At 72.4% G+C, this 82,028-nt stretch carries 79 protein-coding genes and 1 pseudogene; 45 read left to right on the top strand and 35 right to left on the bottom strand.

Translation table 11 applies throughout. The features are described 5' to 3' along the window. Positions 1–65: 65 nt before the first annotated feature. From ACE3Q3_RS01875 to ACE3Q3_RS01865, 3 genes are read right to left on the bottom strand one after another with little or no spacing between them, the layout of a single operon-like run. Positions 66–1,319: an ATP-binding protein gene (locus tag ACE3Q3_RS01875; RefSeq protein ID WP_374440920.1), complete on the bottom strand. Its 1,254-nt coding sequence runs from the start codon at positions 1,317–1,319 to the stop codon at positions 66–68. Between the two features lie 25 nt (positions 1,320–1,344). Next, positions 1,345–2,040 carry a response regulator gene (locus ACE3Q3_RS01870; protein WP_374440917.1) on the bottom strand — a complete coding sequence of 232 codons (696 nt, stop codon included), beginning with the start codon at positions 2,038–2,040 and terminating at the stop codon, positions 1,345–1,347. Positions 2,041–2,044: 4 nt separating this feature from the next. Further along, on the bottom strand, positions 2,045–2,368 hold the full coding sequence (locus ACE3Q3_RS01865) for a PepSY domain-containing protein (protein WP_374440914.1): 324 nt from the start codon (positions 2,366–2,368) through the stop codon (positions 2,045–2,047). 132 nt (positions 2,369–2,500) lie between these two features. Between ACE3Q3_RS01865 and ACE3Q3_RS01860 the strand changes: the two genes are divergently transcribed. After that, complete coding sequence (locus tag ACE3Q3_RS01860) at positions 2,501–3,085, top strand: PepSY domain-containing protein (RefSeq protein WP_374440911.1); 585 nt, start codon at positions 2,501–2,503, stop codon at positions 3,083–3,085. An 81-nt stretch (positions 3,086–3,166) separates the two neighbouring features. Here ACE3Q3_RS01860 and rpmB read toward each other — a convergent pair whose 3' ends face one another. From rpmB to meaB, 3 genes are all read right to left on the bottom strand, one after another. Then, entirely contained in the window at positions 3,167–3,469 is a 303-nt protein-coding gene (gene rpmB, locus ACE3Q3_RS01855; protein ID WP_374440908.1) for a 50S ribosomal protein L28, read from the bottom strand. Between the two features lie 92 nt (positions 3,470–3,561). Further along, positions 3,562–4,728, bottom strand: a complete 1,167-nt coding sequence (gene nhaA / locus ACE3Q3_RS01850; RefSeq protein ID WP_374440905.1) for a Na+/H+ antiporter NhaA — start codon at positions 4,726–4,728, stop codon at positions 3,562–3,564. Further along, on the bottom strand, positions 4,725–5,723 hold the full coding sequence (gene meaB / locus ACE3Q3_RS01845; protein WP_374440902.1) for a methylmalonyl Co-A mutase-associated GTPase MeaB: 999 nt from the start codon (positions 5,721–5,723) through the stop codon (positions 4,725–4,727). The genes nhaA and meaB overlap by 4 nt, the downstream gene beginning before the upstream one ends. A 186-nt stretch (positions 5,724–5,909) precedes the next feature. On the opposite strand from meaB, the gene ACE3Q3_RS01840 reads away from it, so the two are divergent. After that, positions 5,910–7,280: a calcium-binding protein gene (locus ACE3Q3_RS01840; RefSeq protein ID WP_374440900.1), complete on the top strand. Its 1,371-nt coding sequence runs from the start codon at positions 5,910–5,912 to the stop codon at positions 7,278–7,280. Positions 7,281–7,283: 3 nt separating this feature from the next. Here ACE3Q3_RS01840 and ACE3Q3_RS01835 read toward each other — a convergent pair whose 3' ends face one another. Further along, positions 7,284–9,152 (bottom strand): ABC transporter ATP-binding protein/permease, encoded by a 1,869-nt coding sequence (locus ACE3Q3_RS01835; protein WP_374440898.1) that lies wholly within the window; start codon positions 9,150–9,152, stop codon positions 7,284–7,286. Further along, positions 9,149–10,315: an MFS transporter gene (locus ACE3Q3_RS01830; RefSeq protein WP_374440895.1), complete on the bottom strand. Its 1,167-nt coding sequence runs from the start codon at positions 10,313–10,315 to the stop codon at positions 9,149–9,151. The genes ACE3Q3_RS01835 and ACE3Q3_RS01830 overlap by 4 nt, the downstream gene beginning before the upstream one ends. Before the next feature lie 174 nt (positions 10,316–10,489). Between ACE3Q3_RS01830 and ACE3Q3_RS01825 the strand changes: the two genes are divergently transcribed. Further along, entirely contained in the window at positions 10,490–11,404 is a 915-nt protein-coding gene (locus tag ACE3Q3_RS01825; RefSeq protein ID WP_374440892.1) for a hypothetical protein, read from the top strand. 100 nt (positions 11,405–11,504) lie between these two features. Then, positions 11,505–11,660 (top strand): hypothetical protein, encoded by a 156-nt coding sequence (locus ACE3Q3_RS01820; protein WP_374440889.1) that lies wholly within the window; start codon positions 11,505–11,507, stop codon positions 11,658–11,660. Between the two features lie 44 nt (positions 11,661–11,704). Here the strand turns inward: ACE3Q3_RS01820 and ACE3Q3_RS01815 are convergent, their stop codons facing one another. Both ACE3Q3_RS01815 and scpA read right to left on the bottom strand, forming a co-directional pair. Further along, positions 11,705–12,556 (bottom strand): sulfurtransferase, encoded by an 852-nt coding sequence (locus ACE3Q3_RS01815; RefSeq protein ID WP_374440886.1) that lies wholly within the window; start codon positions 12,554–12,556, stop codon positions 11,705–11,707. Between the two features lie 14 nt (positions 12,557–12,570). Further along, the gene (gene scpA, locus ACE3Q3_RS01810; RefSeq protein ID WP_374440883.1) at positions 12,571–14,721 is read right to left on the bottom strand and encodes a methylmalonyl-CoA mutase; all 2,151 of its coding nucleotides are present in this window, start codon (positions 14,719–14,721) and stop codon (positions 12,571–12,573) included. Between the two features lie 110 nt (positions 14,722–14,831). Between scpA and ACE3Q3_RS01805 the strand changes: the two genes are divergently transcribed. Then, a complete protein-coding gene (locus tag ACE3Q3_RS01805) occupies positions 14,832–15,056 on the top strand; it encodes an antitoxin MazE family protein (RefSeq protein ID WP_374440880.1) in 225 nt (74 codons plus the stop codon). Further along, positions 15,053–15,397, top strand: a complete 345-nt coding sequence (locus ACE3Q3_RS01800) for a type II toxin-antitoxin system PemK/MazF family toxin (RefSeq protein ID WP_374440878.1) — start codon at positions 15,053–15,055, stop codon at positions 15,395–15,397. Before ACE3Q3_RS01805 ends, ACE3Q3_RS01800 begins: the two co-directional genes overlap by 4 nt. Positions 15,398–15,407: 10 nt before the next feature. Here the strand turns inward: ACE3Q3_RS01800 and ACE3Q3_RS01795 are convergent, their stop codons facing one another. The 6 genes from ACE3Q3_RS01795 to ACE3Q3_RS01770 all read right to left on the bottom strand — a co-directional run bounded on the left by ACE3Q3_RS01795 (position 15,408) and on the right by ACE3Q3_RS01770 (position 20,831). After that, positions 15,408–17,177: an extracellular solute-binding protein gene (locus ACE3Q3_RS01795; protein ID WP_374440876.1), complete on the bottom strand. Its 1,770-nt coding sequence runs from the start codon at positions 17,175–17,177 to the stop codon at positions 15,408–15,410. A gap of 34 nt (positions 17,178–17,211) precedes the next feature. Continuing rightward, positions 17,212–18,078 carry a TIGR01459 family HAD-type hydrolase gene (locus ACE3Q3_RS01790; protein WP_374440873.1) on the bottom strand — a complete coding sequence of 289 codons (867 nt, stop codon included), beginning with the start codon at positions 18,076–18,078 and terminating at the stop codon, positions 17,212–17,214. A 103-nt stretch (positions 18,079–18,181) separates the two neighbouring features. After that, a complete protein-coding gene (locus ACE3Q3_RS01785) occupies positions 18,182–18,358 on the bottom strand; it encodes a YegP family protein (protein WP_374440870.1) in 177 nt (58 codons plus the stop codon). 129 nt (positions 18,359–18,487) lie between these two features. Then, on the bottom strand, positions 18,488–19,045 hold the full coding sequence (locus ACE3Q3_RS01780; RefSeq protein WP_374440868.1) for a hypothetical protein: 558 nt from the start codon (positions 19,043–19,045) through the stop codon (positions 18,488–18,490). 10 nt (positions 19,046–19,055) lie between these two features. Next, positions 19,056–20,114 carry a quinone-dependent dihydroorotate dehydrogenase gene (locus ACE3Q3_RS01775; RefSeq protein ID WP_374440866.1) on the bottom strand — a complete coding sequence of 353 codons (1,059 nt, stop codon included), beginning with the start codon at positions 20,112–20,114 and terminating at the stop codon, positions 19,056–19,058. Positions 20,115–20,192: 78 nt separating this feature from the next. After that, on the bottom strand, positions 20,193–20,831 hold the full coding sequence (locus tag ACE3Q3_RS01770) for a PadR family transcriptional regulator (protein WP_374440863.1): 639 nt from the start codon (positions 20,829–20,831) through the stop codon (positions 20,193–20,195). 145 nt (positions 20,832–20,976) lie between these two features. On the opposite strand from ACE3Q3_RS01770, the gene ACE3Q3_RS01765 reads away from it, so the two are divergent. Continuing rightward, complete coding sequence (locus ACE3Q3_RS01765) at positions 20,977–22,122, top strand: M20 family metallopeptidase (protein WP_374440860.1); 1,146 nt, start codon at positions 20,977–20,979, stop codon at positions 22,120–22,122. Positions 22,123–22,169: 47 nt separating this feature from the next. Here the strand turns inward: ACE3Q3_RS01765 and ACE3Q3_RS01760 are convergent, their stop codons facing one another. Next, a complete protein-coding gene (locus ACE3Q3_RS01760) occupies positions 22,170–22,574 on the bottom strand; it encodes a tellurite resistance TerB family protein (protein ID WP_374440857.1) in 405 nt (134 codons plus the stop codon). A 95-nt stretch (positions 22,575–22,669) separates the two neighbouring features. On the opposite strand from ACE3Q3_RS01760, the gene ACE3Q3_RS01755 reads away from it, so the two are divergent. Then, a complete protein-coding gene (locus ACE3Q3_RS01755) occupies positions 22,670–23,599 on the top strand; it encodes an AEC family transporter (RefSeq protein ID WP_374440854.1) in 930 nt (309 codons plus the stop codon). Here the strand turns inward: ACE3Q3_RS01755 and ACE3Q3_RS01750 are convergent. Continuing rightward, complete coding sequence (locus ACE3Q3_RS01750) at positions 23,555–26,338, bottom strand: ATP-dependent DNA helicase (RefSeq protein WP_374440851.1); 2,784 nt, start codon at positions 26,336–26,338, stop codon at positions 23,555–23,557. The two genes, ACE3Q3_RS01755 and ACE3Q3_RS01750, sit on opposite strands and share 45 nt — an antisense overlap. A gap of 112 nt (positions 26,339–26,450) precedes the next feature. On the opposite strand from ACE3Q3_RS01750, the gene ACE3Q3_RS01745 reads away from it, so the two are divergent. The 4 genes from ACE3Q3_RS01745 (at position 26,451) to ACE3Q3_RS01730 (ending at position 33,281) form a co-directional block, all read left to right on the top strand. After that, a complete protein-coding gene (locus ACE3Q3_RS01745) occupies positions 26,451–28,028 on the top strand; it encodes a lysine--tRNA ligase (RefSeq protein WP_374440849.1) in 1,578 nt (525 codons plus the stop codon). Positions 28,029–28,302: 274 nt separating this feature from the next. Beyond that, positions 28,303–29,820, top strand: coding sequence for a M23 family metallopeptidase (locus tag ACE3Q3_RS01740; protein WP_374440846.1), 1,518 nt, complete (start codon positions 28,303–28,305; stop codon positions 29,818–29,820). Positions 29,821–29,970: 150 nt separating this feature from the next. Further along, the gene (locus ACE3Q3_RS01735; protein WP_374440843.1) at positions 29,971–31,623 is read left to right on the top strand and encodes a hypothetical protein; all 1,653 of its coding nucleotides are present in this window, start codon (positions 29,971–29,973) and stop codon (positions 31,621–31,623) included. Positions 31,624–31,652: 29 nt separating this feature from the next. Beyond that, positions 31,653–33,281, top strand: a complete 1,629-nt coding sequence (locus ACE3Q3_RS01730; protein ID WP_374440841.1) for a glycosyl hydrolase family 17 protein — start codon at positions 31,653–31,655, stop codon at positions 33,279–33,281. 67 nt (positions 33,282–33,348) lie between these two features. Here ACE3Q3_RS01730 and ACE3Q3_RS01725 read toward each other — a convergent pair whose 3' ends face one another. Beyond that, entirely contained in the window at positions 33,349–34,176 is an 828-nt protein-coding gene (locus ACE3Q3_RS01725; protein ID WP_374440839.1) for an anti-sigma factor, read from the bottom strand. Beyond that, on the bottom strand, positions 34,163–34,684 hold the full coding sequence (locus ACE3Q3_RS01720; RefSeq protein ID WP_374440836.1) for a sigma-70 family RNA polymerase sigma factor: 522 nt from the start codon (positions 34,682–34,684) through the stop codon (positions 34,163–34,165). Before ACE3Q3_RS01720 ends, ACE3Q3_RS01725 begins: the two co-directional genes overlap by 14 nt. A 277-nt stretch (positions 34,685–34,961) precedes the next feature. Here ACE3Q3_RS01720 and ACE3Q3_RS01715 point away from each other — a divergent pair, with 277 nt between their 5' ends. The 3 genes from ACE3Q3_RS01715 to ACE3Q3_RS01705 are packed head-to-tail and all read left to right on the top strand — an operon-like array spanning position 34,962 to position 37,973. Continuing rightward, positions 34,962–36,119 (top strand): Re/Si-specific NAD(P)(+) transhydrogenase subunit alpha, encoded by a 1,158-nt coding sequence (locus ACE3Q3_RS01715; RefSeq protein WP_374440833.1) that lies wholly within the window; start codon positions 34,962–34,964, stop codon positions 36,117–36,119. 28 nt (positions 36,120–36,147) lie between these two features. Beyond that, a complete protein-coding gene (locus ACE3Q3_RS01710; protein WP_374440830.1) occupies positions 36,148–36,561 on the top strand; it encodes an NAD(P) transhydrogenase subunit alpha in 414 nt (137 codons plus the stop codon). Between the two features lie 14 nt (positions 36,562–36,575). Next, positions 36,576–37,973 carry an NAD(P)(+) transhydrogenase (Re/Si-specific) subunit beta gene (locus ACE3Q3_RS01705; RefSeq protein WP_374440827.1) on the top strand — a complete coding sequence of 466 codons (1,398 nt, stop codon included), beginning with the start codon at positions 36,576–36,578 and terminating at the stop codon, positions 37,971–37,973. A gap of 11 nt (positions 37,974–37,984) precedes the next feature. Here the strand turns inward: ACE3Q3_RS01705 and ACE3Q3_RS01700 are convergent, their stop codons facing one another. Continuing rightward, a complete protein-coding gene (locus ACE3Q3_RS01700) occupies positions 37,985–38,476 on the bottom strand; it encodes an Lrp/AsnC family transcriptional regulator (RefSeq protein WP_374440824.1) in 492 nt (163 codons plus the stop codon). 80 nt (positions 38,477–38,556) lie between these two features. Here ACE3Q3_RS01700 and ACE3Q3_RS01695 point away from each other — a divergent pair, with 80 nt between their 5' ends. Continuing rightward, entirely contained in the window at positions 38,557–39,537 is a 981-nt protein-coding gene (locus ACE3Q3_RS01695) for a mitochondrial fission ELM1 family protein (protein WP_374440822.1), read from the top strand. Here the strand turns inward: ACE3Q3_RS01695 and ACE3Q3_RS01690 are convergent. Continuing rightward, positions 39,528–41,009, bottom strand: a complete 1,482-nt coding sequence (locus ACE3Q3_RS01690) for an ArnT family glycosyltransferase (RefSeq protein ID WP_374440819.1) — start codon at positions 41,007–41,009, stop codon at positions 39,528–39,530. The genes ACE3Q3_RS01695 and ACE3Q3_RS01690 overlap by 10 nt on opposite strands. Before the next feature lie 50 nt (positions 41,010–41,059). Between ACE3Q3_RS01690 and trxB the strand changes: the two genes are divergently transcribed. The 8 genes from trxB to ACE3Q3_RS01650 all read left to right on the top strand — a co-directional run bounded on the left by trxB (position 41,060) and on the right by ACE3Q3_RS01650 (position 48,065). Then, positions 41,060–42,064, top strand: a complete 1,005-nt coding sequence (gene trxB / locus ACE3Q3_RS01685; RefSeq protein WP_374440818.1) for a thioredoxin-disulfide reductase — start codon at positions 41,060–41,062, stop codon at positions 42,062–42,064. A gap of 66 nt (positions 42,065–42,130) precedes the next feature. Further along, complete coding sequence (locus ACE3Q3_RS01680) at positions 42,131–43,021, top strand: LysR family transcriptional regulator (protein ID WP_374440925.1); 891 nt, start codon at positions 42,131–42,133, stop codon at positions 43,019–43,021. Between the two features lie 495 nt (positions 43,022–43,516). Continuing rightward, positions 43,517–44,698, top strand: coding sequence for a glutathionylspermidine synthase family protein (locus ACE3Q3_RS01675; protein WP_374440815.1), 1,182 nt, complete (start codon positions 43,517–43,519; stop codon positions 44,696–44,698). Between the two features lie 13 nt (positions 44,699–44,711). Then, the gene (locus tag ACE3Q3_RS01670; RefSeq protein WP_374440812.1) at positions 44,712–45,278 is read left to right on the top strand and encodes a hypothetical protein; all 567 of its coding nucleotides are present in this window, start codon (positions 44,712–44,714) and stop codon (positions 45,276–45,278) included. A gap of 70 nt (positions 45,279–45,348) precedes the next feature. After that, entirely contained in the window at positions 45,349–45,633 is a 285-nt protein-coding gene (locus ACE3Q3_RS01665; protein WP_374440810.1) for an acyl carrier protein, read from the top strand. After that, complete coding sequence (locus ACE3Q3_RS01660) at positions 45,630–46,736, top strand: hypothetical protein (RefSeq protein ID WP_374440807.1); 1,107 nt, start codon at positions 45,630–45,632, stop codon at positions 46,734–46,736. The genes ACE3Q3_RS01665 and ACE3Q3_RS01660 overlap by 4 nt, the downstream gene beginning before the upstream one ends. Before the next feature lie 214 nt (positions 46,737–46,950). After that, a complete protein-coding gene (gene rnk / locus ACE3Q3_RS01655) occupies positions 46,951–47,352 on the top strand; it encodes a nucleoside diphosphate kinase regulator (RefSeq protein ID WP_374440805.1) in 402 nt (133 codons plus the stop codon). An 83-nt stretch (positions 47,353–47,435) separates the two neighbouring features. Continuing rightward, the gene (locus tag ACE3Q3_RS01650; protein WP_374440802.1) at positions 47,436–48,065 is read left to right on the top strand and encodes a pyridoxamine 5'-phosphate oxidase family protein; all 630 of its coding nucleotides are present in this window, start codon (positions 47,436–47,438) and stop codon (positions 48,063–48,065) included. Between the two features lie 28 nt (positions 48,066–48,093). Here ACE3Q3_RS01650 and msrP read toward each other — a convergent pair whose 3' ends face one another. From msrP to ACE3Q3_RS01635, 3 genes are all read right to left on the bottom strand, one after another. Further along, on the bottom strand, positions 48,094–49,065 hold the full coding sequence (msrP, locus tag ACE3Q3_RS01645; RefSeq protein ID WP_374440799.1) for a protein-methionine-sulfoxide reductase catalytic subunit MsrP: 972 nt from the start codon (positions 49,063–49,065) through the stop codon (positions 48,094–48,096). A gap of 106 nt (positions 49,066–49,171) precedes the next feature. Next, entirely contained in the window at positions 49,172–49,945 is a 774-nt protein-coding gene (locus ACE3Q3_RS01640) for a 2-keto-4-pentenoate hydratase (protein ID WP_374440797.1), read from the bottom strand. An 11-nt stretch (positions 49,946–49,956) separates the two neighbouring features. Further along, complete coding sequence (locus ACE3Q3_RS01635; RefSeq protein ID WP_374440794.1) at positions 49,957–51,996, bottom strand: elongation factor G; 2,040 nt, start codon at positions 51,994–51,996, stop codon at positions 49,957–49,959. Positions 51,997–52,068: 72 nt separating this feature from the next. Between ACE3Q3_RS01635 and ACE3Q3_RS01630 the strand changes: the two genes are divergently transcribed. Beyond that, positions 52,069–52,584: a DUF72 domain-containing protein gene (locus tag ACE3Q3_RS01630; RefSeq protein WP_374440792.1), complete on the top strand. Its 516-nt coding sequence runs from the start codon at positions 52,069–52,071 to the stop codon at positions 52,582–52,584. On the opposite strand, the gene ACE3Q3_RS01625 is transcribed toward ACE3Q3_RS01630, so the two are convergent. Further along, a complete protein-coding gene (locus tag ACE3Q3_RS01625; RefSeq protein ID WP_374440789.1) occupies positions 52,512–53,714 on the bottom strand; it encodes a pyridoxal phosphate-dependent aminotransferase in 1,203 nt (400 codons plus the stop codon). The genes ACE3Q3_RS01630 and ACE3Q3_RS01625 overlap by 73 nt on opposite strands. A gap of 110 nt (positions 53,715–53,824) precedes the next feature. Here ACE3Q3_RS01625 and ACE3Q3_RS01620 point away from each other — a divergent pair, with 110 nt between their 5' ends. The 13 genes from ACE3Q3_RS01620 to ACE3Q3_RS01560 all read left to right on the top strand — a co-directional run bounded on the left by ACE3Q3_RS01620 (position 53,825) and on the right by ACE3Q3_RS01560 (position 65,806). Then, positions 53,825–54,088 carry a hypothetical protein gene (locus tag ACE3Q3_RS01620; protein WP_374440786.1) on the top strand — a complete coding sequence of 88 codons (264 nt, stop codon included), beginning with the start codon at positions 53,825–53,827 and terminating at the stop codon, positions 54,086–54,088. Positions 54,089–54,219: 131 nt separating this feature from the next. After that, on the top strand, positions 54,220–55,215 hold the full coding sequence (locus tag ACE3Q3_RS01615; protein ID WP_374440784.1) for a phosphotransferase enzyme family protein: 996 nt from the start codon (positions 54,220–54,222) through the stop codon (positions 55,213–55,215). Positions 55,216–55,229: 14 nt separating this feature from the next. Beyond that, positions 55,230–56,000, top strand: a complete 771-nt coding sequence (gene fabG, locus ACE3Q3_RS01610; protein WP_374440781.1) for a 3-oxoacyl-ACP reductase FabG — start codon at positions 55,230–55,232, stop codon at positions 55,998–56,000. Between the two features lie 57 nt (positions 56,001–56,057). Continuing rightward, a complete protein-coding gene (gene uvrB / locus ACE3Q3_RS01605) occupies positions 56,058–58,184 on the top strand; it encodes an excinuclease ABC subunit UvrB (RefSeq protein ID WP_374440778.1) in 2,127 nt (708 codons plus the stop codon). Next, a complete protein-coding gene (locus ACE3Q3_RS01600; RefSeq protein WP_374440775.1) occupies positions 58,181–58,954 on the top strand; it encodes an SDR family oxidoreductase in 774 nt (257 codons plus the stop codon). The genes uvrB and ACE3Q3_RS01600 overlap by 4 nt, the downstream gene beginning before the upstream one ends. A gap of 350 nt (positions 58,955–59,304) precedes the next feature. Further along, positions 59,305–61,284, top strand: a complete 1,980-nt coding sequence (gene uvrC / locus ACE3Q3_RS01595; RefSeq protein ID WP_374440772.1) for an excinuclease ABC subunit UvrC — start codon at positions 59,305–59,307, stop codon at positions 61,282–61,284. Between the two features lie 12 nt (positions 61,285–61,296). After that, a complete protein-coding gene (gene pgsA / locus ACE3Q3_RS01590; protein WP_374440770.1) occupies positions 61,297–61,908 on the top strand; it encodes a CDP-diacylglycerol--glycerol-3-phosphate 3-phosphatidyltransferase in 612 nt (203 codons plus the stop codon). A 49-nt stretch (positions 61,909–61,957) separates the two neighbouring features. Beyond that, positions 61,958–62,476, top strand: coding sequence for a molybdopterin-guanine dinucleotide biosynthesis protein B (gene mobB / locus ACE3Q3_RS01585; RefSeq protein ID WP_374440768.1), 519 nt, complete (start codon positions 61,958–61,960; stop codon positions 62,474–62,476). Continuing rightward, complete coding sequence (gene glp / locus ACE3Q3_RS01580) at positions 62,473–63,729, top strand: gephyrin-like molybdotransferase Glp (protein ID WP_374440765.1); 1,257 nt, start codon at positions 62,473–62,475, stop codon at positions 63,727–63,729. Before mobB ends, glp begins: the two co-directional genes overlap by 4 nt. Then, positions 63,726–63,977, top strand: a complete 252-nt coding sequence (moaD, locus tag ACE3Q3_RS01575) for a molybdopterin converting factor subunit 1 (RefSeq protein ID WP_374440762.1) — start codon at positions 63,726–63,728, stop codon at positions 63,975–63,977. The genes glp and moaD overlap by 4 nt, the downstream gene beginning before the upstream one ends. Further along, positions 63,974–64,453, top strand: coding sequence for a molybdenum cofactor biosynthesis protein MoaE (locus ACE3Q3_RS01570; RefSeq protein WP_374440759.1), 480 nt, complete (start codon positions 63,974–63,976; stop codon positions 64,451–64,453). Before moaD ends, ACE3Q3_RS01570 begins: the two co-directional genes overlap by 4 nt. Positions 64,454–64,486: 33 nt before the next feature. Beyond that, a complete protein-coding gene (locus ACE3Q3_RS01565; protein WP_374440757.1) occupies positions 64,487–65,026 on the top strand; it encodes a TIGR00645 family protein in 540 nt (179 codons plus the stop codon). Positions 65,027–65,032: 6 nt separating this feature from the next. Further along, complete coding sequence (locus ACE3Q3_RS01560; RefSeq protein ID WP_374440754.1) at positions 65,033–65,806, top strand: pentapeptide repeat-containing protein; 774 nt, start codon at positions 65,033–65,035, stop codon at positions 65,804–65,806. A gap of 8 nt (positions 65,807–65,814) precedes the next feature. Here ACE3Q3_RS01560 and ACE3Q3_RS01555 read toward each other — a convergent pair whose 3' ends face one another. Then, a complete protein-coding gene (locus ACE3Q3_RS01555) occupies positions 65,815–66,708 on the bottom strand; it encodes a branched-chain amino acid aminotransferase (protein WP_374440751.1) in 894 nt (297 codons plus the stop codon). 75 nt (positions 66,709–66,783) lie between these two features. On the opposite strand from ACE3Q3_RS01555, the gene ACE3Q3_RS01550 reads away from it, so the two are divergent. From ACE3Q3_RS01550 to ACE3Q3_RS01535, 4 genes are read left to right on the top strand one after another with little or no spacing between them, the layout of a single operon-like run. Further along, positions 66,784–67,281: a MarR family winged helix-turn-helix transcriptional regulator gene (locus ACE3Q3_RS01550; protein ID WP_374440749.1), complete on the top strand. Its 498-nt coding sequence runs from the start codon at positions 66,784–66,786 to the stop codon at positions 67,279–67,281. Beyond that, positions 67,278–67,994, top strand: a complete 717-nt coding sequence (locus ACE3Q3_RS01545; protein WP_374440746.1) for a response regulator — start codon at positions 67,278–67,280, stop codon at positions 67,992–67,994. The genes ACE3Q3_RS01550 and ACE3Q3_RS01545 overlap by 4 nt, the downstream gene beginning before the upstream one ends. A gap of 5 nt (positions 67,995–67,999) precedes the next feature. After that, positions 68,000–69,322, top strand: coding sequence for an ATP-binding protein (locus ACE3Q3_RS01540; RefSeq protein WP_374440743.1), 1,323 nt, complete (start codon positions 68,000–68,002; stop codon positions 69,320–69,322). 22 nt (positions 69,323–69,344) lie between these two features. Continuing rightward, a complete protein-coding gene (locus tag ACE3Q3_RS01535; RefSeq protein WP_374440738.1) occupies positions 69,345–70,553 on the top strand; it encodes a JmjC domain-containing protein in 1,209 nt (402 codons plus the stop codon). Here ACE3Q3_RS01535 and ACE3Q3_RS01530 read toward each other — a convergent pair. From ACE3Q3_RS01530 to ACE3Q3_RS01515, 4 genes are all read right to left on the bottom strand, one after another. After that, a complete protein-coding gene (locus ACE3Q3_RS01530; RefSeq protein ID WP_374440736.1) occupies positions 70,550–71,389 on the bottom strand; it encodes a phosphatidylcholine/phosphatidylserine synthase in 840 nt (279 codons plus the stop codon). The genes ACE3Q3_RS01535 and ACE3Q3_RS01530 overlap by 4 nt on opposite strands. Next, positions 71,386–72,072: a phosphatidylserine decarboxylase gene (locus ACE3Q3_RS01525; RefSeq protein WP_374440734.1), complete on the bottom strand. Its 687-nt coding sequence runs from the start codon at positions 72,070–72,072 to the stop codon at positions 71,386–71,388. Before ACE3Q3_RS01525 ends, ACE3Q3_RS01530 begins: the two co-directional genes overlap by 4 nt. Positions 72,073–72,210: 138 nt before the next feature. Then, positions 72,211–72,768: an HNH endonuclease gene (locus ACE3Q3_RS01520; protein WP_374440731.1), complete on the bottom strand. Its 558-nt coding sequence runs from the start codon at positions 72,766–72,768 to the stop codon at positions 72,211–72,213. A gap of 133 nt (positions 72,769–72,901) precedes the next feature. Then, positions 72,902–73,555 (bottom strand): alpha/beta hydrolase, encoded by a 654-nt coding sequence (locus tag ACE3Q3_RS01515; RefSeq protein WP_374440728.1) that lies wholly within the window; start codon positions 73,553–73,555, stop codon positions 72,902–72,904. Positions 73,556–73,642: 87 nt separating this feature from the next. On the opposite strand from ACE3Q3_RS01515, the gene gluQRS reads away from it, so the two are divergent. Then, a complete protein-coding gene (gluQRS, locus tag ACE3Q3_RS01510) occupies positions 73,643–74,503 on the top strand; it encodes a tRNA glutamyl-Q(34) synthetase GluQRS (RefSeq protein ID WP_374440726.1) in 861 nt (286 codons plus the stop codon). A gap of 3 nt (positions 74,504–74,506) precedes the next feature. Here the strand turns inward: gluQRS and ACE3Q3_RS01505 are convergent, their stop codons facing one another. The 4 genes from ACE3Q3_RS01505 to ACE3Q3_RS01490 are packed head-to-tail and all read right to left on the bottom strand — an operon-like array spanning position 74,507 to position 80,770. Further along, complete coding sequence (locus tag ACE3Q3_RS01505; protein WP_374440723.1) at positions 74,507–75,352, bottom strand: DUF4743 domain-containing protein; 846 nt, start codon at positions 75,350–75,352, stop codon at positions 74,507–74,509. 2 nt (positions 75,353–75,354) lie between these two features. Next, positions 75,355–78,858 (bottom strand): methionine synthase, encoded by a 3,504-nt coding sequence (metH, locus tag ACE3Q3_RS01500; RefSeq protein WP_374440719.1) that lies wholly within the window; start codon positions 78,856–78,858, stop codon positions 75,355–75,357. Next, complete coding sequence (gene metF, locus ACE3Q3_RS01495) at positions 78,855–79,775, bottom strand: methylenetetrahydrofolate reductase (protein ID WP_374440922.1); 921 nt, start codon at positions 79,773–79,775, stop codon at positions 78,855–78,857. The genes metH and metF overlap by 4 nt, the downstream gene beginning before the upstream one ends. Positions 79,776–79,780: 5 nt before the next feature. Continuing rightward, on the bottom strand, positions 79,781–80,770 hold the full coding sequence (locus tag ACE3Q3_RS01490; protein ID WP_374440717.1) for an ArsR/SmtB family transcription factor: 990 nt from the start codon (positions 80,768–80,770) through the stop codon (positions 79,781–79,783). A gap of 225 nt (positions 80,771–80,995) precedes the next feature. On the opposite strand from ACE3Q3_RS01490, the gene ACE3Q3_RS01485 reads away from it, so the two are divergent. Further along, positions 80,996–81,748, top strand: a complete 753-nt coding sequence (locus ACE3Q3_RS01485) for a VacJ family lipoprotein (RefSeq protein ID WP_374440715.1) — start codon at positions 80,996–80,998, stop codon at positions 81,746–81,748. A gap of 38 nt (positions 81,749–81,786) precedes the next feature. Further along, positions 81,787–82,028: pseudogene (locus ACE3Q3_RS01480) on the top strand (ABC transporter substrate-binding protein); the annotation flags it as partial.

Raw genomic sequence — 82,028 nt, 5'->3', positions numbered from 1 at the left:
GTTTTTATTGAATTCAATAAAACACGGGGGCGGACGCAAACATCCGCCCCCGTGTTTGTACCACATCAGCTCGATATTTTGATATTGGCGGCCTTGACCACTTTTTTCCATTTCTCGACATCGCGGGCGATCGCCCGCAGGAACTGCTCAGGTGGTCCGCCGGCCGGCTCGACGCCGGCGCCGGCGAGGCCGGAATCGAGCCGCGTCCGGGGGTGGAGTGCGCGCGCCTTGTCGGCCTGGGCGCGGCCGGGACCGTCGTCGGCGATGGTGAGGCGCAGCCGGCCGTCGGCGACGACGGCCGCGACCGCGATGCGGCCGCGCGACCACTTGAAGGCGTTGTCGAGCAGGTTGCCCAGCATCTCCTCCAGGTCCTGGCGCTCGCCGGCGAAGGCGACGTCGTCCGCCAGGTCGCGCGACACGGTCACATGGCGATCGGCATGGATGCGCTCCAGCACGGCCAGGAGATCGGCCAGGACCGGGCCGACGGCGACGCGGGCGCCGAGCACGCCATGGGCGGCCGCCGCGCGCGCCCGGCGCAGGTGGTGGCGGATCATCCGGTCCATCTGGCCGACCGCCTCGGCCAGTTCCGGCGAGCCGCGGCGGGCCGCCTCCAGGGCGGCGACCGAAAGCGGGGTCTTGAGGGCGTGGGCGAGGTTGCTCGCATGGGTGCGGGCGCGCGCGACCACCTCCTGGTCGTGGCGCAGGAGCGCGTTCACCTCCCGCACCAGGGGCGCCACCTCGGCGAAGGTGTCGGGATCGAGCGCCTGGCGCCGGCCGCCGCGGATGTCGGCCAGTTGCCGGCCGATGCGACGGAACGGCGCGAGGCCGATCGTCGTCTGGAGCAGGACCGCGACCGCGAGGCCCAGCCCGAGCACCGAGAGCGCGATCGCCAGCGTCCGGCCGATCCGCGCCGCCTCGAGGTCGATCGCATCCTGGGGCCCCGCGACGGTCAGGGTCAGCGGGCTGGGCGATCCCGGCACGGTCGCCGTGCGGCGGAGCAGGCGCAGCGGCCGCCCGTCCGGTCCGACCGCCCCGGCATTCCCCGCGGGCGCGATCTGCTCCGTCCACAGGGACCGGGAGCGCAGGCGGACCACGGCGCCGTCGGCCACCTGCCAGTACCAGCCGGAGAAGGCGCGCTCGAAGGCCGGGTCGGCCAGCGGCCGATCGAGGGTCACTGCACCGTCGGCGGTGACCTCGACCGCGGCCAGCAGCGCGGTCAGCGTCGCCGCCAGGCGCTCGTCGAAGCCGTGCTCCAGCGTTCCGCGCAGGAGCTGGCCGATCCAGACCCAGGCGACGACGAGGGCGACGGCGATCCACAAGGCCGCCCCCGCCAGCAGGCGAACCCTAAGGGAGGCTGCCGTCCGCACCGCCCTCGCCCCCCTCCTCCGCCGTCAGCCGGTAGCCCTGGCCGCGAACCGTCTGGATGCGGTCGCGCCCGACCTTGCGCCGCAGCCGGCCGATGATGACCTCGAGCGAATTGTAGTCGCGCTCGACATGGTCCTCGTAGACATGCTCGCTCAGTTCGGAGCGCGACACGACCTGTTCCCGGCGATGGATCAGGTAGGCGAGGATGCGCCATTCGAAGGCGGTCAGAGTCAGCGCCGCGCCGTCGAGCGTGAAGACGCCGAGCAGGGTGTCGAAGGCGATGGCACCGCAGCGCAGCACCGTGTCGCCATGGCCATGGGCGCGCCGGATCAGGGCGCGCAGGCGGAAGACCACCTCCTCGGCCCGGAACGGCTTGACCAGGAAATCGTCGGCGCCGGCCTTGAAGCCCTCGACCTTGTCGGCCCAGGCGTCGCGCGCGGTCAGGATCAGCACCGGCAGCGTGCGGCCGGCCCGCCGCCACCCGTGCAGCACGGCGATGCCGTCCCGCCCCGGCAGGCCGAGATCGAGAACGGCGGCGTCGTAGGGCTCGGTCTCGCCCTGGGCGGCGGCGCGGTCGCCGTCGCCGGCGACGTCGACCGCATAGCCGGCCCGGCGCAGCGTCTCCGCCAGCGCCGTCGCCAGCCGGAGGTCGTCCTCGACCAGCAGGACCCGCATCGGCCTAGCGTCCGTCCGGCTTCAGCGCGTCGACGAAGCCGTGCCCCTCGACTTCGAGGAACTCGCCGGTCGCGGCGTCGAGCCGGATGCGGATGACGTTGCCGCGGCGCGTCAGGAACCGCACCTCGTAGGCGAGGCGCCCGTCGTCGTCGCCGCGGATGTCGGCGTCGAGGACCGTGCCGTCGAAGCGGCCGTTGACCCGCGCCAGCACGGCCGCCAGCGGCAGCACGCCGCGCCGCGGCCGGTCGTCGGCCAGGGAGGCGGCGGCGGGCAGCCAGGCCAGCAGGGCGAGGAGCGTGCGTCGGGCGATCATCGGTCGAACGGACAATGCCGGGTTTCCCTTGAACCGAAGCTGAACGGATGGTTTGGAACAGGTTCAGGGGCGAACCGCTATCCCTGGCCTCCATCGGACGGCGGCCGGGCAGCGGGCCCGGTGCCGGCCGGACCAGGAGAGATCGCCATGAACCTCACCCACAAATCGCTCGCCGCCGCCGGCATCCTCGGACTGGCGCTCGCGGGTGCCGCGGGTGCCCAGACCCCGATCCGCGATGTGCTGGCGCCCGCCGGCATCACCATCAGCGGCACCGTCACCGACGTCTTCGGCAACAAGTTCGTGCTGGAGGATGCCAGCGGCAAGGTCCTGGTCGAAAGCGGGCCGGAATGGCACCGGCGCCTCGACATCCAGGCGGGCGAGAAGCTGAGCGTCTCCGGCCGGCCCGACGGCCGCAACTTCGAGGCCTTCACCATCACCCGCGCCGACGGCACCCGGATCGAGATCCGCCCGGCCGGCGCGCCCCCGCCCTGGGCCGGCCCGCGCGACGACCGCGGCCCCCGCGGCGACCGCGGCCCCCGCCACGTCGCCCCGCACGAGGAGAAGCCGCGCGCCGAACTGATGGAGATCCTCCGCCAGGCCGGCTACCGCGACCTCGACGATGTCGAGCGCAAGCGCAACCACTACGAGGTCGAGGCGCGCAACCGCTTCGGCGAGAAGGTCGAGGTCCATATCGACCTCGCCGGCAACATCTACCGGGAAAAGCGGGACTGAGGTCCCGCCGTCCCTCGCCCCCGAAATGCAGACGGCCCGCCGAAAGGCGGGCCGTCTGGCATTCGCTCGGGAAGCCGCGACTCAGGCGGCGGCGGCCGCCTTCTTCTCCTGCGCCTTCTCGATGCGGCGCTTCAGGCGCAGCGCCTCGCTCGGCAGCTTGGAGTCGCTGGTGCCGAGCAGGAAGGCGTCGATGCCGCCATTGTGCTCGATGGTGCGCAGTCCGTGCGTCGTGACGCGCAGCCGCACGGTCGCCCCCAGCACGTCCGACATCAGCGAGGTGACCTGCATGTTGGGCAGGAACCGCCGCTTGGTCTTGTTGTTGGCGTGGCTGACATGGTGACCGGTCTGCACGGCCTTGCCGGTCATGGGGCAGCGACGGGCCATCGAACTCGCATCCTTCGGGGCATATTGCGGGGCGGTCCCGCCAGGGGGCGGACCGCGGAAGTCGGGCCTTCTACGCGAGCCCGGCGGCGCCGTCAAGCATTGCCCGGGCGCGCGCACCAGCGCAGCCAGGCGGCTCCGGCCAGCGCCGAAGCAAGGGAGCCGACGAGGACGCCGAGGCGCATCTGGTCGAGCACGCGGTCGGAGTGGAAGGCGAGGCTGCCGATGAAGAGGCTCATGGTGAAGCCGATGCCGGTCAGGAGTGCCGCGCCATAGAGCTGCGACCAGGAGGTGCCGCGCGGCAGGCGGGCGACGCCGGCGGCGATCGCCAGCCCGGCCGCCAGCATGACGCCGGCCTGCTTGCCGACGAAGAGCCCGAGCGCGATCGCCGCCGGCAGCGGTTCGGCCAGCGTCGCCGGCGACATCCCGGCCAGGACCACCCCGGCATTGGCGAAGGCGAAGAGCGGCAGGATCGCGAAATTGACCCACGGCGCCAGCCCGTGCTCGAAGGCATGGGCGGGGCCCTCGCGCCCGTCCCGCCCCGACAGCGGAACCGCGAGGCCGAGCGCCACGCCCGCCAGCGTGGCATGGATCCCGGACTTGAGGACGGCGACCCACATCACCGTTCCGACGACGACGTAGGCGGCGACGCGGACGACGCCCAGCCGGTTGAGCAGCGCCAGCAGAACCAGCGCCAGGGCGGCGACGACGAGTGCCGTCGCCGACAGGTCGCCCGTGTAGAAGACGGCGATGACGAGGATGGCCACGAGGTCGTCGACGATCGCCAGCGTCAGCAGGAAGATGCGCAGCGCCGGCGGGAAGCGCCGTCCCAGGAGGGCGGCGATGCCGATCGCGAAGGCGATGTCGGTCGCCGCCGGGATCGCCCAGCCGCCGAGGATCGCCGGCTCGGCGCGGGCGACGGCGAGATAGACGGCGGTCGGCGCCAGGACGCCGCCGAGCGCGCCGGCGATCGGCAGCGCCGCCACCCGCGCGTCGCGCAGCGACCCCGCCACCGCCTCGCGCTTCAGTTCCAGCCCGACGAAGAGGAAGAAGAGGGCCATCAGCCCGTCGTTGATCCACAGCAGCAGCGGCTTGGCGATCTCCAGCGCACCGACCCGGACGGCGACCGGGACTTCCAGGAACAGGGCGTAGAGCCGGTCGAGCCCCGGCAGGTTGGCCGCCAGCATGGCGAGGACGGCCGCCGCCGCCAGCAGCAGGCCGCTGCGCGCCTCGTCCGAGAGATGGCCGAACCGCCGGGTCATCCGCGTCCTTCATGGCCGAGGAAGCGCTGGACGAGGCGCCGGGCGGCGGCGGCCGGGGGCTGCCGGCCGGCCGGCACCTCGCGCTCGGCCGCGCCGATCCCGTCCGCGACGGCCGGATCGTCCCGGAAGGCGGCGCGCAGCCCCTCCTCGATCTCGGTCCAGAGCGCCGCCCGGGCCTGGGCGGCGCGCCGGCGCTGCAGGGCGCCCGCCGCCTCCATGGTCGCGCGATAGCGCTCGATCGTCTCCCAGGCGGTCGCCAGCCCGGCGCCGGTCTGGGCCGAGACCGGCTCGACCACCGGCTTCCACGGCGGGTTCGCCGGCCGGAGCATCCGCATCGCCGCACGGTAGTCGGCGGCCGTCCGCTTCGCCGCCGCCTCCAGATCGCCGTCCGCCTTGTTGACGAGCAGCAGGTCGGCGATCTCGACGATGCCCTTCTTCAGGCCCTGGAGTTCGTCGCCGCCCCCCGGCAGCAGCAGCAGCAGGAAGAGGTCGACCATTTCGGCGACGGCCGTCTCCGACTGGCCGACGCCGACGGTCTCGACGAGCACCACGTCGAAGCCGGCGGCCTCGACCAGCGCCATCGCCTCGCGCGTGCGCCGGGCGACGCCGCCCAGCGTGCGCCCCGCCGGCGACGGTCGGATGAAGGCGGCCGGGCTCCGCGACAGTTCCTCCATCCGCGTCTTGTCGCCGAGGATGGAACCGCCGCTGACCTTGGACGAGGGATCGACCGCCAGCACCGCCACCTTGTGGCCGCGGCCGACGACATGCAGCCCGAACGCCTCGATGAAGGTCGACTTGCCGACGCCGGGCACGCCCGAGATGCCGATGCGGATCGAGCGGCCGGCCGCCGGCATCACCGCCGCCAGCAGCGCCTCGGCCGCCGGACGGTCGTCGTCGCGCGCCGACTCGACGAGGGTGATCGCGCGCGCCAGCGCCCGGCGCTGTCCCGCCAGCACCCCGGCGGCGAGGTTCTCCACGTCTGTGCTGTCGGGCAAGGCTGGCCACTCCCGGATCGGTGCCCTCGATCGAACGGCCATCATAGCCGACCCGCTCCCCCAGGGGACCGTCGCCGCGTCACCCAACCATGAGGATAGATTCCCCGTGGATGATTGCCCACACATGCATCATGCTCGTCACGGCAGCACGCTTCCAGGTCCATCCGCAGCGACGGAGACCGGTCGATGGCTCAGCTCACGGGCACACAGAATGCCGACCTCCTGGTCGGCACGGACGAAGCGGACACCATCCACGGGGCCGACGGCAACGATCGCCTTCTCGGTCTGGCGGGAAACGACTCCCTCGACGGCGAAGGCGGCGACGACACGCTCGTCGGGTCGGACGGCGACGACACGGCAGATGGCGGACCCGGTCGGGACCAGATTGCCGGCGGCAACGGTACCGACCTGATATGGGGCTCGGAAGGGGCCGACACGATCGACGGCAACGACGGCGCCGACGAGATCGTCGGCGATTCCGACGCCATTCTCGGTGGCGACGACGACCTGATCGCCGGCGGCGGCGGGAACGACACGATCCTGGGCATGGGCGGCGGCGACCAGATCCTGGGCGGTCCCGGCGACGACCGCCTGTCCGGCGACGGCTGGGACCCGACCAATCCGCTGCCGAACCTGGCCGACACGCTGCGCGGTGGCCAGGGCGCGGACACGATCCTCGGGGGAGGCGGAGACGACCGGCTGTTCGGCGACCTCGACGACGACGCGCTCCATGGTGACGTCGGGGCCGACCTCATCTTCGGCGGCCCGGGAAACGACCAGTTGGTCGGCGACGACCCCGCCACCGGCTCCTCGGCCGACACGCTGTTCGGCGGGCTCGACGAGGATGGGCTCTATGGGTTCGGCGGCGACGACTGGCTCTACGGCGACATCGGCAAGGACTTCCTCTCCGGCGGATGGGGCAATGACTCGGCATTCGGCGGCGACGGCCGCGACGCGGTGTTCGGCGATGCCGGCAACGACAGCATCCTGGGCGGTCCCAACGCCGACCTCTTCGCGCTCCAGGACGAACTCCTGGTCGGCGGCGAGGGCGACGACACCATCCATGGCGGCGCCGACGACGACCTCGTGCTGGGCGGGCCCGGCCAGGATTCGTTGATGGGCGACCGCGACGCCGATTCCGTCCACGGCGGGGCGGGGGACGACACGGTCGCAGGCGGAGACGGCGACGACACGGTCGCCGGGGATGGCGGAAACGATTCGGTCTTCGGCAATGGCGGCCGCGACACGCTGCTCGCGGGACCCGGCAACGACCACCTGGAAGGTGGCGACGGCGACGACGTCATCCTGCTGGATCGTGCGCCGATCGGTCACGATTCGGTCGTCGGATTCGAGACCGGCAGCGACATCGTCCGCATCCCGCAACTCTTCGGCGGGCTCGCGATCGGCGACCCGAGCGCCATGGCGGCGCGGGTCCTGGCGCTCGGCGGAAACGCCGTGGTCGACCTCGGCGAGGCCGGCAGCCTGACCTTCGTCGGCATCGCCGCCGACGCGGTCAAGGCGAGTCCGGCGGCCTTCTTCTCGTTCTACGAGATGTAGGGCTCACGCCACGGGGGGCGCCGCGTTCCCCTGCTCCGCCGCGACCCGGGCCAGTTCGTCGGCCAGCCGCGCCGCCTCGGACTGGCGGCGCCACATCCCGGCATAGAGGCCGTTCCGGGCGACGAGCTCGGCGTGGCGCCCCTGCTCGACGATGCGGCCGGCGTCCAGCACCAGGATCTGGTCGGCATCGACCACGGTCGACAGGCGGTGGGCGATGACGATGGTGGTATGCCCGGCGGCGACCCGGTCGAGGGCGGCCTGGATCTCGCGCTCGGTGTTGGTGTCGAGCGCCGAGGTCGCCTCGTCGAAGACCAGGATGCGGGGCCGCTTGAGGATGACACGGGCGATGGCGACGCGCTGCTTCTCCCCGCCCGACAGCTTCAGGCCGCGCTCGCCGACCTGGGTCCGGTAGCCGTCGGGGAGCCCCTGCACGAAGTCGTGGAGCTGCGCCAGCCGTGCCGCCTCCTCGATCTCCTCCGGCGTCGCCTCGGGGCGGCCATAGGCGATGTTGTAGAGGATGGTGTCGTTGAAGAGGACGGTGTCCTGCGGCACGACGCCGATGGCGGCGCGCACGCTCGCCTGGGTGACGGCGCGCACGTCCCGCCCTTCGATCTCGATCGCGCCGGCGGTCGCGTCGTAGAAGCGGAAGAGCAGGCGCGCCACCGTCGACTTGCCGGCCCCGCTCGGGCCGACGATGGCGATGCGCTCGCCGGGGCGGGCCTCGAACGAGACGTCGCGCAGGATCGGCCGCCTGGGGTCGTAGGCGAAGGAGACGTCGCGGAAGCGGAGATGCCCCGGCCCGTCCGGCAGCGGCGGCGCGTCCGGCGGGTCGCGGACGTCGGCCTCGACGTCGAGCAGCGCGAACATCTGCTCGAGGTCGATCAGCGACTGCCGCAGGTTGCGGTAGACGAACCCCAGCGCGTTCAGCGGCACATAGAGCTGCAGGAGATAGGCGTTGACGAGGACGAAGTCGCCGACGGTCATGGTGCCGGCGACCACGCGCTCGCCGGCCAGCAGCATCATCGCGGTCAGGCCGACGGCGATGATCGTCCCCTGGCCGACATTGAGGAAGGAGAGCGAGGCCTGGGTGCGCAGCGACGCCCGCTCGTAAAGCGCCAGCGCGCCGTCGTAGCGCCGCGCCTCCATCGCCTCGTTGCCGAAATACTTGACCGTCTCGTAGTTGAGCAGGCTGTCGACGGCGCGGCCGTTCGCCTCGCTGTCGCGCTCGTTCTTCTCGCGCCGGAACTTGACCCGCCATTCGCTGACGCTGGTGGTGAAGGCGACGTAGATGGCGATGGTGCCGATCGTCACCAGCGCGAACTCGACGTCGTAGAGGCCCCAGAGGATGGCGGTGACGAGGCCGATCTCCAGCATCGTCGGGACGATGCTGAAGAGCAGCAGGTTGAGCAGGAAGCTCGTTCCCTCCATGCCGCGCTCGATGGCGCGGCTGAGGCCGCCCATCCGTCGCTCCAGGTGGAAGCGGAGGCTGAGCCGGTGGAGGTGGGAGAAGGTCTCGATGGCGATGCGCCGCACGGCGCGCACCGCGACCTTGGCGAAGATGGTGTCGCGGAGTTCGCCGAAACCCTGGGCCAGCACCCGCACGAGGCCGTAGCCGACGACCAGCGCCACCGGCAGGGCGATGGCGACCCCCGTCCCCTGCGGCGTCAGCGCGTCGACGGCACCCTTGTAGAAGAGCGGCACGGTGACGTTGACGAGCTTGGCGAAGAGCAGGCAGGCGAGCGCCGCCGCCACCCGCAGCCGCAGTTCCGTCTCGCCCTGCGGCCAGAGATAGGGCAGCAGCGCGGCGAGCGTCCGCAGCGGGCTGCGCCGGTTCCCGGCCGTGCGGTCGGTGACGGGGCGCCGTTCCCTCATCGCCGCCCCCGCGTCTCGCGGGCGATGGCGAGGACGACGAACGCCACCGGCAGGATGACGACGGCGCCGAGGAGGAACGGCGCCGACTTGCCGAGATGGGCGAAGGCGACCCCGGCCGCGAGCGGGCCGAGCACGCGGGCGAGGCTGCCGGCGGACTGGTTGACGCCCAGCACCATCCCCTGGTCGCCCGGCCCGGCCCCGCGCGAGACGAGCGAGGCGAGGCTGGGGTTGGCCATGCCGAAGCCGATGCCGAGCAGCGCCGAGGCCGCGAACAGCATCGCGACCGTGGTCGTGGCGGCGATGCCGGCGAGCCCGGCCGCGATCAGCACGAGCCCCGCCGCAAGCAGCCGCGCCTCGCCGAAGCGGCGGGTGAGCGGGCCGATCGCCCCGCCCTGGAGCACGGCGCCGATGATCCCGACGAAGGCGAAGAGATAGCCGTTCTGGGCCGGCCCCCAGCCGAAGGTGCGCGACGACCAGAGCGCGAAGGTCGTCTCCATCCCGGCGAAGACGGCGATGGTGGCGAAGCCGATCAGGATGAAGCGCGCGACCCCGCCCCCGCCCAGCACGCGGCGGATCGCGACCAGGCGCGACAGGCGCGGCGCCGGCGGCACGGTGCGGTCGAGGCTCTCGCGCAGGACCAGCGTCGCCCCGGCGAAGGCGATCGCCGAGAGACCGGCCGCCGCCAGCGCCGGGGCGAGGAAGTCGACGTCCTGCGGATCGTGCCCGGCGAGCACGCCGCCGATCGCCGGTCCGAGGATGAAACCGAGGCCGAAGGCGGCGCCGATCAGCCCCATGCCCTGGGCACGGCGCTCGGGCGGGGTGACGTCGGCGATGTAGGCCTGCGCGGCGGCGATGTTGCCGGCCATGGCGCCGGCGGCGATCCGCGCCAGGAACAGCACCGCCAGCGACGGTGCCCAGGCGAGCAGGAGGTAGGCGACCACCGACCCGGCCATGCTCGCCATCAGCACCGACCGCCGGCCGATGCGGTCGCTGAGGCGGCCCCACAGCGGCGCCGTCACGAGCTGCGCCAGCGAATAGCTCGCCATCACCATCGTCACCAGTTCCGGCCCGGCGCCGAAATGCTCGGCATAGAAGGGCAGGAGCGGAATGACGATGCCGAAGCCGACGAGATCGACGAAGACGATCAGGAAGAGGACGGGCATGAAGGCCGGACGGGCATGACCGGGCTAGATAGCCTGCTTCCGGCCCGGCCGACAGGGGCATGGCGGCCGCACCCCGCCGCCGGCGTCCGACCCGTTCGGCCAGGGCTTCCGGCCGGAGGGGAGATGCCGCTATTTTGCCACGATCGACGGACGGGCGGAGTCGGGGCGGAGGCGATGGCGAGACGGATCGCGGCGATCTTCCTCTTGGTGCTGTGGCTGCCGACGGCGGTGCTGGCGCAGGTGCCGGCGCCGCCCGGCCTCGCTCCTGCGCCGGCGGCGCCGACGGTTCCGGTCCCGGCGCCTGTCGGCGCCGCGGCCCCCGAGCGCGACGACTGGCTGCCGCTCGTCGCCGGCCTCGGCGCGATCGCCGGCGTCGTCGGCTTCAACCTCGCCGCGCTCGGGCTGCAGGCGCTGCCGGGCGGTTTCGCCTACGGCGCGGGTTCGGTGGTCGCGGCCGAGATGTCGGTGGCGATGAGCCGGGTCTACGCCGTCGCCAGCGCCGTGGCGGGCGGCCTCGCCGGCCGCTACGCCTACCAGGAATGGGCCGGGAACTGGCGGGCCAGCGCCGACGAAGCCGTCGAAGCCGCGCGCTCGTGGCTGCCGGTGGTCGACCCCGAGCTGCTCTGGGCCGGCGTCGGCGCCATCGCCGGAGTCGCCGTCTTCAACGTCCTGGCCGCGCCCTTCGCGACCGTGCCCTGGGCCGGGGGCGTCCTGGCGGCGGTGCCGCTGGAGATCGCGCTCGGCAGCCGGCTCCTTGCCGGCCTGTCGGTGGCGGCCGGCGCCATCGGCGCCACCGCCGTCTACGACTGGGTGACCGGCCATGCCAGCGACTATGCCCGGGTGTCGGTGCTGGCCGCGGGCGCCCTCGGCGGCATCGCCGTCGGCAACCTCCTGACCGGCACCATCGGGTCGCTGCCGTACTATCCCGGCGCCGGGCAGGCGGCCAGCGCGGCCGCCGGCTTCGCCTCCTCGACGGCGCAGGCGGCGAGCCGCGTCTATGTCGTGACCTCGGGCGTCCTCGGCGCCTGGGCCGCCGACTGGGCGTGGCGGGCCGCCACCCTGCCGAAGATGCCGCCCGGTCCGCGATAGGGGGCGGACGGACGGCGATCACGATCCCGCGAGCGCCGATTGACCGCCGGGACGCTCGGCGCGCAGCCTGACCCTGCCCCAACGGCAAGGAGACCATGACATGCGCGCACTGCTCTCCCTCGTCGCCGCGGCCGGCGTGATGGCGGCCACCGCCGGCGTCGCCTGCGAATACACCAAGGCCAAGACCGCCATGACGCCGATGACCCCGGCGCCGGTGGCGAGCGCCCCCGCCCCGGCGACCCAGCCGGGCGGCTGATCCCGCCTTTTCCGCCGCCGTCCCTTCCGGGCGGCGGCGGCTTCTCAGTCCCGCACCAGCGGCCGGACCGGATCGCGCGCCCATTCCTGGAGCGAGCGGGCATAGACCGCGGCGTCGCGACCGATCGTGGCGAGGGCCAGCGCGTCGCTCGACGCCGCGACCCCGCCGCCGCAATAGACGACGATGCGGTCGGCATCGAGCACGCCCGCGGCGCGGAACAGCACCGCCAGACGCTCGGGCGGCAGGTAGGCCGTCGTCTCCGGGTCGGTCAGCGCCCGGGCCGGGACGTTGACGCTGCCCGGGATGCGGCCCGGGCGGCCATAGTGGACGCCGCCGCGGCCGGCATGCTGCTCGGGCGACAAGGCGTTCACCAGGATGGTGCCGGGATCGCCGATACCGGCCGCGACCGCATCGGCATCGACGAACACGCCCGACCGCGGCCGGGCGACGAAACGGGCCGGCGGATGCGCGACGGGGCCCGTCTCGACCGGCCGCCCCTCGGCCGTCCACTTGGTCCAGCCCCCGTCGAGGACGACCGCACCGTCGAAGCCGTAGTGGCGCAGCGTGTTCCACACCCGCGCCGCCCACATGTGGTGGTTGCGGCAATAGAGGACCGGCCGCACGCCCGCGCCGATGCCCAGCGCCTCCGCCGCCGCGGCGAAGCGGTCGGGCGGCGGCAGGGCGTAGCGGAAGGGCTGCTCCGGATCGGAGAGCGCCAGGATGTCGATATGGGCCGCGCCCGGCAGATGGCCCGCGAGCCAGGCCGCCCGCCCGCTCTCCGACACGAGGTCGGCACCGTCGGGCGCCGGTCGGGTCAACAGCGTGCAGTCGAAGACGCGCAGGCCCGGATCGCCGAGATGGTCGGCGAGCCAAGCGGTCGAGACGAGCGGACCCAAGCGGAGCGCCCGGGTCAGGCGGCCTTCCGCCGCCGGGCGACGAGGCCCAGGATCTCCGAAGCGGCGTGCGGGATGTTGGTCCCGGGCCCGTAGATCGCCGCCACCCCGGCCTCCTTCAGCGCGTCGTAGTCCTTGGGCGGGATGACGCCGCCGCAGACGACGACGATGTCGCCGCCACCCATCCGGCGCATCTCCGCGATGATCTGGGGCACCAGCGTCAGGTGGCCGGCCGCCTGGGTCGAGACGCCGACGACATGGACGTCGTTCTCGATCGCCTGCCGGGCCGCCTCCTCCGGGGTCTGGAAGAGCGGGCCGATGTCGACGTCGAAGCCGATGTCGGCGAAGGCGGTGGCGATGACCTTGGCGCCGCGGTCGTGCCCGTCCTGGCCCATCTTGACGACCAGCATGCGCGGCCGCCGCCCCTCGTCGCGGGCGAACGCCTCGACCTCGGCCTGGATGCGGCGGAAGCCGGCATCCTCGGCGAGGGCGCCGCCATAGACGCCGCTGACGCTCTGCACCGTGGCGCGGTGGCGGGTGAAGACACGCTCCAGCGCGTCGGAGATCTCCCCCACCGTGGCACGCGCCCGGGCGGCCTCGATCGCCGCCGCCAGCAGGTTGCCCTGGCCGGTCTCGGCGACCGCCGAGAGGGCGTCGAGCGCCGCCCGGCAGCGGGCGCCGTCGCGCCGGTTCTTGACGGTGTTGAGGCGGGCGATCTGCGCTTCGCGCACCTTGGTGTTGTCGATCGAGAGCACGTCGACCGTCTCGGCCGTCTCCGGCCGGTACTTGTTGACGCCGACGATGACCTCCGCACCGGTGTCGATCGCCGCCTGGCGGCGGGCCGCCGCCTCCTCGATGCGCAGCTTCGGCATGCCGCTCTCGACGGCCCGCGTCATGCCGCCCAGTTCCTCGACCTCGGCGATCAGCCTGCGCGCGGCGTCGGCCAGGTCGGCCGTCAGCCGCTCGACGTAATAGCTGCCGGCGAGCGGATCGACGACGTGGGGGACGCCCGTTTCCTCGGCGATGATGAGCTGGGTGTTGCGGGCGATGCGGGCCGAGAAGGGCGTCGGCAGGGCCAGCGCCTCGTCGAACGAGTTGGTGTGCAGCGACTGGGTGCCGCCCAGCACCGCCGCCATCGCCTCGATCGCGGTGCGGACGACGTTGTTGTAGGGGTCCTGCTCGGTCAGGCTGACGCCCGAGGTCTGGCAGTGGGTGCGCAGCGCCAGCGAGGTCGGGTTCTTCGGGTCGAACGGCCGGATCATCTCGGCCCACAGCAGGCGCGCCGCCCGCAGCTTGGCGATCTCCATGAAGAAGTTCATGCCGATGCCGAAGAAGAAGGAGAGGCGCGGCGCGAAATCGTCGATGCCGAGACCCTTGGAGAGGGCGGCGCGGACATATTCCAGCCCGTCGGCCAGCGTGAAGGCGAGCTCCTGGACCGCCGTCGCGCCCGCCTCCTGCATGTGGTAGCCGGAGATCGAGATCGAGTTGAACTTCGGCATGAAGCGGGCCGTGTGCGCGATGATGTCGGCCACGATCCGCATGCTGGGCCCGGGGGGATAGATGTAGGTGTTGCGGACCATGAACTCCTTGAGGATGTCGTTCTGGATCGTCCCCGAGAGCTGGTCCTGGCGCACCCCCTGCTCCTCCGCCGCGACGACGTACATGGCGAGCACCGGCAGCACGGCGCCGTTCATGGTCATCGACACGCTCATGCGGTCGAGCGGGATCTGGTCGAAGAGGATGCGCATGTCCTCGACGCTGTCGATCGCCACCCCGGCCTTGCCGACGTCGCCCTCGACCCTCGGATGGTCGCTGTCGTAGCCGCGGTGGGTGGCGAGGTCGAAGGCGACCGAGAGCCCCATCTGGCCGTTCCGGAGCGCCGCCCGGTAGAAGGCGTTCGACTCCTCCGCCGTCGAGAAGCCGGCATATTGCCGGATGGTCCAGGGCCGGCCGGCATACATGGTCGCGCGGGGCCCGCGGACATAGGGCGGGAAGCCCGGCAGCGTGCCCAGATGCGCCAGCCCCTCGAGGTCGGCCGCGGTATAGAGCGGCTTCACCGGAATGCCCTCCGGCGTCACCCGCACGAGGTCCCCGAGCGGCCGGTCGCGCAGCTCCTTGCGGGCCAGCTTGTCCCAGTCGGCGACGGTCTTGGGCGGAAAGTCGGTCATGGCTCGGGCGTCGGTGGAGGGTTGTGCCGACCAATATCGCGTCCCGAGGCGGGATGGTCAAACGCGCCTCCCGGCGCTAGGTTACATGTAACCATCGGAGGAGACGGGCCATGACCGCTGCGACCGGGCGGAAGACGTCCCGCGACAAGGTGCGCCAGCATCGCGAGCGCCTGCGCCGCCAGGGGCTGCGGCCGATCCAGATCTGGGTGCCGGATGTCCGCTCGCCGGAATTTCAGGCCGAGGCCCGCCGCCAGGCGCGCGCCGTGGCGGCGAGCAGCCAGGAGGCGGACGATCTCGCCTTCATCGACTCCCTGGTCGACTGGCACGGGGAGTGAAACGCGGCGAAATCTGGACGGTGGCCGGCGGTCCGGACTATGCGGGCAAGCCTCGCCCCGTCGTCGTCGTGCAGGACGACCTCTTCGACGATATCGGGTCGGTCACTTTCTGTGCCTTCACCACCAACGTGACCGACGCGCCCCTCTTCCGACCACCCGTCGAACCCAGTCCACGCAACGGCCTTCGCGTTCCGTGCCGCCTCATGGCGGACAAGATCATGACCGTGCCGAGGTCGAAGATCGGTTCACGGATCGGCCGGCTCGACGACGAGGACATGGTGCAGCTCAATCGGGCCATTCTCGTCTTTCTCGGCCTTGCCACGTCGTTGCGGACCGCCTGACGAGGGGGCGCTACGGCGCCTGCCACCAGCTATCGAGGTCGACGCCGGTGACGGGCGAGCGCGCGGGGTGGCCGAGGCGGGTCCACCAGGCGACGCGGTCGACGGGCTCGTACCAGAGCGGGACGACATGGTGGCCGGCGCGCAGCACGCGGTCGAGGGTGCGGGCCGCGACCGTCAGCTCGCCGCGCGTCCGGCTCGCGACCAGGGCCGCGATCGCCGCGTCGACCGCCGGCTCGGCGACGCCGGGATAGTTGCGGCTGCCCGGCTGGTCGGCCGCCTCGCGGCTCCAGTAGAAGGACTGCTCGTTGCCGGGCGACAGCGAGTTGGCCCAGAGATTGACGACGACGTCGAAGTCGAAGCTCTCGAGCCGCCCCTGGTACTGGGCGCTGTCGACGGTGCGGACCTGGGCCTCGATGCCGAGCCGCTTCAGCGTCCGCGCCCAGTGCTGGGCGAAGCGCTCGTGCTCGGGCTGGACCAGCAGGATCTCGAAGGCGAGCGGGCGCCCGGTCGCGGCCTCGGTCATGCGGCCGTCGCGGATGCGCCAGCCGGCCGCCGCCAGCCGCTCGAAGACGCGGCGGAGCTGGGCGCGGTCCTGGCCGGTTCCGTCCCCCGACAGCGGCACCGGCGGCGGGCCGAGGATGTCGGCCGGCAGGCGGTCGAGGAAGGGCGCGATCAGCGCGCGCTCGGCCGGCGAGGCGGGGCCGGCGGCGGCCAGCGGCGAATTGTCGAAATAGCCCGCCGTGCGGCGGTAGGCGCCGTGGAAGAGGACGCGGTTCGCCCATTCGAAGTCGAAGGAATCGACGAGCGCCGCGCGCACGCGCACGTCGGCCAGCACCGGGCGGCGGGCATTCAGCACGAAGCCGAACATGCCGGACGGACGGCCGTGGGCGATCTCGGCGCGGGTGACGCGACCGTCGGCCATCGCCGGGAAGTCGTAGCCCGCAGCCCAGCGCGCCGGGCTCGTCTCCACCCGGGCGTCGAGCAGCCCCGCCTTGAAGGCCTCGAAGGCGACGTTGGCCTCGCGGAAATAGTCGTAGCGGATTTCGTCGAAGTTGAAGCGGCCGCGGTTGATCGGCCGGTCGCGCCCCCACCAGCCAGGGTCGCGGCGATAGGTGACGTGGCGCCCCGGCTCCACCTCGGCGACGCGGTAGGGGCCGGAGCCGACGGGCGGCTCCAGCGTGCCCTGGTCGAAGTCGCGGCCGGCATAGACCGAGCGCGGCAGGACCGGCATCAGCCCGAGGATGAGCGGCAGCTCGCGGTCGCCCGAGCCGTCGAAGACGAGCTTCACCGTGCGCGCGCCGAGGCGCTCGGTCGCCGTCACCTTGGAATAGTAGAAGCGGTGGTTGGGCCGGCCGCGCCGGCGCAGCAGGTCGAGGGAGAAGAGGACGTCGTCGACCGTCACCGGCTCGCCCGTCTGGAAGCGGGCCGCGGGGTCGAGCGTGAAGGCGACCCAGGCGCGGTCGGGCGGCGTCTCGACCCGCTCGGCGAGGAGGCCGTAGAGGGTGAAGGGCTCGTCCTCGTTGCGCGTCAGCAGGCTCTCGAAGACGTAGCCGCGGATGCCGCGGGCCGGCACGCCCTTGATGACGAAGGGGTTGAGGCTGTCGAAGCTGCCGAGTGCGGCGACGGCGAGCCGCCCGCCCTTGGGGGCGGCGGGATCGGCATAGGGCAGGTGCCGGAAGTCGGCCGACAGTGCCGGCTCGCCATGCATGGCGATCGCATGGTCCGCGGCCGCGGCCGGCAGCGGCAGGAGAAACGGCAGCAGGGCGAGGAGGCGGCGCATCGCCCGAGCCCCCTTCCCGCCCCAGGGCCGCCGCCTACCGGAACCCGATCAGCGCCGCCGTCGGCCGGATGCCCTCGCGCGCGCAGGCCGCCTCGATGAGCGCCGGGTCCGGGCGCTCGCCGACGGCGGCGCCGAACTCCTCGGCATGGACGCCGCCGGTCACCAGGAAGGAGTGGATGCCGATCAGGTTGGCGCCGGCGACGTCGGTGCGCAGCGTGTCGCCGATGGCGCAGACCCGGTCGCGCGGCAGGCCCTCGAACATGTGCAGGATGCGGTCATAGACGCCGCGATAGGGCTTGCCGTGGTAGCGCACGCGGCCGCCCAGCTCCTCGTAGCGGCGGGCGAGCGTGCCGGCGCAGATGACGATGCGCGGCCCGATCATGACGACGAGGTCGGGGTTGGCGCAGACCATCGGCAGGCCGAGCTCGACGCCCCGGGCCAGCCGCTCCTCGTGGTCGGCCAGGGTCTCGTCATAGCCCCAGGGACCGGAATTCAGGATGAACTCGGCCTCCTCGACGCGCTCGACGCGCTCGATCGCGACCCCCTCGAAGAGGTTGACGTCGCGCGCCGGCCCGATGTGGAAACAGCGCCGCCCGAGCCCCTGGTAGAAGGCGTCCGGCCGGTCGCGCAGGTGGTGCCAGGTGTCCTCGCCCGAGGTCATGACGAAGTCGTACTTGCCCTTGGGCACGCCGAGCTCGACCATGCGCGCCTCGGCATGGATGGCGCGGCGCGGCGCGTTCGACAGCAGCGCGATCTTCTTGCCGGCGTCGTGGAGCCGCGTCAGCGCCTCCGGCACGCCCGGATAGGCGCGCGTGCCGTCGTGCAGCACCCCCCAGAGATCGAGGATGAAGCCGTCATAGCGCTCTTCGAGCGCGGAGATGTCGTCGTGGATGTGGATCATGGGGGCGGGGAACGGTCGGTTGCGGAGGCCAGCCGCGGGTTGTGCCATGCGCGACAGGCCGAGGCAATCCGACCGTCCCCGCCGAAGGATCGGCCAGCTGCCGTCATTCCTTGGTTCGGATCGGCGTGTCGGCGTTCGTGCCCTTCACCAGCCGGATCCCGTTCTCGCAGTCGGCCCGGTTGACATAGCCTTCGCCGCCGTTGGCGATCTGCTTTCCGTTCGCCGCGACGAGCCGCCACCGCCATTCCCCGCCGGTGTCGCGGTAGATCTCGAAGTGCATCGTTCCCTCCGTGATCCGTTCTTTGCGGGACGGCCGAGGGCCCTCCCGTGGGCATTGGCGGCCCCTGGCCGGGATTTGTCCATCGATTCGGGACATTCGCCCGTCGCCGCCGGGCCGCGCCCGGCATCGTCAGCACGACGTCCCGGCGCGCCGGGGTGCCGGGCGGGCGCCGTCGACGACGACCACGCGGGCGGCCGCCCGATGCTCCGCCAGCCCCGCCATGATCTTCGGCCGGGTGTCGCGGTCGAAGTTCCAGATGTAGCGCAGGAACTCCCAGTCGAGGCGCTCGGGGCAGCCGGGGGCGAGGTCGGGGCGGGCGCGGCCGTAGTGGCGCCAGACGCGGCCGAGGACGCGGCGGATGCAGACCAGCCGCGGCACCTCGAACCAGACGACGAGCTCGGCCCTGGGCAGGCGCAGGTCGAAGCTGTTGGAGAAGTTGCCGTCGGTGATCCAGCGGTCGCCCGCAAGCGCTTCGGTGACGCGGGCGCGGAAGGTCTCGCGGTCGGCCTCGACCCAACCCGGCTGCCAGAAGAGCCGGTCGAGATGGACGACCGGCAGGTCGAGCTCCGCCCCCAGGCGGCGGGCCAGCGTCGACTTGCCGCTGCCCGACCGGCCGAGGATGACGATGCGCTGCGGCCGGCGCTCCAGCGCCTCGGCCAGCGCCGGCGGGTGGGGCGGCGGGGCCATCGCGGGCGCCCTAGCGGTGGTCGGCGCCGACGGCCTCGGCCGCGCGGGCGAAGCCGTCGCGGGCCAGCAGCGCCGCCAGCTCGGCCTTGATGCGGCGGACGAGGCCCGGCCCCTCGTAGACCAGCGCGGTATAGAGCTGCACGAGCGAGGCGCCGGCGCGGATCTTGGCGTAGGCGTCGGCGCCGCTGGCGACCCCGCCGGCGCCGACGATCGGGATGCGGCCCTGGGTGCGGCGCCAGAGGTCGCCCAGGACCGCCGTCGAAAGCGGGAAGAGCGGCCGGCCGCTGAGGCCGCCCGCCTCCCCCTTGGCGGCGGCGCGGAGGCCCGCCGGGCGCGAGACCGTGGTGTTGCCGACGACGAGCCCGTCGACCCCGCTCTCCAGCGCGACCTGGGCGATGTCGTCGCGGTCCTCGTCGGTCAGGTCGGGGGCGACCTTGAGGAGGAGCGGCGGCGCGCCCGCCGGCACGGCGCGGGCGCGGGCCGCCAGCACGGCCCGGGCCAGCGCCAGCAGCGGCTCGCGCCGCTGCAGGTCGCGCAGGCCGGGCGTGTTGGGGGAGGACACGTTGACGACGAGATAGTCGGCGAGCGGCGCCACCCGCTCGATGCCGGCGACATAGTCGGCGACGGCGTCCGCCTGGTCCTTGTTCTTGCCGACATTGGCGCCGACGATGCCGGCGCGCGGCCGCGCGGCCAGGCGCGCGGCATAGGCGTCGAGCCCGCGGTTGTTGAAGCCGAAGCGGTTGATGACCGCCCGGTCCTCGGGCAGGCGGAAGAGGCGGGGCTTGGCGTTGCCGGCCTGCGGGTGCGGCGTCACCGTGCCCGTCTCGACGAAGCCGAAGCCGAAACGCAGCATCGCGTCCGGCACCCGCGCGTCCTTGTCGAAGCCGGCGGCGAGCCCGACCGGGTTCGGGAAGCGCCGCCCCCAGAGCTCGACCGCGAGCGCCGGCGGGTCCGCCGCCACGCGCGGCGCCGGCGCCAGCCCGCTCTCGAGCAGCCGCAGGGTCAGGTCGTGCGCCGCCTCCGCCGGCAGTGCACGGATGAGCGGCAGGGCCGCACGATAGAGGTCCATGGAAGGAGACCGCATAGGCCGAAGCGGCCCGGCCCGCAAGCCTTCCCCGAACCCCTGCCGCGCGGCCTGCGCCGCCGCCTACAGCCGCTCGATCTTCTGCGCCGCCTCGTCGAGGATCGCCGCCACGTCGAGCAGCGTCTCGCGGCCGACGGCCTCGCCCGCCAGACGGTCGCGCAGGACGGTGTGGAGGTTGGCCATGGCGCGGCTGACCGGGCCGGTGTCGAGCCGGTCGCGGTCGCGGCCGAGCGCGTCGAGCCGGGCCAGCGCCGCCTCCGCCTCCGCCCGGTGGGCGTCGAGATGGGCGCGGCCGTCTTCGGTCAGCGAGAAGCTGCGCCGCGTGCCCTCGGTCCGCGCCTCGGCGATGTGACCCAGTTCGTCGAGCACCGAAAGCGTCGGGTAGACGACGCCCGGGCTCGGCGCGTAGGCGCCGCCCGTCCGCGTCTCGATCTCGCGGATCAGGTCGTAGCCGTGGCGGGCCTCGCCCTCCAGCAGGTGGAGGAGGACGAGGCGGAGGTCGCCGGAATCGAGCGCCCGGCGCCCGCCGTCCCGCCCGCCGCGGCCGCGGCCGTGTCCATGCCCGGGCCCGCCCCGGTCGCCGGCAAAACCGTCGCCGCCGCGGCGCGGCCCGCGCATGGCGTGGCGGTGGTCAGGGCCGAAGTCGCGCCCCTGGCCGCGGCCGCGGCCGTGGTGGTCGGTATGAACGTGATCGTAGTGCAAGTGTGCGTACTCCTTCTTGGTACGCACTTCGATATATCTAAGTTGCGTCGGCTTTCAAGGGCCCATCGCACATGCGGATGCCCGCGATTGCCGGTATGGTGTCGCCCGAACCTGCCCGCCACCCTCGCCGAGAGCCTGCCGTCCCATGAACGAACAGCCGCGCAACGAACCCGTCATCCGCGCCGAGGAGATCTTCGAGGGCATCCGGGACTGGGTGGCGATCGAGAGCCCGTCGGGCGATGCCGCCGCCGTCAACCGGATGGCGGACCACGTCCAGGCCGGGCTGGCGCGGCTCGGTGCCGTCATCGAGCGCACGCCGGGCCGCGACGGTTTCGGCGACATCCTGAAGGCGCGCACGCAATGGGGCGGCGACGGGCCCGGCATCCTGGTGCTGTCGCACATCGACACCGTCCACCCGATCGGCATGATCCAGAAGCTGAAGTTCGAGCGGCGGGGCGACGTCGTCTTCGGCCCCGGCATCTACGACATGAAGGGCGGTGCCTACCTCGCCTACTACGCCTACCAGCACCTCGTCCGCGCCGGCCGGCAGACGCCGCTGCCCGTCACCTTCATGTTCGTGCCCGAGGAGGAGGTCGGCAGCCCGACCTCCCGCGAGATGATCGAGGCCGAGGCGCGCAAGAACAAGTACGTGCTGGTGACCGAGCCGGCGCGCGACGGCGGCAAGATCGTCACCTCGCGCAAGGGCGTCGGCCGCTTCGTCGTCGAGGTCGAGGGCCGGCCGGCCCATGCCGGGGCGCGCCACGAGGACGGGCGCAGCGCGGTGCGGGCGCTGGCCAAGCTGATCCTCGAGATCGAGGGGATGACCGACTATGCCCGCGGCATCACCACCAATGTCGGGCTGATCTCCGGCGGCACCGGGGTCAATGTCGTGCCGCAGTTCGCCACGGCCGAAGTCGACCTGCGGGTGCCCGACGCGGCGACCGGCGAGGAGATGGTGGCGCGCATCCTGGCGCTCTCGACCGACGAGCCCGACGTCCAGGTCCGGGTGACGGGCGGCATGAACCGGCCGCCCTACGTCAAGGACGAGAAGATCGCCAAACTCTTCGACCACGCGAAGATGCTGGCGGCCGAGATCGGCTTCGACCTCCAGGACTGCCCGATCACCGGCGGCGGTAGCGACGGCAACTTCACCGCCGCGGTCGGCGTGCCGACGCTGGACGGGCTCGGCGTCGACGGCAAGGGCGCCCACACCGACTACGAGCAGGCCTACTACTCGTCCTTCGAACCGAGGGCGAAGCTGATGCTGCGGCTGCTGGAGACGCTGACCTGACGGGTGGAAGCGCGGGCGCGGATGCCGGCCTGTCCCGCCGCTCCCGGCTATCCCCGGGCGTAGCGGGCGCGGGCGCCGCGCTCGATGGCGGCGGCGGTCAGGCGGTCGACGTCGAGCCGGTGGCGGATCATCTCGAGCAGGCGCAGTTCCTCCTGGCTCGCCTTGACGTCCGAGGCGACGACGTCGCAGGCGAGCGCGTAGGCGGTCTCGCGCAGCTTCGGCGGCAGCGCCTCCTTGATCTGCTTCAAGGCGACGTCGAGCCCGTCCTCCTGCTGCAGCAGGTCGACGCACGCCGACGCGATCTGCGCCAGGCGGCCGCGCTCGAAATCCCGGAAGATCGGCAGGTGGCCGACGATCTCGCCGATGGTCGAGACCTCCGGGTCGGTCATGTCGCGGTCCGCGGCGGCGGCCAGCACCATCGTCTGGATCAGGGCATCCTGGGGATTGAGCATCGGGCCGTCCGGTCGTTGAGCGTGGCGGCGGATGTGGAAGAACCGGGCCCGGCTTGTCAAGCAGACCGCGCCCGGCGGGCCCGGGGCCGAGGGTGATGGACGCGGTCGTCGACGTCGTCCTGCCGGTCTTCGCCATCATGGCGTCGGGCTATGCGGCGGGCCGCTTCCGGGTGCTCGGCCCGGGGGCGAGCGAGGCGCTCAACGCCTTCGTCTACTGGTTCGCCCTGCCGGCCCTCCTCTTCCACGCCATGGCCAGGGTCCCGGTGGCGGAGGTCCTGCACCTGCCCTTCCTCGCCGCCTTCGGCGGGGCCTTCCTCGCGACCTACCTCATGGGCATGGCGGCGGGGCTGCTCTTCGCGCGGCCCAATCTCGCCTACCAGGGCCTCCAGGGGCTGGCGGCCAGCTTCGCCAACACCGGCTACATGGGCCTGCCGCTCTACCTCACCGCCTATGGCGCCGGCGGCGTGCTGCCGGCGGTGGTGGCGACCGTCTTCAACGCCGCCGTCGCCGTCGCGCTCGCCATCGTCGTCACCGAGATCGGACGGTCGGAGCGCTCGGGCGCCCGGGTCGCGCGCGACGCCGCCCGGGCGGTCCTGACCAACCCGCTGCTGCTGGCCCCCGCGGCGGGCCTCGCCTGGTCGGCGGCGGGGCTCGGCCTGCCCAAGCCGGTCGCAACCTACCTCGACCTCATGGGCGCGACCGCCGGGCCGGGCGCCCTCTTCGCGGTCGGCCTCTTCATGGTCGGCAAGCCGCTCGCCGGCTCGCTGCCGGAACTCGCCTGGATCAGCCTCTGCAAGCTGGTGCTGCAGCCGCTGCTCGCCGCCTGGCTCGCCTGGCGGGTGTTCGCGCTCGAGCCCGAATGGGCGGCCGCCGCCGTCATCATGTCGGCCCTGCCGACGGGCGCGCTCGCCTTCGTGGTGGCGCTGCGCTACGGCATCTACGTCGCCGGCACCTCGACGGCGATCCTCGCCACCACCGCCCTATCCTTCGTCACCCTGTCGGTCGCCCTGGCGCTCGTCGGCTGACGCCCCGCCGGGCGCGAGGAAGCCGCGCGTCGCCTGCACCGCATCCGCCAACCCCATCCGCTCGACGGTGACGCCGGTCGGGAAGGCGCCGAAGAGGCGCGACGGGAAGGCGCGGTCGAGCAGCACGAAGACGCCGCGGTCGTCCGCCCGGCGGACCAGCCGGCCGAAGGCCTGGCGCAGGCGGAAGCGCGTCAGCCGCTCGTCGTAGGCGGCGCCGCCGAAGGCCGCGCGCCGGGCCTTGTGCAGAATGTCGGGCCGCGGCCATGGCACCCGGTCGAAGACGATGAGGCGCAGCGAGCGGCCGGGCACGTCGACGCCGTCGCGCACCGCGTCGGTTCCGAGCAGGCAGCTCTCCTCCTCCGCCCGGAAGATGTCGACCAGCGTCGTCGTGTCGAGCCCGTCGACATGCTGGGCGTAGAGCGGCAGGCCGGCGGCGTCGAGCGCCGGGGCGATGCGGTGGTGCACCTGGCGCAGGCGGCTGACGGCGGTGAAGAGGCCGAGGGCGCCGCCGCCCGCGGCGAGGAAGAGCGCGCGATAGGCGGCCGCCACCTGGTCCGGGTCGTCCTTCCGCAGATCGGTCACCACCAGCACCCGCGTCTGCGCCGCATAGTCGAAGGGCGAGGGCAGGCTGGCGCGGCGGGCAGGCACGGCCAGGTGGCGGGCCCCCGTGCGCTCCTCGGCCGCGGCCCAGTCGGCGTCGGGGTCGCCGACGCCGTCGGTCAGGGTGGCCGAGGTCACCAGCACGCCATGCGCCGGCTTCACCACCGCCTCGGCGAAGGGCACCGTCGGGTCGACCCAGTGGCGGTACATGCCGACGTCGAGATCGTGGCCCTCGAAGCGCTCGACGGCGAGCCAGTCGACGAACTCGGGCGGGGTGTCGCGGCGGAGGTCGCGCAGCATCGCCTGCCAGCCGGCGACCTCGCCGTCGGCGCGGCGGGCGAGGCCGCGGACGATCGCCTCGATGCGCATCCGGGTCGCGGTGTCGACCTCGTCGGCCTCGTCGTCGCGCAGCGCCTTCAGCCGCTCGACCAGGGTGCGCATCGGCCGCGCCAGCTTCGCCAGCGCCGCCTCCAGCGCCTCCGCCGCCTCCGACAGCCCGTCGACCGGCGGCCACACCGCGGCCTCCTTGCCGTAGTTCGACTGGTCGCGTTCGGGCGAGCGGGCATGGACCTGCTGGCGGACCAGCGTCAGGAACGCCTCCGTCGGCCCTTCGGGCTTGCCGCCGGCAAGCCGCGGCAGCCAGCCTTCCGTCGGCAGCGCGGCGGCCGCGACCAGGATGTCCTCCAGCGCCCGCTCGGCCTGGGCGTCGCCCGTCACCAGGTCCTCGACCCGCCGCCGCAGCCCGCGGGCGCGGCTGCGCCGCCCCGCCTCGGCCCCGCGCAGCCAGCGCCGGAGGTCGGCCGTCTCCTGCCCCGAGAGATGGGCGGCGAAGGCGCCGTCAGCGGCGTCGAAGACGTGGTGGCCCTCGTCGAAGACGATGCGGGTCGGCAGGGTCGTGTCGTCCATGCCGCCCAGCGCCGCCTGGACCATGACGAGCGCGTGGTTGGCGATGACGATCTCGGCCCGCCGGGCGCGCCGGACCGAGCGCTCGATGAAGCACTTGTGGTAGTGCGGGCAGGCGGAATAGACGCACTCGCCGCGCCGGTCGGTCAGGCCCAGGGTGCGGCCGCGGCCGACGAGCTGGGCGAGCCAGGCCGGGAAGTCGCCGCCGACCATGTCGCCGTCGCGCGAGGCCGCCGCCCAGCGCGCCATCAGGCCGAGCGGGATGGCGTCGGCCGGGCGGCCGCGGGTCGCGTCCACCGCCTCCTCGAAATTGAGCAGGCAGAGATAGTTCTCCCGCCCCTTGCGGACGACGACCCGGCGCGCCTTGAGGATCGGGTCGGCATGCAGCCGGTCGAGCTCGTCGTCGATCTGGCGCTGGAGGTTGCGGGTGTAGGTCGAGACCCAGACCGCGCCGCCGTTGCGCTCGGCCCAGAGGGTGGCCGGCGCGAGGTAGCCCAGCGTCTTGCCGACCCCGGTGCCGGCCTCGGCCAGGACGACGGCCGGCTCCCCCACCCGCTCGCGCGGGACGAAGGCGCCGGCCGCCGCCGCGGCATATTCGGCCTGCTGCGGCCGGCGCTCGGCCGCGGGACCGAGCAGCTCCGCCAGCCGCTCCGTCGCCTCCTCGGGCGCGACCGGCAGCGAGCCGGACGGCGGCTCCGGCGCATGCTCGGACCATTCGCCGAGGCGCGCCCAGACCTGGAGCGGGGCGGCGCTGGCGTGGGCTGGGTCGGCCGCGTCGCCGAAGGCCGCGAGCACGGCCGGCGCCCAGATCCAGCCGCCGCGCGCCATGGCGCGGGCGATGCCGCGCGCGTCGGCGTCGCCCTCCTCGGCAAGGTCCTGGAGCAGGCGCCGCGCTAGGGCCGGCAGCAGCAGCGCCGCCTCCTCCCGCCCCTCGGGGACCTCGAACCCCAGTGCCTGGGCGAGGCCGCGCGCGGTCGGCACGCAGAAGGTGGCCGGCCGGCAGAAGGCGTAGAGTTCGAGCAGGTCGAGGCAGGGAAAGGATTCGAGGCCGAGACGGCGCGCGGTCGCCCGGCCGTGGACGACGAAGGGCGCGGCGGCCTCGATCCGGCGGCGCACGGCCTCCAGTCCCAGCACCTCGGCCGCGCCGCCGCCGACCGGGACCCACGCCGCCTCGCGCAGGCCGACCACGAGACTGGGCGCCACGGGCAGGGCGGCGACGGCGGGCGACTCGGTCATAGGCCCCTATATATAAGGTGCAGGGCCGGCCGGGAGCCGGCATTGACGCTGCCCCGGCCAGCGCCTAGCTTCCGCGCTCCCTTTTTCCTTGGGCAGCAGCAGGAGACCGACGGTGACGGACCCGGAGCAGCGCAGCCTCGCGCAGGCGGCGAAGGCGTGGCCTTTCGAGGAGGCACGACGGCTCCAGGAGCGCTTCGCCGGCAAAGCGCCCGAGAAGGGCTACGTCCTCTTCGAGACCGGCTACGGCCCCTCGGGCCTGCCGCATATCGGCACCTTCGGCGAGGTCGTGCGCACGACCATGGTGCGCCGCGCCTTCGCCGAACTGAGCGACCTGCCGACCCGGCTCTTCGCCTTCTCCGACGACATGGACGGGCTGCGCAAGGTCCCCGACAACATCCCGAACCCGGAGCTGGTGCGCCCGCATCTCGGCAAGCCGCTGACCGCGGTGCCCGACCCGTTCGGCACCCACGACAGCTTCGGCGCCCACAACAACGCCCGGCTGCGCGCCTTCCTCGACGCCTTCGGCTTCGACTACGAGTTCCAGAGCGCCACCGAGTGCTACCGCTCCGGGCGCTTCGACCGGACCCTGCGCACGGTGCTGGAGCGCTACGACGAGGTCATGGCGGTGATGCTGCCGAGCCTGGGGGCGGAGCGGCAGGCGACCTACAGCCCGTTCCTGCCGGTCAGCCCGGCGACCGGCCGCGTGCTCCAGGTGCCGCTCCTCCATCGCGACGCCGACGCCGGCACCATCGCCTTCCAGGACGAGGACGGGAAGACGGTCGAGGTGCCGGTGACGGGCGGCCACTGCAAGCTGCAGTGGAAGTGCGACTGGGCGATGCGCTGGGTGGCGCTCGGCGTCGACTACGAGATGGCCGGCAAGGATCTGATCGACAGCGTCCGCCTGTCGAGCCGGATCGCGCAGATCCTCGGCGGCCACCCGCCCGAGGGCTTCAACTACGAGCTTTTCCTCGACGAGGCCGGCGAGAAGATCTCGAAGTCGAAGGGCAACGGCCTGTCGGTCGAGGACTGGCTCGCCTACGCGCCGCCCGAGTCCCTGTCGCTCTTCATGTACCAGCAGCCGCGGCGGGCCAAGCGCCTCTATTTCGACGTCATCCCGCGCGCGGTCGACGAGTATCTCGGCTTCGTCGAGAAGTTCCCGGCCGAAACGCCCGCGGCGAAGCTCGAGAACCCCGCCTGGCACATCCACGCCGGCGCCCCGCCGGCGGCCGAGGTGCCGCTGACCTTCGGCCTGCTCCTCAACCTCGTCGGCGTCGCCCATGCCGAGAGCAAGGACGTGCTCTGGGGCTTCATCAGCCGCTACGCCCCCGGCACCCGTCCGGAGAGCGCGCCGATGCTGGACCGCCTCGCCGGCTACGCCATCCGCTACTACCAGGACTTCGTGAAGCCGCGGCAGGTGCCGCGGGCCCCGACCGCGGTCGAGCGCGCGGCGATGGAGGACCTGGCGGCGACGCTGGCGGCGATGCCGGCCGACAGCGACGCGAGCTCCCTCCAGAACGCGGTCTACGAGGTCGGCAAGCGCCACCCGTTCCCCAGCCTGCGCGACTGGTTCAAGGCGCTCTACGAGGTGCTGTTCGGGCAGAGCGAGGGGCCGCGCATGGGCTCCTTCGTGGCGCTCTTCGGCATCCCGGAGACGGTGGCGCTGGTCCGCGCCGCCCTCGCCCGCGAGTGATTCGCGGGCCGGCGACCGGCGGAGTCGCGGGCGACGGCAGGTGTCGCCGCCATCCTCCTGCGGCGCGGATCGGTGACCGCGGCCACTCCCGGACTCTGCGGAATTCCGCGTGCGACGCGATCGTCAAGTTCGCCATTGTCGCAGCGGTACCGGAGAATGCCCGTTTGACAGGCGGCGAAGCCGTTCGTAACAATCGTTAACAAAGGCGGGTGGGGGCCCGCCGCCGGTGTTCACGAGTTGGGAGGGGGGCATGCGTCGAGCGATGCCGTACGGAGTGTTTGCGTCGTTCCTGGGAACGACCTCCGCAATCGTCCTGGCCGCCGCCGTCGCCGCCCTCATCCCCGCCAGTTCTCCGGCCCTCGCCGCCCCCACCGAACGGGCCGCCGGCATTCCCCAGAAGAAGCCCGTCCCGACCGCCGCCAAGGCCAGGCCGGCGGCCGTGCCCGCGGCCAAGCCGGCCGGCATCAAGCCGAGCCTGACCAAGGCGGCTGCCGCCACGCCCGCCGCCAAGCCGCTCACCTTCCAGGGTCGGCCGGCGACGCTGCCGACCGGCAAGCCGGCGGCGAAGGCGGTCGCACCCGGCAAGGCGAAGCCCGGGGGCAAGGCCGCGGCGGTGCGCCCGGCCAGCTTTCTCGCGCGGCCCGCGGCGGCGACCCGGGCCCTCTACCGACCGGCCTCGGCCCCTGCGGCGGCGGCGGACCAGGACCGGCGGGTCCTGGCGCTCGTCGAGGAGGACGAGACGTTGATCGACGTGCTGGTCCGCGAAAACGTCGACGTCGACGACCTGATCGCCGCGGTCGACGCCTTCGAGGACATCGAGGAACGCCAGCGTCTGGTGCCGGGCGACCGTATCGAACTCGTCCTCGACGGGGCCAACGCCGCCGGCGAGCGCAGCCTCGCCGCGCTCCGGGTGATCCGCGCCCAGGGCGGGGACGTGACCCTGGCCCGCGGCCGCGACGGCAGCTTCACCGCCTCGGAGGGTGCGGACCCGCGCGCCGCCCGTTTCGTCACCATGACCGGCACCGTCTCGGACGACTGGCGCCAGTCGATGGCCCGGGCCGAGGTGCCGACCGACCTGATGGCCGAGATCGACCGCCTGCTCGCGCTCGACGCCGACCTGCCGCGACCGGTGCCGCAGGGCGCCACCTTCGAGATCCTGGCCGAGCGGCGCGAGGGCCAGGGCCGCGCCACCAGCCACATCGCGCGCTATGTCGGCGTCCGCGTCGCCGGCTACGACCATCGCATCTACCGCTACATGCCGCAGGACGGCGCCGCCGGGTACTTCGACGAGCATGGCCGCAGCGTCGCCCCGCTGACGCTGGCGACGCCGGTCGCGGACGCCCGCCTCACCTCCGAATTCGGCTGGCGCAAGCATCCGAAGCTGAAGCGCCGCATGTTCCACCGCGGCATCGATCTCGCGGCGCCGATCGGCACCCCGATCGTCGCCTCGGCCGACGGGACGGTGGAATGGGCCGGCTGGCGCGGCGCCTATGGCCGCTACGTCCGGCTCACGCACGGCAGCGGCCTGTCGACCGGCTACGGCCATCTCAGCGACTACGCGCCCGGCGTCACCGAGGGCGCCACCGTGCGGCAGGGCCAGGTGATCGGCTATGTCGGCTCCTCCGGCCGCTCGACCGGCCCGCATCTCGACTTCTCGGTGCTGGTCGACGGCCGCCCGGTCAACCCGATGCATGCGCTGATGCCGGCACCGCGCGACCTGCGCGGGCCGGAGCTGGTCGCTTTCCGCGAGCACGTCGCCCAGATCGCCACCCTCGCCCAGGCCACCCCGTAGCAGCCCGGCCGACCGGCCGCCGATCACGACCTTCACGAGACGGCCGATGGCCCGGAGCGGGTGGAATAGCCGTTGCCCTGGCCCGTTGTCCGCCCAGGCGGTGTTGCGGGCACCCGGTTTTCAACCCCTTGGCGCAGGGCAGTTCCCTTCATGACGACGTTCGAACCCAGCGACCTGACCGGCGACGGGTCGGCGCGACGGACGATCCCTGCGCCCCGGTGGCGGGATCTCGCCCTGGCCGGGGATTTCGCCGGGCGCCTCGCCTTCGCCGGCGCGGTCGCGCTCGGCCTCGCCGTGCCGCTGGTCTGGGTCGCCGCCCAGTTCTATGCGCCGATCGACCACGATACCGGCGCCATCCTCTACTTCTCCGACCGCTGGTGGGCCGGCGAGCGCCTCTATGTCGATCTGATCGACGTCAATCCGCCGCTGGTCTTCATCCTCGGGCTGGTGCCGGTGCTGCTGAAGCAGTGGACGGGACTGTCCGAGCCGACGGCGCTCATCGGCTGCGTCGTCGCCGCCTCGATCGCATCGGCCTTCCTCTCCTGGCGCCTGCTCGCATGGCGGGCGTCGCGGATCGGCCACGGCCAGACCGGGATGCTGACGGCGACCCTGGTGCCGCTCGCCCTGCTGTTCGCGCTCCTGACGCCGGGCGAACTCGGCCAGCGCGAGCACCTGATGGTGGTGCTGACGGCGCCCTACGTGGTCCTGGCGGCGCTGCGGCTGGAGGGCCACCGCGTCGCCCCGTCGATCGCCGTCGCGATCGCGCTCGCCGCCGCGGCGGGCTTCGCCCTCAAGCCCTTCTTCCTCATCGTCCCGGCGGTGATCGAAGGCTTCGTCCTCCTCGTCCGGCGGCGCGCCGCCTTCCGCGACCCGATGCCGTGGACCATGGCGGCCTTCTGGGCGGCCTATGCCGCGCTGACCGTCGCCGCCTTCCCGGAGTATGTCCGCACCATCCTGCCGTGGACGCTGGAACTCTACTCGCGCCTCGGCGATTCCAGCCCCCTCGTCGCCTTCAACCGCGGTTTCCTGCCGATCGAGATCGGCATCCTGGTGCTCGCCGTCCTCACCCTGCTGATGGTGCCGTCGCGGCTCTGCCAGGCGCTCTCGCTCTTCGCCATCGGCGCGGCGGTGACCACCATCGTCCAGGGCAAGGGCTGGTCGCACCAGTGGCTGCACGCCGACCTCGCCTTCATCCTGCTCGGCGCCGCGGTCATCGCCGCCGCGGCGGAACGCTACGGGCCGACCGACATCCTGCGCCGCCGGCGCCTCGGCGCGACGCTGGTGGTCGGCATCCTGGCCCTCTCCTACGTCGCCGCCAACAACGACGCCCCGCCCTGGTTCCGCGTCGACCGCATGGGCTATGACGGCCGCCTCGGCCGCCAGATCGCCCTCGTCGAGGCCGAGCCGAACCGCGAGTCGTTCCTGGCGCTGTCGCCCGGCATCTACCCCTTCTTCCCCATGCTGAACTACACGGGCGCCCGGATGGCGATGCCCTACATGAGCATGTGGGTGCTCCAGGGCGTCTACAAATACTGTCCCGAGAAGGGGCCGCAGCAGTTCCATGCCCCTGACGCGATGTCGCCGGCGGAGCGGCACGTCTTCGACACGGTCACCGAGGGGCTGGTCCGCAACCGGCCGCCGCTCGTCGTGGTCGACCGCGTCCCCGGCATGCCGACCTGCGACGGCAAGGTCTTCGATTACCTGGCCTACTTCATGCAGAGCTCGCGCTTCGCCAGCGAGTTCCTGAACTACGAGCTCTACAAGACCTTCGACCGCTACATCGTCTACCGCCGCCGCGCCTGACGCGGCGCCTGCCCCGGATTCCCGACCCCGTGCTGCGTCTGCTTGCCCTCGTCGCCGGGGCGCTTGTCGCCCTTGCCGCCAACTGGCTGTTCTGGAGCCTGCCCAACCGCCCCTACGACCTGGAGGCGCGGCCGCTCGGCATCATCCGCAGCGTCTCCTTCGCACCGTTCCGCGACGGTCAGAGCCCGCTCGTCAAGCGCTACCCCAGCGCCGCCGAGATCGAGGAGGACCTGACGCTCCTCAAGGGCCGGGTCGCCGGCGTGCGCACCTACACCAGCCGCGAGGGGCTGGAGGTGGTGCCGGAGATCGCCCGCCGCCTCGGCCTGCAGGTCACCATGTCGGCCTGGATCGGCAGCGAGGCCGATATCAACGACCAGGAGGTCGAGGCACTGATCGGCCTCGCCAACGCCTATCCCGACGTCATCACGCGGGTGATCGTCGGCAACGAGGTGCTGCTGCGCAAGGAACAGAAGCCCGAGGCGCTGGCCGCCTACATCCGGCGCGTCCGCGCCGCCGTGAAGCAGCCGGTCAGCTATGCCGACGTCTGGGAGTTCTGGAAGCGCAACCCGGCGCTCGCCGCCGAGGTCGACTTCGTCACCATCCACATCCTGCCCTATTGGGAGAACCACCCCTCTTCCGTGGAGGATCTCGAACCCCACGTCATGGCCGCCTATCGCGAGATCGAGCGCGCCTTTCCCGGCAAGCCGCTGCTGATCGGCGAGGCCGGCTGGCCGAGCGCCGGGCGGCAGCGCGGACCGGCGGTGCCGTCGCTGGTCAACAAGGCGCGCTTCGTCAACGGCTTCCGGGCGCTCGCCGCCGACCGGGGCGTCGACTACAACCTGATCGAGGCCTTCGACCAGGGCTGGAAGCAGAAGCTCGAGGGCACGGTCGGCGCCAACTGGGGGCTGTTCTCGGCCGATCGCGTCGCCAAGTGGGGGGCGGACGGCAAGGTCGTCGAGGACCCGCACTGGCGTCGGCACTTCCTCGTCACCGGGGCGATCGCGCTCCTCCTGCTCGGCTGGATCGCGATCACCCGGCCCGGCCTCTCCGCCCACGGCGCGCTCTGGGCCGCCGCCGGCGCCCAGGTCATCGCCACCGCGGGCGTCTCGGCGGTGCTGCTCGAATGGCTCCATGCCTATTCCGCCTGGCGCCTCGCCTGGACCGGCTTCGCCGCCCTGCTGACGCTGGCGACCGCGGCCGCGCTCGCGACCGCCTTCCGCAGCCTGGGCGCACCGGAAGCGGCGGGGGCGCCCTGGGCGCGCCGGGCCGCCCGGCTCTACGGCGTCTGGGCGGCGCTGGCCGTCGCCCATGGCTTCGCGATCGCCTTCGACGGCCGCTACCGCGACTTCCCGAATGCCCTCTTCGCCCTGCCGCTCGTCGGCACCGCCGTCTTCCTGGCGGCGCGCCTCGCCCTCGGTCGCCGGCCGACGCTGGCGATCGACGGCCTCTACGCCGCCGGCAGCGGGCCCGTCCTTGGCGGGGACGGCCGCGCGATCCTCTTCGCGGGCGCGCTCGCGACGGCGATCGGCGTCACCATCGGCGAGACCCTCGCCAACCGCGAGGCCCTGGTCTGGGCGGCGATGACGGTGCTGATGGCGCTCCCCTTCGCCGCCGGCATGCGCCTCACGGCGCGGCCGCCACGTCCGGCCCGGACCTGACCCCCGAAACGACGAGAGCCCGGCCGGGGGCCGGGCTCTCGCTTCGTCCGATCCGTCGCCGGGCGGCTCAGATGCCGCCGCCCTGGTCGACCTTGGTCGCGATGTCGCGGATCACGCTCTTGTCGGACTTGCCGAACACCGCGATGGTCCGGCCTTCGCGCCGCCAGTAGGCGACGTTGACGTCCTTGCGCTGGTCCAGGGTCAACTGGGCGTCGCGCTTGGTCGTGGCGCCGACATAGATCGCGATCGGCCGCTTGTCCGTCGGGTTCTCGTAGATGATCTGCCCCGCCGGGCGGCCCTCGGAGATGACGATCCGGCCGCCGCGCAGGTTGTAGCCGAAGGGCGACAGGTCGGGGACCTTGGTCTCCCGGTCGAGCCGGCTCGACAGCCAGCTCTGCAGCCCGTCGCGCTCGGCCGTCCGCATGTCCGCGAACGCCATCTGTTCCGGCTCGCCGCCGACCGTGTAGAGGTCGTAGTAGCCGGCGAGATTGTCGACCAGCCCGGAGGTCGCCGCCGTCTCGGTGACCGGCGGCGCGACCGGCGAGCGCCCGGCCCAGTAGCCGGCGCTGGCCCCGATCATCAGGGCGGCGACCGACGCCGCCAGCGGCAGGGCGATCCAGCGCCCGATCGGCCGTCGCTTCGGGAACGGCACGACCTTGCCGCCGGCATCGTCCGCGGCGGCGCCGCGCGCGGCCGCCATCAGCCGTTCGGGCACCGGTTCGTCGATGACGCCGGCGAAGGCCGCGCGCACGAGGACCGATGAACTGCGGAACATCTCCACGCGTGCGGCGAGTTCGGCGTCGGCTTCGAGGGCGTGGGCGACCTCGGTCGCCGTCGCCTCGTCCAGTTCGCCGTCGACGAACGCCACAAGCGTCTCGTCGTCAAACCGTCGCATTGCCACCTCCATGCCCCCCGGCACTCATACCGGTCATGCTCTGCACGGCGGCTCGGGCCCGGGCGAGCCGGCTCATGATCGTTCCGATCGGAACGCCCAGAGTCTCGGCCGCCTCTTTGTAGCTCAACCCTTCCACCGTCACCAACATCAACACCGCACGTTGCTCCTCCGGCAGGCGATTGACCGCCCGCTGGACCGCCTCGAGCGACATCCGCGCCTCGGCGCGGCGGACCGACTCGTCCGTCGGCTGGGCCTCGGGATCGATGGCATCCGCCTCGCCGCGCACGGCGCGCGCGCGCATCTGGTCGATCCAGATGGTCTGGACGATGCGGAACATCCAGCTGTCGAACCGGGTCCCCGGTTGCCACTGATGCGCCCTCGCCAGTGCGCGTTCGCACGCCGCCTGAACCAGATCGTCGGAGTCGGCCATGCTCTTGGCCAACCCGCGCGCGAAGCGGCGCAGCCGCGGCAGCAGTGCGATGATCTGGTCGCCGATCGGTACGGTCACGCCGGATCCGCCGCACTGCTGTCAGGGGAACGAACCGAACCCACGATTATTCCGGCCGCCGGCGACCGGTCGACAGGACTGTGGCAAGAATGCGTCAGATGGCGTTGCACGACGGCGATGAATCCAGGCCCGGACGGGCTGATCCGGCGGACCGGATCGTGGCGTCCGGGAACCGGCGGCGTCAAGTCGCGTGCCGACCGACCGCCGGCCGAGGCTTCACAAACATCGGCCGAGCCGTCATTCTGCCGGTCCCGCGGCCCTGGGAGCGCACCATTCCATGAAGCTCGCAGTCACGAAGGAGCGTCGTCCCGGAGAAGCCCGGGTCGCCGCATCCCCGGATTCGGTCAAGCGCCTGGCGGCACTGGGCTTCACGGTCGCGGTCGAGGCCAGCGCGGGCGAGCGGGCAGCGATGCCGGACGAGGCCTATGCCGCCGCCGGCGCCCAGATCGTGACCGATCCGGTCGCACTGCTCGCCGACGCCGACGTCGTCCTCAAGGTGCAGCGCCCGATCGCGGGCGACGGCGGCCTCGACGAGGTCGCGGCGATGAAGCCGGGCGCGGTGCTGGTCGGGATGCTGGCGCCCTATGCCGAACCGGCGCTGGTCCGGGCCTATGCCGCGCGCGGGCTCGCCGCCTTCGCGCTCGAATTCTTGCCGCGCATCACCCGCGCCCAGACCATGGACGTGCTGTCGTCGCAGGCCAACCTCGCCGGCTACCGCGCCGTGCTCGAGGCGGCCCAGACCTACGGGCGCGCCTTTCCGATGATGATGACGGCGGCGGGCACGGTGCCGGCCGCCCGGGTCTTCGTCATGGGGGCGGGCGTCGCCGGCCTCCAGGCGATCGCGACCGCCCGCCGGCTCGGCGCCGTCGTCACCGCGACCGACGTCCGGCCCGCCGCCAAGGAGCAGGTCGAGAGCCTGGGCGCCAAGTTCGTCGCCGTCGAGGACGAGGAGTTCCGCCAGGCCGAGACGGCCGGCGGCTACGCCAAGGAGATGTCGGCCGCCTACCGCGAGAAGCAGGCGGCCCTTGTCGCCCAGCACATCGCCAAGCAGGACATCGTCATCACCACGGCGCTGATCCCTGGGCGGCCGGCGCCGAAGCTGATCTCGGCCGAGATGGTGGCGTCGATGCGCCCCGGCTCGGTCGTCGTCGACCTCGCCGTCGAGCAGGGCGGCAACTGCGCCGGCAGCCGACCGGACGAGATCGTGGAGACCGGCAACCGGGTCCGCATCGTCGGCTGGGCCAACATGCCGAGCCGGATCGCCGTCGATGCCAGCCTGCTCTATGCCCGCAACCTCGTCGCCTTCCTGACGCCGCTCGTCGACAAGGAGAGTTCGGCGCTGAAGATCGACACCGCCGACGAGATCGTGAAGGCGTCGCTGCTGACCAGGGACGGCGCCGTCGTGCATCCGGCCTTCGCCGGCCAGGGAAGTTGAAGCCAGGGGGCCAGGGGGAATGAGCGGCATGGACGCCCACCAGATTTCCGACCGCGCCGGCCAGCTCGCGTCGGATGCGGAAATGCTGGCGAACAACCTGCGCGGCCTCGCCGCCGACGCCGGACAGATGGTGCAGCAGGCGGGCGAGGCGACCGGCCTCAGCCCGACCGTCGGCGCGCTCGCCGTCTTCGTGCTCGCCTGCTTCGTCGGCTACTACGTGGTCTGGCGGGTGACGCCCGCCCTGCACTCGCCCCTGATGGCGGTCACCAACGCCGTCTCCAGCGTCATCATCGTCGGCGCGCTGATCGCGGCGGGCCCGGCCGGGATCGGCTTCGCCAAGGCGATGGGCTTCCTCGCGGTCATCCTGGCATCGATCAACATCTTCGGCGGGTTCATCGTCACCCACCGGATGCTGCAGATGTTCAAGAAGAAGACGCGCTGAGAGGGCCCCGGACCATGAGCGCCAACCTCTCCGCCATCCTCTACCTCGTCGCCTCGGTCTGCTTCATCATGGCGCTGCGCGGGCTGTCCTCGCCCGAGACCTCGCGCGCCGGCAACCTCTACGGCATCGTCGGCATGGCCGTCGCGGTGGCGACCACGCTCGCCTCGCCCGAGGTCGTCAGCTACTGGATGATCCTGGTCGGGATCCTGATCGGCGGCGCCATCGGCACCGTGATCGCGCTGCGCATCGAGATGACGGCGCTGCCGCAGCTCGTCGCCGCCTTCCACAGCCTCGTCGGCCTCGCCGCGGTCTTCGTCGCCGGCGCCGCCTTCTACGCGCCGGAATCCTACGGGATCGGCATCCGCGGCGCGATCAAGACGGCGAGCCTGATCGAGATGAGCCTGGGGCTGGCGATCGGTGCCATCACCTTCACCGGCTCGATCGTCGCCTTCGCCAAGCTGCAGGGGCTGGTCTCCGGCAAGCCCCTGGTGTTCCCCGGCCAGCATCTGTTCAACGCCGCCCTCGGCGTCGCCATCGTGCTGCTCGGCGTCTGGCTGGTGGCCCAGGAATCCTCGGTCGCCTTCTGGCTGCTCTGCCTCGTCGCGCTGGCGCTCGGCCTGCTGCTGATCCTGCCGATCGGCGGCGCCGACATGCCCGTCGTCATCTCGATGCTGAACTCCTATTCCGGCTGGGCCGCGGCCGGCATCGGGTTCACGCTGCAGAACAACCTGCTGATCGTCACCGGCGCCCTCGTCGGCGCCTCCGGCGCCATCCTCAGCTACATCATGTGCAAGGGGATGAACCGCTCGATCTTCAACGTCATCCTCGGCGGCTTCGGCACCGACGGCGGCACCGCCGGCCCGGCCGGCACCAGCGGCGACAAGGCGGTGAAGTCGGGCAGCGCCGAGGATGCGGCCTTCATCATGAAGAACGCGCGCTCGGTCATCGTCGTCCCCGGCTACGGCATGGCCGTCGCCCAGGCGCAGCACGCGCTGCGCGAGATGGCCGACCTCCTGAAGAAGGAGGGGGTCGAGGTGCGCTACGCCATCCACCCCGTCGCCGGCCGCATGCCCGGCCACATGAACGTCCTGCTGGCCGAGGCCAACGTGCCCTACGACGAGGTCGTCGAGCTCGAGGAGATCAACCGCGACTTCGCCGCGACCGACGTCGCCTTCGTCATCGGCGCCAACGACGTCACCAACCCGGCCGCCAAGACCGACCCCAAGAGCCCGATCTACGGCATGCCGATCCTCGACGTCGAGCGGGCGCAGACGGTGCTCTTCGTCAAGCGCGGCATGAGCTCGGGCTATGCCGGCGTCGACAACGAGCTCTTCTTCCGCGACAACACCATGATGCTGTTCGGCGACGCCAAGAAGATGTGCGAGGAGATCGTCAAGGCGCTCGGCGCCTGAGCCGGGCCGCCTCAGGCGGCCGCGGTCTCCTCCTCGTCGATCGGCACGCCCGGCAGTTCCTTGGCCGAGCGGATGGCGAGGGCCGACTTCACGTGGCTGACGTTGGGCGCGGCCGTCAGCCGGGTGGTGAGGAAGCGCTGGTAGGCATCCCAGTCATGCGCCACGACGCGCAGCAGGAAATCGTTCTCGCCCGCCAGCATGTGGCACTCGCGGACCTCGGGCCACGTCCCGACCAGGCGTTCGAAGGCGCGCAGGTCGGTCTCGGCCTGGCTCGACAGTCCCACCGAGGCGAAGACCGTGACGCCGAAGCCGAGGAGCGCCGGATCGATGTCGGCATGGTAGCCGCGGATGAAGCCGGCCTCCTCCAGCGCCCGGACCCGGCGCAGGCAGGGCGGAGCCGAGATTTCGGCACGGCGGGCCAGTTCCACGTTGGTCATCCGCCCGTCGGCCTGGAGATCGCGGAGAATGCGCCGATCGATCCGGTCGAGCTTGATCTTGCGCATTTTCCCGTCTGCTTCCCCCCGTGGTCGAGCAAGGATATTACCGACCGCGCCGTGGCGAGCAAGATTCGAACCGGCGGCCGATGACCGCGCCGCTCCACTGCTGGCTGCTCCACGACGGCAAGGCCGGAAATCTGAGCCAGCTTTCCGGCCTCGCCGGCGCCCTGGGCGAGGGCCTGCCGCTGCAGGCGACGGTCGGGCTGCCCTGGTCGCTGCTGCCGGGCGCGCTCTGGCGGCGCGGCCTCGGCCCCCGGCCCGCGGGCGATCTGGCGGCGGGCGATCTGGCGGGCCGGGCCGCCTGGCCCGAGGTCGCGATCGGCGCCGGCCGCCGCACCGGCCGTGCCGTGCTCTGGGTCCGCGGCCGGTCCGGCGGCGCCAGCTTCGCCGTGCAGATCCAGGATTGCGGCCTCGACCCCGCCCTCTTCGACCTGGTGACGGTGCCGCAGCACGACCGGCTGCGCGGCCCCAACGTCGTCGTCACCGATGGCGCCATCCACAAGGTCACCGCCGCCGCCCTCGCCGGCGCGGCCGAGTTCTGGGGACCGCGGCTCGCCCACCTGCCGCGGCCGCGGGTCGCCGTCATGATCGGCGGCAACAGCCGCGCCTACCGCATGACCGAGGCGGCCGCCCGCGGCATCGCCCGCGACCTGCTCGACCTCCAGGCGACGGAGCGGGCCGGGCTGATGGTCACCGCCTCGCGCCGCACCGGGCCCGAGTCGGGCGCCCTGCTTCGGCAGATGCTGGGCGGCACCGGCATCGCCTTCTGGGACGGCCAGGGCGACAACCCCTATCTCGGCTACCTGGCCCTCGCCGACGCGGTCGTGGTCACCGCCGACTCGGTGTCGATGACGTCCGAGGCGTCGGCGACCGGCAGGCCGGTCCACGTCCTCGAACTGCCCGGCGGGTCGGAGAAGTTCCGGCGCTTCCACGCACATTTCCGGGCGCTCGGCATCACCCGACCGTTCGCCGGCCGGCTCGCCGACTGGAGCTACCGGCCGCCCGACGATGCCGGGCGGGTCGCGGCCGAAATCCGCCGCCGCCTCGCCGGCCGGCCTCAGCGATAGCCGAGGAAATCCCGGACCAGGAAGGCGTGGTGGCGCCGGTCGCGGTCGGGGCCGATCGGCACCACGATCTCGCCGAGCGACGTCGCTTCGGCGAAGCGGGAGAGGATGCCGGCGGGATCGGGCTGGGCCGAGACCAGGACGTAGCTCCGCCCGTCCCCCGGCGTGAGCCGCGTCGTCAGCTCGAAATGGTCGTTGGCGACCCCGTCGGGGTTCCATTTGACCACGTCGAAGGCGAACGGGCGCACATAGTAGACGAGCGACGCCAGGGTCAGCCGGCTGTCGACCAGCAGGCCGGCGCCGGGATGCGCCTGGCGCAGCGCCGTCACGCTGCGCCCGAGGTCGGACCAGCCGCGCACCCGCCGCCACGGGTCGTAGCGCGCCGGCAGTTCCCAGCCTGCCTGGCGCAGCAGGGGCGGCCCGGCCATGACGACGGCCGCGACCGCGACGTGGGCCGCCGCCGTCCAGACGAGGAGGCGGCGCCAGCCCCGCTGCACGGCCCAGGCGGCCGCCAGCAGGGTCGCGGCGACATAGGCCGGCGCCGCCCAGTTGGCGTGCGCCCGCGACAGGAAGGCGATGGCGAGCGCGATCGCCAGCGTCGGCCAGACGAAGAAGGCGACCCGCCGCCCGGCACCGTCGCCGCCCCGCAGCGCCGCCCACAGGCCGACCAGGAGCAGCGCCATCGGCACCGGGCCGAGGACCGCGAACTGCGCCGCCGCGAACTCCGCCAGTTCGCCCGGATTGAACAGCCGCCCGCCGAGATTGGCGTTGTCGCCGGTGTGGCGGAAGGTCGCGAAGCCGTTGGCGAGGTTCCACAGCACGTTCGGCAGCAGCAGCAGCAGCGCCGGCGCCAGCAGGAACGGGAGCCGCCGCCAGAGGAGCGGCCGCAATCCCGGCGTCAGGGCGAGGCACAGCGCCGCGGACACCAGGAAATAGGCCATCGCGTACTTGGAGAGGAGCCCGAGCCCGGCCCAGATGCCGGCCGCGACCCACCCGCCGACGCCATCCGCGCGCACCGCGCGCAGGAAGGCGTGCAGCGCCAGCGCCCAGAACAGCAGCAGCGGCGGGTCGGTCGAGATGATGAGGGACGACAGCGAGACCGCCGGCATCGTCGCCCACAGCACCGCCGACCAGAACCCGACGCGGGCGCCCCAGGCCTCGCGGCCGATCGCGTAGAGCACGCAGGCGGTGGCGGCGTGACAGAGGGCGCTCGGCAGCTTGATGGCGAAGGTGCCGTCGCCGAGCAGCGCCGTCGAGAGCGCGATCAGCCAGGCGACCAGCGGCGGCTTGGAGTAGTAGCCGAACGCCGGTTCCTTGGCCCAGATCCAGTACTGGGCCTCGTCGCCGTAGAGGTCGAGCGGCCCGCCGGCGAGCCAGGCGAGGCGGAGCAGCGTCAGCAGGCCGACGACGGCAAGCGCCGGACGCCAGCCGAAGGGACCGTCGGCGCCGGGCGGTTCGGGTGCTTCTTTCGTCATCGGCCGCAACTATCTTAGTGTATCGGGTTCTCAAGCGGAGTCGGCGGGCAATGGCCCAGCGCCATCACAGCAAGGTTCTCATCATCGGCGGCGGCCCGGCGGGCTACACCGCCGCCATCTATGCCGCGCGCGCCAACCTCGAGCCGCTTCTGGTCGAAGGCATGCAGCCCGGCGGCCAGCTCACCATCACGACCGACGTCGAGAACTATCCCGGATTCGCCGACGTGATCCAGGGCCCATGGCTGATGGAGCAGATGCGGCGCCAGGCCGAACATGTCGGGGCCCGGCTGATCGGGGACCTCGTCGTGTCCTGCGACCTGACGCAGCGCCCGTTCCGCGCGGTCGGCGACAGCGGCGACGAGTACATCGCCGACAGCGTCGTCATCGCGACCGGCGCCCAGGCGCGCTGGCTCGGCCTGCCGAGCGAGGAAACCTACCGCGGCGCCGGCGTCTCCGCCTGCGCCACCTGCGACGGCTTCTTCTTCCGCGGCCGCAAGGTGGCGGTCATCGGCGGCGGCAACACCGCCGTCGAGGAGGCCCTCTACCTGACGAACCATGCGAGCGAGGTCGTGCTGATCCACCGGCGCGACCGGCTGCGGGCGGAGAAGATCCTGCAGGACCGGCTCTTCCGCCACCCGAAGGTGCGGGTGGTCTGGGACGCCGTGGTCGAGGAGGTCCTGGGCGGCGGCACCCCGCCCGGCGTCACCGGCGTCCGGCTGCGCGACGTGAAGAGCGGCGCCATCTCCGAACTCGAGGTCGAGGGCGTCTTCGTCGCCATCGGCCATACCCCCGTCACCGAACTGTTCCGCGGCCAGCTGGCGCTCGACGGCGAGGGCTACATCCTGACCCGGCCGGACTCGACGGCGACGGACATCGAAGGGGTCTTCGCGGCGGGCGATGTCCGTGACAAGATATATCGTCAGGCGGTGACCGCCGCCGGTCTCGGCTGCATGGCGGCGCTCGAAGCGGAGCGCTGGCTGGCCGGGATCGAGGATGCCGCCCATGCGAGCGGCGGAACCGACGACGGGGTGGCGAAGCAGGCCGCTGCCGACTGAGCGGCGGCCGACGATTGGGGGGCGCGGCGCCGGCCGAAGGGCCGGCGGCCGTGGACTGTCATGCCGATGGATTGGGACAAGCTGCGCGTCTTCCACGCCGTCGCCGAGGCGGGAAGCTTCACGCATGCCGGGGAGAAGCTGAATCTCAGCCAGTCGGCGGTGAGCCGCCAGATCAGCGCGCTCGAGGACAGCCTCGGCACGCCGCTCTTCCATCGCCATGCCCGCGGCCTGATCCTGACCGAGCAGGGCGAGATGCTCTACCGCACGGCGCACGACGTCTTCGCCAAGCTGGCGATGACCGAGGCCGCCCTCAGCGAGGCCAAGGACCGCCCCAAGGGCCCGATCAAGGTCACCGCCCCGGTCGCCTTCGGTTCGATGTGGCTGACGCCGCGGATGCGCGAGTTCGTCGACCGCTACCCGGACATCCAGGTCAGCCTGCTGCTCGACGAGAGCGAACTCGACCTCGGCATGCGCGAGGCGGACGTCGCGATCCGGATGTCGCCGCCACGCCAGCCGGACCTCGTCCAGCGCCACCTGGTGACGGTCTCCCTGCACCTCTATGCCTCGCGGCAGTACCTGCAGGAGCACGGGACGCCGCAATCGACCGCCGATCTCGAGCGGCACCGCCTCGTGGTCTTCGGCGAGTACGGTCATGCGCCGACGCCGTCGGTCAACTGGCTGATGGACATCGGCAGGCAGGCGGGCCGGCACCGGCCGAACCTGTTCACCGTCAACAGCGTCTACGGCATCCTGCGTGCCGTGCAGAGCGGCATCGGCATCGGTGCGCTGCCCGACTACATGGTGAGCGAGGTCGAGTCGCTGGATCGCGTCCTGCCGGAGCTCGCCGGGCCGCCCGTCGACACCTACTTCGTCTATCCGGAGGAACTGCGCCATTCCAAGCGCATTGCCGTGTTCCGCGACTATCTCGTGGCCAGGGTGGCCGAGACGCGATTTTAGGCAGTGCAGCATGGTCCAGGACGGACCGACCGGCTCGTGCAAACATCCAAATTTGGCGGCTATCTATCGGGAGCCATGCGGATTTCGCATATCCGCCACGAGACAATGGCTGTGGTCGACCCGGCCCTCCTGCCTATTTAATCATCCACAGGCGCTGCGATGCAGCACCACGGAATTCGGTCGGTCTGCCGCCAGGGACGGTGCGCCGGTCAGGAATTTCGGGCTCCCCGCCCGAAATGGGGTCCTTCGGGATCCTACGTCTCCCAGACGTGAAGCCTCCCTGTTCAACTGGCCCCGGTGGCAACACCGGGGCCTTTTTTTTGTCGCCCGACTTCACCGCCGGTCGGCCCGGATCGTATCCTGCGCCATCCACATCGATCGCCGACCATCGCCCGTGACGCGCCTTCGTTCCCCCGGGCTTCGGCTCGCGGTCCCGGCCACGGTTCCGTTCGACCGCGGCGACGCCGGCGACCTCGCCGCCGGGACGAGCGGGCGATGATGCGGCGGGTCGAACTCGCCGCGCGCCCGGACTGGCGGCGGACCGCAGCCGATCTCGGCTTCGTCAACCACACCTACGCCGGCGGCGCATACTGGACCGACGGCGCCTGCTACCAGCTCTCGCGGCCGGCGATCGAGGCCGCGCTGCGGCCGGCGGTCGAGGAACTCTGGCGCCTGTGCCTCGCCGTCGCCGAGCATGCCTGCGGCGACGCGCGCGTTCTCGGCTCGCTCGGCATCCCCGAGGCGGTCTGGGACCTGGTGCGCACAAGCTGGCGCCGCGGCGACCCGGCGCTCTGCACCCGCTTCGATCTCGCCTGGGACGGCACCGCGCCGCCCAAGCTGCACGAATGCAACGGCGACACCCCGGGAACGCTGTTCGAGACGGCGGTGTTCCAGTGGATCTGGCTCGAGGACCGGCTGGCGGACCGGTCCGTCCCCGACGGCGCCGACCAGTTCAACCGGCTGCACGCGGCCCTGATCGAAGCGTTGCGGCGGCTGCCCGTGGCGGGGGCGGTCCACCTGGCGGCCTCGGTGCGCAATCTCGAGGACCGGATGTGGGTGCGCTATCTCGCCGACTGCGCCACCCAGGCCGGCCTCGCCGCCGAACTCGTCGACCTCGAGGCGATCGGCATCGATGGTCGCGGGGCGCTCACCGACATCGACGACCGGGCCATCGGGTGCCTCGTCAAGGCCTATCGCTGGGAACTGCTCCTGCGCGAGCCCTTCGGCCCCAGCCTCCTCGGATCCGCGGCGCCGCTGGTGATCGAGCCCGCCTGGAAGCTGATCCTGTCGTCCAAGGGCCTGCTGGTCTGGCTGTGGCGGCTCTTCCCCGGCCATCCCAACCTGCTGCCCTGCTGGTTCGAGGGCGATCGGGAGGCGCCCGGCGACCGCGCCGTCGCCAAGCCCCTGTTCTCGATCAAGGGACAGAACATCCGTCTCCGCGATCCCGCGCTGCCCGGCGGCGAAGTGCGGACCGACGGCCACCACGGTGGCCAGCGCCATGTGGTGCAGGCGCTGCACCGCCTGCCGACGTTCCGCGGGGTCGGCGGCGAGCACCATGCCTCGGTCGGCGCCTGGATCGTCGGCGGCGAGGCCGCCGGCATCGGCATCATCGAATCGGACGGGCCGATCGTCCAGGACACGACCAGCCGGTTCGTGCCGCATGTCGTCCTGCCCTGAGGCCGCCCGACCGATGCTGATCGAGCCGCCGCTGACCGGCCGGCGCACCTACCTCCACGGCGCCGACATCCTGGATGCGCTGGTCGCCGCCACGGGTGCGGAGGGCGATCTCGCCCTGGTGCTGCGGATCGCCGGCGACTGCGCCATCGAGGCCTTGCCGGAGATGCCCGCCGACGGCCGCCCGGTCTGCGGCCGCTTCCGCTATGTCCGCAACGGCATCCCGCACCGGCTGTCGCTCCACCATCGCCCCGACCGGCCGATCCGCCACCGGCGGACGGGCGACGATGCCGCCCTGCTCGAGGGCGCCGTCCTCGCGGGCGATCGCGCGACACAGCCCGCCGGACCCGGCACCCCCCTGCACCGCGCCATCGCCCTCGCCCTGGCGCTGCTGGAGCGGCCCTATCCCGACGATTACTGGACGATCGCCGAGATCGCCTGCGCGACCCTGCCGCCGGCCGACGGCACCGTCGCCGTGAGGACGGTGCCGCGGCTGGGAGGCCGGTTCTGGCGGGCGGAGATCGCGGTCGACCGGCGGCCGCTCGGCCATGTGCTGCTGGCGCGCGGCAGCCCGCGGCGCTGAGCCGACGATGGCTCCGCCCGCCCGGCCCCTGTACCATCGCGGCAGGATTCACCGGAACGATGGTGGGGTGATGCTGAGCGAGGAGCAGGTGCGGGCGGCGATCGCCGAGGCGGTGGACCGGGCGGGCGCCGCCTCCATCGGAGCGGACACCGACTTCGAGGATGCCGGCCTCGATTCGCTCGACCACGCGCAGATCCTGATCCGCATCGAGGAGCGCTACGGCCTGCACGTCGCCGACGCGGACATGGCCGAATGCCGCTCGATCGCCGCCATCCTCGCCTATGCGCGCCGCCCGGCCGGCGACGGCGGCGAAGGGACGGCGCCCGGCGGCGGGGTCGCGGCCCGGCGCGCGTGACGGCGATCCGCGTCCTCGGCCCGGAGCGCCTGGCGCCGCCGTCCGAGATCGGCGCCGCGCGCTACGCGTCCGAACTGCTGCGCCACTGGCATCTCGGCCGCAGCGACGCGGTCGCGCAGTCGCTGGAGCGCGAGTCGGCGGCACTCGGCTGGCGGCTGATGCTGGACGCCGTCCGCTTCCTGCGCGACCCGACCTGCGTGCCGCTGCCCCGTGGCGCCAAGGAGCGCTCGATCCTGCTCAGCACGATCGTCACCATGGGCGGCGTCGCCGCGGCCAAGGCCTTCCTCGCCGCCACGACCGACGAGCCGGTCACGGTCCCGGCGATCGCCGAACTGCACACGCTCATCGCCCATGCCCCGACCGATGCCCCCGACGGCGCCGCGCCCGACCTCCTCGACGACCCGGCACGCGACGTCCAGGTGACCGCGTGCCCGGGCGCCCGGACCGTGATCTTCGTCTTCACCGGCGGCGCCCAGCGCTTCAACGGCCCGCTGCGGCTGATCCACGCCTGGCTGCGCCGGCTCGGCGCCAGCATCGTCTACCTGCGCGACCTCCACGGGATGCACTTCCTCGGCGGCGTGCCGTCGCTGGGCGACGGCTATCGCGAGACCGTGCGGGCGCTGCGCCGCCTCGCCGCCGACCTCGGCTGCCCGCGCATCGTCTGCACCGGCAGTTCGTCCGGTTCGTTCGGCGCGCTGCGCTACGGGCTCGACCTGCCGGCCGAGCGGGTGCTCTGCTTCGCCGGTCCGACCGTGCTCGACGACAGCCTGCCGGAACTGCTGCGCCGCGAGCGCCTGCGCGGCGCGGTCGGCGAGCCGGTCGATCCGACGCAGCTCGATCTCGCCGCCCTCTACGCCGCCGCCGACCGGCGACCGGCGCTGCGGCTCGTCTATGGCGGCGCCAACCGCTGGGACCGGGCGGAGGCCGAGCGCATGGGCGACGTTCCGGGCGTGGAACTGGTGCCGATCCCGGGGCTGGCGCAGCACGGGGTCGTGCCCTACCTGCTCCCCGGCGGCGCCTTCGGGCGCCACCTCGCCTGGCTGGCCGGCGGGGTCGCGCCCGGCACGCGGCCATTGACGCCGGCGCCCGCAGGCCCGACATAAGTTCCATGTCCGCGTCCGCCCCCCGCCTCCATCGCCGCACCCGCTCGGGCTCGCTGCGAACGGGCTCTTCCGCCCCGGCTCCGGCCGCGTAGACGACGCGCGGCCCCGGACTGCCGGGGCCAGCCGGTCACGGGAGTGCCTGCAGCGGCGTCCGGACCATCTTCCGCATCGCATTCGAACACGCCCCGCGCCGCTGGAGCGCCGGAGACGAACCATGAGCACTGCCACTTCCGCCCTGCCGCCGATCACCGTGCGGCAGACCGACCACGCCGCCCTCGACCGCCTCGCGGACGGCTATGCCGACACCATGCCCGAGGTCGCGGAATACCTCGCCCGCGAACTCGACCGCGCCCGGGTGGTGCCGGACGGCGGGCTGCCCGGCGACATCGTCCGCATGGGCTCGCGCGTCCGCTTCCGCGACGACGCGACCGGCCAGGAGCGCTGGGTGACGCTGGTCTACCCTGGCGAACAGGACATCGCCGCCGGCCGCATCTCGGTGATGACGCCGATCGGCGCGGCCCTCATCGGCCTCGCCCGCGGCCAGTCGATCGCCTGGGAGACGCGCCGCGGCGAGTCCCGGGCCCTGACCGTGCTCGACGTCGGCGACGCGGGCTAGGCCGGAGGCCGGGGATGGCGAGGGCGGCGGAATGCCGCTACCCTCGGCATCACCCCCTGCCTGCGCGCTGCCCCGAGGAACCCATGGACAGCCACGACCTCCCCGCGACCCTCACCGACTGCGACCGCCTGCGCGAGCACTACGGCCCGATTTCGGGCCTCGCCGAGAAGAAGGTGCTGACCTTCCTCGACCCGCATGCCCGCAGCTTCATCGCCCTGTCGCCCTTCCATGTGCTGGCGACCGCGGGCGGCGACGGCACCGCCGACGCCTCGCCCCGCGGCGACGCACCGGGCTTCGTCAAGGTGCTGGACGACCGCCGGCTGCTGGTGCCGGACCGGATCGGCAACAACCGCGTCGACAGCTTCCGCAACATCGTCGCCCATCCGGGCGTCGGCCTGCTCTTCTTCGTGCCCGGCGTCGACGAGACCCTCCGGGTCAACGGACGGGCCAGCCTGACGACCGACGCCGCGGTGCTGGCGCCGCACGCGGTCCAGGGCAAGACGCCGCGCGCCGCCATGCTGGTCGAGGTCGACGAGGTCTTCTTCCACTGCGGCAAGGCGCTGAAGCGCAGCCGGCTATGGAGCCCCGAGGTCCAGATCGAGCGGTCGAGCTTCCCGACGCTGGGCCGGATCATCGCCGACCAGACCCGGGTCGGCACCGCCGAGGAGGCGGACCAGCGCCTGGAGGAGAGCTACCGCACCCGCCTCTACTGAGGCAGGGCGGTGCCGGACGAGCGGCTCCTCAGGCGAAGAGCCGCTCGTTCTCCATGCCCTTGTAGAGATCGGCCACGAATTCCTCGTAGCCGTTGTAGAGCAGGGTCGGGACGCGCTCGTCGCTGCCCAGCACCCGCTCGGTCGCCTGGCTCCAGCGCGGATGCGAGACCTTGGGATTGACGTTCGCCCAGAAGCCGTACTCGGACGACTGCAGCTTCTCCCAGTAGCCGACCGGCCGCTTGTCGGTGAACTCGACGCGCACGATCGACTTCACCTGCTTGAACCCGTACTTCCATGGCGTGACGAAGCGGATCGGCGCCCCGTTCTGCTTCGGCAGCGGCTTGCCGTAGAGGCCGGTCGCCATGAAGGCGAGTTCGTTCGTCGCCTCGGCGACCGTCAGCCCGTCCGTGTAGGGCCAGGGGTACCAGCTCTGCCGCTGCCCGGGCGCGACCTTCGGGTCCATGAAGGTCTGGAAGACGACATACTTGGCGGACGCCAGCGGCCTGGCGAACTCGACCATCGCCTTCATCGGGAAGCCGGTCCACGGCACCGCCATCGACCAGGCCTCGACGCAGCGGAAACGGTAGAGCCGCTCCTCGAGCGGCATCTTCTTCACCAGGTCGTCGAAGTCGATCGTCACCGGCTTCTCGACCATGCCCTCGAAGGCGATCGTCCAGGGCCGGATCTTCAGTGCCTGGGCGGCGCCGGCGATGCCCTTGTGCGAGCCGAACTCGTAGAAATTGTTGTAGGAGGTCGCGTCCTTCTCCGGCGTCACCGCCCGGTCGAGGCGGTAGCGCATGTTCTGCCGGGCGGGGTAGAGGCCGGCGGTCGGATCGGCGGCCGCACCCTGGGCAGCCGCCTCCTCGGCGGCGAACGGCACCGCCGCCGCCGCCATGCCGAAGCCCGCCGCCTTCAGCAGGGCGCGGCGGTCGAGATAGACGGATTCGGGAGTGGCGGATCGTTCCGGCATCTCCCAGCCGCGGCGGCGCTTGACGAGCATCCTCGGATCTCCTCCGGTGGGAAGTGAGGCCGCGAGCCTAGCCCCGCCGCGGCCTCACCGCCCAATCAACTGCGCTTGAACACCGCCCCGGGTTCGCCAACTTCGCTCAGACGAAGGTGACGGCGACGCGGCCGAGTCCGGCGAAGGTCGCCTCCGCGCTCGCCGCCGGCCCGACCGGCTGCGGCGGGATGGCGCTGCCGGTGGTGACGATCTCACCCGCCTTGAGCCCGCCCAGCGGTGCCGTCTCGTTGGCGAGCCAGGCCAGCGACGCGAGCGGGTTGCCGAGCACGTTGGCCCCCCTGCCCTCCACGGCGGCGCCGCCCGCGACGGTGAAGACGACGCTGCCGTCGACGAGGTCGACGCCCCGCCAGTCGGTCACGCCCTCGCCGAGCACGAAGGCGCCGTGGACGCCGTTGTCGGCGATGAGGCTGAGAATGCCGACCGACAGCCACTCGGCGAAGGCGGTGTCGACGATCTCGATCGCCGGATGGACTGCCGCCACCGCGTCGGCGACGGTCTCGGCCGTCCACGGCGCGCCCGACGGCGGCAGGTCGCGGCCGAGGCGGAAGGCGTATTCCGCCTCGAGCAGCCGCATCGAGAAGCCCGCCCCGGGCAGGCGCGCCGGGCTCGCATGCACGAGCCCGTCGAGCAGCCGGCCATAGAAGGGCCGGTCGTAGCCGAGCAGCTTCTGCGCCGCCGGCCCGGTGCAGCCGACCTTCCAGCCGCGGGTGGCGGCGCCCTTCTGCGCCACCACCTGGCGCTGCACCGCCAGCGCCGCAGCGAGGTCGGCCGGCCGCTCGTCCGGCGGCAGGGCCGCCATCCGGGCGCCGGCCCGCGCCTCCAGCAGGCGGGCCGCCGCCCGCCCTTCCCATCCAGCCATGCCGCTTCCCCCTATTGCGCCGCGGCCGCCCGCCCCTCGACCACCTTGTCGGCGAGCCGCCCGGTCAGTTCCTGGAGATGATCGAAGCGGGCGGTATAGCTGCCGACGCCGTGCGACAGCGAGCGCAATTCGACGATGAGGTCGTGGATCTCCGACGCCGGCATGTGCGCCGTCACCGCGTCCCATCCCGGCCAGCCCTCGCGGGCGTCGTAGCCGAGCAACTGTCCCCGCCGGCCGCTGACCAGCCGCTGCACCCGGGCGGTATAGGCGCTGGGGGCGACGACCTCGACCTCCAGGATCGGCTCCAGCAGGACCGGCTCGCACTGCGGCAGGCCATCGACCATCGCCTGGCGCCCCGCCGTCTTGAACGCCATGTCGGAACTGTCGACGGCGTGGAACTGGCCGCTGGTCAGCGTCACCGACAGGTCGACGACCGGAAAGCCGAGCGGGCCCTGTCGCAGCGCCTCTCGCGCGCCCTCCTCGACCGCCGGGATGTACTGCCGCGGCACGACGCCGCCGACGATCGTCTCGGCGAAGACGAAGCCCGAGCCGCGCGGCAGCGGCTTGATGTCGACATGGATGTCGGCGAACTGGCCGTGCCCGCCCGACTGGCGCTTGAAGCGGGAATGGATCGCGTGCGGCTTGCGGATCGTCTCCTTGAAGGCGACCTGCGGCGGCCGCGTCGTGACCGGGACGTTGTAGCGGCTGCGCAGGCGGTCGCAGGCGATCTGGAGGTGGATGTCGCCCTGGCCGGAGAGGACGAGTTCGTGCGTCTCGTCGCGGAAGGCGGCCGACAGCGCGGGGTCCTCCTCGGCCAGCCGGGCGAGGGCGGCGGTCAGCTTCACCTCGTCGGCGCGCTTCTCGGCATTGATCGCGAGCGCGTAGACGGGCTTGGGCGGCGCCGGCCAGGCGAGCCCCGGCTCGCCGGCGCCGGACGGCGTCAGCACCGCCCCGGTCAGGACCGGGTCCATGCGGCCGAGCCCGACCACCTCGCCCGTCTGGGCGGCGGTCACCTTCTGCTGCTGGGCGCCGAACAGGCGGACGATGCCGCCGACGCGCACGTCGTTCAGCACCATGCCCTCGGTGATCGGGCCGCGCCAGACGCGGGCCAGGGACAGCTTGCCGGTGTGGGCGGCATGCACGGTCTTGAAGACCTGGGCCAGCGGCTCGCCCGCGGTCGCGACCGCCCTGCGGTCGAGCGTCTGCTGCGGCTGCGGCACCTCGTGCCGGAGCGCCTTGAGCAGCCGGCGGACGCCGTGGTCGTGCTCCGCCGCGCCGAGGAAGACCGGAACGATCAGGTCGCGTTCCAGGTCCTGGGTGAGCTGGGCGTAGATCTCCTCCTTGGCCGGCATCGCGTCGGACAGCAGCTGCTCCAGCAGCCCGTCGTCGAAATCGGCCAGCCGCTCCAGCATCTTCTGGCGCTCGTTCGCCTCGCGCTCGCGGACGGTCTCGGGCATGGCGATCAGTTCCGAGGCCTGCCCGGGCTTGTAGGCGTAGGCGCGTTCGCTCACGAGGTCGATGTACCCGGTGACCGGCGACTCGGCCTCGGCGCCGCGGATCGGCACCTGGCGCAGGACGAGCGGCCGCTGCGACACCGCCTGCAGCGCCTCCAGCAGGTCGCGCACCCGCTCGGTCGCCTGGTCCATCTTGTTGACGAACAGCATGTGCGGGATGCCGTGGTCGTCGAGGAACTTGAAGAGCGGCCCCAGCATCACCGCCTTGTCGCTGTCGGGCTCGCAGACGACGACGGCGGCGTCGGCCGCCAGCATCGCGCCCACCGCCTCGCTCGCCAGTTCGACCGAGCCGGGGCAGTCGATGAAGGTCCAGGGGTCGCCGAGATAGCTGGTGTTGGCGACCGTCAGCTCGGTCGACATCCTGCGGGCCCGGGCCTCGGTCGCGCTGTCGCCGACGGTCGTGCCGTCCTTGACGCTGCCGCGCCGGGCGGTCGCCTCGGTCGCATGCAGCAGCGCCTCGAGCAGGGTCGTCTTGCCGGACAGGTACGGTCCTACCAGGGCCGCGCAGCGGGGCGCGGCCGCCTTCCTTTCACCCATCGTCAAAGCCTCCTTCAGGAGGTCTCAGAACCGCTGGGCGGGATAGCCCTGGCGGCTCCTCCCGAGGAAAGGATGGGCATCGCCGTCATCGGGGCGCAACAGGAAAATGGTCGGCGGCGGAACCGTCGCACATGGCGCATGGTTGCCGGCGAGTGGGTGGCGGGCGATGTCCGGACGGCGCGGAGATATCCGGATCGGCGTGGCGGGCTGGCGCTACCCGCCTGGCGCGGCCATTTCCATCCCGCGGGGCTGCCGCCGTCCCGCGAGCTGGCCCATGTCGCGAGCCGGTTCCGGACGGTCGCGGTCAACGGCACCTTCGACCGCCTGCAGCGGCCCGAGACCTTCGCCGGCTGGGCCGACGCGGTGCCCGATGGCCGACGGAACCTTCGCCGGCCGCGGCCGGGACACCCGGCGGCGGCGCGACGGCTTCGTCGATTTCGACAATACCGACCAGCGGCCCGCGCGCGCGGATGCCCGGGCGCTGGCCGCCATGGTCGGCGCCGCTCGACCGGCGGCTACTTCAGCCCCTCGCAGAAGCGGATGATGCGCTGGCAGGCGTCGCGCAGCGTCTCGGTCGCGGTCGCGTAGGAGATGCGGAAGTGCGGGGAGAGGCCGAACGCCTCGCCCTGGACGACGGCGACGCCCTCCTCCTCGAGCAGTGCGGTCGTGAAGTCGGTGTCGTTGCCGATGCGCTTGCCCGACCGCGTCGTCTTGCCGATCGTGCCGGCGCAGGACGGGTAGACGTAGAAGGCGCCCTCGGGCTTCGGACAGAAGATGCCGGGGGCCGTGTTCAGCATCTGCACCACGAGGTCGCGGCGCTCCTGGAAGACGGCGTTGTTGCGCGGGATGAAGTCCTGCGGCCCGTTCAGCGCCTCGACGGCGGCGGCCTGGCTGATCGAGGACGGGTTGGAGGTGCTCTGCGACTGGATCACCGCCATCGCCTTGATGAGCTTCTCCGGCCCGGCGGCATAGCCGATGCGCCAGCCGGTCATGCAGTAGGCCTTGGAGACGCCGTTCATGGTCAGCGTGCGGTCGTAGAGGCCGGGCTCGACCTGGGCCGGCGTCACGAACTGGAAGCCGTCGTACATCAGGTGCTCGTACATGTCGTCGGTCAGGACATGGACGTGCGGATGGCGCATCAGGACGTCGGTCAGCGCCTTCAGGTCGGCATGGGAATAGGCGGCACCGGTCGGGTTCGACGGCGAGTTCAGGATCACCCACTTGGTCCTGGGCGTGATCGCCTGCTCCAGGTCCTCGGCCCGCATGCGGAAGCCGTTGTTCTGCGGGCAGGGCACGAACACGGGCTTGCCCTCGGCGAGCAGCACCATGTCGGGGTAGGAGACCCAGTAGGGCGCGGGGATGATGACCTCGTCGCCGGGGTCGAGCGTCGCCATCAGGGCGTTGTAGATCACCTGCTTGCCGCCACTGCTGACGGTGACCTGCGAGGGCTTGTAGTCGAGCCCGTTCTCGCGCTTGAACTTGGCGCAGATCGCCTTCTTCAGCGCCGGCGTGCCGTCGACCGCGGTGTAGCGGGTGTCGCCCTGCTCGATGGCGCGGATGCCCGCGGCGGCGATGTTGGGCGGGGTGTCGAAGTCCGGCTCGCCGGCACCGAGGCCGATGACGTCGCGGCCGGCGGCCTTCAGCTCCTGCGCCTTGGTGGAGACCGCGATGGTCGGCGAGGGCTTGATGCGGGACAGGCGTTCGGCGATGAGGCCCATGGCGAGGCGGCTCCGGGGGATGGGAAAAGCGCGCCAAACTAGGACCGTCGCGGGACCAGTGCAACCCGGCTGACCGCCGCCCCGCCGCCGGCCGCACGATCGCGTGAAGATTGCGCGACAAGCGCCCGCCGCTCTTCCGATTTTCACCGCACCGCCCCATTTCCGCCGTGTTGGCCAGGCAGGGTGCGGACATGGAACAGTATCGAGACAACGCGAACGGCCGGGCGTGCGCCGATCGGTGGCTGCGCGGCGAACCGAGGCTCGACGAGCTGCTTCAGGACCCGATGCTGCTTCTCGTGCTTCGCCGCTCCAACACCAGCGTCGACGACATCCGTCGCCTCGCCGACCGGGTCGAGCCGGGGGTCGTCCACTAGGGCGGCGCGCCGCCGTCGGTGGCCGCTCCGGTCGTCAGGGCTCCGGTAGTCAGGGCGTCGGCATCGTTCTTGAATTCCTCCTGCGCCGGTCGCGATGATGCCGCGGGCGACGGGGTGGAGGGCGTGGGGCGATGGAATACCGGCCGGAGGTGCTGGCGGATCTCGACCGGCGGGTGGCGGCGGCGCTGCCGCAATGGGGCCTGTCGCCGCGCACCGCGGTGACGCTGCTGAACCTCTCCGAGAACGCCACCTACCGGCTGGACGACCCCGACCGGGGTCGCAACCTGATCCTCCGGGTCCACCGCATCGGCTACCGCACCGCGGCCGAGATCGAATCCGAGCTGGCCTGGATCGCCGCCCTGCGCGCGCACGGCGCCGTCACCACCCCGGCACCGGTCGCCGGCACCGACGGCGGGCTGCTGCGCGTCCTGCCGGCGACGGACGCCGGCCCGGCCCGCCACGCCGTCGCCTTCGAGTTCGCGGCCGGCAAGGAGCCGGACAAGGGCGACGACCTCGTCGGCTGGTTCCACACCCTGGGCGCGGTGACCGCACGGATGCACGCGCATGTCCGGGCCTGGCCGGCGCCGGCCGGCTTCCGGCGCCCGCACTGGGACTACGACGCCATGTTCGGTGCCGCGCCGGTCTGGGGCCCGTGGCGCGCCGGCTTCGGCCTCGACGCCGCGGGCGCCGCCATCCTGCAGCGCGCCCTCGACCTCATCCGGCGGCGCACCGAGGGGTTCGGCCGCAGCGCCGGCCGCTACGGCCTCGTCCATGCCGACCTGCGCCTCGCCAACCTGCTGGTCGACGGCGAGCGCCTGACCGTCATCGACTTCGACGATTGCGGCTTCTCCTGGCTGGTCTACGACTTCGCGGCCGCCGTCAGCTTCATGGAGGACGACCCGATCGTGCCGGCGCTGGCCGACGCCTGGGTCGCCGGCTACCGCACCGTCCTGCCGCTGGCCGAGGAGGACGCCGCCGAGATCCCGGTCTTCGTGATGATGCGGCGCATCCTGCTGGTCGGCTGGCTCGCCTCCCATGCCGAGGTGCCGATCGCCGCCGAACTCGGCGCCGGCTACACCCACGGCAGCGTCGCCATGGCCGAACGGCTGCTGTCCGACTTTTCCTGACCGGAGGACCCTCCATGTTCGCCCCCCTCGCCGGCCGCACGGTCGTCGTCACCGGCGGCAGCCGCGGCATCGGCCGCGGCATGGCGCTGCGCTTCGCCGAAGCCGGCTGCCGCGTCCTGGTCGTCGCCCGCGCGGCCGAAGCCGCCGCCCGCACCGTGGCCGACATCGCCGCGGCCGGCGGTACCGCCCATCCCTTCGCGGCCGACGTCGCCGACCCGGCCGGAATGCAGGCGATGGCGGCCGAGGCCGAGCGGCACTTCGGCGGCATCGACGTGCTCTGCGCCAATGCCGGGGTCTTTCCCTCCGCCCGCCTGGAAGAGATGACGCCGGAGGCGTTCGACGGCGTCATCGCCACCAACCTGCGCGGCACCTTCCTCGCCGTCACCGCCTGCCTGCCGGCGATGAAGCGCGCGGGGCGCGGGCGGATCGTCGTCACCTCGTCGATCACCGGGCCGGTGACCGGCTATCCCGGCTGGGCCCACTACGGCGCCAGCAAGGCGGGACAGCTCGGTTTCGTCCGCACCGCGGCGCTGGAACTGGCGCCGCACGGCATCACCATCAACGCGGTGATGCCCGGCAACATCCTGACCGAGGGGCTGACCGGCATCGGCCCCGACTATCTCGCGCGGATGACCGCCGCCATCCCGATGGGCCGGCTCGGCGGCGTCGCCGACGTCGCCAACGCCGCCCTCTTCTTCGCCTCCGACGAGGCCGGCTGGATCACCGGCCAGACGCTGGTCGTCGACGGCGGCCAGATCCTGCCGGAGGCGTCGGCCGACGGCTGATCGCCGCGACGGCGCCCCGGCTGGTCATTCCCGGCCGGCGACCGCATATACTGCGGCATGCTGATCGATCGTCTCGAACGGCCGGTGGCCGATGCCGCGGTGCCGTTCCGCATCCAGTCGGACTTCGCCCCGGCCGGCGACCAGCCGGCCGCGATCGCCGCCCTCGTCGAGGGACTCGGCGCCGGCGAGCGCGACCAGGTCCTGCTCGGCGTCACCGGGTCGGGAAAGACCTTCACCATGGCCCACGTCATCCAGCACATCCAGCGGCCGACGCTGGTGCTGGCGCCGAACAAGACGCTGGCGGCCCAGCTCTACGGCGAGATGAAGTCGTTCTTCCCGGACAACGCCGTCGAGTATTTCGTCTCCTACTACGACTACTACCAGCCCGAGGCCTACGTGCCGCGGACGGACACCTATGTCGAGAAAGAGTCCTCGATCAACGAGCAGATCGACCGGATGCGTCACTCGGCGACCCGCGCGCTCTTCGAGCGCCGCGACGTCGTCATCGTCGCCTCGGTCTCCTGCATCTACGGCATCGGCTCGCCCGAGACCTACCAGACGATGACGCTGACCCTGAAGACGGGCCAGACCATCAACCGCACCCAGCTCCTCGCCCGCCTCGTCGAACTGCAGTACCGGCGCAACGACCTCGGCTTCGTCCGCGGCGCCTTCCGCGTCCGCGGCGACACGGTCGAGCTCTTCCCCGCCCACTACGAGGACCGCGCCTGGCGGGTGACCATGTTCGGCGACGAGATCGAGGCGATCCACGAGGTCGACCCGCTGACCGGGGACAAGGTGGCGACGCTGCAGCAGATCAAGGTCTACGCCAACAGCCACTACGTCACGCCCAAGCCGACGCTCCTCCAGGCGGTCGAGCAGATCAAGCGCGACCTCAAGCTCCGGCTCGACGAGCTCTACGCCGCCGGCAAGCTGCTGGAGGCGCAGCGGCTGGAGCAGCGCACCACCTTCGACATGGAGATGATCGCGGCGACCGGCAGCTGCGCCGGCATCGAGAACTATTCCCGCTACCTGACCGGGCGGGCGCCCGGGGAGCCGCCGCCGACGCTCTTCGAGTACCTGCCCGCCGACTCGCTGCTGATCCTCGACGAGAGCCACGTCACGGTGCCGCAGATCGGCGGCATGTTCCGCGGCGACTATGCCCGCAAGTCGATCCTCGCCGAATACGGCTTCCGCCTGCCCTCCTGCATCGACAACCGGCCGCTCAAGTTCGAGGAGTGGGAAGCGATGCGGCCGCAGACGGTGTTCGTGTCGGCGACCCCCGGGCCGTGGGAGATGGAGCGGACCGGCGGCGTCTTCGTCGAGCAGGTGGTCCGGCCGACCGGGCTGATCGACCCCGAGACCATCATCCGCCCGACCGAGAACCAGGTCGACGATCTGCTGGCCGAGTGCCGGGACTGCGCCGCCCGGGGCCACCGCGTGCTGGTCACCACCCTGACCAAGAAGATGGCCGAGGCGCTGACCGAATACATGCACGAGGCCGGCATCCGCTGCCGCTACGTCCATTCCGACGTCGAGACGCTGGAGCGCATCGAGATCATCCGCGACCTCCGGCTCGGCGCCTTCGACGTGCTGATCGGCATCAACCTGCTGCGCGAGGGGCTGGACATCCCGGAATGCGCGCTGGTCGCCATCCTCGATGCCGACAAGGAGGGCTACCTGCGCTCGCGCACCTCGCTGGTGCAGACGATCGGGCGCGCCGCCCGCCATGTCGAGGGGCGCGCCATCCTCTATGCCGACAAGATCACCGAATCGATGGCCTACGCCATCGGCGAGACGCAGCGCCGGCGCGAGAAGCAGCGCGCCTACAACGCCGCCCACGGCATCACGCCCGAGAGCGTGCGGCGCGGCATCGCCGACATCATGGACAGCGTCTACGAGCGCGACCACGTCACGGTGGCGACCGGGCTGGCCGAGGACAAGCCGCTGGTCGGGCACAACCTCCAGATGGTCGTGGCCGACCTCGAGAAGCGGATGCGCGAGGCCGCCGCCGACCTCGATTTCGAGCAGGCCGCCCGCCTGCGCGACGAAATCCGCCGGCTGGAGGCCCTCGACCTCGGCGTCGCGCCCGGCCCCTACGTCCCCGGCCCCGCCGGCCCGGCGCGGGAGACGCGGCCGGCCGCACCCAAGCCGAAGGGCCGGCCGCGCGGCCGCGGGCGGCGATGAGCCTGTCGCCGGCGCTGCCGCGGGTGGCGCTCGTCACCGGCGGGGGACGGCGCATCGGCCGCGCCCTCTCGCTCGACCTCGCCGCCCAGGGCTTCGCCGTCGCCGTCCACCACCACCGGTCGGGCGCCGAGGCCGAGGCGGTCGCGAGCGCGATCCGGGACGGCGGCGGGCGGGCGGTGGCGGTCGGCGCCGACCTCAGCCGCGAAGCCGAGGTCGAGGGGCTGGTCGAGCGGGTGGCGGCGGCCCTCGGCCCGGTCGGCTGCCTCGTCAACAACGCCTCGGTCTTCGACCGCGACGAGGCGGCGACGGCGACCCGCGCCTCGTGGGACGCCCACATGGAAACCAACCTGCGCGCGCCCTTCCTGCTGACGCAGCGGCTGGCGGCCGGGCTGCCCGCCGGGGCCGAGGCCGTGGTCGTCAACCTGCTCGACCAGCGGGTGTGGAGCCTGACGCCGCATTTCGTCTCCTACACGGTCAGCAAGAGCGCCCTGTGGACGCTGACCCGGACGCTGGCGCTGGCGCTGGCGCCGCGCATCCGCGTCAACGGCATCGGCCCGGGGCCGACCCTGCCCAGCCCGCGCCAGACCGACGAGCAGTTCCGCCGCCAGTGCCGCAGCGTGCCGCTCGGCCGCGGCACCACGCCCGAGGAGATCTGCGCCGCCGCCCGCTTCATCCTGTCGGCGCCGTCGATGACCGGGCAGATGATCGCGCTCGACGGCGGCCAGCACCTGCAATGGTCGCCGGCCGGCCGGGTGGAGATCGAGGAATGACCGTCCCGATCGCTTCCCGCCTTCAGCAGTTCCGCCGTTCGCGGCCCGGAAGCGGCGCAACCGCTGGGGTTTTGTGCACAGGCGGCCGAAATCCGCGGCAGTGCGGGCGAGTCAAGTCCTCATTGTGCGCGATCTCCGCCAATCCTGCGGCGATCGGCCTACTCCACTTTTGTTCATTCAGCAAAATCAATGACTTGGAAATATTGCCCAAAATCTGGGCAGGGCGTGCGGAGGTCTCGGAGAATCAGGCGCGGGCGCGCTTCCACCCAGGATTCCCCACATGCTTATCCACAGGTTCCGTGGAAAAGGGGAACTATGCGTGCTGACAGTCCGCAGGGGCGGGCGACGAGATGATGAACGACGGTCTCGACGACGTCGCGGAAGTATCGGAGACGGTTGAAGGATCGCCCGTCGGCCGCATCGCGGCCGGGGCCGAGGTGATCCGGACGGCGTTGCGGACGATGCCGCTCGCGCCCGGCGTCTACCGCATGCTCGACGCCCGCGGCGACGTGCTCTACGTCGGCAAGGCGCGCAGCCTGAAGCGCCGCGTCGTCTCCTACACCCATGTCGACCAGCTCTCGACCCGGCTGCGCCGGATGGTCGCCGAGACCGCGTCGGTCGAGATCGTCACGACCCACACCGAGGTCGAGGCGCTGCTGCTCGAGATCAACCTCATCAAGCGCCTGCGGCCGCGCTTCAACGTCCTGCTGCGCGACGACAAGTCGTTCCCCGACATCCTGCTGACCGGCGACCATCCCTTCCCGCAGATCACCAAGCATCGCGGCTCGCGCGCCCGGCCGGGGCGCTATTTCGGGCCGTTCGCCTCGGCCGGCGCGGTCAACCGCACGATCGTCGCCCTTCAGCGCGCCTTCCTCATCCGCAACTGCGCCGACACGGTCTTCGCCCAGCGCACCCGTCCCTGCCTGCAGCACCAGATCAAGCGCTGCACCGCCCCTTGCGTCGGCAAGGTGACGGCCGAGGCCTACGCCGCCCAGGTGGCCGACGCCGAGGCGTTCCTCTCGGGCCGCAGCCGGGCGGTGCAGCAGGCGCTGGTCGAGCGGATGCAGGCGGCGAGCGACGCGCTCGACTTCGAGAGCGCCGCGCTCTACCGCGACCGCATCCGCGCGCTGACGCAGATCCAGGCCCACCAGGACATCAACGTCGCCGGCATCGACGAGGCGGACGTGATCGCCGCCCACCAGGCCGGCGGGCACACCTGCATCCAGGTCTTCTTCTTCCGCAGCGGCCAGAACCTCGGCAACCATCCCTATTTCCCGAGCCACGACCGCCAGCTCGCGGCCGAGGAGGTGCTGGCCGCCTTCGTCGGACAGTTCTACGAGAACAAGGAGCCGCCGCGCCTGGTGCTGCTGAGCCACGCCCTGCCCGAGCAGGACCTGCTGGCCGAGGCCCTGGCGCTGCGGGCGGGGCACAAGGTCGAACTGGCGACGCCGCAGCGCGGCGACCGCCGCAAGCTGGTCGAGCACGCCCTCACCAACGCCCGCGAGGCGCATGGCCGCCGCCTCGCCGAAAGCGCGACCCAGCGCCAGCTGCTGGAGGGGGTGGCCCGCGTCTTCGGCCTCTCCGCCATGCCGGAACGCATCGAGATCTACGACAACAGCCACATCCAGGGCACCAATGCCGTCGGCGCCATGGTGGTCGCCGGGCCGGAAGGGTTCGTGAAGGGCGCCTACCGCAAGTTCACGATCCGCGACCCGGCCGCCGCCGGCGACGACTTCGCGATGATGCGCGAGGTCTTCACCCGCCGCTTCGGCCGGCTGGCCGAGGAGCGCGCGGCCGAGGAAGCGGGCGGCGAGCCGGCGGAGACCACGGACGGCGACGCCGCCGGACGTGCCCGGTCCGGCTGGCCCGACCTCGTCCTGATCGACGGCGGCGCCGGCCAGCTCGGCGCCGCCCGCGCGGTCATGGCCGACCTCGGCGTCAGCGACGTGCCGCTGGTCGCGATCGCCAAGGGCCCCGACCGCGACGCCGGCCGCGAGCGCTTCTTCACGCCCGACCGCATGCAGGCGGGACTGGAGCCGATCAGCCTGGAACCATGCGACCCGGTGCTGTATTTTCTCCAGCGGCTGCGCGACGAGGCCCACCGCTTCGCCATCGGCACCCACCGGGCCAAGCGCACCAAGGCCCTGGGACAGTCGCCGCTGGACGAGGTTCCGGGCATCGGCCCGCGGCGCAAGCGTGCGCTGCTGCACCATTTCGGCTCGGCGCGCGCGGTGGCACGGGCGGGACTGGCCGACCTGGAGACGGTCCCGGGCATCAGCAGGACGGTAGCAAAGCTGGTGTACGACTTCTTCCACGGGAACGGCCCCTGAGGCGACGACCGGATGTGGACCAATCTGCCCAACCTCCTGACCCTGTCCCGGATCGCGGTCATCCCGCTCCTGGTGGGCACCTTCTATTTCCAGGGACCTTGGGCGAGCTACGTCGCCTGCCTGCTCTTCACCGCGGCGGCCCTGACCGACTGGCTCGACGGCCATGTCGCCCGCCGGCAGAACCAGCAGTCGGAACTGGGGCGCTGCCTCGACCCGATCGCCGACAAGCTGCTGGTGGCGGCCGCGCTCTTCATGCTCGTCTCGTTCCAGCGGGTCGACGGCGCGACGGTGCTGGCGGCCTGCGTCATCCTGTGCCGCGAGATCCTGGTCTCGGGGCTGCGCGAATACCTGGCGGGGCTGCGCGTCGGCGTGCCGGTCAGCCGCCTCGCCAAGTGGAAGACCGCCATCCAGATGACGGCGATCGGCTTCCTGCTCGTCGGCGAGGCCGGCCCGGCCTTCCTGCCGGTGGTCGCCATCGGCACGATCGGCCTGTGGTGCGCTGCCGCACTGACGCTCGTGACCGGCTACGACTATCTCCATGCCGGGTTGCGCCACCTGCAGCCCGGCGCATCGCCGGCGGAGAAGCCGCAGAACCGCACCGCGGCGCCCGGAAGCGCCCGCTGACCTGCGGAGCGGCCGCCGGGCGCCCGGCCGCCAGCACGGGAACGCCCCCATGAAGACCTTCGGCCTCGCCGGATGGAGCGGCAGCGGCAAGACGACGCTCCTCCGGCACCTGATCCCGGAACTGCGGCGGCGCGGCCTCACCGTCTCGACGGTGAAGCACGCCCATCACCGCTTCGACCTCGACCAGCCGGGCAAGGACAGCCACACCCACCGCGAGGCCGGGGCGACCGAGGTGCTGATCGCCTCCGCCCAGCGCTGGGCGCTGATGCACGAACTGCGCGGCGCCGAGGAGCCGCCGCTGGACGACCTGCTGGCGAAGATGAGCCCGGTCGACCTCGTGCTCGTCGAAGGCTTCAAGCGGTCGCCCCTGCCGAAGATCGAGGTCCACCGGCCGGCGCTCGGCAAGCCGCTGCTCGCCGCCGAGGACCCGTGGATCGTCGCCGTCGCCAGCGACGCCGCGACCCTGGCGACGGACCGGCCGCTGCTGCCGCTCGGCGACGCCGCGGCCGTCGCCGACTTCCTCGTCGCCCATCTCGGGCTGGCGCCGCGCCCGGTCGCCCGGCCATGACCCAGCTCTCGCAGGACTGCTTCGCCGCCGGTGAAGAACTGCTCACGGTGGCCGAGGCGGCGCGGCTCGCCACCGCCCGCATCCGCGCCGTCGCCGAGGTCGAGACGGTGGCGCTGGCCGCCGCCGCCGGCCGGGTGCTGGCGGCCGACCTCGCCGCCGGGCACGCCCTGCCGCCGCACGACTGCTCGGCCGTCGACGGCTGGGCGGTGCGGCACGCCGACCTCGCACCGGCGGGCGACACCTGGCTCGCGATCGGCGGCCGCGCCGCCGCCGGCCACCCGCTGGCGCGCGGCCACCGCCCGGGCGCAGCCGCGCGCGTCTTCACCGGCGCGGTCATGCCGGCCGGGACCGACACCGTGCTGATGCAGGAGGATTGCCGGGTCGAGGACGGCCGGGTCTGCATCCCGCCGGGCATTGCCCCGGGCGCGAACCGCCGGCGCGCCGGCGAGGACGTGCCGGCCGGCGCGCGCGCGCTGCGGAGCGGTCAGCGCCTGCGGCCGCAGGATCTGGGCATGGCGGCGGCCGTCGGCCGCCCGGCCGTGCCGGTCCGGCGCCGCCTCTCGGCCGCGCTCTTCTCCACCGGCGACGAACTCCGCCAGCCGGGCGAGCCGCTCGCGGCGGGCACGGTCTACGACAGCAACCGCTTCATCCTGGCGGCGCTGCTCGCCGGCCTCGGCGTCGCGGTCGACGATCTCGGCATCCTGCCGGACCGGCTCGACCGGGTGCGGCCGGCGCTGGCAGCCGCCGCCGTCCGCCACGACCTGATCGTCACCAGCGGCGGCATGTCGGTCGGCGAGGAGGATCATGTGCGGGCGGCGGTGATGGCCGAGGGCCGGCTCGACTTCTGGCGCCTTGCCATGCGTCCCGGCCGGCCGGTGGCGCTGGGGCGCATCGGCGATGCGATCTTCGTCGGCCTGCCGGGCAACCCGGTCTCCATGATGGTCGCCTTCCTGACGGTGGCGCGGCCGATCCTGCTGGCGCGGATGGGCGCGTCGCCGGAGGCGCCGCAGGCCTTCCCCGTCTGCCTCGGCTTCGACTACCGCAAGAAGCCGGGCCGCCGCGAATACCTGCGCGCGCGGCTGGAGGCCGCCCCCGACGGGCTGCCGGTCGTGCGCAAGTTCCCGCGCGACGGCGTCGGCGTCCTGTCGTCGATGATCGAATCCGACGGGCTGGTAGCACTGGCCGAGGCCGCGACCGACCTTCCGGCGGGAACCCTGGTCGATTTCCTGCCCTTCAGCGAGATGATGCGATGAAGCTGCTCTATTTCGCCTGGCTCCGGCAGCGCACCGGCCTCGCCGAGGAAACGGTGACGCCGCCGGCCGAGGTGCGGACGGTGGCCGGGCTCGTCGAATGGCTGCGCGGCCGCGGCCCCGGCTACGCCGAGGCCTTCGCCGACCTGCGGCCGATCCGGGTCGCGGTGAACCAGGAATTCGCCCGGCTCGACACCGCGATCGGGCCGGACGACGAGGTCGCGCTCTTCCCGCCGGTGACCGGCGGATGAGCGCGGGCCCGGCCGGCGGCGCCTGCCGCATCGCCATCGCCGTCCAGGCGGAGGATTTCGACGTCGGCGCCGCCATCGCGGCCGCCTCGGCCGGCGACCACGGCATCGGCGGGGTCGCCAGCTTCGTCGGCCTGGTGCGCGACCAGGGCGGCGGCGAGCCGGTCGCGGCGATGACGCTCGAGCACTACCCGGGCATGACCGAGAAGGCCCTGCGGGCGATCGCCGACGAAGCGGCCCGGCGCTGGCCGCTCGATGCCGTCCGCATCGTCCACCGCTTCGGGCGGCTGCTGCCGGGCGACCGCATCGTGCTGGTCGTCACCGCCTCGGCCCACCGCGACGCCGCCTTCGACGCCTGCCGCTTCCTCATGGACTGGCTGAAGACCAAGGCGCCGTTCTGGAAGCGCGAGGAGACGCCGGCCGGCGCACGCTGGGTCGAGGCCAAGGCCGAGGACGACCTCGCCGCCGAACGCTGGTAGACGGCGGGCCTCGCCTGCCCCACATAGGCGCCGATGACGATCCCTTCCGACCGTGCCGATTCCGGCTCGGCGCGCCACCGCGCCGAGCGCATCCTCGAATCCTGGGTGTTCCAGAGCCGCTGGCTGCTGGCCCCGCTCTATGTCGGCCTGATCCTCGGCCTCGGGATCCTGCTGGTGAAGTTCACCCAGGAACTCGTGGCCTTCCTGCCGAGGACGCTGGAGGCGTCGCAGAGCGACGTCATCCTGGCGCTGCTGACACTGGTCGACCTGGTGCTGGTCGCCAACCTCGTGCTCATGGTGGTGTTCAGCGGCTACGAGAACTTCGTCTCCAAGATCGACGTCCAGGACCACCCGGACCGGCCGGAATGGATGGGCAAGCTCGACTCGGGCGGACTGAAGCTGAAGCTGATCGCCTCCATCGTCGCCATCTCCTCGATCTCGCTGCTCAAGACGTTCATGAACGTCGACAAGGTGACCGATCGCGAACTCGTCTGGATGGTCGGTCTGCACGGGCTCTTCGTCGTCTCGGGCCTGATCCTGGCACTGACCGACAGGCTGGCGGTGAAGAAGTAACGGCCGATGACCGCCGATGCGCTGCGGCAGGCGCTGGCCGCCGGCAGCCCGCTGGTCGGGCACCAGGTGGGCGCGGCCGACTGGGGCGACCTCGACGCGCCCGGCGCGGAGTTCGCCGAATGCACCTTCGCGGGCGTCGCCTTCACCGCCAGCGACCTGCGCGAGGCGCGGTTCCGCCGCTGCCGCCTCCACGGCTGCAGCTTCGGCCGCGCCGACCTCCGCGAGGCCGAGTTCGAGGACTGCGTGCTCGTCGAACGCCCGCCGGGCGGCGACCCGCTCGGCTGCCGCTTCGCCTTCGGCGACGCCCGGCAGGTCCGCTTCCGCCAGTGCGATCTCTCCTTTGCCGATTTCGACCGCATCGACCTCCACGGCGTCGAGATGGACGGCTGCAACCTGCGCGGCGCGCGCTTCCACCAGGTCGAGTTCACCCATGCCTTCTCGCGCAAGGTGGTGGTGACGCGGGCGGCCTTCCGCCACTGCAATCTCGAACTGGCGAGCCTGGCCGACCTCCGGCTGCCGGGCTGCGAACTGGCCGGCAGCCGGCTGCGCGAGGCCGACCTGTCCTCGGCCGACCTCAGCGACGCCGACCTCCGCGACTGCGACCTGACCCAGGCGGTGCTGGTCGACGCCCGGCTCGACGGCGCCGACCTGCGCGGCGCCGAACTGGGCGGGCTCGACCTGTCGCTGGTCGCCGGCTTCGCCCGCCTGAAGATCACCCAGAGCCAGCAGTTCGCGGTGCTGACCGGGATCGGGGTCGACGTCCACCCCGATCCCGCCTGACCGGCCGGCTACGACAGGGCGGGCCTGGGCGTACCCCGGACCAGCGTCATATAGTCGTCGTAGAGGGCTTGGCTCATGCGACCGGGGGTAAAGGTGAGGTCGTCGACGCGACCGACCGGCGTCAGTTCCGCGGCACTGCCGGTGACGAAGACCTCGCTCGCCCGCGCGAGGTCTTCGGGCGCGATGTGGCGCTCGACGACCTCGATCTGGCGCTCGCGGGCGAGCCGCATCACCGTCCGCCGGGTGATGCCGTCGAGAAAGCAGTCGGGCCTGGGCGTGTGCAGCTTGCCGTCGATGGCGAGGAAGAGATTGGCGCCCGTCGCCTCGGCGAGGAAGCCGCGATAGTCGAGCATCAGCGCATCATGGAACCCCTGATCCTCGGCCGCATGCTTGCTCATGGTGCAGATCATGTAGAGGCCGGCCGCCTTGCTCTCGACCGGGGCGGTCTCCGGCGCCGGGCGGCGCCACGGCGACATCGTCACCCGGATGCCCTGCGCCCGCGCCTCGGGCGAGAAGTAGGACGGCCATTCCCAGGCGGCGATGGCGAGGTGGATGCGCGTCGCCGGCGCCGACACCCCCATCATCTCGCTGCCGCGCCAGGCGATGGCCCGGATGTAGCCCTCGGCAATCCCCTGGGCGGCGACCAGCGCCGCCTTGGCCGCCTCGATCTCCTCGACCGCATAGGGAACGCGGAAGCCGAGGATCTCGGCCGAGCGGTGCAGGCGGCGGGAGTGGGCCGCGCTCTCGAAGATGTTGCCGCCATAGACGCGTTCGCCCTCGAAGACGGCGCTGGCATAGTGCAGGCCGTGCGTCAGGACATGCACCTTGGCGTCGCGCCAGGGCACCATGCGGCCGTCCATCCAGAGGACGCCGTCGCGGTCGTCGAAGGGGATCATCGCCATGGGGGAGGCTCCACATGCTAAGATTATGTCGTCTCGACGCGACAGGACGTAACATTTCGCCGAAAATGAGTCAACATGGCTGACATAAAAGCGCCGACCCGCCTGCTCTTCCTGCGCGAGGAGGAACTGCGCCAGGGCATCGAGCTGCTCTACTTCGCCTATCGCGACTTCACCCGCGGGCCGGACGAGATCCTGGACGGCTACGGCTTCGGGCGCGCCCACCACCGGGTGATCTATTTCGTCGGCCGCCATCCGGGAATGACGGTCTCCGACCTGCTCGGCATCCTCCGCATCACCAAGCAGAGCCTGTCGCGGGTGCTGGGACAGCTGGTCGACGAGGGCTTCATCACCCAGCAGCGCGGCGAGCGCGACAAGCGGCAGCGCCTGCTGACCCTGACCGAGAAGGGCGTCGAGCTGGAGCGGCAGCTCTCCCAGAACCAGCGCGATCGCATCGCCCGGGCCTTCCGCAACGCCGGCGCCGACGCCGTCGAGGGCTTCCGGCGGGTCATGCTCGGCATCGTCGACGAGGCGGACCGGGCCCGGTTCGACCGCCCGCGGGAGCCGGGCGCGTGAGCGCGGCCGACACCGCCGGCCCCGTCGCCGCCGGCGCCGACGACGCCCCCCATGTCCTGGTGGTCGACGACGACCAGCGCCTGCGCGACCTCCTGCGCCGCTACCTCGCCGAGAACGGCTTCCGGGTGACGGTGGCGGGCGACGCCGCCGAGGCGCGGGCCCGGCTCGCCGCCATCGACTTCGACCTTCTCGTCCTCGACGTCATGATGCCGGGCGAGAGCGGACTCGACCTCACCCGCGCGCTGCGGGCGACGGGCGACGTCCCGATCCTGCTGCTGACCGCCATGGGCGAGACGGCCAACCGCATCGCCGGGCTGGAGAGCGGCGCCGACGACTACCTCGCCAAGCCGTTCGACCCGCGCGAACTGCTGCTCCGGATGCGCACGGTCCTGCGCCGGCGCGCCGCCCCGGCGACGGCCGTCATCCTCCAGTTCGGGCCCTTCCGCTTCGAGCCCCGGCGCGGCGAACTGAAGCGCGGCGCCGCCCCGGTGCGGCTGACCCAGGCGGAGACCGGCCTGCTGCGGGTCCTGGCCGGCACGCCGGGCGAGGCGGTGTCGCGGGAAGACCTGGCCGAGGCGATCGGCATCCAGGGCAGCGTGCGCACGGTCGACGTCCAGATGACCCGGCTGCGGCGCAAGATCGAGAGCGACCCGCGCTACCCGCGCTACCTGCAGACGGTGCGCGGCACCGGCTACGTGCTGATCCCGGACTGACCGGCTTGGACGCGACCGACCTCCGCCACCGCCTGCTGCCGCGATCGCTGTTCGGGCGCTCGCTGCTCATCATCGTCATGCCGCTGGTGATCGTGCAGATCGTCTCCACCTGGTATTTCTACGACCGGCACTGGGACATCGTCGCCCGGCGGCTGGCGCAGGCGATCGCGGGCGACGTCGCCGCCATCGTCGACCTGCACGAGCGCGCGACCACCCCGGCGGACCGGGCGGAGATCGTGGCCCTGGCGCTGCGCCACATGGACCTGCGCGTCGACTGGCGACCGGGCGAGCGGCTGCCGCCGATCGACCGCGAGCCGGACGACTTCTTCATCGCCGGCCAGCTCTTCTCGGCGCTGCGCGAACGGGTCGACCGGCCGATCGCCATCGATCCCGAATCGCGCCCGCGCCAGGTCGAGATCCTGGTCCAGCTCGAGAACGGCGTGCTCGAGCTGATGGCGCCGCAGAAGCGGCTCTTCTCCTTCACCGCCTATGCCATCATCGCCTGGACGATCGGCTCCTCGCTGCTGCTCTTCGCCGTCGCCTCGCTCTTCATGCGCAACCAGGTGAAGCCGATCCGGCGCCTCGCCGCCGCCGCCGAGAGCTTCGGCAAGGGCCGGGACGTCCCGGGCTTCAAGCCGGAGGGCGCGACCGAGGTGCGGCAGGCCGCCGCCGCCTTCCTCGTCATGCGCGAGCGCATCCAGCGCCAGATCGACCAGCGGACGACGATGCTGGCCGGGGTCTCGCACGACCTGCGCACGCCGCTGACCCGGATGCGCCTCGGGCTGGCGCTGCTGCCGCAGAGCGCCGACACCGCCGACCTGCTGGGCGACGTCGCCGAGATGGAACGGATGATCCAGGCCTATCTCGACTTCACCCGCGGCGAGGGCGACGAGCAGCCGGTGGAGAGCGACCTCGGCCAGCTCCTCGACGAGATCGCCGTCGGCGCGCGCCGCGACGGCGTCGAGATCGCGGTCGCCGTGCCGCCCGGCATGCGTCTCGCCGTCCGGCCCAACGCCATCAAGCGCTGCATCGGCAACCTCGTCGGCAATGCCGCCCGCCACGCCCGCCGCGTCTGGATCGGCGCCGTCAGCCGCCCGACCGGGATCGACATCCTGGTCGACGACGACGGTCCGGGCATCCCGGCCGCCGAACGCGAGAGCGCCTTCCGCCCCTTCCACCGCCTCGACCCGTCGCGCAACGTCGCGACCGGCGGGGTCGGGCTCGGCCTCACCATCGCCCGCGACATCGCGCGCGGTCACGGCGGCGACGTCGTGCTGGAAGAATCGCCGCAGGGCGGCCTGCGCGCGCGCGTCGCCCTGCCCCTGTGAACCGCTGACGCGAGCCCGCCCCATGACCGATGCCGACCCGCGCCTCGCCCGCCGCCTGGAAGCCCTGCTGGCGCCGATCGGCCCAGCGCGCTTCTTCGGCGAGTGCTTCGGCCGCGCCGCCGCCCTGTTGCCGGGAGCGCCCGAACGCGCCGCCGGGGTCATGGACCTCGCCGAACTCGACCGGCTGCTCAACCAGACCTCGATCTGGACCGCACGCACGCTGCAGCTCGTGATCGACGGCCGCGCCGTCGTCACCGAGGAATATTGCCGGCCGGCCGTCGACAGCGAGGTCCGCGACCTGATGCGGCCGGTGCCGCGGCTCGTCACCGCCTGGATCCGGCGCGGCGCCACCCTCGTCCTCAACAACATCGGCGAGCTCAACGACGGGCTGGCGGAGACGGCGGCGGCGCTGCGGGCGGCCACGGGCGCCCCGGTGCAGGCCAATCTCTACTTCTCCCGCCAGGGCCGGCAGGCCTTCAACCCGCATTTCGACACCCACGAGGTGTTCGCGCTCCACTGCCACGGCGAGAAGCGCTGGCGCATCTTCGAGAACCGCGCCGAGGCGCCGACCCCGCGCAGCATCCAGGCGGCGGCCGCGATGGGCCGCAAGGACGAGCCGGGCGCAGTCCGCCAGGAGCTGACGCTGCGGCCGGGCGACCTCCTCTACCTGCCGCGCGGCCAGTTCCACGACGCGCTCGCCTCGACCCAGGCGACGATCCACGTCACCTTCGCGGTGTCGATGCCGAGCGGCGTCGACCTCCTGCGCTTCCTGGCCGAGGAGGGCGTCCTCGACCCGGCGCTGCGGCGGGACCTGCCGCTGCGGCCGAACCGCAAGCGCCTGGAGGCGGCGTCCGGCCCGGTCGCCGAGCGGCTCGCCGCCATGGCGCGCGACCCGGCCTTCCTGGCGGCGCTGGCGCAGCATCTCCAGGCGCAGGCCCCGGCCTTCGACCGCTACGACCTGGCGGCGGCGCTGGCGGCGCCCTTGCGCTACCGCCCGCGCCGCGACGCCGGCACCCGACTGGTCGAGGAGGGCGGCCGGATCGCCGCCGAGGGCCGCTTCGGCCGGGTCCCGCTGCCGCCGGCGCTGGCGCCGGTCGCCCGCTGGGCGCTGACCGCGACCGAGGAGTTCGACCACGCGGCGCTGGCCGCCCTCTTCCCGGCCCTGTCGCCCGACCAGGTCGGCCAGGCGGCGGAGAGCCTCGTCAACCTGAGGCTGGCGGAACTGGTCTAGCGATCGACCTCGCCGCGCTCCTCGGGCATGGCGACCACCACCCCGTCCCGTTCCCCCTTGAGACGGGCCGCCTCGGCCGCGAGCCGGCCGTAGGAGCGGATGCCGAGGGGAATGAAGGCGACGTAGACGATGGCGAGCGCGGCCAGGGTCAGCCACGGCTCGCTGACCGCGGCGGCGGCGACGACGCCGACGCCCAGAAGCGCGAACGGTACCTGCGCCTGCGGTACCCGCATCTTCTTCATGGCGAAGGTGGGGACGCTGCTGATCATCAGCCCGGCGATGGTGAGCAGCCACACCGCATTGAGCCAGGCGCTGGCGAAGAACGCGTCGGGAAACTGCTGGGCCAGGATCATCGGCAGCAGGGCCAGCCCGGCGCCGGCTGGCGCCGGCACGCCGCTGAAGTAGTTGTAGGCCCAGGGCGGCATGTCGGGGTCGTTGAGCTTGGTGTTGAAGCGCGCGAGGCGCAGCGCGCAGCAGGTGATGTAGACCAGCGCCACCACCCAGCCGAGGCCGCCGATCCCCTTCATCGCGAACTGGTGGACGAGCATGCCCGGCACGACGCCGAAGGCGATGACGTCGGACAGCGAGTCGAGTTGCGCCCCGAAGCCCGAGGTGCCGCCGATGAGGCGGGCGATGCGGCCGTCCAGCCCGTCGAAGACGGCGGCCAGGATGATCATCCCGATGGCGTGCTCCCAGCGCCCCTCGAGCCCGAAGCGGAGCGCGGTGACGCCCGCCGCCAGCGCCAGGATGGTCAGGACGTTGGGAATGAGGCGGTTGATCGGCAGCGCCCGCAGGCGGCCGGCCTGGCGCCGGCGCAGCCGGCCACGGAACTTCATCGTACCACTCCCTTGCGCGGCGGCTCGACGGCCAGCAGGTCGGCCAGCACGGTCTCGCCGGCGACCGCGCGCTGGCCCTCGGCGACGAGCGGCGCCACCCCGTCCGGCAGGTAGACGTCGACCCGGCTGCCGAACCGGATCAGGCCGAAGCGCTCGCCGGTCGGCAGGAACTCCCCCTGCCGCACCCAGCACCGGATGCGGCGGGCGACCAGCCCGGCGATCTGCACCACCGCCATCTCGCGCCCGTCGGCGAGCGTCAGGCGCAGTGCCATGCGTTCGTTCTCCTGACTCGCCTTGTCGAGCGAGGCGTCGAAGAACTTGCCCTTGCGGTAGGCGACCCTGGCGACCGTCGCCGCGATCGGCATCCGGTTCACATGGACGTCGAGCACGTCCATGAAGATGCTGACGCGCGGCCGCGCCAGCTCTCCCATGCCGAGCTCGGGCGGCGGCACCGCCGGCTCGACGAGCTGCACCATGCCGTCGGCCGGGCTGACCACCAGCCCGTCACGCTCGGGGACGGTACGCGCCGGGTCGCGGAAGAAATAGGCGCACCACCCGGTGGCCAGCAGGCCGAGCCACCCGAGCGGCTGCCACAGCAGGGCGAGCAGCGCCGCGACGACGGCGAAGCCGGCGACGAAGGGCCAGCCTTCGCGATGGACGGGGGCGAGATAGCGCGGGCGCATGGGCGGCGGGTCGACTCCTGAGGGGCCGTCCGGGGTGAACCCGCGCACGGCGGCCCCCATGTAGCGCGGGAACCCCGCTCCAGCAACGTCGCCGGCCGGTACCGCGTTGCGTCCCCGCGGCCGGATGCCGGCCGCCGCTCAGCCGGTGTCGAGTTCGCTGTCCCAGTAGAGGAAGTCGCGCCAGCTGCCGTGCAGATAGTTGGGCGGGAAGGACCGCCCGTGCTCCTGCAGCTGATGCGTGTTCGGCTGCGCCGGCCGGACCCGGGGCCACATGCCGCACTCGACCGGCAGCCGGTCGCCCTTCAGCAGGTTGCAGGTGCCGCAGGCGGTGACGACGTTCGACCAGTTCGTCCGCCCGCCGCGCGAGCGCGGCACGACATGGTCGAAGGTCAGCTCGTGGGTCGGAAACGGCTCGCCGCAGTACTGGCAGTGGAAGCGGTCGCGCAGGAAGACGTTGAAGCGGGTGAAGGCGGGCCGCCGCTCGGTCTGCACGTACTCCTTGAGCGAGATCACGCTCGGCAGCCGCATCTCGAAGTTCGGCGAGCGGATGACCCGGTCGTACTCGGACACGATGTTGACGCGGTCGAGGAACACGGCTTTGACCGCGTCCTGCCAGGACCAGAGCGACAGCGGGTAATAGCTGAGCGGACGGTAGTCCGCGTTCAGCACCAGTGCAGGACACGCCTCGATCGACACGGGGTCGGTTTCCCTCCCTGTCGGGCCACAGGCCGGCCGGCGGCCGCCCCATGGCGCCCCTTAGCACGCAACACGTTACAGACTGATAACGGATGCGGGGCGGCGCGACAAAACAATATCTGGCGCCGGCGCGCTAGGCGGCGAACCGCTCCTGGAGGAAGGCGATGGCCTGGCCGATGCCGGGCTCGTCGATCGAGTGGCCGAGGCCGGGGCGGCGCTCGACGCGCACGGGCATGCCGGCCGCCACGAGACCGCTCTGGGCGACGCGCAGCGCCTCGAACGGCACCACCGGGTCGGCGTCGCCATGGATCAGCAGCACCGGCGGGCGCGACCGGGCCTCGGCCGCCAGCCGGTCGCCCGCCAGGAGCGCGCCGGAGAAGCCGACGATGCCGGCGACCTCGCGCGGCCGGCGCGGGGCGACGTGCAGCGACATCATCGTGCCCTGCGAGAAGCCGACGAAGGCGAGGCGGGCCTCGGTCAGCCCATGTTCCTCCAGCAGCCCGTCGACATAGGCGTCGAGCAGCGGCGCCGACGCCTGGATGCCGGCCAGCATCACCGCCGGCGTGCGGTCCTGGAGGCTGAACCACTGGTAGCCGTAGGGCGCCATGTCGCAGGGAAAGGGGGCATCCGGGGCGGCGAAGGCGGCGTGCGGCAGGTACTGCGCGAAATAAGGGGCGAGTCCGATCAGGTCGTTGCCGTCGGCGCCGAGCCCGTGCAGGAAGAGCACGATCTCGCGCGCCGGCCCGCCGGCGGCCGGCCCCATCGTCGGCCCGGAAAGCTCCATCATCGGTTTCGATCCTTCCCCTCGGCTCCGCCCGTCGCGCGCTCGGGTCCCGTCCTAGCGGAAATCCCCCGGACGTGCCATGTCGGAAGGGTGAGCGCCGTTGTCCCGGACCGCCCGGTCGTCACCCGATTCGCGCCGAGCCCGACCGGCCGGCTGCATCTCGGCCACGCCCATTCGGCGCTCGCCGGCTGGCGGGCGGCGCGCGACGCGGGCGGCCGGTTCCTGCTGCGCATCGAGGACATCGACCCGGTGCGCTGCCGGCCGGAGTTCACCGCCGGCATCCTGGAGGACCTGGCGTGGCTCGGCCTCGACTGGGACGGGCCGGTGCGCATCCAGTCGCAGCACCTGGCGACCTACGGGGCGGCGCTGGCGCGGCTCGAGGCGGCCGGGCTGACCTACCCCTGCTTCTGCACCCGGCGCGACATCCAGGCCGAGATCGCGCGCGCGGGCGGCGCCCCGCACGGGGCCGAGGGGCCGCTCTACCCGGGCACCTGCCGCCGCCTGCCGGCGGGCGAACGGCGGGCGCGCATGGCGGCCGGCGAAAGCTGGGCGATCCGGCTCGACGTCGCGGCCGCCATGGCGCGGACGGGGCCCCTCGCCTGGACCGACCGGCGCCGCGGCCGGCAGACCGCACGCCCCGACCTCCTCGGCGACGTCGTGCTCGCCCGCAAGGACGTGCCGACCAGCTACCATCTCGCCGTCACCGTCGACGATGCGGTCCAGGGGGTGACGCTGGTGACGCGCGGCGTCGACCTCTTCGAGGCGACGCACGTCCATCGCCTGCTGCAGGCGCTGCTCGGGCTGCCGGAGCCGGAATGGGACCACCACCCGCTGCTCACCGACGCCGCCGGCCGGCGCTACGCCAAGCGCGACCGCGCCGTCACCCTGGCGGCGATGCGCGCGGCCGGCATGACGCCGGCGGCGGTGCGGGCGCTGGCCGGCTTCGCCTGAGGATCAGCGGCGCAGGCCGCGGCAGATCGCGACGTAGTCCGGGTCGCCGGGGCGAAGGATGCCGTGGCGGACGAAGAAGTCGATGAGCGTCACGTTGACGTTGAACTTGATCCGGTCGGTGTCGCGCACCAGCGCCAGCACGTCCGTCGCCGGCAGCAGCCGGAAGTCCGCGATCTCGCCGTCGTTCGGCCGCGGGACGACGTCCTCCGGCATCTCGAGGTCGTAGAGGTAGAGAAGGTCGTCGCGCAGCCCGTCCTCGCGCTCCATGACGTAGGTCGCGATGCCGGCAGGGTGGGCCCGCGCGAGCAGGTCGGCGGGCAGCGCCGCCTCCTCCTCCCCCTCCTTGAGGAGCGTCGACCACGGCCCGTGACCGGCGCCGATCCCGCCCGCCACCATGTTGTCGAGCTTGTCGGGGTCGAGCTTCTTGTCGGGCGACCGGCGCGCGATCCACAGGTGGATGCCGTCCGGCCGACGGACATAGCCGTTGAGATGCACGCCCGCCGCCCGCATGCCGAGCCGCGGCAGGGCGCCGCGGTCGACGCGGAAGAGCGCCTGCTCGTCGTCGCCCGCGACGACGTCGAACCACTCGCCGCGCCAGTTGGGGATCGCCCCGTCGGCGACGAGCCGGCGGGTGGCGAGCGCGACCGCCGCCGTCAGCGCCTCGGGTTCGGCCGGGTCGGGGCGCAGCCGCACCCGGTCCGTCTCGACCGCGAAGACCGCGGGGAAGGCGGCCAGCAGCGGCGCGAAGTCGTGGCGGATGCGGCCGACCCGCCGCTCGCCCAGGACGAGCGGACGGAAGCGGGCGGGGTCCCAGCGATTGACGGCCTCGATGTGTCGCAGCAGTCCCATGGTCAGACCGAGAAATACTTGGCCTGCGGGTGATGGACGACGATGGCGGACGTGCTCTGCTCGGGTTCGAGCTGGTCCTCCTCGCTCAGCGTGATGCCGATCTGCTCGGCGCCGAGGAGCCGCAGCAGCGCCGCCTGGTCGTGCAGGTTGGGGCAGGCCGGGTAGCCGAAGGAGTAGCGCGAGCCGCGGTAACCCTGCTGGAGCAGCCGGTCCATCTCCCGCGAGTCCTCGTGCCCGAAGCCGAGCTCGGCGCGGATGCGCTTGTGGACGTACTCGGCCATCGCCTCGGCCATCTCGACGCCGAGACCATGCAGGTAGAGATAGTCCTGGTAGCGGTTGTCGGCGAACCACTGGCGCGCGACGTCGGACGCCTTCTGGCCGATCGTCACCACCTGGAGGCCGATGACGTCGCGGGTCGCGGGCGTCGTCGCGTCGCGCTCGCGGAAGAAGTCGGCGATGCAGAGGCCGCCGTCGCGGCTCTGCCGCGGCAGGTCGAAGCGCGCGACCTCGGTCTCGCCGTCGTCGCCGAACAGCACCACCGCATCCCCGTCCGCCGCGCAGCGCCAGAAGCCGTAGCAGGCCTGCGGGATGAGGATGTCCTGCTGCTGGACGATGTCGAGCATCCGCTTCAGCGTCGGCCGCAGTTCCTTCTGCGACCACGCCATGAACTCCTCCAGCGTGCGGCCGTCCTTCCGGTAGCCCCAGTGGAATTGGTAGAGCATGCGCTCGTTGAGGTACGGCACCAGCGCCGCCACCGGCACCCGGGCGATCGTCCGCGGTCCCCAGAAGGGGGGCACCGGCACCGGCAGGTCGCGATGCAGCTCGGCCCGGCGGGTCCGGATCTCCTCGCTGTCGACCGGGCGCAGCACGCGCGGCTCGGCGGCCTGCCCGAGCACCCGGCGGGTGTTGGTCGGCCGGCCCTGGCGCCTGGCCGCGACCGTCGCGAGATGCCCGTCGAAGCTGCCGGTCATCACCTTGTTCATGAGGTCGAGCCCGTCGAAGGCGTCGCGGGCATAGGCGACCCGGCCATCGGTATAGACCTGGGTGCAATCCTCCTCGACATACTTGCGGGTCAGGGCCGCGCCGCCCAGCAGCACCGGCACGCCGACGCCGGTGCGCTTCATCTCCTCCAGGTTCTCGCGCATCACCACGGTCGACTTGACCAGCAGGCCGGACATGCCGATGGCGTCGGCCCGGTGCTCGTTCGCCGCCGCCAGGATGTTGGCGATCGGCTGCTTGATGCCGAGATTGACGACCTTGTAGCCGTTGTTGGTGAGGATGATGTCGACGAGGTTCTTGCCGATGTCGTGGACGTCGCCCTTCACCGTGGCGAGCACGATCGTCCCCTTCTCCTGGCCCTCCACCCGCTCCATGTGCGGCTCCAGCCAGGCGACGGCGCGCTTCATCGTCTCGGCCGACTGCAGCACGAAGGGAAGCTGCATCTTGCCGGCGCCGAAGAGCTCGCCCACCACCTTCATGCCGTCGAGCAGGAAGTTGTTGATGATGTCGAGCGGCCTGTGGGCCTGCATCGCCAGGGCGAGGTCGTCCTCCAGCCCCAGCCGCTCGCCGTCGACGATGCGCTGGACAAGGCGCTCCTCGACCTTCTCGGAACGCACCTTCTTCACCGCCTGCGACGCCTTGCGGTTCTCGAAGAGGGCGATGAAGGCCTGCAGCGGATCGTAACCCTCGCGCCGCCGGTCGTAGATCAGGTCCTCGGCGACGCGGACCTCCTCCTCCGGGATCTTGTGCAGCGGCACGATCTTGCTGGCGTGGACGATGGCGCCGGTCATGCCGCGCTTCAGCGCATGGTCGAGGAAGACCGAGTTCAGCACCGTCCGCGACGCGGCGTTGAGGCCGAACGAGATGTTGGAGAGGCCGAGGATGATCTGGCACTCCGGCAGCTCGCGCGCGATGCGCTCGATCCCCTCCAGCGTCCACAGGCCGAGCTTGCGGTCGTCCTCGTTGCCGGTCGCGATGGTGAAGGTCAGCGGGTCGAACAGCAGGTCCGACGAGGCGAGGCCGAAGCCGCGGGCGAAGTCGTGCAGGCGGTGGGCGATGCGGACCTTGGACTCGACGTCCTTGGCCATGCCGGCCTCGTCGATCGTCAGCGCGATCACCGCCGCGCCGAAGCGCTTGGCGAGCTGCAGCCGCTCGGCCGCCTGCTTCTCCCCCTCCTCGAAGTTGATCGAGTTGATGATCGCCTTGCCGCCATAGAGCTTGAGGGCGGCCTCGATCACCGGCGTCTCGGTCGAATCGACGACGAGCGGGGCGTTGACGGCGCCGCGCATGCGGGTGACGACCTCGGTCATCTCCGCCATCTCGTCGCGGCCGACGAAGGCGGTGCAGATGTCGAGGGCGTGCGAGCCTTCCCGCACCTGCTCGCGTCCCATCTCGACGCAGCCGTCCCAGTCGCCCGCCTCCTGGAGCTCGCGGAACTTCTTCGAGCCGTTGGCATTGCAGCGCTCGCCGATGGCGAGGAAGGCGTTCTCCTGGCGCAGCAGGGTCTGGCCGTAGAGCGAGGCGACGGCCGGCACCCAGTGGACGGAGCGCTTCGCCGGTGCCGGCCGGGCGGCGCCGCCGGCGCGGTCGCGCAGCATCCGGTCGAGGGCGGCGATGTGGTCGTTGCCGGTGCCGCAGCAGCCGCCGACCATGCCGATGCCGTCCTCGTCGATGAAGCGGCCGAGCCAATTGGCGAGGTCGTCGGGCCGCAGCGGGTAGTGCGTCCGGCCGTCGACCAGCTCCGGCAGGCCGGCGTTGGGCTGTACCGAGATCGGCCCCGGCCAGTTCTGGGACAGCCAGCGGACGTGCTCGGACATCTCCTGCGGGCCGGTGGCGCAGTTGAGGCCCATGACCGGCACGTCGAGGGCGCGGATGATGGTGGCGGCGGCCGCGATGTCGGTGCCGACGAGGAGCGTGCCCGTCGTCTCGACCGTCACCTGGACGACGATCGGCAGGCGCTCCTGTCCGGCCTCGGCCCGCGCCCGCTTGGCGCCGTTGACCGCGGCCTTGATCTGCAGCGGGTCCTGGCAGGTCTCGATCAGGAAGGCGTCGATGCCGCCGGCGACGAGGCCGGCGCACTGCACGGCGAGCGCGTCCTCCATCGTCTGGTAGGGCGCATGGCCGAGGCTGGGCAGCCGCGTGCCGGGGCCGATCGAGCCCAGCACGAAGCGCGGCCGGCCGTCGGCACGCCATGGCCCGATCGCCTCGTTCGCCAGCTCGGCCGCCCGCTTGTTCAGTTCGAAGGCGCGGTCGGCGATGCCGAACTCGGCCAGCGTCAGCGGCGAGCCGCCGAAGGTGTTGGTCAGGATGCAGTCGGCACCGGCCGCGAGATAGCCGTCATGGATCAGCCGGACGACGTCGGGCCGGCTGTCGTTCAGGATCTCGGTGCAGTTCTCCAGCCCGGCGAAATCGCGGTCGGTATCGAGGTCGAGCGCCTGGACGCGCGAACCCATGGCGCCGTCGCAGAGCAGGATGGTCTCGGAAAGGGTCGACAGGAAGTCGGTCATGGCGTTCCCCCGCCGCCCGCCGCCGGCGCCGGCGGCCGCACCCCGAGGATGTGGCAGATGGCGAAGCTGAGGTCGGCACGATTGAGGGTGTAGAAGTGGAACTCGCGGACGCCGCCCGCCTGGAGCGCGCGCACCTGCTCGGCCGCCACCGTCGCGGCCACCAGCCGGCGGGTCTCGGGGTCGCGGTCGAGCCCCTCGAACTGCACGCCGAGCCAGTCCGGCACCGATGCCCCGCAGGCGGCGGCGAACTTGCAGACCTGGGCGAAATTGGTGACGGGCAGGATGCCCGGCACGAGCGGCACGGTGATGCCGGCCGCCCGCACGCGGTCGCGGAAGCGGAAGAAGACCGCCGGATCGAAGAAGAACTGGGTGATCGCCCGGATCGCGCCGGCATCGACCTTGCGCCGCAGGTTGTCGAGATCGGCGGCCGGGCTCGCCGCCTCCGGATGGGTCTCGGGATAGGCGGCGACCGTCAGCTCGAAATCGGCGACCCGCTTCAGCCCGGCGACGAGGTCGGCGGCGAAGGCGTAGCCGCCGGGATGGGGCGTATAGCGCCCCGCATCGGCCGGCGGGTCGCCGCGAAGCGCGACGATGTGGCGGATGCCGGCCTCCCAGTAGTGCCGCGCCACCGCATCGATCTCCTCGCGGGTGGCGCCGACGCAGGTCAGATGGGCCGCCGGCTCCAGCTTGGTCTCGCGCCGGATGCGGGCGACCGTCGCGTGCGTGCGCTCGCGCGTCGTCCCGCCGGCGCCGTAGGTCACCGAGACGAAGCGCGGCGCCAGCGGCGCCAGCCGCTCGACCGTCTCCCACAGGCGCGCCTCCATCTCCGCCGTCTTGGGCGGAAAGAACTCGAAGGAGACCTCGACCGGGTTGGGCGCGCGCAGCACCTCCCCCGGGCCACGCGGCGGGTACGACATCGCGCTCAATGGGGCAGTCCTCGTGTGGCGGCGGGCGCCGGGTGGACGGAACCTGCGGCCGCCTCCGGCCGCGGACGACGGGCGGGCCACAGGACGACCGTCAGCGGGTCGCCCGGCAGAACCAGCGGCGGCGCGGGCTCGAGGCCGGCCCGCCGCAGCCACTGCTCCATTTCCGCGTCGGTGAAGCCGAGGCGGCGATGGGCATGCTCGGCCCGGAGCTGGTCGAGCTCGTGCGGCGCGAAATCGACGACGACGAGACGCCCGCCGGGCCGCAGCACCCGCGCCGCCTCGGCAAGCGCCTCGCCGGGATCGTCGAGGTAGTGCAGCACCTGATGGATGGTGACGGCGTCGAACGAGGCGGCCGGCATCGGCAGCTGGTAGGCGTCGGCGAAGCGCACCTGGCAGTGCGGCAGGTGGGCGCGCTCGAGATTGGCGCGCGCCACCCCCAGCATGTCGCGCGAGCTGTCGACGCCGACCGCGCGGACACCGCGACGGCCGAGCAGCTCGACGATGCGCCCGGTGCCGGTGCCGACGTCGAGCAGGTCGCGCACCTCGCGCTCGGGCAGCAGGCCGAGCAGCGCCTGCTCGACCTCGCGCTCGTCGACATAGAGCGAGCGCACGCGATCCCAGGTCGCGGCGTTGGCGCGGAAATAGGCGGAGGCCGCCTCGGCCCGCGTCGCCTTGACCGCGGCCAGCCGCTGCAGGTCGCGGGCGATCGTATCGTCGTCGTCGGGAATGCGGTCGACCAGGACGCGCGCGAGGTCGCCCGCAGCGCCGACTCCGGCCAGGCGGAAGAAGGCCCAGGTGCCTTCCCGGAAGCGATCGAGCAGCCCCGCCTCGCACAGGAGCTTCAGGTGCCGGGACACGCGCGGCTGGCTCTGGCCGAGAATCTGCGTCAGCTCGCTGACCGTCAGCTCGCCGTGCGCGCAGAGCGCCAGGATCCGCAGCCTCGTCGGCTCGGCCGCTGCCCGCAACCCGTTCAGGAGATGCTCCATTCCCCACCTTTCGCGCAGAGACATATAAACATGACTTTATGTATTGTCCAACATCCTGGCGCATCGGCCCGACCCGGGCGCGCCCGCGCCATGCAGATCGGCCACAGTTCTTCGGCATTGCACCATGGGCGCGGCGGGGCGCGCTGGCGCCGGTCCGGAGCTTGTGTTAGCTCCGTCGATCGGTGCGGGGGCGCGTCCGGACGGTCGGCGGAGACGATGCAGGTGATGAGACGGGCGATCTTGCGGGCCTGGACGGCCACGAGGACGCTGCTGGTGCCCCCGGCGCTGGCCGGCTGCGTCCTGCTGCTGGCGGCATCGGCCCCGGCGCTGGCCCAGGACGCGACCGACCAGGATCCGCTCGAGGAGATCAACCGCGCGGTCTACGATTTCAACCGCGTCCTCGACGGCCTGCTGCTGAAGCCGGCGGCGATGATCTATCGCGGCCTGCTGCCGGAGGAGGTGCGCGACGGCGTCCGCAACGTCCTCGACAACCTGCAGGGCCCGGTGATCCTCGCCAACGACCTGATGCAGGGCGAGATCGAGCGCGCCCAGGTGACGGCCGAGCGCTTCGCCATCAACACCACGGTCGGCGTGCTCGGCATCTTCGACGCCGCCAAGGGCTACGGCCGCTACCGCCACCAGGAGGATTTCGGCCAGACGCTGGGCACCTGGGGCATCGGCGACGCGCCCTATCTGATCCTGCCGGTGCTCGGACCTTCGAACCCGCGCGACCTGACCGGCCTCCTCGTCGATTCGTTCGTGATCGATCCCTGGGGCCACATTGCCCGCGCCAACGACGCCGACTGGTTCAGCTACACCCGCCTCGGGCTCAACATCGTCGACACGCGCTCGCGGACCATCGAGGCCCTGGACGACATCGAGCGGAACCAGATCGACCCCTACTCGTTCATCCGGACGACGTGGCGCCAGCGCCGCGCCAACGACGTCCGGAATGGACGGCCCGCGCCCCAGCACTGACCCGTCGGACCCGACCCAAAGCCAGGAGCGCCGCCCCCATGCTCCCTCGTCCCCTGTCCCGAATCCTCCTCGTCGTCGCCGCGCTGATGGCGCTCCCCGCCGTCCCGCCGGCCGTCGCCCAGACCCCGAAGTTGCTGGTCGAACAGCTCGGCGACAAGGCGATCCGCCAGCTCACCGGCAGCGTCACCCGTCCGGAGCGGGAGGCCCGCTTCCAGAACCTCCTGTCCGCCGGCTTCGACATCAAGGCCATCGGCCGCTTCACGCTCGGCCGCTACTGGAA

This window comes from Allostella sp. (assembly GCF_041913585.1).
In the GTDB taxonomy this organism is placed as follows: domain Bacteria; phylum Pseudomonadota; class Alphaproteobacteria; order ATCC43930; family Allostellaceae; genus Allostella.
This window is presented reverse-complemented; position numbering and strand designations above follow the sequence as displayed.

Excerpts from the sequence above, each read along its gene's own strand:
- ACE3Q3_RS01870 (WP_374440917.1), bottom strand. The coding sequence starts at position 2,040 with ATGCGGGTCCTGCTGGTCGAGGACGACCTCCGGCTGGCGACGGCGCTG.
- ACE3Q3_RS01860 (WP_374440911.1), top strand. The coding sequence starts at position 2,501 with ATGAACCTCACCCACAAATCGCTCGCCGCCGCCGGCATCCTCGGACTG.
- rpmB (WP_374440908.1), bottom strand. The coding sequence starts at position 3,469 with ATGGCCCGTCGCTGCCCCATGACCGGCAAGGCCGTGCAGACCGGTCAC.
- nhaA (WP_374440905.1), bottom strand. The coding sequence starts at position 4,728 with ATGACCCGGCGGTTCGGCCATCTCTCGGACGAGGCGCGCAGCGGCCTG.
- ACE3Q3_RS01840 (WP_374440900.1), top strand. The coding sequence starts at position 5,910 with ATGGCTCAGCTCACGGGCACACAGAATGCCGACCTCCTGGTCGGCACG.
- ACE3Q3_RS01835 (WP_374440898.1), bottom strand. The coding sequence starts at position 9,152 with ATGAGGGAACGGCGCCCCGTCACCGACCGCACGGCCGGGAACCGGCGC.
- ACE3Q3_RS01830 (WP_374440895.1), bottom strand. The coding sequence starts at position 10,315 with ATGCCCGTCCTCTTCCTGATCGTCTTCGTCGATCTCGTCGGCTTCGGC.
- ACE3Q3_RS01825 (WP_374440892.1), top strand. The coding sequence starts at position 10,490 with ATGGCGAGACGGATCGCGGCGATCTTCCTCTTGGTGCTGTGGCTGCCG.
- ACE3Q3_RS01820 (WP_374440889.1), top strand. The coding sequence starts at position 11,505 with ATGCGCGCACTGCTCTCCCTCGTCGCCGCGGCCGGCGTGATGGCGGCC.
- scpA (WP_374440883.1), bottom strand. The coding sequence starts at position 14,721 with ATGACCGACTTTCCGCCCAAGACCGTCGCCGACTGGGACAAGCTGGCC.
- ACE3Q3_RS01805 (WP_374440880.1), top strand. The coding sequence starts at position 14,832 with ATGACCGCTGCGACCGGGCGGAAGACGTCCCGCGACAAGGTGCGCCAG.
- ACE3Q3_RS01795 (WP_374440876.1), bottom strand. The coding sequence starts at position 17,177 with ATGCGCCGCCTCCTCGCCCTGCTGCCGTTTCTCCTGCCGCTGCCGGCC.
- ACE3Q3_RS01790 (WP_374440873.1), bottom strand. The coding sequence starts at position 18,078 with ATGATCCACATCCACGACGACATCTCCGCGCTCGAAGAGCGCTATGAC.
- ACE3Q3_RS01785 (WP_374440870.1), bottom strand. The coding sequence starts at position 18,358 with ATGCACTTCGAGATCTACCGCGACACCGGCGGGGAATGGCGGTGGCGG.
- ACE3Q3_RS01780 (WP_374440868.1), bottom strand. The coding sequence starts at position 19,045 with ATGGCCCCGCCGCCCCACCCGCCGGCGCTGGCCGAGGCGCTGGAGCGC.
- ACE3Q3_RS01775 (WP_374440866.1), bottom strand. The coding sequence starts at position 20,114 with ATGGACCTCTATCGTGCGGCCCTGCCGCTCATCCGTGCACTGCCGGCG.
- ACE3Q3_RS01765 (WP_374440860.1), top strand. The coding sequence starts at position 20,977 with ATGAACGAACAGCCGCGCAACGAACCCGTCATCCGCGCCGAGGAGATC.
- ACE3Q3_RS01760 (WP_374440857.1), bottom strand. The coding sequence starts at position 22,574 with ATGCTCAATCCCCAGGATGCCCTGATCCAGACGATGGTGCTGGCCGCC.
- ACE3Q3_RS01755 (WP_374440854.1), top strand. The coding sequence starts at position 22,670 with ATGGACGCGGTCGTCGACGTCGTCCTGCCGGTCTTCGCCATCATGGCG.
- ACE3Q3_RS01750 (WP_374440851.1), bottom strand. The coding sequence starts at position 26,338 with ATGACCGAGTCGCCCGCCGTCGCCGCCCTGCCCGTGGCGCCCAGTCTC.
- ACE3Q3_RS01735 (WP_374440843.1), top strand. The coding sequence starts at position 29,971 with ATGACGACGTTCGAACCCAGCGACCTGACCGGCGACGGGTCGGCGCGA.
- ACE3Q3_RS01725 (WP_374440839.1), bottom strand. The coding sequence starts at position 34,176 with ATGCGACGGTTTGACGACGAGACGCTTGTGGCGTTCGTCGACGGCGAA.
- ACE3Q3_RS01715 (WP_374440833.1), top strand. The coding sequence starts at position 34,962 with ATGAAGCTCGCAGTCACGAAGGAGCGTCGTCCCGGAGAAGCCCGGGTC.
- ACE3Q3_RS01710 (WP_374440830.1), top strand. The coding sequence starts at position 36,148 with ATGGACGCCCACCAGATTTCCGACCGCGCCGGCCAGCTCGCGTCGGAT.
- ACE3Q3_RS01705 (WP_374440827.1), top strand. The coding sequence starts at position 36,576 with ATGAGCGCCAACCTCTCCGCCATCCTCTACCTCGTCGCCTCGGTCTGC.
- ACE3Q3_RS01700 (WP_374440824.1), bottom strand. The coding sequence starts at position 38,476 with ATGCGCAAGATCAAGCTCGACCGGATCGATCGGCGCATTCTCCGCGAT.
- ACE3Q3_RS01695 (WP_374440822.1), top strand. The coding sequence starts at position 38,557 with ATGACCGCGCCGCTCCACTGCTGGCTGCTCCACGACGGCAAGGCCGGA.
- ACE3Q3_RS01690 (WP_374440819.1), bottom strand. The coding sequence starts at position 41,009 with ATGACGAAAGAAGCACCCGAACCGCCCGGCGCCGACGGTCCCTTCGGC.
- trxB (WP_374440818.1), top strand. The coding sequence starts at position 41,060 with ATGGCCCAGCGCCATCACAGCAAGGTTCTCATCATCGGCGGCGGCCCG.
- ACE3Q3_RS01680 (WP_374440925.1), top strand. The coding sequence starts at position 42,131 with ATGGATTGGGACAAGCTGCGCGTCTTCCACGCCGTCGCCGAGGCGGGA.
- ACE3Q3_RS01675 (WP_374440815.1), top strand. The coding sequence starts at position 43,517 with ATGATGCGGCGGGTCGAACTCGCCGCGCGCCCGGACTGGCGGCGGACC.
- ACE3Q3_RS01670 (WP_374440812.1), top strand. The coding sequence starts at position 44,712 with ATGCTGATCGAGCCGCCGCTGACCGGCCGGCGCACCTACCTCCACGGC.
- ACE3Q3_RS01665 (WP_374440810.1), top strand. The coding sequence starts at position 45,349 with ATGCTGAGCGAGGAGCAGGTGCGGGCGGCGATCGCCGAGGCGGTGGAC.
- rnk (WP_374440805.1), top strand. The coding sequence starts at position 46,951 with ATGAGCACTGCCACTTCCGCCCTGCCGCCGATCACCGTGCGGCAGACC.
- ACE3Q3_RS01650 (WP_374440802.1), top strand. The coding sequence starts at position 47,436 with ATGGACAGCCACGACCTCCCCGCGACCCTCACCGACTGCGACCGCCTG.
- msrP (WP_374440799.1), bottom strand. The coding sequence starts at position 49,065 with ATGCTCGTCAAGCGCCGCCGCGGCTGGGAGATGCCGGAACGATCCGCC.
- ACE3Q3_RS01640 (WP_374440797.1), bottom strand. The coding sequence starts at position 49,945 with ATGGCTGGATGGGAAGGGCGGGCGGCGGCCCGCCTGCTGGAGGCGCGG.
- ACE3Q3_RS01635 (WP_374440794.1), bottom strand. The coding sequence starts at position 51,996 with ATGGGTGAAAGGAAGGCGGCCGCGCCCCGCTGCGCGGCCCTGGTAGGA.
- ACE3Q3_RS01630 (WP_374440792.1), top strand. The coding sequence starts at position 52,069 with ATGGGCATCGCCGTCATCGGGGCGCAACAGGAAAATGGTCGGCGGCGG.
- ACE3Q3_RS01625 (WP_374440789.1), bottom strand. The coding sequence starts at position 53,714 with ATGGGCCTCATCGCCGAACGCCTGTCCCGCATCAAGCCCTCGCCGACC.
- ACE3Q3_RS01615 (WP_374440784.1), top strand. The coding sequence starts at position 54,220 with ATGGAATACCGGCCGGAGGTGCTGGCGGATCTCGACCGGCGGGTGGCG.
- fabG (WP_374440781.1), top strand. The coding sequence starts at position 55,230 with ATGTTCGCCCCCCTCGCCGGCCGCACGGTCGTCGTCACCGGCGGCAGC.
- uvrB (WP_374440778.1), top strand. The coding sequence starts at position 56,058 with ATGCTGATCGATCGTCTCGAACGGCCGGTGGCCGATGCCGCGGTGCCG.
- ACE3Q3_RS01600 (WP_374440775.1), top strand. The coding sequence starts at position 58,181 with ATGAGCCTGTCGCCGGCGCTGCCGCGGGTGGCGCTCGTCACCGGCGGG.
- uvrC (WP_374440772.1), top strand. The coding sequence starts at position 59,305 with ATGATGAACGACGGTCTCGACGACGTCGCGGAAGTATCGGAGACGGTT.
- pgsA (WP_374440770.1), top strand. The coding sequence starts at position 61,297 with ATGTGGACCAATCTGCCCAACCTCCTGACCCTGTCCCGGATCGCGGTC.
- mobB (WP_374440768.1), top strand. The coding sequence starts at position 61,958 with ATGAAGACCTTCGGCCTCGCCGGATGGAGCGGCAGCGGCAAGACGACG.
- glp (WP_374440765.1), top strand. The coding sequence starts at position 62,473 with ATGACCCAGCTCTCGCAGGACTGCTTCGCCGCCGGTGAAGAACTGCTC.
- moaD (WP_374440762.1), top strand. The coding sequence starts at position 63,726 with ATGAAGCTGCTCTATTTCGCCTGGCTCCGGCAGCGCACCGGCCTCGCC.
- ACE3Q3_RS01570 (WP_374440759.1), top strand. The coding sequence starts at position 63,974 with ATGAGCGCGGGCCCGGCCGGCGGCGCCTGCCGCATCGCCATCGCCGTC.
- ACE3Q3_RS01565 (WP_374440757.1), top strand. The coding sequence starts at position 64,487 with ATGACGATCCCTTCCGACCGTGCCGATTCCGGCTCGGCGCGCCACCGC.
- ACE3Q3_RS01560 (WP_374440754.1), top strand. The coding sequence starts at position 65,033 with ATGACCGCCGATGCGCTGCGGCAGGCGCTGGCCGCCGGCAGCCCGCTG.
- ACE3Q3_RS01555 (WP_374440751.1), bottom strand. The coding sequence starts at position 66,708 with ATGGCGATGATCCCCTTCGACGACCGCGACGGCGTCCTCTGGATGGAC.
- ACE3Q3_RS01550 (WP_374440749.1), top strand. The coding sequence starts at position 66,784 with ATGGCTGACATAAAAGCGCCGACCCGCCTGCTCTTCCTGCGCGAGGAG.
- ACE3Q3_RS01535 (WP_374440738.1), top strand. The coding sequence starts at position 69,345 with ATGACCGATGCCGACCCGCGCCTCGCCCGCCGCCTGGAAGCCCTGCTG.
- ACE3Q3_RS01530 (WP_374440736.1), bottom strand. The coding sequence starts at position 71,389 with ATGAAGTTCCGTGGCCGGCTGCGCCGGCGCCAGGCCGGCCGCCTGCGG.
- ACE3Q3_RS01525 (WP_374440734.1), bottom strand. The coding sequence starts at position 72,072 with ATGCGCCCGCGCTATCTCGCCCCCGTCCATCGCGAAGGCTGGCCCTTC.
- ACE3Q3_RS01515 (WP_374440728.1), bottom strand. The coding sequence starts at position 73,555 with ATGATGGAGCTTTCCGGGCCGACGATGGGGCCGGCCGCCGGCGGGCCG.
- ACE3Q3_RS01505 (WP_374440723.1), bottom strand. The coding sequence starts at position 75,352 with ATGGGACTGCTGCGACACATCGAGGCCGTCAATCGCTGGGACCCCGCC.
- metH (WP_374440719.1), bottom strand. The coding sequence starts at position 78,858 with ATGACCGACTTCCTGTCGACCCTTTCCGAGACCATCCTGCTCTGCGAC.
- metF (WP_374440922.1), bottom strand. The coding sequence starts at position 79,775 with ATGTCGTACCCGCCGCGTGGCCCGGGGGAGGTGCTGCGCGCGCCCAAC.
- ACE3Q3_RS01490 (WP_374440717.1), bottom strand. The coding sequence starts at position 80,770 with ATGGAGCATCTCCTGAACGGGTTGCGGGCAGCGGCCGAGCCGACGAGG.
- ACE3Q3_RS01485 (WP_374440715.1), top strand. The coding sequence starts at position 80,996 with ATGAGACGGGCGATCTTGCGGGCCTGGACGGCCACGAGGACGCTGCTG.